At 41.4% G+C, this 115,343-nt stretch carries 94 protein-coding genes (2 of these 94 running past the window's edge); 61 read left to right on the top strand and 33 right to left on the bottom strand.

What is annotated here, in order from left to right; genetic code table 11:
• The 5 genes from Q4567_RS08740 to Q4567_RS08720 all read right to left on the bottom strand — a co-directional run.
• Positions 1–2,368 carry the 5' portion of a TonB-dependent siderophore receptor gene (locus Q4567_RS08740; protein WP_216049373.1) on the bottom strand. It extends 92 nt beyond the left edge of the window, so 2,368 of the gene's 2,460 nt are visible here — the first part of the coding sequence; its start codon is at positions 2,366–2,368; the stop codon falls past the left edge of the window.
• A gap of 151 nt (positions 2,369–2,519) precedes the next feature.
• Positions 2,520–4,889, bottom strand: a complete 2,370-nt coding sequence (locus Q4567_RS08735; RefSeq protein WP_216049372.1) for an acetamidase/formamidase family protein — start codon at positions 4,887–4,889, stop codon at positions 2,520–2,522.
• A gap of 216 nt (positions 4,890–5,105) precedes the next feature.
• Positions 5,106–6,194 carry an acetamidase/formamidase family protein gene (locus Q4567_RS08730; protein WP_216049371.1) on the bottom strand — a complete coding sequence of 363 codons (1,089 nt, stop codon included), beginning with the start codon at positions 6,192–6,194 and terminating at the stop codon, positions 5,106–5,108.
• Between the two features lie 117 nt (positions 6,195–6,311).
• Complete coding sequence (gene ygiD / locus Q4567_RS08725; protein WP_216049370.1) at positions 6,312–7,112, bottom strand: 4,5-DOPA dioxygenase extradiol; 801 nt, start codon at positions 7,110–7,112, stop codon at positions 6,312–6,314.
• 86 nt (positions 7,113–7,198) lie between these two features.
• Entirely contained in the window at positions 7,199–8,401 is a 1,203-nt protein-coding gene (locus Q4567_RS08720) for an aromatic ring-hydroxylating dioxygenase subunit alpha (RefSeq protein WP_216049369.1), read from the bottom strand.
• 355 nt (positions 8,402–8,756) lie between these two features.
• Between Q4567_RS08720 and Q4567_RS08715 the strand changes: the two genes are divergently transcribed.
• The 6 genes from Q4567_RS08715 (at position 8,757) to mutM (ending at position 12,232) form a co-directional block, all read left to right on the top strand.
• On the top strand, positions 8,757–9,365 hold the full coding sequence (locus Q4567_RS08715) for an NAD(P)H-dependent oxidoreductase (protein WP_216049368.1): 609 nt from the start codon (positions 8,757–8,759) through the stop codon (positions 9,363–9,365).
• Between the two features lie 31 nt (positions 9,366–9,396).
• Positions 9,397–10,203, top strand: a complete 807-nt coding sequence (locus Q4567_RS08710) for a TauD/TfdA family dioxygenase (RefSeq protein WP_216049367.1) — start codon at positions 9,397–9,399, stop codon at positions 10,201–10,203.
• A 217-nt stretch (positions 10,204–10,420) separates the two neighbouring features.
• Entirely contained in the window at positions 10,421–10,657 is a 237-nt protein-coding gene (gene rpmB, locus Q4567_RS08705) for a 50S ribosomal protein L28 (protein ID WP_008845260.1), read from the top strand.
• Positions 10,658–10,668: 11 nt separating this feature from the next.
• Positions 10,669–10,824 carry a 50S ribosomal protein L33 gene (rpmG, locus tag Q4567_RS08700; RefSeq protein ID WP_216049366.1) on the top strand — a complete coding sequence of 52 codons (156 nt, stop codon included), beginning with the start codon at positions 10,669–10,671 and terminating at the stop codon, positions 10,822–10,824.
• 137 nt (positions 10,825–10,961) lie between these two features.
• The gene (locus Q4567_RS08695) at positions 10,962–11,420 is read left to right on the top strand and encodes a hypothetical protein (RefSeq protein ID WP_216049365.1); all 459 of its coding nucleotides are present in this window, start codon (positions 10,962–10,964) and stop codon (positions 11,418–11,420) included.
• Complete coding sequence (mutM, locus tag Q4567_RS08690) at positions 11,420–12,232, top strand: bifunctional DNA-formamidopyrimidine glycosylase/DNA-(apurinic or apyrimidinic site) lyase (protein WP_216049364.1); 813 nt, start codon at positions 11,420–11,422, stop codon at positions 12,230–12,232. Before Q4567_RS08695 ends, mutM begins: the two co-directional genes overlap by 1 nt.
• Before the next feature lie 476 nt (positions 12,233–12,708).
• Here mutM and coaD read toward each other — a convergent pair whose 3' ends face one another.
• Positions 12,709–13,197 carry a pantetheine-phosphate adenylyltransferase gene (coaD, locus tag Q4567_RS08685; protein WP_216049363.1) on the bottom strand — a complete coding sequence of 163 codons (489 nt, stop codon included), beginning with the start codon at positions 13,195–13,197 and terminating at the stop codon, positions 12,709–12,711.
• A 205-nt stretch (positions 13,198–13,402) separates the two neighbouring features.
• Here coaD and Q4567_RS08680 point away from each other — a divergent pair, with 205 nt between their 5' ends.
• The 3 genes from Q4567_RS08680 to Q4567_RS08670 are packed head-to-tail and all read left to right on the top strand — an operon-like array spanning position 13,403 to position 16,445.
• Positions 13,403–14,851: a capsule assembly Wzi family protein gene (locus Q4567_RS08680; protein ID WP_216049362.1), complete on the top strand. Its 1,449-nt coding sequence runs from the start codon at positions 13,403–13,405 to the stop codon at positions 14,849–14,851.
• Between the two features lie 32 nt (positions 14,852–14,883).
• The gene (locus Q4567_RS08675) at positions 14,884–15,663 is read left to right on the top strand and encodes a glycosyltransferase family 2 protein (protein WP_303500098.1); all 780 of its coding nucleotides are present in this window, start codon (positions 14,884–14,886) and stop codon (positions 15,661–15,663) included.
• Positions 15,664–15,668: 5 nt separating this feature from the next.
• Complete coding sequence (locus tag Q4567_RS08670) at positions 15,669–16,445, top strand: glycosyltransferase family 2 protein (RefSeq protein WP_216049361.1); 777 nt, start codon at positions 15,669–15,671, stop codon at positions 16,443–16,445.
• Positions 16,446–16,461: 16 nt separating this feature from the next.
• Here Q4567_RS08670 and Q4567_RS08665 read toward each other — a convergent pair whose 3' ends face one another.
• Complete coding sequence (locus tag Q4567_RS08665; RefSeq protein ID WP_303500097.1) at positions 16,462–17,178, bottom strand: 3-deoxy-D-manno-octulosonic acid kinase; 717 nt, start codon at positions 17,176–17,178, stop codon at positions 16,462–16,464.
• Positions 17,179–17,261: 83 nt separating this feature from the next.
• Between Q4567_RS08665 and Q4567_RS08660 the strand changes: the two genes are divergently transcribed.
• A complete protein-coding gene (locus Q4567_RS08660) occupies positions 17,262–18,302 on the top strand; it encodes a glycosyltransferase family 9 protein (protein ID WP_303500095.1) in 1,041 nt (346 codons plus the stop codon).
• Here Q4567_RS08660 and Q4567_RS08655 read toward each other — a convergent pair.
• Positions 18,290–19,564, bottom strand: a complete 1,275-nt coding sequence (locus Q4567_RS08655) for a 3-deoxy-D-manno-octulosonic acid transferase (RefSeq protein WP_303500125.1) — start codon at positions 19,562–19,564, stop codon at positions 18,290–18,292. The two genes, Q4567_RS08660 and Q4567_RS08655, sit on opposite strands and share 13 nt — an antisense overlap.
• A 243-nt stretch (positions 19,565–19,807) precedes the next feature.
• On the opposite strand from Q4567_RS08655, the gene Q4567_RS08650 reads away from it, so the two are divergent.
• The 7 genes from Q4567_RS08650 to glpG all read left to right on the top strand — a co-directional run bounded on the left by Q4567_RS08650 (position 19,808) and on the right by glpG (position 27,503).
• Positions 19,808–20,245: a hypothetical protein gene (locus Q4567_RS08650; protein WP_216049359.1), complete on the top strand. Its 438-nt coding sequence runs from the start codon at positions 19,808–19,810 to the stop codon at positions 20,243–20,245.
• Between the two features lie 3 nt (positions 20,246–20,248).
• Positions 20,249–21,430 (top strand): TonB-dependent receptor, encoded by a 1,182-nt coding sequence (locus tag Q4567_RS08645; protein WP_303500094.1) that lies wholly within the window; start codon positions 20,249–20,251, stop codon positions 21,428–21,430.
• Positions 21,431–21,506: 76 nt separating this feature from the next.
• Complete coding sequence (locus tag Q4567_RS08640; RefSeq protein WP_303500091.1) at positions 21,507–23,876, top strand: bifunctional diguanylate cyclase/phosphodiesterase; 2,370 nt, start codon at positions 21,507–21,509, stop codon at positions 23,874–23,876.
• A gap of 180 nt (positions 23,877–24,056) precedes the next feature.
• On the top strand, positions 24,057–25,253 hold the full coding sequence (gene kbl, locus Q4567_RS08635; RefSeq protein ID WP_216049356.1) for a glycine C-acetyltransferase: 1,197 nt from the start codon (positions 24,057–24,059) through the stop codon (positions 25,251–25,253).
• On the top strand, positions 25,250–26,272 hold the full coding sequence (gene tdh / locus Q4567_RS08630) for an L-threonine 3-dehydrogenase (RefSeq protein ID WP_303500090.1): 1,023 nt from the start codon (positions 25,250–25,252) through the stop codon (positions 26,270–26,272). The genes kbl and tdh overlap by 4 nt, the downstream gene beginning before the upstream one ends.
• 33 nt (positions 26,273–26,305) lie before the next feature.
• A complete protein-coding gene (glpE, locus tag Q4567_RS08625) occupies positions 26,306–26,632 on the top strand; it encodes a thiosulfate sulfurtransferase GlpE (RefSeq protein WP_216049354.1) in 327 nt (108 codons plus the stop codon).
• Between the two features lie 4 nt (positions 26,633–26,636).
• On the top strand, positions 26,637–27,503 hold the full coding sequence (glpG, locus tag Q4567_RS08620; RefSeq protein WP_216049353.1) for a rhomboid family intramembrane serine protease GlpG: 867 nt from the start codon (positions 26,637–26,639) through the stop codon (positions 27,501–27,503).
• A 15-nt stretch (positions 27,504–27,518) separates the two neighbouring features.
• Here the strand turns inward: glpG and Q4567_RS08615 are convergent, their stop codons facing one another.
• Positions 27,519–27,923, bottom strand: a complete 405-nt coding sequence (locus Q4567_RS08615) for a flagellar basal body-associated protein FliL (protein WP_303500089.1) — start codon at positions 27,921–27,923, stop codon at positions 27,519–27,521.
• 191 nt (positions 27,924–28,114) lie between these two features.
• Between Q4567_RS08615 and Q4567_RS08610 the strand changes: the two genes are divergently transcribed.
• Together Q4567_RS08610 and ubiA are read left to right on the top strand one after the other, a co-directional pair.
• Entirely contained in the window at positions 28,115–28,717 is a 603-nt protein-coding gene (locus Q4567_RS08610; protein ID WP_303500088.1) for a chorismate lyase, read from the top strand.
• Positions 28,718–28,719: 2 nt separating this feature from the next.
• Positions 28,720–29,577 (top strand): 4-hydroxybenzoate octaprenyltransferase, encoded by an 858-nt coding sequence (gene ubiA / locus Q4567_RS08605; protein ID WP_216049350.1) that lies wholly within the window; start codon positions 28,720–28,722, stop codon positions 29,575–29,577.
• Between the two features lie 17 nt (positions 29,578–29,594).
• On the opposite strand, the gene Q4567_RS08600 is transcribed toward ubiA, so the two are convergent.
• On the bottom strand, positions 29,595–29,858 hold the full coding sequence (locus tag Q4567_RS08600; RefSeq protein ID WP_303500087.1) for an accessory factor UbiK family protein: 264 nt from the start codon (positions 29,856–29,858) through the stop codon (positions 29,595–29,597).
• Positions 29,859–30,006: 148 nt separating this feature from the next.
• Between Q4567_RS08600 and rep the strand changes: the two genes are divergently transcribed.
• Entirely contained in the window at positions 30,007–32,025 is a 2,019-nt protein-coding gene (rep, locus tag Q4567_RS08595; RefSeq protein ID WP_216049348.1) for a DNA helicase Rep, read from the top strand.
• On the opposite strand, the gene Q4567_RS08590 is transcribed toward rep, so the two are convergent.
• Together Q4567_RS08590 and Q4567_RS08585 are read right to left on the bottom strand one after the other, a co-directional pair.
• Positions 32,008–34,629 carry an EAL domain-containing protein gene (locus Q4567_RS08590; RefSeq protein ID WP_303500086.1) on the bottom strand — a complete coding sequence of 874 codons (2,622 nt, stop codon included), beginning with the start codon at positions 34,627–34,629 and terminating at the stop codon, positions 32,008–32,010. The two genes, rep and Q4567_RS08590, sit on opposite strands and share 18 nt — an antisense overlap.
• Before the next feature lie 61 nt (positions 34,630–34,690).
• Positions 34,691–35,089: a cytochrome c5 family protein gene (locus tag Q4567_RS08585; RefSeq protein ID WP_216049346.1), complete on the bottom strand. Its 399-nt coding sequence runs from the start codon at positions 35,087–35,089 to the stop codon at positions 34,691–34,693.
• Between the two features lie 413 nt (positions 35,090–35,502).
• Here Q4567_RS08585 and htpX point away from each other — a divergent pair, with 413 nt between their 5' ends.
• On the top strand, positions 35,503–36,375 hold the full coding sequence (gene htpX / locus Q4567_RS08580; protein ID WP_216049345.1) for a protease HtpX: 873 nt from the start codon (positions 35,503–35,505) through the stop codon (positions 36,373–36,375).
• A gap of 68 nt (positions 36,376–36,443) precedes the next feature.
• Here htpX and Q4567_RS08575 read toward each other — a convergent pair whose 3' ends face one another.
• A complete protein-coding gene (locus Q4567_RS08575) occupies positions 36,444–36,662 on the bottom strand; it encodes a hypothetical protein (protein ID WP_216049344.1) in 219 nt (72 codons plus the stop codon).
• Between the two features lie 99 nt (positions 36,663–36,761).
• The gene (locus Q4567_RS08570) at positions 36,762–37,013 is read right to left on the bottom strand and encodes a hypothetical protein (RefSeq protein WP_303500124.1); all 252 of its coding nucleotides are present in this window, start codon (positions 37,011–37,013) and stop codon (positions 36,762–36,764) included.
• A gap of 590 nt (positions 37,014–37,603) precedes the next feature.
• Between Q4567_RS08570 and Q4567_RS08565 the strand changes: the two genes are divergently transcribed.
• From Q4567_RS08565 to Q4567_RS08535, 7 genes are all read left to right on the top strand, one after another.
• Positions 37,604–40,636, top strand: coding sequence for a TonB-dependent receptor (locus Q4567_RS08565; RefSeq protein WP_216049343.1), 3,033 nt, complete (start codon positions 37,604–37,606; stop codon positions 40,634–40,636).
• A 214-nt stretch (positions 40,637–40,850) separates the two neighbouring features.
• Positions 40,851–41,579 (top strand): SapC family protein, encoded by a 729-nt coding sequence (locus tag Q4567_RS08560; RefSeq protein WP_303500085.1) that lies wholly within the window; start codon positions 40,851–40,853, stop codon positions 41,577–41,579.
• A gap of 21 nt (positions 41,580–41,600) precedes the next feature.
• Entirely contained in the window at positions 41,601–42,635 is a 1,035-nt protein-coding gene (locus Q4567_RS08555; RefSeq protein WP_216049341.1) for a cupin-like domain-containing protein, read from the top strand.
• Positions 42,636–44,144: a tryptophan halogenase family protein gene (locus Q4567_RS08550; RefSeq protein ID WP_303500084.1), complete on the top strand. Its 1,509-nt coding sequence runs from the start codon at positions 42,636–42,638 to the stop codon at positions 44,142–44,144.
• Between the two features lie 229 nt (positions 44,145–44,373).
• A complete protein-coding gene (locus Q4567_RS08545) occupies positions 44,374–45,705 on the top strand; it encodes a GH1 family beta-glucosidase (protein ID WP_303500083.1) in 1,332 nt (443 codons plus the stop codon).
• A 23-nt stretch (positions 45,706–45,728) separates the two neighbouring features.
• Entirely contained in the window at positions 45,729–47,255 is a 1,527-nt protein-coding gene (locus tag Q4567_RS08540) for an MFS transporter (RefSeq protein WP_303500122.1), read from the top strand.
• Between the two features lie 151 nt (positions 47,256–47,406).
• The gene (locus Q4567_RS08535) at positions 47,407–48,408 is read left to right on the top strand and encodes a LacI family DNA-binding transcriptional regulator (RefSeq protein WP_216049338.1); all 1,002 of its coding nucleotides are present in this window, start codon (positions 47,407–47,409) and stop codon (positions 48,406–48,408) included.
• A 134-nt stretch (positions 48,409–48,542) separates the two neighbouring features.
• On the opposite strand, the gene pckA is transcribed toward Q4567_RS08535, so the two are convergent.
• Positions 48,543–50,153, bottom strand: coding sequence for a phosphoenolpyruvate carboxykinase (ATP) (gene pckA / locus Q4567_RS08530; protein ID WP_216049337.1), 1,611 nt, complete (start codon positions 50,151–50,153; stop codon positions 48,543–48,545).
• A gap of 274 nt (positions 50,154–50,427) precedes the next feature.
• Here pckA and Q4567_RS08525 point away from each other — a divergent pair, with 274 nt between their 5' ends.
• From Q4567_RS08525 to leuD (Q4567_RS08490), 8 genes are all read left to right on the top strand, one after another.
• Positions 50,428–51,543 (top strand): NAD(P)/FAD-dependent oxidoreductase, encoded by a 1,116-nt coding sequence (locus Q4567_RS08525; RefSeq protein WP_303500080.1) that lies wholly within the window; start codon positions 50,428–50,430, stop codon positions 51,541–51,543.
• 359 nt (positions 51,544–51,902) lie between these two features.
• Positions 51,903–52,214 (top strand): cytochrome c, encoded by a 312-nt coding sequence (locus Q4567_RS08520; RefSeq protein ID WP_216049335.1) that lies wholly within the window; start codon positions 51,903–51,905, stop codon positions 52,212–52,214.
• Between the two features lie 196 nt (positions 52,215–52,410).
• The gene (locus Q4567_RS08515) at positions 52,411–53,604 is read left to right on the top strand and encodes a CaiB/BaiF CoA-transferase family protein (RefSeq protein WP_216049334.1); all 1,194 of its coding nucleotides are present in this window, start codon (positions 52,411–52,413) and stop codon (positions 53,602–53,604) included.
• A 280-nt stretch (positions 53,605–53,884) separates the two neighbouring features.
• Complete coding sequence (locus Q4567_RS08510) at positions 53,885–54,544, top strand: isochorismatase family protein (protein WP_216049333.1); 660 nt, start codon at positions 53,885–53,887, stop codon at positions 54,542–54,544.
• 17 nt (positions 54,545–54,561) lie between these two features.
• The gene (locus Q4567_RS08505; RefSeq protein ID WP_216049332.1) at positions 54,562–55,503 is read left to right on the top strand and encodes a polysaccharide deacetylase family protein; all 942 of its coding nucleotides are present in this window, start codon (positions 54,562–54,564) and stop codon (positions 55,501–55,503) included.
• Positions 55,504–55,505: 2 nt separating this feature from the next.
• Positions 55,506–56,429: a polysaccharide deacetylase family protein gene (locus Q4567_RS08500; protein ID WP_216049331.1), complete on the top strand. Its 924-nt coding sequence runs from the start codon at positions 55,506–55,508 to the stop codon at positions 56,427–56,429.
• A gap of 48 nt (positions 56,430–56,477) precedes the next feature.
• Positions 56,478–57,893 (top strand): 3-isopropylmalate dehydratase large subunit, encoded by a 1,416-nt coding sequence (leuC, locus tag Q4567_RS08495; RefSeq protein WP_216049330.1) that lies wholly within the window; start codon positions 56,478–56,480, stop codon positions 57,891–57,893.
• Positions 57,890–58,516, top strand: a complete 627-nt coding sequence (gene leuD, locus Q4567_RS08490) for a 3-isopropylmalate dehydratase small subunit (protein WP_216049329.1) — start codon at positions 57,890–57,892, stop codon at positions 58,514–58,516. The genes leuC (Q4567_RS08495) and leuD (Q4567_RS08490) overlap by 4 nt, the downstream gene beginning before the upstream one ends.
• Before the next feature lie 83 nt (positions 58,517–58,599).
• On the opposite strand, the gene Q4567_RS08485 is transcribed toward leuD (Q4567_RS08490), so the two are convergent.
• From Q4567_RS08485 to Q4567_RS08475, 3 genes are all read right to left on the bottom strand, one after another.
• Positions 58,600–59,235 (bottom strand): isochorismatase family protein, encoded by a 636-nt coding sequence (locus tag Q4567_RS08485; protein ID WP_216049328.1) that lies wholly within the window; start codon positions 59,233–59,235, stop codon positions 58,600–58,602.
• Positions 59,236–59,259: 24 nt separating this feature from the next.
• Positions 59,260–60,120: an oxaloacetate decarboxylase gene (locus Q4567_RS08480; RefSeq protein WP_303500079.1), complete on the bottom strand. Its 861-nt coding sequence runs from the start codon at positions 60,118–60,120 to the stop codon at positions 59,260–59,262.
• Positions 60,121–60,189: 69 nt separating this feature from the next.
• Positions 60,190–61,347 (bottom strand): iron-containing alcohol dehydrogenase, encoded by a 1,158-nt coding sequence (locus tag Q4567_RS08475; RefSeq protein WP_216049326.1) that lies wholly within the window; start codon positions 61,345–61,347, stop codon positions 60,190–60,192.
• A 729-nt stretch (positions 61,348–62,076) separates the two neighbouring features.
• On the opposite strand from Q4567_RS08475, the gene Q4567_RS08470 reads away from it, so the two are divergent.
• The 6 genes from Q4567_RS08470 (at position 62,077) to Q4567_RS08445 (ending at position 67,823) form a co-directional block, all read left to right on the top strand.
• A complete protein-coding gene (locus Q4567_RS08470; protein WP_216049325.1) occupies positions 62,077–62,784 on the top strand; it encodes a Crp/Fnr family transcriptional regulator in 708 nt (235 codons plus the stop codon).
• 203 nt (positions 62,785–62,987) lie between these two features.
• Positions 62,988–64,412, top strand: coding sequence for an NAD(P)/FAD-dependent oxidoreductase (locus Q4567_RS08465; RefSeq protein WP_216049324.1), 1,425 nt, complete (start codon positions 62,988–62,990; stop codon positions 64,410–64,412).
• A 58-nt stretch (positions 64,413–64,470) separates the two neighbouring features.
• On the top strand, positions 64,471–64,782 hold the full coding sequence (locus Q4567_RS08460) for a cytochrome c (protein WP_303500077.1): 312 nt from the start codon (positions 64,471–64,473) through the stop codon (positions 64,780–64,782).
• Between the two features lie 177 nt (positions 64,783–64,959).
• Positions 64,960–66,180, top strand: a complete 1,221-nt coding sequence (locus Q4567_RS08455) for a class I SAM-dependent methyltransferase (RefSeq protein WP_303500075.1) — start codon at positions 64,960–64,962, stop codon at positions 66,178–66,180.
• Between the two features lie 47 nt (positions 66,181–66,227).
• Positions 66,228–66,578: a hypothetical protein gene (locus Q4567_RS08450; RefSeq protein WP_216049321.1), complete on the top strand. Its 351-nt coding sequence runs from the start codon at positions 66,228–66,230 to the stop codon at positions 66,576–66,578.
• Positions 66,579–66,785: 207 nt separating this feature from the next.
• Positions 66,786–67,823: a DUF1838 family protein gene (locus Q4567_RS08445; RefSeq protein ID WP_216049320.1), complete on the top strand. Its 1,038-nt coding sequence runs from the start codon at positions 66,786–66,788 to the stop codon at positions 67,821–67,823.
• A 115-nt stretch (positions 67,824–67,938) separates the two neighbouring features.
• Here the strand turns inward: Q4567_RS08445 and Q4567_RS08440 are convergent, their stop codons facing one another.
• A complete protein-coding gene (locus Q4567_RS08440) occupies positions 67,939–68,742 on the bottom strand; it encodes a GntR family transcriptional regulator (protein WP_252729301.1) in 804 nt (267 codons plus the stop codon).
• 549 nt (positions 68,743–69,291) lie between these two features.
• Here Q4567_RS08440 and Q4567_RS08435 point away from each other — a divergent pair.
• Positions 69,292–70,320, top strand: coding sequence for an NADP-dependent oxidoreductase (locus Q4567_RS08435; RefSeq protein WP_216049319.1), 1,029 nt, complete (start codon positions 69,292–69,294; stop codon positions 70,318–70,320).
• 114 nt (positions 70,321–70,434) lie between these two features.
• A complete protein-coding gene (locus Q4567_RS08430) occupies positions 70,435–71,328 on the top strand; it encodes a DUF4437 domain-containing protein (RefSeq protein ID WP_216049318.1) in 894 nt (297 codons plus the stop codon).
• 178 nt (positions 71,329–71,506) lie between these two features.
• On the opposite strand, the gene Q4567_RS08425 is transcribed toward Q4567_RS08430, so the two are convergent.
• Positions 71,507–72,316, bottom strand: a complete 810-nt coding sequence (locus Q4567_RS08425) for an alpha/beta fold hydrolase (protein WP_216049317.1) — start codon at positions 72,314–72,316, stop codon at positions 71,507–71,509.
• Between the two features lie 12 nt (positions 72,317–72,328).
• Positions 72,329–73,324, bottom strand: coding sequence for an NADP-dependent oxidoreductase (locus Q4567_RS08420; RefSeq protein WP_216049316.1), 996 nt, complete (start codon positions 73,322–73,324; stop codon positions 72,329–72,331).
• A 255-nt stretch (positions 73,325–73,579) separates the two neighbouring features.
• Here Q4567_RS08420 and Q4567_RS08415 point away from each other — a divergent pair, with 255 nt between their 5' ends.
• Positions 73,580–74,260 carry a hypothetical protein gene (locus tag Q4567_RS08415; RefSeq protein ID WP_303500072.1) on the top strand — a complete coding sequence of 227 codons (681 nt, stop codon included), beginning with the start codon at positions 73,580–73,582 and terminating at the stop codon, positions 74,258–74,260.
• A 146-nt stretch (positions 74,261–74,406) separates the two neighbouring features.
• Here Q4567_RS08415 and Q4567_RS08410 read toward each other — a convergent pair whose 3' ends face one another.
• The 5 genes from Q4567_RS08410 to Q4567_RS08390 form a co-directional block, all read right to left on the bottom strand.
• Positions 74,407–75,174, bottom strand: a complete 768-nt coding sequence (locus tag Q4567_RS08410; RefSeq protein WP_303500071.1) for a hypothetical protein — start codon at positions 75,172–75,174, stop codon at positions 74,407–74,409.
• Between the two features lie 79 nt (positions 75,175–75,253).
• The gene (locus tag Q4567_RS08405) at positions 75,254–77,722 is read right to left on the bottom strand and encodes a TonB-dependent receptor (RefSeq protein ID WP_303500070.1); all 2,469 of its coding nucleotides are present in this window, start codon (positions 77,720–77,722) and stop codon (positions 75,254–75,256) included.
• 414 nt (positions 77,723–78,136) lie between these two features.
• Positions 78,137–79,357 (bottom strand): MFS transporter, encoded by a 1,221-nt coding sequence (locus tag Q4567_RS08400; protein WP_216049312.1) that lies wholly within the window; start codon positions 79,355–79,357, stop codon positions 78,137–78,139.
• A 45-nt stretch (positions 79,358–79,402) separates the two neighbouring features.
• Positions 79,403–80,221 (bottom strand): aldo/keto reductase, encoded by an 819-nt coding sequence (locus Q4567_RS08395; RefSeq protein ID WP_252729300.1) that lies wholly within the window; start codon positions 80,219–80,221, stop codon positions 79,403–79,405.
• A 58-nt stretch (positions 80,222–80,279) separates the two neighbouring features.
• A complete protein-coding gene (locus Q4567_RS08390) occupies positions 80,280–81,860 on the bottom strand; it encodes an FAD-binding oxidoreductase (protein ID WP_216049311.1) in 1,581 nt (526 codons plus the stop codon).
• A 403-nt stretch (positions 81,861–82,263) separates the two neighbouring features.
• On the opposite strand from Q4567_RS08390, the gene Q4567_RS08385 reads away from it, so the two are divergent.
• The 7 genes from Q4567_RS08385 (at position 82,264) to Q4567_RS08355 (ending at position 91,313) form a co-directional block, all read left to right on the top strand.
• The gene (locus tag Q4567_RS08385) at positions 82,264–83,211 is read left to right on the top strand and encodes a hydroxymethylglutaryl-CoA lyase (protein ID WP_216049310.1); all 948 of its coding nucleotides are present in this window, start codon (positions 82,264–82,266) and stop codon (positions 83,209–83,211) included.
• A gap of 37 nt (positions 83,212–83,248) precedes the next feature.
• The gene (locus Q4567_RS08380; protein ID WP_303500069.1) at positions 83,249–84,226 is read left to right on the top strand and encodes a 2Fe-2S iron-sulfur cluster-binding protein; all 978 of its coding nucleotides are present in this window, start codon (positions 83,249–83,251) and stop codon (positions 84,224–84,226) included.
• A 374-nt stretch (positions 84,227–84,600) separates the two neighbouring features.
• Positions 84,601–86,754 carry a TonB-dependent receptor gene (locus Q4567_RS08375; protein WP_303500068.1) on the top strand — a complete coding sequence of 718 codons (2,154 nt, stop codon included), beginning with the start codon at positions 84,601–84,603 and terminating at the stop codon, positions 86,752–86,754.
• Positions 86,755–86,891: 137 nt separating this feature from the next.
• A complete protein-coding gene (locus Q4567_RS08370) occupies positions 86,892–88,085 on the top strand; it encodes an NAD(P)/FAD-dependent oxidoreductase (protein WP_216049307.1) in 1,194 nt (397 codons plus the stop codon).
• Between the two features lie 8 nt (positions 88,086–88,093).
• Positions 88,094–88,840 (top strand): hypothetical protein, encoded by a 747-nt coding sequence (locus Q4567_RS08365; protein ID WP_216049306.1) that lies wholly within the window; start codon positions 88,094–88,096, stop codon positions 88,838–88,840.
• A 1-nt stretch (position 88,841) separates the two neighbouring features.
• The gene (locus tag Q4567_RS08360) at positions 88,842–89,756 is read left to right on the top strand and encodes a polysaccharide deacetylase family protein (protein WP_216049305.1); all 915 of its coding nucleotides are present in this window, start codon (positions 88,842–88,844) and stop codon (positions 89,754–89,756) included.
• Positions 89,757–89,786: 30 nt separating this feature from the next.
• Positions 89,787–91,313: an aldehyde dehydrogenase gene (locus Q4567_RS08355; RefSeq protein WP_216049304.1), complete on the top strand. Its 1,527-nt coding sequence runs from the start codon at positions 89,787–89,789 to the stop codon at positions 91,311–91,313.
• 108 nt (positions 91,314–91,421) lie between these two features.
• Here Q4567_RS08355 and leuD (Q4567_RS08350) read toward each other — a convergent pair whose 3' ends face one another.
• The 3 genes from leuD (Q4567_RS08350) to Q4567_RS08340 form a co-directional block, all read right to left on the bottom strand.
• Positions 91,422–92,063, bottom strand: a complete 642-nt coding sequence (gene leuD / locus Q4567_RS08350) for a 3-isopropylmalate dehydratase small subunit (RefSeq protein ID WP_216049303.1) — start codon at positions 92,061–92,063, stop codon at positions 91,422–91,424.
• Complete coding sequence (gene leuC / locus Q4567_RS08345; protein WP_303500067.1) at positions 92,063–93,490, bottom strand: 3-isopropylmalate dehydratase large subunit; 1,428 nt, start codon at positions 93,488–93,490, stop codon at positions 92,063–92,065. Before leuC (Q4567_RS08345) ends, leuD (Q4567_RS08350) begins: the two co-directional genes overlap by 1 nt.
• Before the next feature lie 626 nt (positions 93,491–94,116).
• Positions 94,117–95,004 carry a hypothetical protein gene (locus Q4567_RS08340; protein WP_216049301.1) on the bottom strand — a complete coding sequence of 296 codons (888 nt, stop codon included), beginning with the start codon at positions 95,002–95,004 and terminating at the stop codon, positions 94,117–94,119.
• A 353-nt stretch (positions 95,005–95,357) separates the two neighbouring features.
• Between Q4567_RS08340 and Q4567_RS08335 the strand changes: the two genes are divergently transcribed.
• Complete coding sequence (locus Q4567_RS08335) at positions 95,358–96,368, top strand: alpha/beta fold hydrolase (protein ID WP_216049300.1); 1,011 nt, start codon at positions 95,358–95,360, stop codon at positions 96,366–96,368.
• A gap of 68 nt (positions 96,369–96,436) precedes the next feature.
• Here Q4567_RS08335 and Q4567_RS08330 read toward each other — a convergent pair whose 3' ends face one another.
• From Q4567_RS08330 to Q4567_RS08320, 3 genes are all read right to left on the bottom strand, one after another.
• The gene (locus Q4567_RS08330; protein WP_303500066.1) at positions 96,437–98,359 is read right to left on the bottom strand and encodes a PHB depolymerase family esterase; all 1,923 of its coding nucleotides are present in this window, start codon (positions 98,357–98,359) and stop codon (positions 96,437–96,439) included.
• A gap of 135 nt (positions 98,360–98,494) precedes the next feature.
• The gene (locus Q4567_RS08325; RefSeq protein WP_303500065.1) at positions 98,495–99,526 is read right to left on the bottom strand and encodes an MBL fold metallo-hydrolase; all 1,032 of its coding nucleotides are present in this window, start codon (positions 99,524–99,526) and stop codon (positions 98,495–98,497) included.
• A 2-nt stretch (positions 99,527–99,528) separates the two neighbouring features.
• Positions 99,529–100,158, bottom strand: a complete 630-nt coding sequence (locus Q4567_RS08320; RefSeq protein WP_216049297.1) for a TetR/AcrR family transcriptional regulator — start codon at positions 100,156–100,158, stop codon at positions 99,529–99,531.
• Between the two features lie 168 nt (positions 100,159–100,326).
• Here Q4567_RS08320 and Q4567_RS08315 point away from each other — a divergent pair, with 168 nt between their 5' ends.
• The 5 genes from Q4567_RS08315 (at position 100,327) to Q4567_RS08295 (ending at position 108,742) form a co-directional block, all read left to right on the top strand.
• Positions 100,327–101,403: an efflux RND transporter periplasmic adaptor subunit gene (locus tag Q4567_RS08315; protein WP_216049296.1), complete on the top strand. Its 1,077-nt coding sequence runs from the start codon at positions 100,327–100,329 to the stop codon at positions 101,401–101,403.
• Position 101,404: 1 nt separating this feature from the next.
• A complete protein-coding gene (locus Q4567_RS08310; protein WP_216049295.1) occupies positions 101,405–104,443 on the top strand; it encodes an efflux RND transporter permease subunit in 3,039 nt (1,012 codons plus the stop codon).
• 538 nt (positions 104,444–104,981) lie between these two features.
• A complete protein-coding gene (gene rnk / locus Q4567_RS08305; RefSeq protein WP_216049294.1) occupies positions 104,982–105,368 on the top strand; it encodes a nucleoside diphosphate kinase regulator in 387 nt (128 codons plus the stop codon).
• Positions 105,369–105,512: 144 nt separating this feature from the next.
• Positions 105,513–106,865 carry an NADP-specific glutamate dehydrogenase gene (gdhA, locus tag Q4567_RS08300; protein ID WP_303500063.1) on the top strand — a complete coding sequence of 451 codons (1,353 nt, stop codon included), beginning with the start codon at positions 105,513–105,515 and terminating at the stop codon, positions 106,863–106,865.
• A 275-nt stretch (positions 106,866–107,140) separates the two neighbouring features.
• Entirely contained in the window at positions 107,141–108,742 is a 1,602-nt protein-coding gene (locus tag Q4567_RS08295) for an ABC-F family ATPase (protein WP_216049292.1), read from the top strand.
• 66 nt (positions 108,743–108,808) lie between these two features.
• Here Q4567_RS08295 and Q4567_RS08290 read toward each other — a convergent pair whose 3' ends face one another.
• Positions 108,809–109,618 carry an ABC transporter substrate-binding protein gene (locus tag Q4567_RS08290; RefSeq protein ID WP_216049291.1) on the bottom strand — a complete coding sequence of 270 codons (810 nt, stop codon included), beginning with the start codon at positions 109,616–109,618 and terminating at the stop codon, positions 108,809–108,811.
• Between the two features lie 333 nt (positions 109,619–109,951).
• On the opposite strand from Q4567_RS08290, the gene Q4567_RS08285 reads away from it, so the two are divergent.
• The 3 genes in view from Q4567_RS08285 to Q4567_RS08275 are tightly spaced (at most 4 nt apart) and all read left to right on the top strand, a layout consistent with a single transcriptional unit that may run on beyond the window.
• Entirely contained in the window at positions 109,952–111,304 is a 1,353-nt protein-coding gene (locus Q4567_RS08285; protein ID WP_252729298.1) for an efflux transporter outer membrane subunit, read from the top strand.
• Between the two features lie 4 nt (positions 111,305–111,308).
• Positions 111,309–112,598 (top strand): efflux RND transporter periplasmic adaptor subunit, encoded by a 1,290-nt coding sequence (locus tag Q4567_RS08280; protein WP_303500062.1) that lies wholly within the window; start codon positions 111,309–111,311, stop codon positions 112,596–112,598.
• A protein-coding gene (locus tag Q4567_RS08275; protein WP_303500060.1) for an efflux RND transporter permease subunit crosses the window boundary here: on the top strand, positions 112,599–115,343 show its 5' portion. The gene runs 345 nt beyond the window's last position; only the first 2,745 of its 3,090 coding nucleotides appear in the window; its start codon is at positions 112,599–112,601; its stop codon lies beyond the right edge, outside the window.

The following is a 115,343-nucleotide window of genomic DNA, read 5'->3' as shown; positions in this document are numbered from 1 at the left end:
AGGTTTCGTCAAATACATTGTCTATATTCAACATCAACGACCAATCACCATAGTGAGCGAAGAACGAACCCTGCACAGTCAAATAGCTTGGATACTTAACAGAATTTTCTACCAAGCCGGAGGATTCTGATACGTATCGTACCCCCCAAGTTGAACCAATACTGTCAAAAACTCCTGCTTCACTGGCATAAGTCGCATAGATACTAGTGACTGCATCCGGTATGCGCGTATCTTCTAACTCTCCTAAGTAGTAGTCGCTACCCGTTGCTGCATACATGCTGCTAGCAAAGCTCAATGCTGCCACCGAGATGCCATAGTTATCGATATCGTTCAAGCCAATATCTCGCGGATTAACAATGTAATAACCGGCAAAGCCGTCAATGTATTCGGTTTTTTGTTTGTTACTGGTAATGCTAAAACTTAAATTTTCACTGGCTAGAATACGCAGTTCCAATTCAGTACCTTCACTTCGAGTGCGGCTAACGGTGCTTCCCCCGACAGTGCTCAACTCGGTTCTTTCTTGTCGATAGCCAGAGATAGAGCCGGTGACAATGCCTTCGAATAATTCGAGTTTAACACCGCCTTCGAGCAATTCGCCGTCAGATAACCACTCGCCATTCGCAATCAAGTCCGGTGATACGTCACCTGCTTGACTAAACTCGATGGCTGAAGATTCTGCGTAGCTTATATAAGGTCGAATACCCGACTCTAGGTCTAATAACAACATCGCACTGAAGGTAAACTCACCGTCTGTATCTTCAGCGTAGGTTTCTGTCGCGTAAGAATAGGTAGGATCGCCATTCTCAGTAGACTCGACGTCGTAGTAATCGTAGCGACCACTTAATGACAAATTCCAAATATCCATTGCGGTTAAGTCGACCATCGCAAACGCAGAGTTATAGCTCCATTTTGATTGGGTATCTAAGTCCCAGAAAAAATCAGAGTTAAATGGAGAGCCAATAATGTCGTTTGGCATCGCACCTACAGAAATATCTCTGCGGTTGATGGCAATTTGACCACCATTATAGGATTCTTTTCTACGCGCATCATAATAACGGCTGCTTACACCTACGTTATAGGAACCTTGAATTGCGTCACTACTGCTGCCAAAGGCACTGATATATGAAACACGAAGCTCCGCTGTTTTGGCTAAATAATCTGCGGGGAACCCATAACTAACAAAACGTTGATTATCTAAGTAATCAGCAAATAGTTGCAGTTTTAGTTGGCTGTCATCGTCATAGGTCTTGATAAGATCGACAAATCCAGTAAAGGTTGATGTATCAGAAAAGTCGCTGTCACTTGTATACACATTGTGACGAGATAATTGTGTGGTGCCTACATTGCTATCTAAAGCTGCGACGTTCGCATCAGCATATAAATAAAAGTCTGGATAAGACGTCAATTTGGCAAAGTAGGTAGGATCTTGTGCAGATAGTTCCGCCCATTCCATTTGACCATTACCATTGGTATCCACTAAATCCGTATCACGGCCGGTAATATAAGTCCCATTATCAATTAATTCTTGGGTTACACGATTCCATCCAGGAGTTTGCACGTAGCCTTCGGCATTATATGCCATTAGGCCAGCAACTAATGTCCAGTTATTGCTTAACTCAAAGTCTGCAGTTACTTGCAGCATTTGATGCTCTGGCTCAATACCGTCGTAATAACTACCTGAATCTTCTATTTCAACATAGGTATAAATGCCGCCTTCTGCGTCACCCACATTAACAGGTACACCAAATTGGAAGCTTAAATTCTTTTTGTCGTATGAACCTAGGGTCAGTTGTACTTCACCAACCGTTTCTGGCAAGTAGCCTCCACTTTGACTTAATCTGGCTGTTTTCGGTTCAAGGTTAAGCAAGCCACCAATTTTACCTGGACCAAAATTAGCCGTAGGAGGACCTCGAAGAATATCAACTCTGGATGTTGAGCCGATTGGAGTTTGATAAGTACCGCGGTTTTCAATGCGTTTAAAGCCATGGAAATAGGTCTCTGCCAATGTTCCCCTCACATTTAAAGCACCCTCTACACCGTAGAAAGAAGCGGTAAATGTACCTGGAGCTACAGCAGTAAGATCATCTACAGTAGTTACCCCAAATGCCTTCAATGTTTCATCACTGACGAATGTTGCCGAACGAGGCGTTTCGAGTAATGACTTCTCGAAGCCGAACAATAAGCCGCTGGGTTGATTCTCAAGAAAGCCCGCAATATCTCTTTTTGCGACTACTGATACCACCTCGATAGAGTCTAAATTTTCTTCATTTTGTGTTGTTAACTCTTGTGCCATTAACTCAGTGCTAGCGCCATGCATCGCAACTACAGCTAACGAAACTGATTTAAAGAGCTTATTCAATTTGAACATAGTGTGAACCCTTCTGTTTTTATTTTCGTTTTTGCTGCTGGGTATTACACTAACAACTTACGTGTCATCACTTTTGTAGTTATCCGTCTAAGTACTTGACTATTTGTGTAACTCGACGCTTTATCCTTTTAACGTTGGTAAATTTATCAACCTAATCTGTGTTTTCAGCCAAATTCGTGAATATTCCTTTCGGGATAGCTGCATGCACTCCCCAATTACCATCAACCACCTGAGTCACGCCAAAGTCCACAGCAACAGACAATAACGAAATAGCTTCATCTTCACTTAGGTTTTGCGAATTCATTAAAAATCGACGCGCTTTTCTAAACGCGTCTCGCATAGCCAAGTCAATTGTTGATTGGTTATAAATTTCACTTTGGGCATTGCTGCCCAGTTCTTTTAAATAATTAGGGTGACTGAACCCTAAAACAACCCATTCATCGTCAGTTTCGATTAACGGGAAGTCCATATCAAAATATTGTCCGGGTAAGTCGGCTTGTTTGTGCAAAATAACTTGGAATTCTCCCGTTAATGAGCACTCTATCGCCGTTCCGCATAGCTCAGAGTCTCCTTGACTCGCATGAGGATCACCCACTGACAGTATACCTCCCTTAACGGCCACAGGTAAAAATACTCTGGAGCCTTTGCCTAAACGCCAATTGTCTAAATTGCCACCTTGATTAGATGGTGGAACAGAATCGACCAAGTCAGCATGATTAGGTGCTAACCCAATAGTACCAAAATGTGGCCTAAGAGGTATTTCTACATTTTGTAAAATGTCGAAGTTTTTTTGGGTCTTACTATGGTCAACTGGTACACCTGGATAATCTATGCGCTCATGGGTAACCCCAAATGGATCTGTTTGCGGTATCCAACGATAATTATACACAGCGTGCGCACAGCTGGGTTTGTCTGATTCGTCAATTTCGTAGATAGTAACCACTTCTCTAGGCTTAGGTTCAGTGAGCAAATCATTGTAATGAAATCCCCAGAAAGTAGCGGCGTTAGAGCCAAAACTGCGGCCTTTGAACTGGTCACTGTGATTGTGTCGAGTATGAATATCTAATATTCGTAGCTCGATTACATCCCCAGGCATGGCTTCATTTATGTATATGGGGCCAGTACAAACGTGGACTCCAAATCCTTCCCCCGCGCCTCGACCGTAAATGGAGGCATCCATGGGACCTGCACCTCTGCGATCAACATTTTTCTGTTTAGATGTCCATTTAAAAACACTCTCGGCACCGGGATCATCTTTTATCATCCGTTCATAGTCGTCGTAGGCGTGGTGGGTGAGGGTCTCTATTGTTACCTTTTCATGGGAATTCATATACAGCACTGGAGTCAGTTCACGGTCGAAAAAGCCCCAGTGAATAGTATCTTTATTGACTGGAATGTAATGATGAACCGAAGATGCTTTGTCTTGGGCTAATTTAAGCGCTTGCGACTGTTTGGCCATTGCCGCCACATCAACTTGAGGCTTATTGCCGGTGTCTTCGCGGTTTTCGGTGGTACTCACACCTATGGGGCGGCCTCTGCTCTGCTTTAATTCATGCTCTTTCGCGGCCTTCTGTTTAGAACGTTTACGATATTCTCTGGGAGACATTTTTACGTAATCACGAAAAGAACGACTAAAATAAGCTGAATCGTTAAATCCCCAGCGGAAACAAATTTCAGAAATAGATAATTGCGCATGCACTGGACTATCGAAGTCATCTTTACAGCGCTCTAAACGCCGATTTCGAATGTAGCGGCTGAAGCTCTGATCTACCGATTCAAATAATTTCTGCAAGTATCGGGGAGACACTTTATGTTCACTGGCTACTTCATTTAAGTTCAAATCTGGATTGGATAGTCGGACTTCTATACTTTGGCAAATTCGATGTAATAAAGCGGCTTTTACTCCAGCCGAACCGCCGAGAGAGCGGGTATCTGCTTCTGGAAATAGCGCTGCGATTAGAAATTCAGGAATAGCCATTTCTAGTGGACGTAGCTGATCTTCAGTCATTTTTTCCAAATTATTAGCCACTGAAACTAGCATCGCGGCTAATGTTTGAGCAGGACCTGAATGCCCCGGTAAATGCAGCATGTGTGAAGGAAGAGGAGCGATTAAACGTGCATTGAATGCGATATTTGGTACGGTCACGAATAATTGTCTGAAATCAGAATGTAAGGTTAGTGAGGTTTTGGAACCCATAGCGCCAAATACAATATCACCAGGTAAAACCTCAAAAGACCGATTCCCCTCTCTAATTGTCATTCGCCCTTCGAGGGGGAAAGCAACCCAAACACCATTATTGGTATTTTCTTTTTTAGCAATAATATTCTGCGATGCCGAACTAATTCGAGTGAATTCAATCCCGTTAGGCGTGGTTAAATTATGCATCACAGCATAAAAATCCTCTAACTTGCCCTTATATTCACAAAATAAACCGAGTTTTTCTAACGCCCCCTGCCAACTAGGAAGTCGTTCAATTTTAGAATGGGCATCGGTGGAATATTCCCAACTTCGACTAAGCATAATTTTCTCTCTTCAAATTCTCGTGACTGCACGGATAGCAATTTGTATTTTTACGTAACGGATTGGTGTTACTAGGAAAACTTTTTCTTTAAGGTTAGGTAGCAAAGCAAGTTACATACCACAGCAGGGGAGTTGTGAAGCAAAGCATGAAATGAGAATGATTATAAAAAACGCACGCTCAAAGAGTATGCGTTCAGTGTGAGGATTCAACAGCCTTTAGTCTGAATCAGGCTCACCGGTGTCTACGATACTACGTGGTATTTTAACGTGAACACCCTGTACACTATCTACCACTTGAGTTACCCCGAAATCACTGGCAACACTCATCAAAGAGTAGGCGTCGTCGCGGCTCAAACCTCGATGTTCTGAAAGCAATTCAAGCATATCGATTGAGGCATTTTTCATAGCGACATTGAGATCTTCGTCAAAGCCATGTACCACAAAATAATTTGGTGTTTCTAACAGCGGGGAAGGGAATACAAAGTCTTTGCGCACAATGATTTGCATGGTGACATCCAATGAGGCTTCAATTGCAGTGCCACTGATTTCACCATCACCTTGTGATACGTGGGGGTCGCCAATAGAAAATAATCCACCTTCTACCTGCACCGGATAATACATGGTAGAACCTGCACCAATCCGCCAGTTATCAATGTTACCACCATGTTTACCAGGTGGAATAGTGCTCACTCTGCCACTGACATCCGGTGCCACTCCAGCAGTGCCTAAGTGAGGGCGAACAGGCACTCGGACGCCATTTAAAGTCGTTTCTCGTTCACATTCAGGACACTTAGTTATCGTTCCAGGCGTTAAATATTTTCCCTTAAAGTCATAAGCATAGTGACCATGAGCTTGCATACTCGCCATGTCTAAACGGTAAATGGTGACTCGTTCTTTTTGTTCGAATTCATCATATAAGTGTCCCCAGTTAGCTGCTAAGTTTGAACCATAAGAAAAGCGCGGACGCATCGACAAATAACGAACCTCTAGGATATCACCAGGTTGAGCACCTTCGACAAATATTGGTCCTGTCATTAGGTGGACACCAGGGTTTCTGTCTGCTTCTGGAATGCCGTCCCATATGGCTTTGAGACTATCATCCATCATCAAGTCAGGCGCATCGCCAGCATGATGGGTTATGGCTTCCGCCTGAATGATATCACCACTTTTCACCTTTAATGCTGGCGCTTCGGTTGCAGAAAAGTAACCCCAATGACAGTTTTCCACTGTGGCTTTTAAGGTGTGCATAGCGCTTGCTTGACAACGATCCTGTTCTGACAAATCGTCAGTTTTCAACAGTGACATAAACTCTCCTTTCAATTATTTAGTTTGTCTTAATGGAAATAGTATTTTTCCAGATTAAGGGCTGAGGAGGTTTATTACTTGACTGTTTACGCCAGCTTAGTTGTGTGAAATAACCTTTTAGCTAAATACTACCGTCGTCATATCTAATGAGCCGTATTCAACGTAAGCAGTTTCAAAGCGCAATTTATCGTCAGGCAAGCGTGCGCCCAATACATAAAGTATCGGCAAAAAGTGATCTGGACTCGGAACTGACTCATTGGCATCTGCACCAAGGGCAGTGTACTGCACTACTTTTTCGGGGGTATTCTCGACAATCGCAGTACGCATCGCATCACCAAAACGTTTCGCCCAAGCATAGGTTCTATTGCGACCACCCCAATCCATGGCTGGTAAGTTGTGTACTATATTGCCACTTCCCATTATCAAGTATCCTTGCTGGCGAAGTTGCGCAAGCTTTTGACCTATTCTAAAATGAAACTCTGGTGTTTGTTGACGATTAATCGAGAGTTGCACTACGGGAATATTGGCTTTGGGGTAGACTTTAGCTAAGACGCACCAAGCGCCGTGGTCAAATCCCCAACTGTCATCCAGTGCCGCGCCTTCTTCAGATAAAATGGAGACCAACTTTTCAGCTAATTCCGGTGATCCTGGGGCTGGATATTGCATTTCATACATGGCTGGTGGAAAGCCCCCAAAGTCGTGAATCGTGCGAGGTTTAAGCATCGAAGTAACGCCCACACCTTGAGTGTACCAATGGGCTGAAATACATATTATGCCTTTTGGGGCTGGGAACTCTTGCCCTAGACGTTGCCACATTCTTGTTGCTTCATTGTCTTCAAGAATGTTACCTGGACTGCCATGACCGAAAAAAATCGATGGCATGGTGTTCGTTGATTGATTATCAGATTGATTTTGCATGGATTTTACCTACCAAAAAGTCATATACCATTTGCATGGCATATGACGAAATTTATTTTTGCGTACTGTAGAAATTACGATATTAATTAAGCACTCTGTTTAATCGGAATGATCTGTTTAGACTTGTCCCAACAAGATTGATAACGCTCTACTAACCATTCATTTAATAGTTGTTGTGCCTTTTCTTGCCAAGAATAGCGGCCTCTGGGAGCGAATCTAGAGGTTAAGCCAACTTGTACTAATCTATCGACATGCAAGTCCTGCTCTGTAATTTCCATGGCAGCTTTCATATTAAAATCTATTTTGTCTTCAAACAAAGGATCTTTCATTGCTCCAGGAGCAACCAAGTAGCCAATGGTCATACTATGACTGTCAGCGGATTCTGCATGCAAGATTAAGTAAATAATCATGTCGCTAGTCATCACCAAAGATAGAGTTGGCGGCAAGTTGGCAAACACCGCTTGGTGGCGGTCTTCGTCAGTTAAATTAGGAAAAATTGGTAATATCGCTTTTTGCAGTGGATTAAAAGCTGCGTCAGGGTGATTGGTTCCATTTAATCTAACATAACCTGCTTCACCTGCAGGCATTTCTGGAAAAACTGACTTTTCGCTAGGAATAAAGTCGTGCAGGGGACCTTTGTGAAGTTTGGTTGCATGATATCCGTCATTATTGTTTTCCATCATCACTTTCCAGTTCCAGTTGTATTTCTCTGGCGTCATGGGTCTGGGGCCTTCGGCTTTTTCCAAGTCGTAATTTTTTAGATATTTAGTGACTTCGGTTAATCTTGATGCCAATGGCGCTGCATTTAGGTCAAAATTAACAAAAATAAAGCCTAACCAGACTTCAACTTTTAGTTTTGGCAATGCAATATCATCACGACTAAAGTCACAGGTCTTATTCATTGCAGGAGCTCCTGACAAAGTGCCATCTAAACGATAACCCCAGTGATGATAAGGACACAAGAAGGCCTGTGCGTTACCGTGGCCCTCAGCCACTAACATTGCTCTATGTTGACACACCGCCGACAAAGCATGAATTTCTTGGGTTCTATCTCTACATATAATCAAAGGTTCGTTGACGTGAGTGACAGTGAAAAAATCACCGACTTTGGGAATCAACGATTCACGCCCAACACACAGCCACTCGTGGTTAAATAAAGCTTCTTTTTCGAATTCAAAAAATGCTTGATCAGAATAACATTCTGGAGGTAACGTTTCCGCTTGCTCAACTTCTAATGTGGAGCTGGCCAAACTGGCAAAAAACTCTTCGTCGAATACTTTTTTCATCATGCGCTATTTCCCAATGCTATTTTTATACTTGTTTAGTATTTTTGTTGAAGAGAATATCGATACAGTCTCTTTGAAACAGAAACTGATTACTTCCCAAACTGGCTCTAGTATAAAAATTTCATAGCGGCGTATCTTGGACGTATCCGTCAAACAAGTTGTAAAAAGACGTCTTTGGGTTTGCTTTATTTCGGGGGGATGATGGTCCAATGCACCAGGCTTGTGCGCAACTGCACTGATGCAATGCGAAATTAGCGCAACTCTTTTGGCAAACACAATTTATCGGGCGTAAAAAATCAAGAACTTGTGGCATGGCTTGTTTAAATTTAACTTAAACATAGCTAATGAAGACGTAAATATGAAAATAGGTATTATCTGCGGTAGCCAACGGGTTAAATCGCAAACCAGTAAAGTGGGTTTATATATTCAACAAACGTTAAACTCGCAAGATGTGAACACTTTTTTATTAGACTTAGGTAAACAGCCCCTGGCTAATTTCGATGATAGCTTTTGGTATGAAAAACAAGGTAGTTTACAAACAGCCTGGCAACCCATTGCTAAAGAATTACAAAGTTGCGATGGATTTATTGTTCTCACTCCTGATTGGCATGGAATGGTACCTAGTTGTTTAAAAAACTTTTTCTTATTCAGTAGCGCCGCAGAAATGGCCAATAAACCCGGTTTGATAGTCGCAATATCTGCTTCCGTCGGGGGATATTTACCGGTGGCAGAATTGCGCATTAGCAGTTACAAAAATAATAGAATTTGTTGGATACCTGATCATATTATCGTGCGCAACGTAAAGCTTTGTATGAATGATACAAATCCACCTGAAAACCAAGATGACATTTATATTCGTAGTCGATTACAGCATTCTATTAATTTGTTAACCGAATATGCTAAGGCGTTGAGCGCAGTTAGAAATAGCCAAGTGGCAGATTACAAAACCTATCAATACGGTATGTAAGCACAATCGTATTCAACTTAAAGGTAATTACATGAGCAGCATCACTGTCACGCCAATGACAAAAAATATTGGGGCGATTATCGGAAATGTGGATTTAACTCAACCATTATCTGAACAACAGCGTGCGGATTTAAATCAAGCATTGATGGATCATCAAGTTATCTTCTTTCGTGACCAACCATTGAGTCACGACCAACATCGAGAAGTCGGGCAAGTTTTTGGTGATCTTATTGTGCATCCAGGAGCACCAAGCATTGAAGGGTACAAAGATATTGTGGCGATACATGCAGATAAAGAGTCCAAATATGTGGCAGGCGATAATTGGCACTCTGACCTGAGTTGCAACCCAGAGCCTCCTATGGGCTCGATGTTGTATTTACATACTCTGCCATCAATTGGTGGCGATACGCTGTTCTCATCGATGTACGCAGCATACGATTCGTTATCTCCAGCCATGCAAGACTATTTAAGTGGACTCGAAGCCGAACATGACGCAAATCCTGTCTATCACAGTATCTATGGTGATTATGGTACGGCCTATCCATGTAGCCGCCATCCAATTGTAAGAACCCATCCGGTGACCGGAAGAAAAGGCATTTTTGTCAACGCTTCTTACACTACTCGAATTGTGGGTCTATCGAAAACCGAAAGCGATGGCATTCTTAAAATGTTATTTGAACTGGCAAAAGATCCCAATTTCCAAGTGCGTTTTAGCTGGCAGCCTCACTCAATTGCGTTATGGGATAATCGATGTACCCAACATTTTGCGGTTTGGGATTACTTCCCTGAAACGCGTTCTGGCTATCGAGTTACAATAGGCGGGGATAAACCATATTGAGTGGCAAAGCACCGGATATCCCATGTAACTAGGGTTGTAAGCTGGCTTGCAACTGAGTAAAGATAAGATCTTTTTCACACAAAAGCCTTGATCGTGACGGTTATATGCTGTATAAAATGCGCCCTCTTGTCACTACCGCTATGCGTTTAGTGTGATTTATTGCTTTTCTTAAATATAGCGAAGCTAATTGTTAAAAGTTGTTTTGGAGACAAATACGATGTCCAGAGTATGTCAAGTAACTGGTAAGCGCCCAGCGGTAGGAAACAACCGCTCTCACGCGAAAAATGCGACCCGTCGTCGCTTTTTGCCAAATCTTCAAACCCACCGTTTTTGGGTTGAAAGTGAAAACCGTTTCGTTAAATTACGCCTAACGCCAAAAGGCATGCGTATCATCGATAAAAAAGGTATTGATTCAGTTCTTACTGATATTCGTGCCCGTGGCGAGAAAATTTAAGGAGCCCGACCATGCGTGATAAAATTAAATTAGTTTCTTCAGCGGGTACTGGCTACTACTACACCACTGACAAAAATAAACGTAACATGCCTGGCAAAATGGAGATCAAAAAGTTTGATCCTAAAATTCGCCAACACGTTATGTTCAAGGAAGCCAAAATCAAGTAAACCTGCTTGTTTTTGTCTCCCGAAAAACCCGGTTTATGCCGGGTTTTTTGCGTTATTTAACTATTTGTTCATAACTTTTGAATAATCGCTATAATTCATTCTTTATTGATTCTACTTATCCTCAATTCAGGTTAAAAATGCGTTTATCACGAAAAGCTTGGAACAATGTCATTATCATCAGCATGTTGTTAATGATTTTTTTATTCAACTCCACCAATAATATTCTCACCGGTGGGGATGATGGCGAGCTGCAAGCCAGCATGCTTCCAAGCGGTTCTAAATTGATGACTTTGCAAATGCCCATAGTGACCATGGAGCGAATTGGCCAAGGTTGGCGAGCTAGGCCATCTGAAAAAATCACCGAAGCGCAGATGTTAGCGATAGCGAAAAATTGGGAAACTGCAAAAATGACACCCTTCGAGGGTGATCTTCCGCAACAAATGCCAAAAATAGCCATTGCTTGGTTGGCAGGAGAAAATAGTGGTCGTGTATTTCAGCTTTACGAAGATGGTGATAATACCTTGGTGTTACATCAACAACAGTTATTTGAGATTCGCGATATACCCATTACAACATTGCTACTAGAGACTTATTAATGCCTGAGTTACCCGAAGTTGAAGTGAGCCGCCTAGGTATTTCTCCCCATATGATTGGCAAGACCATTAGCCAAGTCGTTGTTCGTCATAAACAACTTCGTTGGCCGATACCCGATGAAGTGCATTTAACTCATGGCTTGGTAATCGAAAATATTCGCCGTCGTGCTAAGTACCTGTTAATTGATACTCATGCAGGCAGCATAATTCTGCATTTAGGAATGTCAGGGCGGTTGCGGGTTATTCCTACTAATACACCCTTGCAAAAGCATGATCATGTGGATATTCAATTAACTGATGGATTGTGTTTACGTCTCAATGATGCCCGTCGATTTGGCGCGTGTTTATGGTTAGATAAGCAGCAAGAGTCTCATGCATTATTTAGTAATCTTGGACCTGAGCCACTCACCGATGACTTTGACGCTCAGCGGCTTGTTGATATGTCACGGGGAAAGCTGGTGCCTGTGAAGAGCTTTATCATGGATAACAAAGTTGTTGTTGGGGTGGGAAATATTTATGCAAATGAATCATTATTTTTGGCTGGAATAGATCCGCGGCGTCATGCGGGGAAAGTCAGTAAAAAGCGTTATTTTGCGTTAACCCCCATTATTAAAGACGTTTTGTCCAAGGCCATTGAACAAGGTGGAACTACCTTGAAAGATTTCGCCCAAGCCGACGGTAGTCCTGGGTACTTTGCCCAAGAATTACGGGTTTATGGTCGCGCTAAACAACCATGTGTGAGTTGTGAAACGCCACTCAAATCAGTGGTTATCGGGCAACGTAATACCTTCTATTGCCCCACCTGCCAGCGTTAAGTTGTAGCATGGCCTTTAGGCCATAGAAGGTCGCACAATTGCACGGGGTTAAAACACCCGCCTACAACAGACATTGCTCATGTAGCATGGCCTTTAGGCCATGGAATATCGAATGATTGCACGGGGTTAAAACACCCGCCTACAAGAGACATTTCTCATGTAGCATGGCCTTTAGGCCATGGAAGGTCGCACAATTGCACGGGGTTAAAACACCCGCCTACAAGAGACATTTCTCATGTAGCATGGCCTTTAGGCCATAGAAGGTCGCACAATTGCACGGGGTTAAAACACCCGCCTACAACAGACATTTCTCATGTAGCATGGCCTTTAGGCCATGGAATATCGAACGATTGCACGGGGTTAAAACACCCGCCTACAACAGACATTGCTCCCGTAGCATGGCCTTTAGGCCATGGATTGTTGACAAAAATGGACAAGGTTAGAGCGGCGGGGCTAACGCATCCGCCTACAATCTATTAAGCGTCTTTGTGGAACTTTTCAGTCAAGGCTTTTTGCACAACGGGGTGACAAAAGCCATCCACTTTACCGCGATGTTTAGCCACTTCTTTGACTAATGTTGAAGAGATAAATGAATTTTCTTCGGCGGGTGTTAAAAATACACTTTCTAACTTTGGATTTAACCGTCTATTCATGTTTGCTAACTGGAATTCATATTCAAAATCTGAAACTGCTCGCAAACCACGGATTAAAATCGATGTATCTAAACTATCCGCAAAATCTGCCAAAAGCCCAGTGAAGCCGACAACATTCACGTTTTCCAAGTGAGATGTAACTTGCTTTATTAAATCAACTCGCTCTTCTAAGGTAAAAAGAGGTTCTTTACTTGGATTCGCAGCAATAGCCACTGTCACCGTTGAGAACATTCTCGCGGCTCTTTCAATTAGGTCAGCGTGGCCATTAGTGATAGGATCGAATGTGCCTGGATAAATGGCTTTTGTGTGCATATTAACAACTCAATGAAGTTCAATAATTAAAGCACACAGCTTATAATAGACCTAAGCATAAATCCAAGGGTGAATAGCCCTAACTCATCATCAGAGTTTATGATGAGTATTCATCAACTAACAGAATATACCGGTGATTTTTCACTTATTAGCTTTGTTGGTACTTAACTGGCGTTAAGGTTACTTATATTATGGAGCGTTTTTAGTGCCTAAGTGCATTCAGTTTTGCTTATTGTTTTTAATTTTTTCTGGACAGAGTTCCGCATCTCCTTGGGTTGGTACCACAGATCCGCAATTGCATTATGATGTGCAAATACTCAGTGAATTTGGTTATTTAGATAGCGTTACCACGACTTTTCCTATTCCTTGGAAAGGCATCTCGGAGCAGCTATCGCAGCTTGATACTGCCTCTATGCATCCGTCTGCAGCCATCGCAGCGAATCGCTTAAAACACTATTTAGTGCTGCAAAAGCATAAAGATACATTTTCGTCGGTGACCGCATACGGTGCGACTGAACGCACCCGTTATGCCAGTTTTGATGGTCAGCAGGGGGAAAAGGGACGTCTCAATATTAATTCTGAAACGCGAGTAGGAAGATTGGCTGGGAAACTATCAGTCAATTTTGAGCCTAATGGCGAGCAGAATTTAGATCAAAGTTATTTGGCATACCAACTTGGTGATTGGAATCTTCGTTTAGGCTCTATCGATCAGTGGTGGGGACCATCTCACGGCAATAGCTTAATATTATCCAACAATGCACGTCCAATACCCACATTGGCATTATCTCGCTCTCGAACCTCAAAGTCTGATTCTAACTGGTTGTCATTCTTGGGTCCTTGGTACGCCACTGCGCAGGTTGGACAGTTAGAAGATAGCCGTGATGTACCCGATGCAAAAATATGGGCTAGCCGCTTTACCTCCCGTCCCATTCCAGGACTAGAAGTCGGCCTTTCTTGGTTAGCTGTATGGGGTGGTGATGGCCAACCAGACCGAATGAATGACTTTTTCAGAGTGCTTACTTTTCAAAAACGTTGTTCTGATGGTGCTGATGAATGTGAGCCATCTATGGAAACTCATATCGGCAGTCATTTAGCAGGCCTTGATGCTAAATACACATTTCGCGTTCTACAACATCCAGTCAGTATCTACGGTCAATATGTAGATGAAGGAGACTCCAGTGAATTTAACGTCAGTAACCAAGCTCGCAGTGTTGGTATATCTAGTTACCTGTGGGATGCAAAAGTCTACCTAGAAAATAGCGATACCAACGTATCTTGCGACGACGCCATTGTAGACGTAACCCATTGCTATTATGAAAGTGGCACCTATTCCTCTGGGTATCGTTATTACACCCGAGAACTGGGCGAAGATCGCCAAACCGATGCACGTATGACATCCTTAGGTATTCTAAAACACTTTGCCGATGGTGATGTGTTCGAAGCCGCCATTCGTTATATTAAAATTGACGATGCTGGTGCTGATGTAGAGCAAGTCGGACTTACTGAAAAAATTACTCAGCTAAGCGGATATTATCAAACTGTGTGGGGACACTGGCAAGTCAAGCTAGGCGCTGTTCTTGATGCAAGTAAGGTGAATCAGCAGGACTCTGAAAACGACTTTACAGTTTTTTCTGAAATTAAATACAGCCTGTAACTATTAGAAATTCGAATGAATAAGAGCCGCCAATGACTAGACGCAAAATATCCTGTTTCATGATCGTATGTAATGAAACTGACAGAATTGAAGCAAGTTTAAAGCCCCTAGCGGGTTGGGTTGACCAACTGGTAGTGCTCGATTCTGGCAGTACAGATAACACAGTAGAACTGGTCAAAAAATACACGGACAAGGTCTATCAGACCGATTGGCCAGGATTTGGCGCACAGCGTAATCGTGCTCTTACCTATTGTGAACATGATTGGGTGCTGAATATTGATGCTGATGAGGTTATTACCGAAGAGCTCAAACAAGAAATTGATGATGTGCTAAGCGAACCTAACCTAGATGCTACTTTTATCAAATTTCCTTGGCACACCTTTTTATTCGGCAAAACCCTCAAACACGGTCGTTATGCATCGCCGCAAGGTAAGCTATTTCTCAAAGAGGGCGCTAATTTCAAACATCGAAGTGTACATGAATCTTTAGAAATGCCGGTAGAAAAAGTCCGCATATTGAAATCGCCGTTACTTCATTATAGTTGGCGAGATTATTATCATGTTCAAGAAAAACACCTGAAATATGCGGTTTTAGGTGCCGGTGATAAAGCTAAGAAAAATAAAAAATCGTCTTTGAGCTTTGCTGTACTGCGATTCTTTGTCGACTTCATTCAGCAATATATTTTTCGATTGGGTTTTTTGGACGGAAAACGTGGATTTTTAATGGCGATAATTTTAGGGCAGTATGCTTTTCATAAATACGCCGCTTTGTGGGCAGTCAATCAACAACCTGACTCAACCGAAGAAGATTAATCGTCATGTCTCATACACCCATTAGCGTTTTTATTATTACCCTCAACGAAGAAAAGTACCTTAACCAAGTGTTAGAGAACCTTCGAAATTTTGATGAGATTATACTTGTCGATTCAGGCAGTACTGACAATACGGTTGAAATCGCTAAACAATATGGTGCCAAAGTGTATCACCAAGATTGGTTGGGGTTTGCTAAACAAAAGTCCTACGCAATGTCTTTATGCCGTAACGACTGGGTACTAAATGTTGATGGTGATGAGATTCTTAGCTCTGAATATGTTAGTCGGATTCAATCGGTAGTGGATGAAAAAAGTGCGGATGCCTATCGATTGTATTTTGAAGATATATTTTGGCAATTACCAATGTCCGCCAATTCGAAAAAACGCTCTATCGTTAGGCTCTACAACAAACATAAAGTCCAATTTCCAACCGATCGCTTAGTGCATGAAAACGTAAAGGTAAGTAAAAGCGCGAAACAACAAGATATGTCAGGCTTGGTCATACATTATGGATATCAAAGCACTGAAGTGCTCATGGAAAAGCAGAATAAATACTCTTCTTTGAAAGCCCAAGAAAAGTTTAATAAAGGCAAAAAGCCTTCTTGGCTAAAATTGTTTTTGGTGTTCCCTCTGATGTTTGTAAAAGCTTATTTTATTGAACGAATGTTTCTTTCCGGTCGTCGAGGGCTCGTTCATGCCTATATTTCAGCAATGTATGGCTTTTTAAAAGAAGCGAAATTACACGAATTGCATTTTGTGAATAAAAATAACAGGAAGAAGTAAGCGAGTGATTGTGAAATTAGTGGTTTTTATAGCCGGCTTGCAAAAATAGCCAATCGCTTTGTTGAAAGTTGTAATTATCGATTTTATTTGTCTCTTTATTAAGCGATCTCAGAAGTCGTTCTAAATTAATCTGTTTCCACGACTCCCCGGCTTTTTCTGCGCACTTATCGAAATCAATCAACCAGATTTTACCAGCATCATCGAGCATGATGTTGTGGATATTTAAGTCGTGATGATAAATCTGTTGCTGGTGGAATTGAGCAATGGTTTTCCCGATGTTTTTCCATTCTTGTTCAGATAACGCCCGATTTTGCAAAACATGATGAATATCTTGGGCATTTGCAATTTTAACAGTGAGCAAATCGGCTTGATAATAGATGCCCTTTTTAATAATGCGATAGGCAACCGGAGTGGGGGCAGGCAAACCCATAGCGTTCATCTTTGCCAATAAATTATATTCTTGAAATGCGCGAGTAGACTCAAGGCCTAAATATAAATATTGATCGCTGAGCAATTTACCAATCAAACCACCACGACGATAATGTCTGAGCACCAATTCATGTTGTTCGGTTTGAATAAAGTGTGTTGTACCGCGACCAACTGCTGAGCCGATAATCGCATTTTTTTGCTGCCAAAATATTGGTGAAAAGTAATCAGACTGACAATTAGGCAAAAAACACGGATCAAAGTAGATTATTTCTCCTTTTTTATTGGTTTGCTCTGCATCTGTCATATAAATTCTGATTCGCCCTTGTGTAATGGTATGAATTGTAATGAAATTGGACACATATTACAGCAGCAATCGAACCTACTATTGTGAATGTCCAAAAACTCTGTCTTCTGCGTCTATCAGCGATTGGTGATGTTTGCCATGCCGCAGCTATGGTAGACCGAATTGTTAAACATGCTCCTAACATCCAAATTACTTGGATCATTGGCAAGATTGAGTATCAATTATTGAAAGGTATGCCAAATGTACGTTTCATCATTTTTGATAAAAAAATGGGAAAAGATGCCTATGTCAAACTCAAAGATGATTTGAATGGAGAAAAGTTTGATGCCTTGTTTTTAATGCAGGTGGCATTTCGTGCCAACTGGGCGGCGAGATTAATCAATGCTACAACGAAAATAGGCTTTGATTGGGCTCGAAGCAAAGAATTACATTGGTTGTTTGCTAATCGGCGCATAGCCGCACAGCAGCACGCCCATGTTTTAGAGGGCTTTATGGGGTTTGCTGATAGCATAAATGTGCCTTCACCTAACAACGTGAGTTGGTCCATTCCACTTGCTGATGACGAGCAAAAGTTGGCTAAAGATCTGCAAGCAGAGCTTAAATCCTATGTGGTAATCAGCCCCGCTGCTAGTAAAGCGGAAAGAAACTGGTTACCGGAGCGATATGCGAGCATAGCGGATTATTTAACTGAAAAAGGGATTAACGTTGTTTTGTGCGGAGGTCCAGCTGATTTAGATAAAAGTTTAGGTCAGCAAATTGAAACTCATAGTAAGCATAAAGTTACAAATTTGATTGGTAAAACCTCGCTAAAACAAATGCTAGCAGTGCTTAAGTTCGCGAAATTTGTGATTGCTCCTGATACTGGGCCAGCCCATATGGCGACTACTGTTGGCACTGACGTAATTGGCCTGTATGCACACAGTAATCCTCGCCGGACGGGGCCATATTTAAGTTTGCAATATGTGGTTTCAGTTTACGACCAGGTTATTTTGCAACAAACCGGTAAAACTTGGCAGCAGCTTCCTTGGGGAACCCGGGCAAAAGGTCAAGATTTGATGAAGTTAATTGAAGTGGAAAAGGTTGTTGAGCAAATTGACAGGCTGTTATCTGCTCAAGGCCGATGAGTATTTATTAGTTCAATGGTTTTTTGCAGCGCTCCTCTATTGGATTTTATAACATCGTAACCCTTCTGGCCGGCGGAAATACGCGCTTTATCGTCAACAAGCCAATGACTAACTAAATCAACAATATCTTGGCTAGCAGTGACTAAGAATAGATTACCGCTTTGTTTTAAAGATTCACATATAGCAGGGTTATTGTGAATGTGGTTTCCCATCATTGTGGGGATTGCAGCCACTGCCGCTTCCAGTGGATTGTGTCCGCCTTTCGCTGCAATGCTACCACCGATGAACGCAAAATCAGCATAATGATATAGGTCGGTTAAAACACCCATTTGGTCAACTAAAACAATGTCGGTATGGCGCACACTCTTGTTTGTTTGAGACGTTCTGGAGACGCTTAATCCAGAGCCGCTGAGCAACTCATAAACTTTATCAAAACGCTGAGGATGGCGCGGAACTATCATTAACAGTAATTCAGGAAACTGTTTGATAAGAGACTTAGTGGCTTCAACTAAAATTTGCTCTTCTGGATCGTGGGTACTTCCAGCAATAAGTATTTTTCGCTTTTCATGCTTAAATTTCGTGACTAAGGGTTCAGCTGCACCACTAATAGTATTTTCCAATTCAAATTTAATATTGCCGGTAATCGTCAGTTTATCTGCGGGGATGCCCAGGCTAAGGTAATTTCGGTAATCTCTTTCTGATTGGGCACAAACGTGTTTGATGGATTGCATCATTGGACTGATCAACGCAGCCATTTTTTGATATCCGCGAACAGAGCGATCGGTCATTCTGCCGTTGACCAAAATTACCGGAATTTGACCTTTCACACATTGCCTTATCATATTCGGCCACAATTCAACTTCTACCACCAAAACTTGTTTTGGACGAATTTTGTTTAACATTCGTTTCATCATCCATCCCAAATCAAAAGGTAAATATAAATGCTGCACTTTCTCACCTAAAAGATTTTTCACATTAGCTGCCCCTGTAGGGGTAGTGGTCGTGACTGTTACGTTTAGGTTTGGATCTTCGCGAAATAATTTTTCAATTAAACTAGCAGCTACAGCGACTTCGCCCACTGAAACACAGTGAATTAATATCTCCGATCCCTTTACAGCTTTGGTGTAAATCGAGAAACGGCTTAAACGATGTAAATTAAATTGTTTTTTGCGCAAACTAAAATTGACTAACCAATGTATAAATAAAATAGGAATAACCAACGATAAAGTTAATGAGTACAGCCAGCGGCTACAAACTAGCATCGTAGAATTTAAAAATGAAGACTGTTGAGAGGGTGATTGAGTCATGCTGGTAATTATTATACTCTGTCGGCATATGATTAGTAAAAGTCGAATAATCGCATTTAAAGGTCGTTTTTTAGCCAAAGTGACTGAAAACAGTAAACGAAAACTAATATTAACTCAAAAAAGCATGCGCAAGTTCTAAAAAGATAAACTAATCTTAATTTCTCAGGAGAAATCCTGTTTAGAGGAAAGGTGAAAGGATTGTTAAGTAGACTGGCTCAGGTCACTTTTATTTTATTGACCATATTATCAACTGCAACTCTGGCAGAGGATAGGTCAATCAGTGTTTTAGTTAACAGTGATGTAAAAACGGAAGAACTGACCCCCGCTCAATTGCGCAAAATATTTTCGATGCGACAAACTGTCTGGCCGGATGGACAGCCTATATCTGTGTTTGTATTAAAAACCGATAATCCAGCCCATCAAGCACTTTGTAAAGATGTCCTTAAAATGTTCCCTTACCAAATAGAAAGACTGTGGAATAAGTTAGCTTATTCTGGATTAGGAGATAAACCCAAAGAGCTGAAAAGTACCAAAGAAATGCTTAAAAAACTCCGCTCTACCCCCGGTGCCATAGGTTATGTACTCGATGTTAGCAGCACCGAGAAAGTCAAAAAAATAAAAGTAATAGGAGAATAGCAGATGAAATTATCGGTAAATTTGCTAGCTCTATTTGGTTTTACCTTATCCGCTTTTTCGTTTAGCGCGAGTAGTTCAGACAACTTTAATTGGCGTGGCTTTATTGCTCAAGGAGTGATTCAGGCACAAAACTCTAATTACATTGATGACGAAGGCGACGTCACCTTGAAACTGACAGAGATAGGTCTCAATGGATCTTATACTTTAGATTCCAACTTTAGAGTTGCGGGACAGGTCGTTTATTTAAACGGTGGTAATCGTTATCCTGAGGGATTCCGAGTTGACTATTTATTTCTAGATTGGCGCGCTATTAGTACACTAGATTGGCAGGTCAACGTGCATTTAGGCAGAGTGAAAAACTATCATTGGTTGTACTCATCCACTCGGGATGTACCCCATACTAGACCAACCATCATTCTACCTCAGTCCATCTATTTTGACGCCTTCAGAGATGTGGCACTTGGAGTTGATGGTGTGGCGTTAGTTGCCAACACATCAAATACTTTGGGAGACTGGGAATTCAATTGGAGTTATGGAAGCTCGCCCATCAGTCAGGAGCAAACTAAGAATTTGATTGCAGAGATTGCCACAGGAGACATTGAACAAAAGTTTGTGCATCAAGGGAATTTCGTTTGGCACAACCAAGCTGTGAAGTTTAGCGTCGGATTGTTGGATTCCAAATTTAAGTATAATAGTGGCGAAAATGATGCATTTTTTGATGGTGACGCACAAATCCAACGTTTTATGCTTCAGGGCACTTATGAGACTCAAAATTGGCAGTTAGCTATGGAATTATACAGGGAACGGAGTATCTATAGCAACCTAGTTTATTTGGGGTTCAATAACGACTCCCACGGTGAGGGGGGGTATATTCAAGGTCGTTACAATGTAAGTAAAGACATTAGCTTAACTGCAAGATTGGACATTTTTGATTTAGATCGCAAGGATCGAAGTGGTGAAGCTAGGTCGGCGCTATCTGGTGGCATTGTGCCAGCGTACTTTGGCTATCAAGATCAATTCACCTTAGGGACTAGCTGGACTTTTTCAGAAAATTGGCAAGTCCAAGCCGAATTTCATCGTGTCAAAGGCACTGGGCGTTTAGCTCCTGTTTTTATGCCCAATACGATCCAGAACGACCACAAATATTGGAATATTTGGGGCGTTCAATTAGCCCATTGGTTCTAACATGAAGTCTTTTCTTAGCCTTACCAACAAAATGCTCCTACTGTTGCTGGTTTTTTTATTGGTTTTGGGAATATCTATGTCCTTTCTTTGGTTACAAAAAACCAATCAGGACTTCATACTCAAACAACAAGAAATCAAGCATCAAAATCAAAGTCAATATCTGCTATTAAATAAGATATTTGGCGCCCGCATTGAGTCTTGGGTTGAGATGTTGGTTCAGTTACATCAGAACGAGCCTGAACCGATTCAAGCACTAGCTAAAACCTTATCTTCTCGTTTTGAGTTTTTGCAATTGAACATGCAAGTGGAAGAAGGTTGGCTTTTCGATAGCCAAAAAAACCTAATGTATTCCTCTGAATCGGATATACCACCGCATATTCTGAAAAATACGGAGTATGTTTTTGAAAATCAGTCACCTAAAGAAAGCACATTTTGTGTACCTCAGTGTTCACAGATTTTGTCTATTCCTCTGTTTCAGGCAGATGGAAGTGTAGCAGTCATTACATTGAGTCTAAGTCTAATTGATACACTAGCATTTCTTAATCAGTCTACAGATGCCACCCTTGCATTAGTTTATGTGTCTAATAAAACTGAGGCTAAATATGCTCGGGATTTCCGAATAAGAGAACCATTGGCGGTTAAACATTTTGACTTATTTGAACCCTTAATTGATTCGTTTCCGGCAAAGCTAACCATTGATAAACTTACCGTTGAAGGAGCCCAGTTAAATATCAACAATAAACATTATTTTGCTGTGGTTATTCCAATGTCGACTATAAATGCCGATGATGATTATATTTTGGCAGCATACGATATTACGCCAATGATGTTAGCCCACCGGGCTTACCAACAAACTATACTGATCACTGCATCTGTGGTGTTTGTGCTGGCCATGTTGTTATTCTATTTGATTACCAACAGCGTACGTCAGCGCTTAATTGATTTCAGCGAACGCTTGCCGCTGTTAGCGTTGCGGGAGTATCAACAATTTAGACTCCGAAACAGAGTGACTACACATTATTTTAAAGATGAGCTGGACACCCTAAATGCCTCCGCTAATAAACTGGCTGATCGCCTTGAGCAACTTGATAATGAAGTTTTAACCAAAGCCAATGAATTAGAAAAAATGGCTATGTATGACCAGCTAACTAATCTACCCAACCGGAATATGTTGGTGAGTAAAACTAAAGAGGCGGTGGCAAAGTTAGTCGAGAGTGAAAAGTTTGTCGTGTTAATGATGTTCGACTTAGATGACTTTAAAAAAGTAAATGATAGTTATGGGCATACAATTGGTGATGAATTATTAAGAGAGGCTGCAGCTCGTTTCCAAAGTGCATTAGATGAAAATGGCATCGTTTGTCGACTAGGTGGTGATGAATTTGCAATTTTATTGAACAATGTAGAGGATATCAAAAGTGCCATCAAAGTTGCCGAGAAACTTCTGGATCGCTTTAGAGCGCCGATAAACGTGGCGCAATTGCGTTTTTATGTATCAACCAGTGTCGGCTTTGCTCACACATCATCGGCAGAAACTAACGTCAATGAACTGATTCGTTGTGCAGACATTGCTATGTACCACGCGAAGAACGATGGCGGTAACTGTATCAAGCTATATATCGAATCTATGTCGAAAAATGCCATAGATAAAGTAGCCCTAGAAGATGAGGCCCGAATTGCTCTTATAAACGATAATTTTAGTTTTTCCTTACAACCCCAGATAGAGCTAAAAACTGGACGTCTTGTGGGGTTTGAAGCCTTGTTGCGCTGGAATCACCCTGACAGGGGACCTATTTCACCGGGCGATTTCATCCCTATCCTAGAAAACACTGAGTTTATGTTGACCCTTGGATATTGGTGTATTGAAAATGCGTTTAGTTTGCTGCAAACGTTTAAACAACAAGGATATCCCGATTTAAAAATAGCAATCAATTTGGCCGGTATTCAATTTCTTGATCCCGATTTAGTCCCCTATTTAGAGGAAAAAATAAAAAGTTCTGGGTTGAAACCCAGCTTAATCGAATTGGAATTGACCGAGAGAACCTTAGTGTCTGATATCCAGCGTACCAACGAGATTATGCAAAGGTTAATTGATAAAGGCTTCTTAATTTCTATTGATGATTTTGGCACCGGCTATTCTTCCTTAAGTTACTTGAAAACAATGCCCGCGAATTTTATTAAAATAGACCGCGCGTTTATTGACGGTATGTTATCCAATGATGCCGATAGGCAGATAGTGGCGGCGACTGTGTCCATGGTGCAAAACTTAAAAATGAAAGTAATTGCCGAAGGGATAGAAGAACAATTGCAGATTGATTTACTCAAACAGTTTGATTGCAACATGGCGCAAGGTTTCTATATTGCAAAACCTATCCCCGAAGATTTGTTGTTCGAAGAGTTACAAAAGTACTGTAAAAATGGAATTTGGCAATACGGTCAGTCGCATTAATTGCGTGCAAAGATTGCGATTGTGACTGCCATGTCCACTTCGCCTTCTGTGCTAAATTCCGTGTGTAATTAAATCCTTACACCTCAACATGTCCTATAATTAGTGCCAAAGCAGTGGCACAACGTATTACCTAGCGAAAATTTCTTTTAATATAGCGCCATCTAATTCATTGGGGGCAATATGAGTCAATCATTCTACCAACATCTCAATCAGCAAATTGAGCAAGTCAAACAAGATGGCTTGTATAAATCCGAGCGTGTAATTACTTCAGCCCAGAGCGCTGATATAGTTGTTCAAAGCGGTGAACATGTACTTAATTTTTGTGCTAATAATTATTTAGGATTAGCCAATCATGAGGCGTTAATTGCCGCCGCTAAAGACGGTTTAGATGAGCATGGATTTGGTATGGCCTCGGTGCGCTTTATCTGTGGAACCCAAGATATCCATAAGCAGTTAGAGCAAAAAATCAGTGCTTTTTTGGGAATGCAGGACACCATTTTATATCCATCATGTTTTGATGCTAATGGCGGTTTGTTTGAGACTATTATGGGTCCTGAAGATGCCATTATCTCTGATGCTTTGAATCATGCCAGTATTATTGACGGTGTTCGTCTATGTAAAGCCAAGCGATATCGTTATGCGAATAACGACATGCAAGCGTTGGAAGAGCAATTGATTCAAGCCGAAAAAGATGGCGCACGTTTTAAATTAATTGCCACCGATGGCGTTTTCTCGATGGATGGTGTGATAGCCGATTTGCATAGTATTTGCGACTTAGCTGACAAATACGATGCCATGGTAATGGTCGATGATTGTCATGCTACTGGGTTTGTCGGTGAAAACGGACGCGGTAGCCATGAATACAATGATGTTATGGGGCGGGTAGATATCATTACCGGTACTCTTGGTAAAGCGCTTGGCGGTGCATCAGGTGGTTACACATCAGGTAAAAAAGAAGTCGTCGAATGGTTGCGTCAACGCTCTCGACCATATTTGTTTTCTAATTCTGTTGCACCTCCAATTGTTGCTGCGTCATTGAAAGTATTTTCGATGCTGGAGCAAGGGCATGAATTACGCCAGCAACTTAACCGAAATGCTAAACATTTTAGAAGCCGTATGGAAAGTGCCGGTTTTACCTTATCAGGCAAAGACCATGCAATTATTCCGGTGATGTTAGGTGACGCGAAGCTAGCCAGTGAAATGGCTGACAAGATGTTAGAACGAGGCATTTATGTGGTTGGCTTCTCTTTTCCTGTTGTACCAAAAGGGCAAGCGCGAATTCGCACGCAAATGTCTGCCGCTCACTCAATCGAACAGGTTGATCGTGCAATCGATGCTTTTATCGATGTCGGTCGTGAATTGAAGGTGATCTCATGAAATCACTTGCGAAATTATACCCCGAAAAAGGGATATGGATGAACGATGCTCCTGTCCCTGAAGTTGGTCACAATGATCTACTAATTAAAATCAATAAAACCGCAATATGTGGCACAGACATGCATATTTATCAATGGGACGAATGGTCACAAAATACCATTCCTGTGCCGATGATTGTAGGTCATGAATATGTTGGCATAGTGGTTGAAATTGGTCAGGAAGTCAGAGGTTTTAACATAGGGGATCGGGTCTCTGGTGAAGGACACATAACTTGCGGGCACTGTCGAAACTGTCGTGCTGGTAGACGCCACCTGTGTCGCAATACCGAAGGTGTTGGTGTAAATCGCCCAGGGGCTTTTGCTGAGTACCTGGTGATTCCTGCGTTTAATGCATTTAAAATTCCCGACAATATCAGCGATGAGCTAGCGTCGATTTTTGACCCTTTTGGCAATGCAGTTCACACTGCTTTGTCATTTGACTTGGTTGGCGAAGATGTATTGATCACCGGGGCTGGTCCTATTGGTATTATGGCTGCAGCTGTGGCAAAGCATGCTGGTGCTAGGTATGTGGTTATCACCGACATCAACGATTATCGCTTAGATTTGGCTAACAAAATGGGCGCAACTCGCACGGTAAATGTCGCCACTCAAAATTTGCAAGATGTGATGCTTGAATTAGGGATGACCGAAGGCTTTGATGTTGGTTTAGAAATGTCAGGCGTTCCCTCTGCATTACGAGATATGCTGGCTAAAATGAATAATGGTGGTAAAGTTGCCATGTTGGGCATTCCACCTAAAGATGTGGCAATAGACTGGAACCAAGTGATTTTCAAAGGTTTAACCATTAAAGGTGTTTATGGCCGTGAAATGTTTGAAACTTGGTATAAAATGGCTAGTCTCTTGCAGTCAGGATTGAACTTAGATCCTATTATTACCCATCAGTTTTCTATCGACGACTTCCAACAAGGCTTTGATGCTATGGAGTCGGGACAATCTGGTAAAGTGATATTAAATTGGTAGTCGTTAACTAAACAATAGTAAATAGGGGTAGATTTGGAGCAGTTCGAACATATTTCCGTAGAACAAACACAAGCTCTTTTGTTAGACAAAAAAGCGCAACTAGTAGACATTCGAGATGAACAGTCATTTGCGGCTGGTCATATTGAAGGTGCGGTGCATTTAACCAATGGTAGTTTGCAGCAGTTTATGTCAGAAACTGAATTCGAAACCCCGGTTATTGTTTGTTGTTATCATGGTATTAGTAGCCAACAAGCGGCTCAATTTTTGATTCATCAGGGCTTCGAGCAAGTTTATAGCATGGATGGTGGTTTTGAAGCTTGGAAGGCTGCCATGCCTTTCGTCTCTCAGGAAGCAGACTAAAATTGTGAGTAAATCTCTCGAGTTAGTTAGCTTTGGCCATGAAAGTCCTGCAATGTTGTTGGTTACTTACTTAATTAGCCAGAATATCCCAGCTAGTTATGCTTATGCAGAAGGGGACTTAAACCATCAAGTTTTACTTGACGATCCTGCCTGCCTTCAAGAAGCCGCGTTTATTGTTAAGGAATTTGTCGATAACCCGACAGATCCTAAGTATCAGAAACACGCTTGGGAATTAGAGCAACAACTCTTACGTTCTAGACAAAAATCAGTATTCCCCAAACTGCGTTGGAGTATGTTCCAACAAACCCCGTTCATGTGGCTGATAATGGGCATATGTATTCTGGTTTATTTGGGTTCTATCGCGGGTGGCTTCATTTGGGTCAGAGAGAACCTGATGTTATTGCCCTGGTCTTTACTGATTGAAACAGGGGAATGGTGGAGAGCTATTACGCCTGCATTTATTCATTTTGACGAAATGCACATTATTTTTAATCTGCTTTGGTGGTGGTTAGCCGGCAAGGAAATTGAGAAGAAGTTTGGTTCTAGCACCTTACTGTTAGTCTTTTTGATAACTGCAATTATTCCTAATATTGGTCAATTACTGATGTCAGGTCCTGATTTTGGTGGTTTGTCTGGTGTGGTATATGGAATTATTGGTTTTGTGTGGTGGTGCGGCTGGCTGCGTCCACAATGGGGACTCGCATTACCTAACTACATTATTGGTTTTTCGTTAGTCTGGTTGGTCTTAGGGTACATCGATGTATTATGGGTTTCGGTTGCCAATACCGCTCATACTTTAGGCTTGGTATGCGGATGCGCAATTGCTTGGTGCTACGTTTACTTCACTCAAAAAAACCACAGTAAAAACTAACTTACAACAGGCTAGCTATCCGCCTTGCACAATAAATTTAGTGATGATGATGTCTTTTATCATCGGTTTCCCCGTTTCTTTTTCCATTAACTCTCTAAGTCGTTCAAGGCTGCTTCTGCGGAAGTCTTCTCTGCCGGTAAGAGATTTTACTTTGTCTTTTGGTTGTCTGCCGAGTATGTCTATGACTGTCGCTCTTAATAGTGGCGAATGGTGCTCAACAGCTTCAATATAATCCGCATCTTCCAACATTAGCTCTATAGTCGTGCGGACAAAACCTAAATTGTTCGCGTTGGAGCCTAAAAAGTTAGTAACGATATCTGGCTCTAATCCATAATAAGCGAAATTTGATTGGCCGTGGGCGGTTCCAATAAATTGACTTGAAGTAATCGCTAGAAGGAACGCAAAAAGCACAGATTTCATATTGTTATCTCGAATTATTTAAATGCGAATTTTAATGGCTTTATTAAGTGCCAATTCAAATGTCTTTAGTTTAGCAATTGTAGAGAATTAATTTAACCAATTTGCCTATTACAAACTGAAGATTATAATCTTTACACTTTGGCGATAAATCTTATCAACCTATTATCTTCAGTATGTTAGCAGCTATTGGTATGATAGCGTCATATTTTCATGGACTTAGCGCAATTTTGATTCAGCAAACTCAATTTCCCGTTTCAATCCCAGCAAATTGGTTGTCAGCAGACGATCTTACTGTTAGCGATCCCTATCTAAAAAATTGGCTTTTAGATACCGGCTCACTTACTGAACGATTGCAATCACACTGTGCGGATTTTAAGCTTGAATTAATAGGTCAACGGCAGATGCAGCCAGAGCTTGAGGAATTGACCCAACTTCGTTCAGGTTCTCTGTTAGTAAATGACACTCAATGGCAAGTTAGAGAAGTGATTTTATGTGGTAATGGCCAGCCTTGGGTGTTTGCTCGTTCGATTTTGCCGCAACAACTTTGTGAAATGGATTTAGTCGAGTTGGGAAATCAACCATTGGGAAAAATTATCTTCAATGATAGTCGGTTTGTACGCAGTCCATTTCAGCTGTTAAAGTTACCCGATACGCGTCACTTTTCTGATTTGCTAGCAATTTCAGCGCAGCGTCCAGTGTGGGGACGTCGCTCGGTGTTTGATTTTAAGCAACTACAGTTGATGGTCGCAGAGATATTTCTTCCTGATTGTCCAGCTTACTCTAAACAAGGCTAAATATGGGGAATAGTAAAGTTCACGCATTGATCAGATTGGCCCGTATGGATAAGCCAATAGGTAGCTATTTATTGTTGTGGCCGACGGTCTGGGCATTGCTCATCGCTGCCCAAGGCAATCCACCAATACAGATAGTTATTGTTTTTGTTATTGGTGTCTTTGCGATGCGCAGTGCTGGATGTGTTATCAATGATTATGCGGACCGGCATGTGGATGGCAAAGTTGAACGTACTAAATCACGGCCATTAGTCAGTGGAGAAGTATCTGAAAAAGAAGCCTTGTTACTGTTTGCCGGGTTAGTACTTATTTCTCTTTTATTGGTTTTAACCCTCAACTATCAAACAATTCTTTTGTCGTTTGGGGCGTTAGCGTTAGCGATTATCTATCCGTTTATGAAGCGTTTTACCAACCTTCCTCAAGTGGTGTTAGGTGCTGCTTTTAGTTGGTCAATTCCAATGGCTTTCATGGCGATCAACGAACATCTCAATTGGATTGCTTGGTTACTTTTTTTGATAAACGTGATCTGGACTGTGGGTTATGACACTGAATATGCGATGGTCGACCGAGATGATGATCTAAAAATTGGGGTTAAGTCCACAGCCGTGCTATTTGGTCAGGCCGACAAACTTGCTGTGGGTATCACCCAAATAGTCACTTTGCTGTTGCTGGGATTTGTGGCTTACTATTTAAACATGACATGGCCAATGTATATTTCGCTTTTGGCCATGGCAGGATTTTTTGTTTACCAACAGTATCTAATTAAGGATAGAAACAGAGCGAATTGTTTTAAAGCATTTTTAAACAACCATTACGCAGGTATGGGCGTAGCAATTGGAATGCTTTGTCACTATTGGTTATAGTCGTTCGAAAACCGAATTTAGTTAGTCTTTCCAGTTGAAGGACTTGGATTTTCCAACTTATCTAGTCTAACTTCTAAGGCTTCGAGTTTTTCTCGTGTGCGAATCAGCACCTGACTTTGTACATCAAACTCTTCCCTGCTTACGAAGTCTAGGCGGCTCAACTGAGATTGAAGAACCTGTTTTACTTTTGCCTCCGCTCCTTCAGCCATGGTTTTCACACCAGGGGGAATCGAATCAGTTATTTGTTTTGCGATATCTTCCAGTTTTTTCGGATCCAACATGGATAGAGCCTCCAAATAAAAATATGATTGTAACAGACGAATGTTGAACTTACTGCATTTGTAGTAAAAGTCCTGAATTGATATAACGATGCTAGCTATTCGGTCGTTAATTTTTTACAATTCCCGGCCATTTTTTAAAGATACACCCATGAAACTCAACGACGGTCAAAATCAAGCAGTCAAATTTATCTCAGGCCCATGCTTAGTGCTCGCTGGGGCGGGCAGTGGTAAAACTCGGGTAATTACAAATAAAATCGCATACTTGGTTCAACAGTGTGGTATTCCTGCTCGTCAAATTGCCGCGGTAACTTTCACCAATAAAGCCGCCAGAGAAATGAAAGAGCGTGTGGCCCAAACTATGGGCAAAAAAGACGCTCGCGGTCTCAAAGTTTCTACCTTCCATACCATGGGTCTGAATATCATCAAGTCGGAGTTTCGTAGTTTAGGGATCAAACCTGGATTCTCATTATTTGACGACAAAGACACCATGGCCTTGCTAAAAGATCTAACCGAAGACTCTCTTGATGGTGATAAAGAGCAATTGAGCTTGTTGCAGTCGTGTATTTCAAATTGGAAAAATGATCTAATCTTGCCTGAACAGTTGCAAAAGCGTGCATTGTCGCCCGGAGAAGTGGAATTTGCGAAAGTTTATCATGAATATCAAACACATCTTAGAGCCTACAACGCACTAGATTTTGATGATTTAATCTTGATGCCTACCTTGCTTTTACAAAATAATGAAACCGTTCGGCAAAAATGGCAAAACAAAATTAAATACTTGCTGGTTGATGAATACCAAGATACCAATACGAGTCAGTACGAGCTGGTTAGATTGTTAGTTGGGGAACGGGCAAGGTTTACTGTGGTAGGGGACGATGACCAATCCATTTACTCGTGGCGCGGAGCCAGACCGCAAAACTTAGTGCTTTTGCAGCAAGATTTTCCCAGCTTGAAACTAGTAAAACTGGAACAAAACTATCGCTCTTCAGGGCGAATACTTCATAGCGCGAATATTCTCATTCAAAACAACCCTCATGTGTTCGAAAAAAAGTTGTTTTCAGAATTAGGGTACGGTGAGCCGCTTAAAGTGCTGATTGCAAAGAATGAAGAGCATGAAGCAGAGCGGGTTGTTGCTGAACTGCTTGCTCATAAGTTTATGAAGAATACCCAATTTAAAGATTATGCGATTTTGTATCGTGGCAATCATCAATCTCGGTTGTTTGAAAAGATATTGATGAGTAATCGAATCCCTTACAAAATCAATGGCGGAATGTCGTTCTTTGGTCGCACTGAGGTCAAAGACCTGATGGCTTACTTACGACTATTAGTTAATCAAGATGACGACAATGCGCTGCTTAGAGTGATTAACACTCCTACCCGTGGTATTGGCCGTGTTTCCTTGGAAAAGTTAGGTAGCTTTGCCAATCAGTTAGGATGCTCTATTTTTGAGGCCGCGTGTCATCCGCAATTACACAGCGTTTTAAGCGGCAAAGCCCAGCAGAATATCGAGGCCTTTAGTCGCTGGATTGTTGAAGCTTCTGACAACGCCGTTCGTGGTGATGGTATTGCTGCCATTCGGGGCATGATCAAAGCTATGCAGTATGAAGAATGGCTTTACGAGTCTAGCACTAGTCCCAAAGCAGCTGAAATGGCAATGGCAAATATCAGTACGCTTTTCGGTTGGATAAGCGATATGCTCGAAGGCAATGAACTGGACCCACCGATGACCCTGCAAGAGGTTGTTAATCGGTTAATTTTACGAGATATGATGGAACGTAACGAAGACGCAGAGGAGTCAGATCAGGTACAACTTATGACTTTACATGCGTCTAAAGGATTGGAATTTCCTTATGTTTTCATGGTTGGTATGGAAGAAGGACTATTACCGCATCAAAGTAGCATCGATGAAAACAATATCGAAGAAGAGCGACGATTGACTTACGTTGGTATTACTCGAGCACAGAAGGAGTTGTTTTTTACCTTAAGCAAAGAACGTCGTCAATTTGGTGAGGTGATTCAACCTGAACCAAGTCGTTTTCTTTACGAGTTGCCTCAAGATGATATTGTTTGGGAACATAAAAAAGTAAAAGACAGTGCAGAAGTGCGCCAGCAAAAAGGTCAAACTGGAATAGCAAATTTGAGAAACATTCTATCTAGTGGGAAGTGAATCTTGTGCCAAAATCGCCGTCATACTGATGGGTGATTGTATATAATGACCTTGGCCTAAGGTGCAGCCCGCCTCGACTAGTGCATTGTACTGATCTTCATTTTCAATGCCTTCCGCTATCAGTTTAAATGACAACTGACTTGATATGGCTAATACAGAACGAATCAAATTGTAATTGCGTTTTGAGCGAGTTATCGATTTAACGAATTTATGATCAATTTTTACGTAATCAAATGGGTAGCTGTATAAATAACTTAAAGAAGCAAGACCACTTCCAAAGTTATCTAAAACCAAAATTACCCCGGAACGTTTAAGCTTTTTAATGGCTGGTAACATAAACTGGCTGCGATGATTTAGTTCGTTTTCATCAAACTCAAACACTAAATTCGATGGATCAATTTGCGCAGATTTAACCCGTTCAATTATTTGGTTTACTAGGCGACTTTGTGAAAGATGACTAATTGACAAGTTAATTGCTATCTTTTGAGTCGCTTCAGACTCACCTAATGTGCGCCAATGTTGCAAAACCTTAATGGCCTGATCCAGCATAAAGTTATCAATTTCTACGGTCAATCCACTCGATTGGGCTACCTTCCAGAACTGTTCCCGCTTTATTTTACCTATTGTAGGATGAATCCAACGCACAAAAAACTCGTGATAGAGGATCCTATTAGTTTGGAAATTTACAATCGCTTGAACTTGAGAATCAAAATGTTGGTTATTGAGGGTTTTACGAAACTCATTTTCTAATTCGAGTTCTTCCAATAGTTTTTGACGCATACTGGTATCGAATAGGACAAAGCGTCCACGTCCCAGTGCTTTTGCTTGGTACATAGCTGCATCTGCGTCGCGAATCAATTCGTCTGCTGTTTCATATCCTTGTTCAATATTTGCTATTCCAATACTCGCCCCTGAATACATTTCTTTGTTGTCGAATTGAAAGGGAATTGCAAGTGTTTGAATAATCCGATTGGCAACCTCTTCCACATCATTAAAATCGTCGAAGCTATCAAGCAGAATAACAAACTCATCGCCTCCTAGCCGAGCTAATAGGTCGTGGGCACGTATGCATTTACTGATGCGTTTGGCAACTTCAACTAAGAACATATCACCAGCATGGTGACCCAAGCTGTCATTAATTTGCTTGAACCTATCTAAGTCGATAAAAAGCACAGCAAACTGATGTTCAGGGTAACGATTTTTGTTTGCAACAGCTAATTCTAATCGACTGTTAAACATGACTCTATTGGGCAGGTTGGTGAGCGCGTCATGGTGGGCATCGTGGATTAACTTTAATTCTATGTCTTTGCGTTCTTCAATTTGTTTCTTTAAATACAAATTGGTTTGATGTAACTCGTCAGTGCGTTCTCGCACTTTTCGGCTTAACTGCATATTATATTTTTGAATCGACTCTGCAGCTCTTTTACGTTCTATAGCTACCGCAATATGGTGTGAAACGAACTTTAATAGTTCCAAATCTTTAAGGGTGTATTTGCTGTCTTTCCCATAGGTTTGAACTGCAATGACGCCGGAAATAACACCATCCACATACAAAGGAGAGCCTATCCAAGAATTGGTATGCTTTAGCATGTTATCTGCAGTTTTTTGATCTAACTCGTTTTGAGCGGCTAAATCATTAACCCGATCTGGATCGATTAATTCTGCTTTGCCTGAACGCAATACAAATTCGGTGAGTCCATTACTTAACGGCCTTGAATTGACAACATCATTTATTTCATCACTGTAATATGGAAATTCCAGCGAGCTTTGTTTTTCATCAATAATTGCAACATAACAGTTAGGAGCACTCAATAAGCGGGCTAGAATGTCATGCAAACTAGCATAGAAATCAGACATCTCCCCTTCAACAGAAGCTGCTATTTCAGAAATTTCAAAAAGTGCTTGTTGTAAAGATTCAACTTTTTGACGCTCTAATATCTCTTCTTGAAGCTCATCGTTGATTTCGCGTAATTGTTTTGTTCTCTCGCGAATCGTTTGTTCTGTCAGCTCTCGACTTTTAACTCTATCGAGTGCATTAACAATGTGCTGAGATACGAACAGCAATAAATCTAATTCATCTTTAACGTATCGAACCGCTTTGTCGTAGCTTTGAACTACCATAGCGCCGATAACCCGATTGCCGCGCTTGAGAGGCACACCAATTAAATCTACAGGCGTTTTACCAATTGCTTTGAAATTACGTTCTTTGGATTCTTTTTCGAAGTTTTCTTCGGTTAAAACCAAATGTTGGCCGCTTTTGAGAATATAGCCAGCGATACCACCGAGTAAATCTTTCGCGGGAATTTGCTTGATTACGCTTTCATCAAACTGGTCGACGAAATACGGGAACTCCACAAACTCATCATCTTTTTCGTAAAGGGCTACAAAAAAGTTTTGAGCATTCATGAATTGCCCAATGATTTCGTGAATTGCTACATACAGGCGTGAAAGTTCGCTGATAGAACCAGCTAACTCTGAGATGTCAAAAAGCGCTCTTTGGATATGCTCAGAGCGCTTATATTTTTCTGTTAACTGCTGAAGCTGAGGAATTAGTTCTCGCAATTCCTCAACTGTTAACTGTCCTGCATTTAAGTCTTCAGTCAATTAATTTAATCCAATAAATGATTGATCTTAAGAAACCTTATACCAGCGAAACTAACTAAAATCAGACACCTTCTATCATGAATTCTATTGCTGCTTTTATATCGTCATCTGAACAATCGCCACAGGTTCCTCGTGGAGGCATAGAACCAAGTCCATTGAGTGCGTTATGCAATACTTCGTCGATTCCTTTTTCCAATCGCGGTGACCAATCAGCGGCATCATGCAGTTTAGGAGCATTTAACACACCTGATGCATGGCAAGCGAAACAAGCGGTATTATATATGTCTTCACCAGAACGAGGACCTGAAGCTGCAGCCGAGTCTGCTTTAGCACCCGCAACATGCACAGAACCAACTGGCGCAATACGGGATTTGATATCTTCCTCAGACATGTTTTGCGCTTGTACGGCAAACATCAACAAACTTCCAACTAACACGCTCAACAACGCTTTTAATTTCACAATAATCTCCAACGATCTAAATTTAAATTTTGTCACTCACCAAAGAATAACAAATTATAGCGAGTTATTGATACTGAACAACAATTTACTTTGCAATTGCCATCTATCTTCACTCAAAAACTACTTATTTTACGGATTTAACCCTATTTTGCCGATTTCAACTCAGCAAAATCATCATTTCAACCGTAAATACATTGATAAACTTTCTAAGATTACACGGCTGATAAGTTGTTTCAAAGAAAACTTATCGATATTTTACGTAAATTAGCGCTAAAAAGTGCAATTATTCTATTGCACAATTTTTTTCAAGACCCATATTGAACTATGCAAATGAACTTGTTTGATTGCTTTTTATAATTATTAATATTTCTATCTAAGCAGTGTTCGTTTTAAACCGAAAAAAGGAGCCGTAAATGTTAAGAATATTTCTGTTTTTAGGTACAAATATAGCCATCATAGCGTTATTGAGCGTGACATTTAGTCTTTTGGGGTTTCAAGGGTTACTGGCAGAAAATGGGGTTGATTTAGACCTAACTGCGCTAATGATTTATGCTGGAGTTATTGGCTTTAGCGGGGCCTTTATTTCTTTGTTTCTTTCCAAGTTTATGGCCAAACGCTCAATGGGGGTTCATGTTATTGAACAACCAGTAGATACGACTCAGCGATGGCTTGTAGATACGGTAAGGCGGCAAGCTGAAATGGCGGGTATTGGAATGCCTGAAGTTGGACTTTTTAATAGTCAATCTCCTAATGCATTTGCGACAGGCTGGAATCGCAACAATGCGTTAGTCGCAGTTAGTACTGGGCTTCTTTCACATATGAACAAAAATGAAGTTGAGGCAGTACTGGCTCACGAAGTGAGTCACGTCGCTAATGGTGACATGGTCACTATGACCCTAATTCAAGGTGTGGTGAACACTTTTGTCGTTTTTCTATCTAGAGTCATTGGGCATGTCGTTGATCGAGTGGTTTTTAAGGTTGAAAGAGGTCATGGTCCGGCTTTTTGGATCGTCTCTATTATTGCTGAAATTATTCTCGGCTTTTTAGCGATGATGTTAGTGATGTGGTTTTCTCGATATAGAGAGTTTAGAGCAGATGAAGGTGGTGCGAAACTCGCGGGTAGGGCAAATATGATTGCGGCCCTAGCTAAATTGAAAAGTTTTCAGGGAACCCCTGATATGCCTGACGAAATGGCTGCTTTTGCGATTAATGCAGGAAAAATACAAAAGCTATTTTCAAGTCATCCGCCATTGGAAAAACGTATTGAAAACCTGAGAGCTGGTTAATCCAGCTCTGCAAAATCTAATCAAAATAACTTTTCAGGTAAGCCTTTAATACTCGCTAAAGGAAACACTTAAAAAGCAAAACTAGTTTGAATTCTGCGTTCGGTGCTATGGTTTTTATTTTTCGATTTCGCTAGCATTCTTAGATTATCCAAACGCCTGATAAGGCTATCAAATTGTTGGTCTCGGACGGCCCTATCTTTATTCTTTTGTTCAATTCTTTGTTGCTGTATTTCACTGCGAGTGGATTCACATATTGAATCGTGTAAATTAATTAATTCTCGTGTCATAACATCCTCTCAATATTGTACTGTGTTTTTGTACAGTATAATATTGATTGATATTTAGTCAATAATTTCGATTAATAAATTATTTTTAAAATAACGGGGCTATATTCTGTTATCCAAGACGCGCTCTGTTTGTTCGGACTCACGCTTGACTAAAATAAAGGTAATAATCATTTTAGTTGGAAGTGACATAATCATTCCCACTGCCACACAGGCTGCACTGATGATGATTCCGTCTATTCCCATCTCATCAATTGTTTGACTAAAAAGATGTAAATAAATCCCTAACATAATTAAACATAATCCCGAGATCATCACCACTTTGAGTAACGTCATTACTTTTGAATTCGTCATCATGGTTTCCCCTTATATGTGAATCTTTGAATTGTATTTAATCAGTAATTCATAAGGTCACATTGATCTAGGTCAGTTTAATAACAAGTTTTGCTCAACGGAAATTCGAACCGCGCGGGTATTGATATCGTTATTATTGAATCCGCTCTCTACGTATTAAAATTATCTAGAACAAATAATTAACAAGCACTTAGAGCATCTTTGGTAGCGCGCAAACAGTCTTTGATTTCTTAATTGTTAATATTTAGTTAAGCGTATAGCGGTTTTCATAATGCTAATTCAATTGCCCCTATCTTTTTTAGGACCTACCTTTCATTGTCAGGTTAGCCGCTAAGCCTTTTGTTTAAAGGTTTTCAGTAAAGCATCGTAAAGCGGTGAATTTGGAGGGTGTAAATAAATAGTTAATAAAAGTTTCATTTTCGATGATTATTAGTTGACGACCACATTTTCGTGCTCTATTCTAATGAAAGCGCTTACATTTTGCTTGTTATTACAATAATTTTACAACCTTAGGGTGGCATAAGCAGGACGTGCGCGGGTGAAAAATGTAGTAATGAGTACAATCAAGGTAGTTTTTGGGAGAAAACAACATGACTAAAACAAGGTTTGCAAAAACCCATCTAGCAACGAGCCTTTCGCTCGTTTTAGGGGCTTCACTGTGCGCACCACTAGCTGCACAAGAAGCTGAAGACTTAGAGGTTATCCAAGTAACAGGTTTACGGGGAAGTTTACAAGAGGCTGCGGCCATAAAACGCTCGTCAGCTGGTGTAGTTGACGCTATTTCTGCTGAAGATATCGGTAAATTCCCTGACACCAACTTAGCAGAATCGCTGCAACGTATAACCGGTGTTTCGATCAGTCGTACTAATGGTGAAGGCTCTGAAGTTACTGTCCGCGGTTTTGCGGGTGGAAACAACATGATTACCTTAAACGGTAGAACAATGCCTGCAGCAATAACCTATGGTGCAGGCTCAGGTGCGGATGGTACAACTAAAAGTGGAAACACGCGCTCATTCGATTTTGCAAACCTAGCATCGGAAAGTATCAGAGCTGTAGAAGTATACAAAACAGGTAAAGCGAACATTGCAACTGGTGGAATTGGTGCAACCATTAATATAATCACCGCTAAACCACTTGATCAAGAAGGTTTTGTGGCTACTGTCGGCGCAAAAGCGGTACACGATACTACCAACCGTACTGGTGATGATCTTACCCCTGAATTATCTACTATTGTAAGCTACGCTAATGATGAGAAAACATTTGGTGTGAGTTTGTCTGCTGTGCATCAAGAACGTGATTCAGGTTATACCGGCGCCACTGTGAATAACTGGAATATTGACTATTGGGATGATATCGCCGATCCGGATAGAATGTGGAATAACAACACCACAGCAAACTATGTTAATGCTCCAGAGCAGGGACAGCTTTATGCGCGTCCCAATGACATCCGTTATGCATTTTCAAATACCCAAAGAACTCGCGACAATATGCAGCTAACATTGCAGTTTGCACCAACGGATGACTTTAAAGCGTCATTAGACTACACCTTTGCTGAAAACGAAATTGTTGAGCAACGTGGTGAAATTGGTAACTGGCTGCAAATCGGTACAAATACCGGGACGGTAGAGTTCGATAATTCTGCTGTGAAAACACCCATCTATATATCTGAAACCTATGCTGGAGGTGTAGATGAAGGGTACGAGCAACAGTGGCGTGAACAGACGAATACACTAGATTCGATTGGTGTGAACTTTGAATACAATGTTAATGATGATTTTAAAATCATGTTTGATGCGCACGACTCAACGATGCATAGTCGGGGGACAGGTCCAAGAGGTTCCGGCGAACTGGCGGTAGGTTTAGGGGCGCCAACAGTGACCTCAAGAGAATGGTTTTGGGATGGTGACTTGCCTACCTACACTAATGTATATGACGACAGCATTCGAGGTGCAAACAATAACGGGCAAGTGGATGCCGGTGATGTAGGTTCGTCGATTGCTCGCATTAGAAACGCCAGCCAAGAGTCTAAAATCACCCAGTATAAACTTGACGCTACTTACTTCCTAGACAGCGGTCATTTTGATTTTGGTGTGGAAGCTCGTGAAATGGAATCTCGCTCATTTCAAACTGCCGGCAACAACATTGCTTTGGGTAATTGGGGGGTCGCTAACCCTGGTGAATTCGGTGACTTGATTCAACCGTTTGATTTGCCGGGTGAGTTTGACGACTTTACCACAAACTCTGGTGGTTATGGTTTCATTGCTAACGCGCCTGATTTGTATACTGCAGCAGAAGCTCTTTATCCTGGTATTCCAGCTGGAACCGAGGACGCATTGTCATTCGACGATACGATACAAGAAGATTCCTTAGCCGCTTACGTTCAAGTCGCCTTAGAAGGTGAAATCGGAGAAATGCCATTTAGCATCTTAACCGGTGTGCGTTATGAAACTACAGACGTGACTTCGACTTCATTAATTAGTCGTAACTACTTTCAATGGGAAGACAATAATGACGTAGTGTCATATGTGGATGGTTCAGAAACCAGTTATGTTACGGCAGAAAGTGACTATGACTTTTTATTACCGAGCCTGGATTTAAAACTTGAGATTAAAGATGATTTAATCGGTCGCTTCTCATATAGCAAAACAATTGCTCGAGCAGGGTTTGGAAGTTTAGGTGTATCTGCTTCAAACTTTGCTGGCGGTGGTGGTTCAACATTGTTGGGTGCGCAACCAACAGCGGATGCGTCAAATCCTGCCTTATTACCTTTGGAGTCGTCTAACGTCGATTTATCATTGGAATGGTACTACGATGAAACAAGTTATGTTTCAGCCGGTTTGTTCCAAAAAGATGTGGTTAATTTCTTAGGTAGCCGTCAAGTTGACCAACCACTACTAGGTATTCGTGATGTAACTGGCGGTCCCCGTGCCGAGGCTGCCGTTCAAGCGCTAGCCGACCGCGGTATTGCACTTGATGACACATCACTTTACGCCATGATGGTATTGCTAAGTCAACCAGAAGCCTTCCCTGGTGGAGCTGATGATTACACTGGTTCGCCAGAACAAATTCAACAGTTAGCCGAAACCGAAGGTTGGGATTTGGTCGCAAATGAGGATGATCCTGAAGTCATTTTCCGTACTAATACACCAGACAATAACCGAGCAGCCAAAATTTATGGCGCTGAATTTGCGGTACAACACTTCTTTGGTGATACAGGCTTTGGTGTGCAGGCTAACTATACGTTTGTACGCGGAGATGTGGGCTTTGATAACGAAGCGGATCCTAACCAGTCGCAATTTGCTTTAGTGGGTTTGAGTGATACGGCTAACTTAGTGGCTATGTACGAAAAAGATGGTTTCCAAGCACGTGTTGCCCTTAACTGGCGTGATAAATACTTGGCAGAAGTGAATAAAGGTAGTTCTAATAACCCGCGTTATGTGGAGTCTTATACTCAACTTGATGTAAACGTTAGCTACGATATTAACGACCAATTCACAGTGTTCTTTGAAGGTTTGAATATAACTGAAGAAGACATCCGTGAACACGCTCGAAACGAAACGCAATTATGGTATGCAACCGATTTAGGTGCACGCTATCAAATGGGGGCTCGTTACAAGTTCTAAGGCGGTATGAAACGGCAAACAACACCAGTGGTGGTGTTTGCCATCGTCCATATGCCGCTGTTTATTGCGGCTTTTGTTTTTGTAAATATTTGAATAGGATTTGAAGATGTAGCACACTGACACTTCTTATTTTGTTCAATTAAATATGAATATTTTCATTTTTAATTTACTGGTTTGAAATAACCAACGAGCAAAAAATTATTGAGGAAATACAATGGCCAAACATGTGCTTTTGAATAATGTGCAGCATAAAGATACTAAGGTGCTTGCGCATTATGCTAAAGAGTTTGCCGACGATGTAGCCAGCGTATTGGTTTTCCCACTAGAATTTGTTGAATTACAAAAAGAATATCCAATCTTTTTCCAATTAGACCAACAGACGGGTAAATATCAATGTGTTGTTATGCTTGGTTTGCAAAAAGATGAAAACCTTTTCCTAAGCGATACAACTCCTTCAGGTTGGGACGCTAACTACATACCAGCTATGATTGAACGAGGGCCTTTTTTAATCGGTTTTCAGCAACAAGATCCCCATTCAGATCCGTCTCCGGTTATACACATTGATATGCAACATCCCAAGGTGTCCACCGACAAAGGGCAGCCATTATTTCTCGAGCATGGCGGTAACAGTCCTTATTTGAATCATATCGCTACCCGATTGCAGTCTATTCACGAGGGCATGGCAATCCAAGATGCAATGTTTAATAGTTTCCTAAGTTGCGAGTTGATTGAGCCGGTTAATATCGAATTTGATTTAAACAACGGCGAAAAGTGCAAAGTATCTGGAAATTTTACGATTAATGAGGAGAAACTAAGAGCGCTGTCAGCAGAGCAACTTTTTGAGCTTAATCAATCGGGATATTTACAGTTTGCGTACGCGGCAGTGGCATCTGTTACTAATATTAGAAAATTGATTCATCGTAAAAACGCCACATTTGCTTAATAAGCAGAGCTTAGAGTACCTATGTTAAACATCACCAAACAAACTGAAGTTATTGAAAATTGTCAGTCAGGGGAGGTGCCTAATGATATTCATCAGTATAGCCACCCTGTAGTACTCAAAGGTGTGGTTAAGCATTGGAAGCTGGTGGAAGTAGGTTTGGAATCTGCGCAAAAAAGCGTTGACTATTTAAAGTCGTTTTATAATGGTAAGTCAGTATTTGCTTACTTTGGCAATCCTGATATAGAAGGGAAGTACGCCTACAATGAAAATGCAACTGAGTTAAATTATGAGTCTAAACGGGCACAAGTAGATGAGGTGCTCGACCTTATAATGGAACATCTTTACGATCAGCGCCCACCAGGATATTACATTGCATCAAATGTTATTGATTTGAATTTCCCTGGACTTCGCGCTGACAATGATTTGCATATTCCTGTTATCCAAAAACAGCATGCGACCGAACCCCCGATACCCAGTATTTGGATTGGCAACAAGTCAATTGCTCGCTGTCACTACGATGCTTCTGACAATATTGCTTGCGTTGTCACCGGAAAACGGCGTTTTATTACTTTCCCACCGGATCAAATTGCGAACTTATATCCCGGCCCCTTAGCTCCTACACCAGGTGGCCCGGCGATTACTATGGTGGATTTGCACAATCCTGATTATGAAAAATACCCGAAAATTAAACAAGCATTAGCCCACGGACAAGTCGCGGAATTAGAACCGGGCGATGGTATCTATATTCCGAGTATGTGGTGGCATCAAGTCGAGGCGCTAAGCCCATATAATGTGTTAGTCAATTATTGGTGGAGTAATGCGGAAAAGTATATGGGGGCTGCGATGAATGTGTTGTACCACGCGATGCTAAGTCTTCGCGATAAACCGGCACATGAAAAGGCAGGTTGGAAGCATATATTTGATTACTATATTTTTGGTGAGGGTGAGCAACCTACAGCGCATTTACCGCCTGAAGCCCATGGTTTTTTAGCGCCCATGAATGAAATGATGTCACGCCAACTTCGTGCCATGTTAATCAATAAACTAAATCGATAAATGGATCGCAAAGGTGAGCAGAAGGTGAACAGAAAAATCAAAAATGTGGTTATTGCTGGCGGTGGAACCGCTGGTTGGATAGCTGCCGCAGCATTGGCTAAACAGATGCCTTCCGTCATCAATGTGACCTTGGTGGAGTCTGAAGAAATCGGTACCGTTGGCGTCGGTGAGGCAACTATTCCGCCCATGCGAGTATTCAATAAACTGTTGGGCATTGATGAGTCTCAGTTTATGGCAGAAACGTCAGCTACCTTTAAGCTAGGCATTCAATTTGATAATTGGGGTAAGCAAGGAGATAGCTATATTCATTCATTCGGTATGACAGGTAAAGAAAGCTTTATTGCTCCATTTCATCACTTCTGGCTATACGGAAAAGAACAGGGCGTTGCAAAGGACTTTGGTAAATACTGTTTTGAATTGGAAGCTGCTAAGGCCAATAAATTTGCGCTTTCAGATAAGTCATCTATCAATTATGCATACCACTTAGATTCCAGTAAATATGCCGCTTATTTGCGTAAGTTTAGCGAATTTCGAGGAGTGAAAAGGATAGAAGGAAAAATTGCCGCAGTAAATAAAGACCCCAAAAACGGTTTTATCACTAGCTTAAAATTGGATTCAGGACAGTTAGTCGAGGGCGATTTATTTATTGATTGTACCGGCTTTCGAGGTTTGCTAATCGAGCAAGCGTTACATACGGGTTATGAAGATTGGTCGCATTGGTTACCTTGTGATAGTGCGATTGCGGTACAAACTAAGTCGGTAGGGGAAGTATCTCCAATCACTCGTTCTATTGCTCATCACAGTGGCTGGCAATGGCGGATTCCATTACAACATAGGGTTGGAAATGGCATTGTTTATTGCAGCAAGTACATGACTGATGAACAAGCTAAAGAGTATCTCTTATCGAATATTGAGGGCGAGGTTATTACCGAGCCCAGAGTGATAAAATATCGCACAGGTAGGCGTCGTAAACATTGGAATAAAAACTGTCTAGCCCTTGGTTTGGCTAGCGGTTTTGTGGAGCCTTTGGAATCAACCAGTATTCATCTCATTATGATGGGCATTATCCGCTTACTCAGGCTTTTCCCTTGTGGGGAAATATCCGATTCGGTAATTGATGAATACAATCAACAAGCCACCGACGAGATCGAAAAAATCCGTGATTTCATCGTCTTGCACTATCATGTTACTCAACGGCAAGACAGCGAATTTTGGCGACATTGTAAAAGCATGGAGGTGCCAGAGAGTCTGGCTCATCGAATACGGCTGTTTACCGATCACGCCCATGCATTTCAAGCCGATGGTGAATTGTTTAGAGTCGATTCTTGGACACAAGTTATGCTTGGTCAAGGGATTGAGCCGAAACAATACCATCCCAGTGTTCAGGGAATGCCGGTGATGGAGTTAGAAAAGTTCTTATCTTCACTGGAACAATCAATATCTAAGGCGGTTTCCCAATTACCTAGTCATCAACGTTTTATTCAACAATATTGTAGCCCACCCAATTAACGATGATGAGTTTGTAGTAAAAATCAACAAAACAGGTATTGGGGATAGAATAATTCCAGCATTTACATTTTTTTAACGTTAAGCATTGCTTTTTATTGCGAATCCAACTAACCTCTAAATGTAAGCGCTTTCATTTAGGTGGTTTTCGTTATAGTTTTCGCGCTTAACACTTTGTTGACCATCAAAAAGATACCGATTAACCATTAACAGAATTAGTAATTATCAAATCATGAGCAACCTTTCCTTACCATCTTCATCAAAATTACTGGACCATGACTTCGTGTTCGGTGTAGCAACGTCTTCTTTCCAAATTGAAGGAGCAGCGGACAGCAGATTAGAATCAATTTGGGACACTTTTTGTGCTACACCCGGTAAAATCTCCGATGCTTCTAACGGGCTGGTGGCATGTGAGCATGTTAAGTTTTGGCGCGAAGATGTGGAGTTGATTGACTCTTTAGGCGTGGATGCCTATCGATTTTCCATCTCTTGGCCTAGGGTGGTCAAAAAAGACGGTTCTCTAAACGATAAAGGGATGCAGTTTTACATTGATTTGGTGGAAGAGTTAGTTAAGCGCAACATCAAACCCTTTGTCACTTTATATCATTGGGATTTGCCTCAGCACTTAGAAGAAAAGGGTGGTTGGCTGAATCGTGAAACCGCATTTCATTTCGAGCATTACGTGAATTTAGTTGCTAAAGCTTTGGGAGACCGAGTATACGCGTACGCTACCTTAAACGAACCATTTTGTTCAGCTTACCTAGGTTATGAAAATGGTGTGCACGCACCGGGTAAAACGGGACAAGCAAACGGTAGGAAGTCAGCCCATCATTTACTGTTAGCTCACGGTCTTGGCATACGCGCATTGCGTCGAAATTGTCCCGATACTAAGGCTGGAATTGTACTTAATTTCACCCCCTGCTATCCAGAGACTCAGGTGGCTGAAGATATAAAGGCAGCGAAAATAGCCGATGATTATATTAATCAGTGGTACATGCGACCCGTTATGGAAGGGCTCTATCCAGATGTGGTTGAGCTAATTGAACCACAAAACCGACCTGATATTTTACCGGGCGATATGGACTTGATTAGCCAGCGCTTAGATTTCTTAGGAGTAAATTTTTATACCAGACTAAAATATCGCAGCGATGGCAAAGGCTGGTATGAAGAGCTTCAACCTAAAGGTGTAGTCACTACTGACATGGGGTGGGAAGTTTACCCTAAAGCACTTTCTGAGCTCTTAATATCTCTTCATCAACGTTATACACTGCCACCAGTTTACATCACTGAAAATGGTGCGGCGATGCAGGATGAAATTAAACACGGCAGAGTGAATGATCAAGACAGAATTGACTACTTTCAATCACATCTCAATGCTGTTGATGACGCCTCCCAGCAGGGTGTTGATATCGCCGGTTATTTCGCCTGGAGTTTGATGGATAACTTTGAGTGGGCAGAAGGTTACGAGAAGCGGTTTGGTATTGTGTATGTTGACTATCTTACCCAGAGTCGCACTATTAAAGACAGTGGACTTGCCTATAAACAACTGATTACTAGTAGGTAGCAAAGTAAATGATGCAAAGCGAAATAACCAAACTGCCAATAATTGAAAAAGTCGGTTACGCCATGGGGGATGCCGCCGCTAATTTAGTCTGGCGCGGGGCGCTTGCTTATTTAGCTGTTTTTTATACTGATACGTTCGGTTTGACTGCCGCAGCGGCCGCATTGTTGTTCCTCGTGGTCAGACTATCTGATGGTATAACCGATATCATTATGGGGATGATTGCCGATCGCACAGATACTCGGTGGGGCAAGTTCAGACCGTGGATTTTATTTTCTACGCCATTACTTGGCCTATTCATGGTGCTATGTTTTACCACACCAGAATGGTCAGCGAGTAACAAGCTAATCTACGCCTATGTCACTTATATCGGCTTAACACTCTGTTATACCCTCAATAATGTGCCTTATTCGGCTTTAATGGGAGTGATGACCGAATGTGATGTTGAACGGACCAGTTTATCTGCGTATCGCTTCGCCGGCGCATTCTTTGGTGGTTTGGTGGTTATGGGGTTTTTACCGTATTTCGTCGACTTATTTGGCCAAGGTAATGATGTACAGGGTTATCAATCAACGATGTATCTGTTTGCTGGAATATTGGTTGCGTTAATGGTCTTTACGTTTTTATCCACTAAAGAGCGAGTGAAACCTGTAGTCAATAACACCTCAGGGTTGAAAACTGAGCTGTGGGATCTGACTAAAAATCTGCCGTTTATTTTATTACCTTTGATGAGTATTAGTCTGTTTTTCTATTACCGTAACGTATTAACCGGTGTGATATTTGCGGTTGTTATTGTTGGGACTTGGATACTAATAAACCGCTTTCTGGCCAAACCCAGAGAGCAAATTAGCTCGACTCAACAGGATATGATTGACCTGATAACTAATAAACCTTGGTTAATCTTGTTAGGTATGGGCTTTTTAACCATGATGTTTAATGGCATCAAATACGGTGTGATTGCCTATTACTTTAAGTACGTTATTGGTGATGAATTGATGACAGGTCAATTCTTCGTAGCCCTGTTAGTGGTATCTATTTTTGGTGCATTAAGCACATCGTTTCTCGCTCGTGTTTTTGGTCGTAGAGTACTGTTTATTGGTTCATTAGTTATTGGCAGTATACTAACTATTTGCTTTTACTGGGTGCCTGAAGGAAATGTCACCTTAGTGTTTGTGCTAGGTTGTTCCGCAGAATTCTTTGCAGCTATTTTTCCTACTTTGTTCTTTTCGATGTTAGGGGATTCCGCTGATTATTCTGAATGGAAAAACGGACGAAGAGCAACGGGTTTAGTCTATTCTGCAGGTACATTTGTGCAGAAAACTGGCGGAGGGTTCGCAGGAGCATTAGTGCTGGTAGTATTGTCTAGTTATGGCTACGACGGTATGGACCAAACGACAGTTGCAGATAGCTTACCTGGTATTAAATTGTTGATGAGCTGGATACCTGGATTTTTTGGTATAGCTGCTGCAATTTTGATGTTGTTTTATCCCCTTACCGATAAACAACAGAAAAAAATTACTCTAGAACTCAAGGGGCAAAGAGCATTGGCGTAGTTTTTTCTAATCAGTAGTATCCTTGCCTGATTGCCCTAAACTTTACACACATCGGATGTTTTGTAATGCCGCATAATTATTCATTACAAGGTGGCGATTGTATAGTAGGCTAGCTATCCTCTAGTCTCAGGGCGAATATTAGCAAAAATTTATGGCAACGATTTACGAAGTAGCAAAACATGCTGGGGTGTCTTTGGCAACGGTTTCCAGAGTCATGAACGGCAATGTGAAAGTCAGACAAAGCACTAGTGACAAAGTAATGCATGCCATGAAAGAGCTTGGCTATGTGCCAAATAATTTCGCTCGTTCACTCGCATCAAATAAAGCAAATAGCATTGGTCTTTTGGTTTCTAACCTTAATAGCTCATTTTTTGGACAGATGATGAGCGGCGTGGAAACAGAGCTAAGAGCCGCTGGTAAACACGTGATTATTTCTGCCGGTCATGATGAAGAGGCGGAAGAGAAAGACGGTATTGATTTTCTGATCAGTCGTCAATGTGATGCCTTGATTGTGCACTCTGAAGCCATCTCTGATGAATATTTAATTGAGCTAAACAAAAGCAAACTCCCCATTTTAATTATGAACCGCGTCGTCGAAAGCATGCAAGATCAGTGTTTTATTGTTAATAACCAAGCTGGTGGTTATATGGCCGCACAGACTTTGTTGAAAAAAGGACATAGAGACATCGCCTACATTAGCGGTCCTACTTATAAAGAAGATACTAAGCAGCGTTTAATTGGTCACAAAAGAGCGTTGCAAGAGTATGGCGTGGTGTTTAATGAAAAACTCCATTATGTAGGTGATTATCTTGAGACCGGTGGTATCGCAGGGATGAATTATTTACTCAATTCAGGTGAACATTTTAGTGCATTAGCCTGTTCAAATGATGAAATGGCATCCGGTGCAATGAGTTGTGCTAGAGAGCATGGTTTGGTGCTGCCAGAAGATTTATCCGTGATTGGTTTTGATGATGTGTTATTTGCAAAACATATGTTTCCCAAATTAACCACTATTGATAACCCAGTATTAGAAATGGGGAAAATGGCGGCTCAATGGGTTTTGAAATATGTTTATAAAGAGTCAAATAGAGAAATTCAGCGCGTTTTCGAACCCAAACTTATTGAACGTTTATCTGTTATCGAGTTGAATTAGAGAAAGGCCCTTTCTTACTGTTAATGCGGTCAACCCCAGTTATGAGTAGAAAATTAAATGCAGCAATTTGACTTATGCAAATTGCTGCTCATTTTTACTGATCTCAAAATGTTGTTGAGCAGTTTTCGTTCACTTTATAATTTTGGTCCAGAATTAGAAATTTCCTTTCCTTCATCGTTATCAGTAAACTTCACAAAGTTCTTAGTGAACAAAGTTGCTAAATTAGTGGCCTTTTCAGTCCATTGTTCGGCTTGTTCATAAGTGTCACGAGGATCCAAAATATTGTCTTCAACATCATGTAAGTGTTTAGGTACCGACAAATTAAAGATTGGAAGTGTGTTCATTTCCGCTTGATTAATTGAACCGTCTAAAATGGCATCTATAATCGCGCGAGTAGCTTTAATGGAAATACGTTTTCCCGTGCCGTTCCAGCCAGTATTTACCAAGTATGCTTCGGCACCCACTGCGTGCATTCGTTTACGCAAAACTGCTGCGTATTTTGTTGGATGAAGACTTAAGAAAGCCGCACCAAAACAGCTCGAAAACGTTGGTGTCGGCTCTGTAATTCCTCGTTCTGTACCTGCTAATTTGGCTGTAAATCCAGACAAAAAGTAGTACTCAGCTTGTTGAGGGGTTAACTTAGCAACAGGAGGAAGCACACCAAAAGCATCAGCGGTTAAGAAGATAACTTTAGTTGCATGACCGGCTTTAGAAATAGGTTGGACAATGTTTTCTATGTGATCAATGGGATAAGAGACTCGGGTATTTTCAGTTTTTGAGTTATCGTCAAAATCGATTTTGCCATTACTGTCTACAGACACATTTTCCAACAACGCATTACGACGTATTGCAGCATAGATTTCCGGCTCTTGTTCTTTGCTCAAATTAATCGTTTTCGCATAACAACCACCTTCAAAATTGAAGATACCGTTGTCATCCCAACCATGTTCGTCATCGCCAATGAGTTTTCTGTGTGGATCTGTCGATAGTGTGGTTTTTCCTGTACCTGATAAACCGAAGAAAATTGCCACATCGTCATCTTTACCCACATTCGCGCTGCAATGCATGGAAGCAATACCTTTGAGCGGCAAAAAGTAATTCATCATTGAGAACATACCTTTTTTCATTTCGCCGCCGTACCATGTACCGCCGATAATTTGGACTTTTTCAGTGAGGTTAAAGGCGACAAAATTCTCTGAATTTAAGCCGTGTTCCTGCCACTTTTTATTCACCGTTTTAGAACCGTTCAGAACTAGAAAGTCAGGTTCAAAACCTTCAAGTTCTTGTTCTGTTGGACGTATAAACATATTCTTCACAAAGTGTGCTTGCCATGCCACTTCGGTCACAAACCGCACTTTCAAACGGGTATCTGCATTTGCACCACAAAAGGTATCCACAACAAACAGTCTTTTACTGCTTAACTGTTGAGTAACCGTTTGTTTTAGCTCTTGCCATACTTCAGTGCTAATCGGTTTGTTATCATTTGTGCCTTGATCAGACCACCATACCGTATCTTTAGTGGTGTCATCGCGAACGATGTATTTATCTTTTGGTGAGCGACCGGTAAATATACCAGTGTCGACAGACACTGCACCGAGTTCTGTTTCAATACCTTTTTCATAACCAACTAAATCACTTTTTGTCTCTTCTTCAAACAGAAACTCATAGGATGGATTATGAATAATTTCCGTGGCATCAAGAATGCCGTTGTTGTCTAAATATTTGGTTAGTTTTTCAGTATTCATGAACTATTTTTCCGTAGGGTTTTATATTTTTATTATTATTTTTGTATTTAAGCTAACTTTGTTATTAAAGTTAGACTCCCTAACACTAATGGGTCTGAAAAGGAAAAACTAGATCAACTTACTACTCATTCAAAAAAAAAAGCGATAAGTTATAACAATTCATCGAATTCTAAGCATGTAAGCGTTTTCAAAAGCTGTTCGCTGGCTGAGACTAAGAAATCTCTGTAATGTTTAACTTCCCCATCCCCTTATTTATGCGCCTAGGAGTGATTAAATGGCCGAGTCTGTAGAGTGTATTGTTGTCGGCGCTGGCGTCGTTGGCTTAGCTGTTGCACGAGAAATGGCTCAAAAAGGTGTGGAAACTATTGTCATTGAAAGTCAATCTCAAATCGGCACAGGAATTAGCTCTCGCAATAGCGAAGTAATACATGCTGGTATTTATTATCAGCCTAATTCTCTTAAAGCTCGGCTTTGTGTTCAGGGGAATAAAATGCTTTATGCGTATTGCGAGGAACGCAATATTGCCTATAAAAGATGTGGCAAACTGATTGTCGCTACATCTGAACTTCAGTTGCAAAAGCTAACTGAAATTCAACAAAACGCACGTGCCAATAATGTGTCAGATCTTGAATTTTACAGCAGACAAAAAGCCTTAGCTTTAGAGCCTGAACTTGCCTGTTACGGTGCATTGTTTTCGCCTTCAACGGGCATTATAGACAGTCATGGATTTATGTTAAATTTACAAGGTGACTTGGAAAGTGCTGGTGGCGCGGTAGCACTAGGGGCGGAATTGGGTTCAGCTAAATGTACTGACAATTCAATTCTACTGGATATTGGTGGCGACCAAAACATACAAATTAACGCAAAGTACTTAATTAATTGCGCAGGTTTACACGCCCAGAAAATTGCTAGATGTTTTGAGGGTTTACCGCAAAGTAGCGTGCCTGCTATTCATTATGCAAAAGGAAACTATTACGCCTTGTCTGGCAAAGCGCCGTTTAGCCACCTTATTTATCCTGTTCCTGAAAGTGCTGGTTTAGGAGTGCATTCCACATTAGATTTAGGTAATTCAGTCCGTTTTGGTCCTGATGTCGAGTGGGTCAATGAATTGGATTACAAGGTCGATCCTGCTAGAGCCGATGGGTTTTATCAGCAAATTAGAAAATACTGGCCTAACCTTAAAGACGGTTCTCTAGCGCCTTCATATGCTGGAATTCGTCCTAAACTCCATGGGAAAGGTGAAGAGGCAAGAGATTTTATGATTCAGACTGAATCACAACATGGTATTGCAGGTTTAGTTAATCTGTACGGTATAGAATCACCGGGGCTGACCGCGTCGATGGCCATTGCTGCGCTGGTAGTAGATGGCGTATTAGCGAAAAACCTGTAGCCCCTCTAAGCAGTCACTTAATAAAGTATGGCTTGCCATTTTCATTTCACTTTGCATATTTATATTTCAAAGTTTTTTCCTAATTAACGGGACAATCATACTAAATTTAACCACGCCTTAATCTTCTGTTTTTCTCTAATATTTTGTTTTTATTGGTTATTTTTAATTAATTTGAATGCCGTGTGCAGTTTTGATTTTAGTCAATGTAGCACCTGGTTATACAACGTATATTGAAATAACTGATTGAGGTTATTTGGTTGTTACATCCTTCATCTTACCTCATGAAAAAAAGGGTTATCCATTGTTAAATTAGAATTGATAACGAAATCCTTATTTATTGATACAGGTGAAATTTGAATATGCTCAAAATACGTTACTTTTTGATAGCGATATCAAGCATGGTTTTTGTCACGCAAACCTTTGCCGCTGATGCGTTAATATCGGTGGGTAAAACGAAATCGATGATTTGCGCTAGTTGCCATGGTAGTGCTGGTATCAGCCTCAGTCCTATTTGGCCAAATTTGGCTGGGCAAAAATCCGCTTATCTAGAAAAGCAACTTAAAGCATTCCGTAATGGTGAGCGTAAAGAACCGACGATGGCGGCAATGGCTAAAGGATTAAGCGACAAAGATATTAAAGCATTAGCAGCTTATTACGCGTCTTTAAAATAAAACCATAACAACTTGGCTTCAGATTTTTCGCTTTGCAGTGAAATTGTCCTTTTATATCAATGTTTTTAGAACTTAAGTAATTAAAACTCATCATTATTTTAGCTCATGAGTAGAATTTCTTGATATAAAAGGTATAAAGCTATAACATATGTTCATTAGGGCATTTGGCCTACCCTTTATTACAGGATTATTATTTATGTCATCAGGAAATTCATACCCACTTGAAGACCTCAAAGTCGTAGAGTTTACACATATGGTTATGGGGCCTGCTACTGGTGTGGTACTAGCAGATTTAGGTGCAGTGGTGACAAAAATAGAGCCTATTGAAGGTGATAAAACGCGCCGCCTAAAAGGTTCGGGTGCTGGTTACTTTCCCATGTATAACCGCAATAAGCGCAGTGTGTGTATAGATCTCAAATCAGCAGAAGGTAAAGAGGTTGCGTTAAACTTAATTCGCGAAGCGGATGTGTTGATTGAAAACTTCAGACCTGGTGCGATGGAAAAGCTTGGGTTTGGTTATGCAGCAATGAGTCAACTGAATCCAAGACTTATTTATTGTTCATTAAAAGGCTTTTTAACCGGCCCATATGAAAATCGTACTGCGTTGGATGAAGTGACGCAAATGATGGGTGGACTGGCTTATATGACAGGTCTTCCTGACAAGCCTATGCGGGCTGGCTCTTCTGTTATTGATATCACTGGCGGTATGTTTGGTGTTATCGGCATTCTTTCTGCTTTGCATGAACGCCATACGAGCGGTAAAGGTCGTCACGTTACTAGTTCATTATTTGAGACTACCGCATATTTTGTTGGTCAGCATATGGCCCAAGAAGTGGTGCTAGGTGAAGCTCCCCCTCCTATGTCTGTGCGCAGAAGTGCTTGGTCAATCTACGAAATTTTCAATTGTAAAAATGACGAACGTGTTTTTGTTGGGGTTGTCAGTGACACTTTGTGGAAACACTTTTGTAAAGAATTTGAACTACACGAATTTGCAGCAGACAGCAGCCTAGATAAAAACAATGATAGGGTGAAGCAGAAAGATAGAATTATTCCGGTAATCAAGGAATTGTTTAGTGGCTTAGATAAGCAAACCCTGATGGACCGTCTAGAGCGTGCGGGTATTCCCTTTGCGCCAATCAATACTCCCTCTGATTTGTTTAATGATCCGCACCTTAATAGTGGTGGATTACTACCGGTTACAACACCCCAAGGTATCGCTAACCTGCCTTCTTTACCGATTGAATTAGATGGTAAACGTACTGTTCTACATCATGATTTACCAAAAGAAGGCGAAGATACCATTCGGGTGCTTAAAGACGCCGGATACAGTGATAAACAAATAGCAGAATTAATTGATTTAAAAGTAGTAAAAGCCCTTACCACTGATTAATAAAAGTTTTCAACCTACTCCGAAATGTGGTTGTTTTAAAGGGCGTTTTAGCCCTTTTTTTTACTCTTTTTGGTTTTATGCAAACACTCTTAAGTTAGTGCTTAGTGGAGATGTTCAAGATTCATTTTTTGTGAATCATAAGAGTGTTTAAGGGTACATAAAAGTATCAATACTTACGCATAAAAGATATGCTGATATATCATTTGGTTGTGACCGAAAACGAGTCACACCCTGAGTTAGAATCAAACATATAGTTAAGTTTAGGCAAATAGGAGCGACTATGGAATTATCTGAAAAAACGGCCCGTCAGATTTTTGCGGAGGTTCAGGCTAATCCAGCCCGAAAGCGTTTTGGTTTTGGAAATAAGGCTATTTTGGTCAATATAGATTTGCAAAAGGCCTACACTCGAACCGATCTTTTTAAAACTGCCTACGAGACAGACCCGCGACAGCTTGAATATGTCAATAAACTTGCGGAAAAATTCCGTGCATTGGGTTGGCCTGTTGTTTGGACTAATGTGGCATATATGGATTCTGGTGAAGATGCTGGTATCTGGGGAACCCGCACAGATACTCCCGATAGTTTACAGAATATTAAATTTGATAGTGAGCGCTCAGAGCTTGATGACCGTTTGCAAGTCGACCGTAAAAAAGATGTTTTTTACTGTAAAAAAATGCCTTCTCCGTTTTTTGAAACTCAACTGCAAAGCCTATGCGTATGGCACCAAGTGGATACCGTTATATTAACCGGTGGTTCAACTTCTGGTTGCATCAGAGCCGCTGCGGTAGATAGTTTGTCACGCGGATATCGCACTATAGTGCCGATCGAGTGTGTTGCTGACAAACATGAAAGCTATCACTTCGCTAACCTTACCGATTTATCATTGAAATATGCTGATGTATTAGCCGTACAAGAAGTATATGACTGGTTAGAAAAATAGTAGAAGGAGTTTTTTTAATGCATACAGATCCCGGTTACTATGATTATTGGCCTTATCACAAACGTCCTAAAATCACTTGGCCAAATGGCGCTAAAGTCGCATTTTGGGTAGCACCCAATATTGAGTTTTATGAGCTAGATCCACCTGCAAATCCATCTCGTAAGGCTTGGCCGCAACCTTATCCTGCCATTGCCGGATATGGTATTCGTGATTACGGTAATCGTGTGGGTCATATGCGTCAAATGCAGCTTCTGGATAAATATGGTGTGCGCGGATCCATATCATTATCTACCGCATTATGTGATCACCATCCTGAGATTATTAGCCTGTGTAAAGAACGGGACTGGGAGTTTTTCAGTCATGGTATCTATAACACTCGTTATACTTATGGAATGAGCGTGGAGCAGGAACGAGAAATGATCCGCGACTCAATTGAAACCATCTATAAACATACCGGACAGAAATGTGCTGGTTACTTAGCCCCAGCACTATCGCACAGTGACCATACTATTGACTTGTTTGCCGAAGTGGGAACGGAATTATTTGGCGATGATGCCGGCTTTTACACTTGTGATTTATTTCATGATGATCAACCAACTCCTATCCATACTCGTTCTGGTAAAAAGTTTGTGTCAATTCCCTATTCATTAGAGATGAATGACACCATTGCTTACGTATCTAATAAAGTTACACCTCGTCAATATGGAAAAATGCTCAAAGCAAATTTTGACCGTTTGTACCAAGAAGGCGAAGAGAGTGGAACCATCATGTGTATTCCAACTCACAACTATCAAGTGAGTTGCCCACATCGTCTAAAAGCCTACGAAGAAGCCTTGGAATACATCACCGGACACAGTGATGTTTGGGTAGCTACTGGGCGCGAAATAGCAAGTTATTACATGCAGCATTGTTATGACGATAGTGTCGCTGATATAGCTGCCAAGCAAGGAGGGAAATAATCATGAGTCTAGATGATTCTTATCTTCAATATCCCAAACGACATTACGGAATGGACCACGATTTATATGATTGGTCGATGCTGACAGAGCGTAAACCTATTGTCTGGCCAAATAACAAAAAACTAGCGCTTTGGGTAAATATCAACGTCCAGTTTTTTCCTTTGAACCAGGGTGCAAACCCAGTTGCCGTGCCTGGTGGTATGAAAATGCCTTATCCAGATTTACGCCACTTTAGTTTGCGTGATTACGGTAATCGCGTCGGTATATTTCGAATCTTCAAAGCATTAGATAAATTTAATATCAAACCAACTATCGCGATTAATGGCGCCATGGTTGAACGCGCACCTTATTTGATGGATGTCATTAAAGAGCGAGGTAATGAAGTCATTGCCCATGGTTGGCAGATGGACATGTTGCATCATGGCGAAGTTTCGCCAAACGATGAAGCAAGTTGGGTTGCTAAAAGTGTGCAAACTTTACGTGAGCGCTTTGAGCAGCCGGTGAAAGGCTGGTTAAGTCCTGGTCGCTTGCAATCAGAAAATACCCCTGAGTTATTGCAGCAAAATGGTATCGACTACATGTGCGATTGGGTTAACGATGAGTTGCCCTATGCCTTTAGAACTGAAACTGGTCAACTCAGCAACATGCCTTTATCTAATGAACTGGATGATTTTTTTATTTTGCAAAACAATCTGCACAGTGAAGATAGCTATGTTGAGCAAATTCAAGATGCATGTGACCTGTTGTTAAGTGAAGCCGAAACACAAGGTGGGCGTCTATTAGCATTGAATATACATCCATGGATGTTGGGTCAACCCCACCGTATTGCTTGCTTCGAGAAAGTACTTGAATACATCAGTAGTAAAGATGGAGTTTGGAGTGCTAGCGCGAGTGATATTTACCAGAGCTGGCAAGCACAGCAATAATTTGTAGGGGCGTTAGAACCCTCCTTATCCTTGAGACAAGAGATAATAATGTCCAAAACACTTTTTCAGAAGATATGGGATGCTCATCAGGTTAAACAATTACCTGATGGGACTTACTTAGTTTACATTGACCGAGTCTTTTTACACGAAAGAACAGGTTCTATTGCGTTGCAAAGTTTGGCCGAAACTGGACGAAAAGTTCGTCATCCAGACCAAGTTTTTTGCACCATGGATCATATTGTCGATACATTTCCAGGTCGTGGTGATGAAACTGTCATGCCTTCAGGGAAAGACTTTATTCAAGCTACACGTAAAGAAGCCAAAGCCGCGGGCATTACCTTATTTGACATAGGTGATGAACGACAAGGTATCGCCCATGTCATTAGTCCAGAATTGGGTATCGTACAACCAGGTTTAACCCTAGTTTGCCCGGATAGTCACACCTGTACTCAAGGTGCTTTAGGTGCGGCTGCTTGGGGGATTGGTTCTTCTGAAGCTGAACATGCAATGGCGACTCAAACTCTACGTATTAATAAACCCAAATTGATGCGGGTTTGGTTTGAAGGCGAACTGAATTCAAGTGTCACAGCCAAAGATATGATTCTCCACCTTATCAGTAAATTTGGTGCCCACGGTGGCGCTGGTCATGCAATAGAATTTGCTGGTCCTGCAGTAGAAGCCCTGTCGATAGAAGCGAGAATGACTCTATGTAATATGGCTGTAGAGTTTGCGGCATTTACAGGTTTAGTAGCACCGGATCAAAAAACCATCGACTATTTACAAGGTCGCCCTTATGCGCCTAAAGGCGAGCAATGGGACACTGCTGTAGAATATTGGCATAATCTGCGCACCGATGAGGATGCCTTGTTCGATACTGAAATTAAAATAGACGTTGCAGATATTGAACCTACCATCACTTGGGGTACAAGCCCACAACATGCTTGTGGTATCAGCCAAACCGTTCCTGAATTAAATACCTTAGCTTCTGAAGATGCACGCACAGCGGCAACACGTGCTCTAGCTTATCAAGACTTAAAGTCAGGCGATAAGTTGCTCGGCCTCAAGATAGATTGCGCATTTATCGGTTCATGTACCAATTCGCGAATTGAAGATCTTCGTAAAGCTGCAGCTATTTTAGCAGGTAAAAAAGTGGCTACTCATGTGAAAGCCATTTGTGTTCCCGGTTCGCAGCAAGTAAAAGCGGCTGCCGAGCGTGAAGGTTTACATCAGGTTTTCTTAGATGCAGGTTTTGAGTGGAGAGAAAGTGGATGTTCCATGTGCTTCTATGCTGGGGGGGAGCACTTTGGTAAACAACAACGGGTTTTATCTACGAGTAATCGTAATTTTGAATCTCGCCAAGGTCCAGAGACTCGTACCCATTTAGCCAGTCCAGAAACCGTGGCCGCCAGTGCCATATACGGTTGTATTACCGATCCGCGTGCGGTTCCAAGGAGTGATCGATGAAAGCATTTACAACTCACTGTGGTATTGCCGCGCCATTATTAAGAATCAATATTGATACTGATGCCATTATTCCGAGTAGGGAAATGCGTCGAGTATCTAAAAAGGGCTTGGGTGAGGGGCTATTTGCTTCTTGGCGTTATGTGATGCCCGATTCTCGCGAACTCAACCCCGACTTCATCTTAAATAAACCAGAATACGCTAATACCACAGTGTTGCTAGCGGGTAACAATTTTGGCTGTGGTTCATCACGTGAACATGCGGTTTGGGCTTTGGCTGAATATGGTATACGGGCCATTATTGCTCCTAGCTTTGGCGCTATTTTTTACCAGAATTGTATGCGCAACGGCATACTACCTGTTGTGCTTAGTAACGAAGCTGTCATGCAGTTATCTGCTGAAACTCAACAAGATCCGCAACATTTAAAGCTTAAAATAGATTTGCAGGAGCAAAAAGTTGAAAGCCCCCAAGGTCTAAAATTTGAATTTGATATAGAGACGGGTAGCAAAGAAATGCTGCTAAATGGTTTAGACAGTATTGGTGTCACTCTGCAACATGAAAAAGAAATTAGTGCATTTGAGCAGCAAGTACGCAAACAACATAGTTGGTTGTATTTGCAAAATTAGATGGGGTTAAGAGCAGGTAAGTCGCTTTAACTAAAAAAGTCAATCAACCTTAGTTGATTGACTTTTTTATTGCACTAGCGCTTTTATGCGGTCAAAGATTGCAGGTAAGTTATGATATCTGCCTCACTAACAACATCGCCATATTTTGCGTTCATGTCAAACAAGTTAGCCTTGTGTGGATCTTCATGACGATCACCACAAGCTTCTTCTACTATTATCGGTATAAAGCCATGTGAACAAGCATCAACACAACTAGCACGTACGCAACCACTGGTTGTTAAGCCTGTTAATATCACGCTGTCTGCACCATAAGCCGCTAAGGTAGAACTTAAGGATGTACCAAAAAAAGCACTTGGGTATTGTTTGGATATAACCAACTCGTCTTCGGTAGGTTTCAATGTTCCTGCCCAAGCACCCATAGGCGAACCTTCTGTTAAATATCGTAAAGGTTTAGCTTTCTTAAAAAAGGCTCCGCCGTTTACCCCAGATTTATGATAAACAACGTTTGTATAGATAACTAAAATGCCGGCTTTTCGAGCGGCTTCTAGAACCCGTTGCGCGGATGCTAACGCATCTTCAACATCGGCATACAGTTCGCAAGATTTATCATAATAGGCTTCTACAAAGTCAATCAGCAGTAACGCTGGTTTTTTACCATAGCCTACTTTGTTGCCGTATACATTTGCGTAATTTTGATCAATATCTTCACTAATAGTCATGTAATTACTCTTTCTCTACCTTGTTTATTTTGTCCATTTCTTTTCAAAAGCCCATACATCTTCGAATCCTATTAAAGAACAGAATTCGCTGAAGTCGTTGATTGGCACGCCTTCTGGTTCAGCGCTACCTTGTTCTTTCATTGCAATCAGCGATTTTTCTACTGCATTGGCTGCCGCTAAACTGGTTAATGAAGGGGCGATAGCAATGGCATATCCCACCTCTTTCATTTCTTCAACGGTCAAAATAGGCGTGAAGCCACCATTTGACATATTTGCAAACATTGGACCGCCAACTTCTTTACAAGCTCTACGCATTTCTTCTTTGGTTTCCAATGCTTCAACAAAAAGGACGTCTGCACCAGCCTCGTAATAGGCTTGAGCTCTGGCGATAGCAGCGTCTAGACCTTCGGCTTGACGGGCGTCTGTTCGAGCTATGATTAACATGTTTCTGTCAGTACGAGCGTCAACAGCAACCTTTATTTTTTCGACCATGTCAGCGCAAGGAACCACTTTGCGATTAGGCGTGTGACCGCATTTTTTTGGAAACTCTTGGTCTTCGATTTGGATGGCAGAAACGCCCGCTTCTTCGTAACCACGGACAGTGTGATGTACGTTTAATAATCCGCCAAAACCTGTGTCTGCATCGGCCATTACCGCTGCATTACTGGTTTTAACAAGAGTACGCATACGGTCAACCATCTGAGTGTAACTTACTATTCCAGCGTCGGCTATGCCATAAGCTGAAGCTGTTAACCAGTAGCCAGTGCCATAAACTACTTCAAATCCAACCTTGTTCGCAACTACCGCTGTGATCATGTCTTGAATTCCAGGGGCAAATATAAATTCACCTTTGTCTAATTTTTCTCTCAGTATTGGACTAGCCATTTTTTAACTTTTCTCCATTAATATTTAATAAAATCTCGAACTAAAACAACGTTGCTGTTTATTGCATTTTCAATAGGCCGATTCGTATATGTCGAGGGCATTTTCGCGAGTCACCTCGCGGGGATTATTAACTAGTAGTCTTTGCTGTTGCATCGCTTCGTCGGCCAACATTCCTAGGTCTTCACGGGGAACATTTAATGCCTGTAAACTTTTGGGCAAGCTAACGTCAGTAATTAAATTGTCGATGACATTAATGAATGCATCACAGCCTTTTTGACCGGTTTGATGATTTTGCCCCGAGGTGACACTAGGCAGCAGTTCAGCATACAAATCGGCCGCTACAGGTGCGTTAAAACGTAACACGTGGGGTAAAACCAATGAGTTACTCAGGCCATGGGGAATATGGTAATTACCGCCTAATGGGTAGGCTAGGGCATGGACCGCTGCCACTGGTGAGTTGGCAAAAGCTTGTCCTGCCATTAGTGCGCCTAGCAGCATGTTTGAACGAGCTTCTAGGTTACTGCCATTATTCACTGCTTCTAACAAGTTTTGCGACATTAGGCGCAACGCTTCTTTTGCTAACATGTCTGAATAAGGGTTTTTCTTAATTTTTCCGGTAAAAGCTTCTATTGCATGCACCATGGCATCGATACCAGTAGCAGCTGTAATTGCCGGTGGAAGCCCTACTGTTAAGGTGGCATCCAAAATCGCTATGTCAGGTAATAAAGAGGGCGAAACGACACCGGATTTTGTGGTTTCTCCGGTAGTTATAATTGAGATGGGAGTAACTTCCGATCCTGTCCCAGCAGTAGTAGGAAGTAAAATTAGCGGTAAACGTTTATCTCTAATTTTGTCCAACCCGTACATATCCTTCAAAGGCTGCTTCGAGTTTACCAACACAGCAAGTAGTTTAGCGACGTCTAAACTGCTACCTCCACCAAAGCCTATTACCCCGTCTACATGAAGTTGTTTTGCAAATTCTGCAGCAGACAATACCAATGATTCTGGTGGATCTGCCTGAATATCACTATAAATTACGGCGGTGATTCCGGCTTTGTTTAAAGGCGCGGTTATATGGGTAACTAGGCCCGCTTTTACCAATCCAGGATCGGTGACGATAAGAGGCTGTTTAATGCCAAGGGCGCGACAATGCTCAGCGATTTGCTCAATAGCTCCAATGTTACAAATAATCTTATTTGCGGTAATAAACTCGACGGTACTCGTCATGGGTGACTCCTTTATTACTGTAATGTTAATGCACCGCCTGTTAACTCCATGGTTTTAAGCTGCGCTGTTTAACTTACTGTCTATATCTTGCGCCCTATCGATTTGTGGGCTGTTGATGATTGGTAGTGATTAAAAAAATTATCTAACTAACACTGATCTGAGTGAGAAGACCAATTTGTCGGTAGTCGAGAATCAAACACATCTAAAGACGGAAACTAACCTGATTTTGCCAAACTACAACTTTGTTTACGCAACTGATGGAATGCTTCACTTACTACTTATATTTTCACAACGCTGGTGAACAGAACTCCCCCTTAACTATTTTGCATGCTTTAGTTAAATCAGCCATGACAAATGTCAAAGACAAGAAATCGGACAAACACAATGTGTTGGTTCGCTGATGAATTGACCAATTTTGCTGTGTAATTGCCCATATCCCTCCTGAGCTTAATCCGCTTGTTAATAATACGTACTCAGAATAAGTTACCAAAATAGGTAAACGCTATGCATCATTATGTACCAAATAAACTAAATTTAATACTAATGATATATCATTTGTTCATTATCTGAACTAAAACTGCCAAATAAGTCTTTGAAAAATATTGATAAATATCAAAAATCAGGATTTTGGTATGCTGTTTGCTTTAAAAGTTGCTGATCAAAAATGCAGCTAAGTACTTGCTAGTAATCAAAATTCATGTAATTATCTTGTTAAAAAGGAATAATGATATGTCAACAATATTTATACCTAAACATATACGTCCTACTTATACCAATACAGTGCTTAACGATTGCCTGTTATTTCATGGCATGACACCTAATGAATTGGACCGTTTGGATTCCTATGCTGAACAATCCAAGTGCGATGAAGGTGAGTATTTATTTCGCCAAGATACGCCTGCTGATTTTGTTTATAACGTGATCTCCGGAACTGTAGCGATTGAGCGAATCTTCAGTAATGGCAGACGACAAATCATTGGTTTTTTATTTCCCGGTGATTTCATTGGATTAACCCATTCAATAAATTATGATTGTGCGGTTCGCTGCTTAACCAAAGTTGAACTATACAAATTCAGTCGCAAAAAACTAAATAGCCTTAGTGAAGAAGGCGGTCACCTTAAGCAAAATATGGAACAGATTAAATCGGCCATATTTTCTAGAGTGATGGAACAACTTTATGTTTTAGGTCAGAAAAAAGCGCTAGAACGATTATGTTTCTTGTTCATGCAATTATTAGAACGATTACCCGGTGCCCGTGTTGATCGCATTGAATTGTATATGTCCCGTCAAGATATGGCTGACTATTTGGGGTTAACCATAGAAACGGTGAGTCGTTGTTTGGCTAAGTTAAAATCCGACGGTTTGGTCGCTTTCCCCAAACTAAATCACCTACAAATTTTGAATTTACCTGCGTTAAGCGAATTGGCTGAATGCTAGTTCATTAAATGTGACTGTCATTTTGGGCAAGGACACGCCCAGCGCTCTTTTAAAATCATCAAAAACTCCTGTCTAATTCGATTTAATCTTTTTCTTTTTGTATTGACAAATATCAATGCTAGTCGCAAAACCCTGGGATAGGCTCAATCTAACTATGTTGAAAAACCAATTAGCACGCTCCAATCATATATAGGATATTTGATATGAAGTTGAACCGAAGACGATTTCTCCAATCCACTGCCACATTGGCTGGAGCCGCGATGTTTCCGCCGCTTTCATGGGGAAATGGAAAAACCGATGTTATAATCATTGGAGCAGGTTTATCAGGTTTGAATTCTGCCCATTTGTTAGAGCAAGCGGGACTATCCGTTACTGTTTTAGAAGGCCGGGATAGAATTGGTGGTCGCTTATTCACCTTAGATGATGTGCCGGGCAAACCAGAGGCTGGTGGTCAAACAATTGGTTCTAATTATGGACGTACTTTATACACGGCTTTGCGTCTAGGCGTTCCATTAAATCAAGTCGACTTTATGTTAGGCAACGAGCCTATAAGACAAACTTTCTTTGTCAAAGGTCAAAGAGTCTTGCCAACTGATTGGCCAACCTCAAAATATAATCCTTTTCCCGAAAAGTACCGTTCATTACCGCCAGATAGAGCGTTGTTAACTGTATTGGGAAGACCGCCTTTAAGTTCTCCTGATGATTGGCTCAAAAAAGCTAATTTTGGATTGGATGTTCCGGTGGCTAACCTATTAGCTGAAAAAGGTTTTTCTCCCGAAGCCATTGATATTATCGGACGCACTAATAACTACGGCCGTACCTTAGAAGATACTTCATTACTATTTCAACATCGGACTAACAGATTACTGTATCAATCAATGCAAACTCCCGGTGGTGTGAGAATGGTTGCAAATGGCAATCAGCGTTTACCTGAAGCTATGGCGAAAGCAATTAAAGCTCCAGTTTTAAAGAATAAAGTGGTTACATCGATTGTTCAAAAAGGCAATAAAATGCATGTGACTTGTGCCGATGGCTCCCAACATCAAGCAAGTTATGTGATTAGCTCTTTACCGTTTTCTACATTGCGAGACGTATCTATTCCTGGTCTACCAGCCCTGCAAAATGAAGCAATTAATAAGCTTGTTTACAGTCAGGTGTATCAAGCCTATTTCGAAGTTGAAAAACCGTTCTGGGAAGGCTCAGGCATATTACCAAATGTATGGGCTGACACTGTCATTGAGCGTGTTATGGCAACCGACCCTAGTCAGGTGGGGCGTATCACCAACCTTACGGTTTGGATAAATGGTCAATCCGTTGAGGCCTTAGACAAAATGTCGATTTCCGAAGCCAGCGCATTAATCCAAAAAGAATTTTACAGAGCATTACCTGAGGCAAAAGGATCAGTGCGGTTCGTTAAAGTGAATTCTTGGCAGCAACAGCCTATGTCAAAAGGTTCTTTTGCCGTTTGGCATCCTGGTCAGGTTAGTCGTTATAGCGAATCTATGGCTAAACCGGCTGGCAACCTCCACTTTGCAGGCGAGCATACTGCTCAGTGGTCATCAGGTATGGAAGGTGCGCTTGAATCAAGTGAGCGCGTCACGCAGGAGATTTTATCTCGTTTGGTATAAACCAATTTCGATTTTTAGAAAATAATGAATACCGAATGAGTAAATGTTGGAGTTTGATATGCAGATAAAATTTAAAGTCATCCTAGTGTTATTGATTGCGTTAGTCCCCTCTTTAGACGCCTTAGCTGGTGATGTCGAAGCTGGAAAAAAGCTCGCAATTAAAGATGGGTGTGTTGGTTGTCATGGCAGTGCTGGTATTAGTTATGGCCCTATTTGGCCGAATTTAGCAGGTCAGCACGGTCCATATATAGAAAATCAACTAAAACTTTTTCGTAGTGGTGAACGTAAAGATCCGATGATGAACTTGTTAGCAAAGCCGTTAAATGACAAAGAAATAACGGATCTAGCAGCGTACTTTGCATCACTTTAGTTTATTACTTGATTTTATCAGTTTGGTCATTTGATGCTTAACAGACTTTTATTTGTCTAACTCGATTGGAACAAGTGTGCGTCATCTTAAAGTTGGGTCAATTTACAATAAATTTTCAATCACGGCATTTGCTTTGATACCAATATATTTAAACATTAGACATGTGGAAGAAAAATTATGTCATCGAATTTACTGAATACATTTCAACAGAATGAACATCCAATGCTGGTTGTTGGTGATGCCGACGATCGTGCTCGTCAAGAGTTTGTGAAAAGTTTAAAGGGGTATATCCAGCAAGACATATTACCTTTGGTACAAAATACCTATCAAACTCGCGCTATCGCAAAGTTTAACAAAACCCATAAGCGTGATCCTCAAGATTTCAAAGAAGCAAGACAAGCTTTCTCCGATGACCCCATTTTTAAAACCTATTTAAGCGTGAATCGCTCCAGTCAAGAATTACAGTGGTTTTCAGTAATTGATGGCATTGAACAGAGAATGGATGACTTAGAAGAGAAAGCGAAAAATTTACCCAAAGCGGGCGGTTCGTTAAAAATTGATGAAGGTTTCGTTGTTCCTAAATATATTTCTGAATTGGATATTCATTGTATGCCTGGGGGATATTGTGGACCTAAAGATGTAAGCAAGTTATATAGTGGCGCACTGTATGACAGAGGCGTTTATATTTACGCCCTAGGTTATATGGGCCCAAACAATGACGACATGGGAAGGTCGGTTTGTAACTATATAAAGCGTAATTATCCAGACTTTAACCCCACAAGTATTTTGGATATGGGCTGCACAATTGGTCACTCAACATTACCTTTTGCTGAATTATTTCCAGAGGCTGAAGTACACGCTATTGATGTATCTGAAGCCTGTGTCACCTACGGCCATTACCGTGCTGAAGGGTTAGGATTGCCGGTTCATTTTAAGCTTGCTAATGCTGAAAAAACCGATTATCCAGATGAGAGTTTTGACTTGATTGTCTCTCACATTTTACTGCATGAAACTTCCAAAAATGCCATGCCTAAGATATTCAAAGAATGTATGCGTTTGCTTAAGCCTGGTGGAATTATGATCCACGCTGATTTACCGCCATTTGATGATATGGACGTTTACACTCAACTTATCTTAGATAACGAAACTTGGTACAACAACGAGCCGTTTTGGACGGCTATGCGAAATACCGATCAAATTGCTACAGCAGTTGAAGCTGGATTTAAGCGAGAAGACATTAAGTTTGATACAGCACCAATGGCTATTATGGAATTAATGGCGCAAAGTGAGTCCTATTCTGAAGAAAAAGCGCAGGAGCTGGCGGATCGAGAGTTTACGGCTGGAGAGTATGCACCTGGTGGTGGTTGGGAAGTGTTGATAGCGCAAAAAGCTGTCTAACGTTAACTCTACACACGACCCAATAATAAAGTCTAAAAGGTGAAAACATGAATCAAAATAAAATTATTAAAGGCAAACGCCCAAATTTTTACGCAGCTCCAGAATCTGACTATTTAATGCATATGGTGATGGTTCTTGCACAAGAACTTTCAGCTACAAGAGATCGTCTTGATACCTTGGAAAAGCTAGCCATAGAAAAGAACCAGATTAGTGCTGATGATGTTGAGAAATACACGCCAGATCAAGCCACACTTGAACAGCGTGAAGCTAGGCGTCAGGTGTTCCTAGGTAATCTTTTCAGTGTTATGAATCAAGAATCTGCTGAACTAAAAGCCAGAGATAGTAAAAGTCGATTTGATCAAGTTATTGATGATATCGCTAGTGGCAAGATTGATTAACTCAAAATCATTTAGGTGAGTAAATATCCAATCTGTTCTGCCGCTGAGGCGATTAAACCTTACGGCGAGGGCAGGTCAGTATTGTGTGAAGCAAGGCACTTAAGTAACAAATAACCAGATCAATGCTTGAAAGCGTGATCAGAACTTCACTCTAGATTATGAAGTTTGTTGGCAGAAGCGACTTAATTATTAAATGCGGAGATAAATATGCAAAGTGATAAGAAAGACAATGAAATCGAAGAGAGTAATTCTCGTCGAGAATTTTTAAGCAAAACAGCAAAGAATCTTATTGGCGCTGGTGTAGCAACTGCTGGTCTTGGTTTGGCCGTTGGCAGAGCTCAAGCCATTACTATAGATCCGAGTGTAAAAGCTAAATTGCCCAAAGATAGTGATACCCTTAAATATAGCGACAACTATTGGAACCGTGACGCCTTGGCGCGAATCATGGGTGATATGGACTTCGGTAAAGAGAAGTTTGGTTGGTATCGCGGTACGGTTATTGGTGTTAGAAAAGGTGAAAAAAATCGCGAACTATGTGGTTTTGAAGGTTTCTCTTTTGCAAGACTGAAAGACACTGGAACTGGCGTATATGAAAAATTACTCCGTGAAGTTGGTTTTTATACCGATTTAAAAACTGGTGAAGTCTTAGAAGAGTGGGAAAATCCATATACTGATGAAACGGTTAAAGTGGTGCATATCGCCAATGACCCGTTCAACTTTAAAATTGGCCCCTTCTATCCAAAACCACCTTCATACGGCGGTTTGAATAAAAAAGTTGAGATGCCTGACATTCCAATGATTTTACCTTGGACTGAAGTAGGCGATGATAAAGTCATGCTGCAAAATAGTACGCATTTGTTTTATAAAAATGCACTACAACCAGACAAATGGCCACGTGAATCATCAGGTGAAATGAATCGCGTTTCTGAGATGTTCACATATGTATTTGATAAAGAAGACTTAGCAGATCCTAAAGTAACCAGTTTACTGTTTTCTGGTAGTTGGAACCGAATTACCCCATGGTTACCGTGGATGTTGATGGGTCAGGCAGAAGGTCATGCTTATTATAATTGTATCATGGGCTGTTATGACAACATGGATATGGTTTCTCCAAAGGTCTTGGCCTATGCGAAAAAACACTATCCTAAGTACTTTTCAGCTCCAACCAAATGGGTAGAGCCTAGCTGGTCTAGTTTAGAGCATTACGCTAACGAACAAACCCCAGCACCTGTTAAAAAATCTTAAAGTAAAAAAGCGCCAAGTTAATTTCGATTAGCTTGGCGCTACTCTTCACAACTATATCGTGGTTAACGATACCTTGTTCAAATGGCTGTCAGCAACAACCATTCCTAATGTAGAACTATTGTGCATTTTCTTTATAGCCATCTAAATCCATCGTCATTTGATATTGGAAAATAGACGGGTTATATCGGCAATACAGAATGTCGACGAGTTTGTCATTGCTATCATAAGAACGACGCTCAAGTACTAACAATGGACTTCCTTCACGAATATTGAGCTCCCTAGCAACTTCGGGACTAGCCACCTCAGCACTAATTATCTGATCAATACGTGAAATATCGATACCGATTTGTCTGAGTAATTCGATCCGTGTGTGATTGTTTAATGCCTCTGCATTAAAGGTACTCGCTGGCGTCAAAGTCCAGCTTATGTAGTATGCATAAGGTACTTTTTCGTCTTCTGTTAACCTAACACGAAGCAAGCGACAGGCTGTTTCACCATCTTTTAAATCAAGCGCTTCACGAATATCAGCTGGTGGTACAGTTTGTGAAATTTCGATGGTTCGAGATAGCGTATGTCGACCCATGGTTTCGATATTTTCGAGTAACCCCACTAACGGAGATTTGGCTGGTTTAGGTTTATATTTATAGGTAACCGAAGTGCCACGTCCACGACGACGTTCCACTAATTTTTCTGCAGCTAACTCATCCATGGCGCGCTTTACAGTTATTCTAGACAATTTAAAAGCTTCACCCAGCTCTTGCTCTGTGGGTAATTGAGCCCCGTAACTGATGGTGCCATCGACGATTTGGTCTTTCAATAAACTGTACAACTTGTGATACAGGGGAGTAGGTCCATTCCATTCTAAGCCAATGTGTTGGCTATACTGTTTAAGTGTTTTAATAATAGTTAACTTAGACAAATTTCTTTCCTTAAGCTGTCGTGTATTTTAAACGGTGTTTAACTCACAAAAGAATTATACGTAAGTCATTATACCTTTTCATTTGGTCGTTGCATATTAAACAATCATCTGATCGTTAATCTCTTTAAAATTAATGCTTTAGCAAAAAATGCTTATATTCGTTTAGTATTTCTTTATTGTTTTTTATTACAATTTGTCGAAAAATTAGATTTAATTCTTCGTTTATTGACAATTATCATTTTAATACCCATCGACTGAACGCTATTATCCAATTACTGTATGAATACGGGCTTTCACAGAAAACATTTTTACGATAGACCTGCGTTAAAGATTTACCCTAAATTATCGGTCAATACTCAAGAGTGACGATAATTCGACGTTTCGACACATTGAATTTGCGAGAGCATATTCAGTTAGCCTGCATTTTTGCAAACAGACCATATCAACAGTCAACAGATTAATCGAACGGTTATTTCATTGAAGCGAATTCGCTTTATTAAACTTTGAATACAAATAACGGTTCTTTGTAAAGCAATTGAGGACGAACCAATGACATTAAATAGGCAACTTTGTTTGAGTCGAAATATTCGTCAGGGTGAAGCAGTCACTTCTGAACTATTTGAGATCAAAGAAACACCGATTCCAGAGCCGGGTGAAGGTGAATTTTTGGTGAAAACCTCTGCATTGGGTTTTTCTCCGGCGCAACGAGCTTATCTAATGGGTGAAGAGAGCCGCTTTCATGAGCCAATCGAGATAGGCGATGTCATGCGAGGACGTGGTGTCGGCGAAATATTAGTGTCTAAAAACAAAGACTATAAAGTCGGTGATGTTGTAGCTTGCTCTACAGGGTGGCAAGACTATTCGGTTCAAAGCGGCGATATCGGTGAATTGTTAGTTAAAACCTTACAAAAAGTCGATAACCCACAACAACCCCAGTATCTTCATTTAGGTATCTTAGGCTCATCCGCATTTTCTGCCTATTTTGGTTTGCTAGATATTGGTAAACCTCAAAAAGGGGAGACGGTTGTAGTTTCTTCTGCAGCTGGTGGTGTTGGTTCAATCGTTTGCCAAATTGCTAAAATTAAAGGCTGCAAAGTTGTTGGTATCGCTGGCGGCAAAGATAAGTGCCAATGGCTAAAAGAGTTTGTTGGTGTTGACGAAACGATAGATTATAAAAATGACGATATTGACGCTAAATTTAAACAATATTGTCCAACAGGCATAGATGTTTATTTTGATAATGTCGGTGGCGATATTCTCGACCTTGCACTAAAAAATATTGCGCTAAAAGGTCGAGCCGTAATTTGTGGAATGATTTCTACCGAATATCAAGAGCCGCCATTGCCAGGTCCTCGTTATTATTACAACGTGATTTACAAAAGAGCGCGGATGGAAGGCTTTTTTGTATGGGACTACTTTAATCAATTCCCTGCGGCCGAAAAGGAACTCATTGACTGGTACAAATCTGGTCAACTCAAACCAACAGAAGATGTTTTTAAAGGGTTGGAATCTGCCCCTGATGCTCTGCAATCGATGTTTGATGGTAGAAGCTGTGGCATCAAAATCGTTGACTTCTAAATTTACGTTGTTTCGCTAATATTGTAATGAATTAGTGGAACAAAATTACTAAAGGACTGAAGTAATTGTAGCCCTTTAAAACTATAATTTTAACTATAACTAATTGGAGAAATCATGAGACCTCATGTAGAAATGATCGACGAAAAGGACTTGATTTGGCATCCTTCAGAATTAAAAGGTGCTACCGAAGGCGAAGCTAGACAACGCAACCTTTCTTATGACGAAGAAGATGGTTCAGTATCAGCCAAGATTTTGTTCGACACCTACTGGGCTCGTCCCGCTGGTGTTCATGTGGCACAAACCGAATGGTATGTCCTCGGTGGTGAAGTGAAAATTGGTGATGAAGTTCTTATCGAAGGTGGCTACTGGTGTACTCCTCCTGGTGTATTGTGTCCGGCAATTGAAGTTAAACCAGGTACAGAAATTTTGTACTTCCGCGAATTTGGTACTTGGGAATTTGAAGAAGCCAGTGCAGATAAAGAAGGCGTTCGCGAAGACCAAAAACTAGTTGTTAAGCACAGTAATTTGATGGATTGGGTTCCTGTTGAAATTGGTAGCCCTATGGATTTCTCTGCTGGTGGTACACCGGTACCAGGTTTGTTCATTAAATTATTGTTCCGTGATGAAAAAACCGACTTTTATACCCGTTTAATTAAAGCTAAGCCAGATTGGGTTGAGCATCCATTGGCTCATCACCCAGTATATGAAGAAGCCTATACTCTTCAGGGAACATTTGAATTCAACTTCGGTGAACAGTGGCCAGGTGTTTACTTCTTCCGTCCTCCGTTGATTCGTCATGGTGACTTTAAAGCGGGTCCTGAAGGCGCTACTTGGTTACTACGTTGTGATGGTCGTTTGGTTGATTGGTATACTGATAATGCGAAAATGGAAATGCACGGTGACCCTGTAAACTGGGGGCCAGATTATCCTGGAACGCAAGATCCTGCGCCATTGCAGCCAGTACGTTCTAAGTCTCTAGGTCCAATGAAAGACCCGTATTACTCTTAATTGGTAATCGCCTAACAAGCTGATATTAATTATTATCAGCGTTGGATAAAACCTCAGTTGTATTTTCATCAATACCTCTGAGGTTTTTTGTTTGTGACGCTGAATTAGTTATGCCCACAAAGGTGGGCCGGAATAGTCAGTAGGGCTATTTATAGCCCTGTCGATAGTTGAGGGATAATTAGTGGTTCAGAAAAGCCCGAAACTTTTTACCCATTTGTTGCGGATTTTCAAAAGTGCTAAGGGCTCCCGCATTACTAATGGTGGTTATTTCACACTGTTTAATGCGCTCTAAGGCTTTTTCAAGCTCTTGTTCAGAGTAAAATAAATCGTTTTCTGCCCCGAATACCAACGTAGGGCATTCAATGCGGCTCATCCAATCTTCTTTTTCCATCCACTCTAAGACACAATGATGTATATCGTAGGGGCGCAATCGTCCAGCCTGGCCAATTATAAAGGGCTTATAACGGGTTTCTAATGAACTTGTAGGTGCGAGCATTTGATAGCGTTTCCAAGCGTCGGCAATGAACTGTCCTTCTGAATCCATAGGAATTTCTCGGCTCAAAGGCTTCTTTTTCAATGCTTCGATAAACGCGTGAATTTGTTCCTTAGATGCCAGCATTTCGCAGGAAATGATTAACTTAGACACCTTATTTGGATATCGAGTGGCAATTGAGGTGGCAAGGGCAGCACCTGAATGATTGCCAACTAACATTACCGACTCAAATCCGAGTTTTTCGATAAACTGTACGGTTACATCGGTAAAATCCTCTATTTGCATCGGATAATCTGGATCATAAGATTGACCGTGTCCAGGCATATCTGGTGCAATTATCATAAAGTCCTTGGCAAGTAGTGGGATGATGTCATCCCACTCAGCGCTGCTCATTGGCGATTGATGCAATAAGAAAACAGGCTGTCCTTGACCAGCCACAACAAAGTGAATTTGGCCGTTGGGTAAATCAATATAGTGTCTTTTCACTGCTGTCATGACCTACCCCTTCTATTCTGAAACTTTGACTATAACTTTACCGATATTTTTACCGTTCATTAGTCGACAGAAAGCGTCGGGCGCATTTTCAATGCCTGTAGTAATCTCTTCAAACAACACTAATCGTTTATCGTCGATGTATGATTGACATTCTTTGATGAACTCGGCTCGTTGTCCTTCAAAATCATAAACCACAAAGCCATATACAGTAGCCCGGCTTTTTATCCACATTGCTGGCATAGGGCCACCAGAACGCTCGGTTTTATTCACTTCAGACATGATGCCACACAGAATAACCCGAGCGCCTATGGCCAATTGGGTTGAAACGATATTTAATGTTTCACCACCCACTAAATCTAAATAAATATCTACACCGTCAGGGCAGTACTCTTTCAATTTCTCTGCGACATTTTCATTTTTGCGGTCAATACAAGCATCGTAGCCCAGTTTTTCAACGGCCAAGCGGCATTTTTCTTCGCCGCCGGCGATGCCGATAACTTTGCATCCGTATATTTTGGCAAGCTGAGCGGCTGTAGAACCTACTCCACCAGTTGCTGCCGGAATAACTACTGTGTCACCTTGTTTGGGGGCACCTTTAAGAATTAAAGCAGCGTAAGCTGTTAAACCTGTAGAACCTAAAGCAGATAAATAAGCAGAATAAGACGAGGCATCTGCAGGCAATTTAGTGAGCGCTTTAGCCGGTAAAACTGCGTATTGCTGCCAGCCTCCAAAACCTCGTACGATATCACCCTTTTTAAACTCATTAGATTTGCTATCGATGACACGTGCTACTGTTTCACCGTTCATCATTGTTCCTGGCAATACCGAACCGGAAATATGTAATCCTGATATTTGACTGCGCATATAAGGGTCTAACGACAAATACATAATCTGGCACAGCACCTCATCGTTTTGCAAATTAGCTACTTCAGCTGTCGCTAATTTAAAATCAGATGGTTTTGGCACGCCTACAGGCGTTTCACTTAATTGAACGATTGTATTGATCATGTTTTCTCTTCTTATCAGCAAATATGCAGTCAACTTCGACTGACAATGTAATTTGATATTAGTTTAGTTTGTTTAGCTGCAAGGTACTTTGATAATTGTCATATAAGACATCTGTCATCGATAATCATTGATGGCCCTCGAATTTGAAATGTATTTATAGCTGTTTTTGGGTTTTCTTTAGCAATTTTGATTTTTGTTAAGGACGGTACAAATTCTCACTGTATTGTAAACTCAGCTTAAAAGAGGAGTTAACAAATGGGTATCGTAGAACTTTCCGTTCTAAAATGGGCACATATTATTGCAATGGTTTACTGGTTAGGTGGTGAGTGGGGGGTATTCCAAATCTCGTTTAACGTCGTTAATAGAAAGTTATCTATGGACGAAAGGAAACGACATTTAGAAACCGCATATCGCATAGATATACTCGCTAGAACAGGCATTTTATTATTATTTCCCCTTGGTTTCCACATGGGAAATATCTGGGGAATACAGCCCTATGGTGGTTGGGCACTGGTAGCAGTTTGGTCTGTTTTTTCGCTTTGGTTGGCACTTTGTTGGACGGCTTTTTTCTTCCGCGAAACGGATCGTGGTGTGATGCTGACAAAAATAGACGAAAAGCTACGTTATATATTTATTCCTGTAATCGCTATCTGTGCTATTTCTTCTCTATCAGGAAACGGTCCTTTTATTGCGGTAGAAGGAATGCGATGGTTCTCAGTAAAGATTTTATTGTTTTCTGTTTTGCTATGTATTGGTTTGTACCTAAGATTTGTTATGCGCCAATGGACAACTATTTTCAGACAACTAGCTGAAAAACAAGATGACGCTTTAGAAGCTGAACTTGAGGACTCGATTCGAATCTCTCGCTATTTAGCATATCTATATTGGATCATTATTGCTGGTGTAGGCTTCTTGGGAGCGACTAAACCTTTCTAAGGTATGTCACTTCAGATAGTCAGAAGGCTTTAACATTTTATGTTAAAGCCTTTTTTAATGCCTGCTATTCATCCACTAAGGTGCGCCAATAGTAAGTGCTGGTTGATGCTTTATTGCCATTTACAAGCTAGGAGGTATACAGCTACTTACTGGGTTTCTAACCATGTTGCTTTATATTTTCCTTGCTCATCGGTTGTCACCACAACACCGGTGTTGTAGCGCTGGCGTAATAACTTTTGTTGTTTTTCTATCTCAGCGTGTTGAATTCGAACTGCCGAAAATACAGAAACGCCCCGCAATGGCCCGAGTTCATATATTTTATCTTCTGGATTAAGTCCTAAATTAACCACAATACGCGTATTGGGATTGGGTAAAGAGATTAGCATTTGGTAAGCGAGTTGCTTAGTTGATTTATTGGTTGAGGTAAAAAGAGCACTATTTTGCGTAACCGGTTGTATTTTGTCTTCTGTTCCAGCTCTATAGGCATTGAGAGGGGAGAAGACCACACTGCCAGGTGCTTGCAGATTATTGACAGAATGGGCTTTGCTAATTTGCACCAGTTGTACACCCATTGATTCGGGTATTTCGAGCCCAACGGCGCTACCTGGAAAATAACCAGGTGGGTAGAATTTCCTTTCCGTTATACTGGCCTCTGTTGCATTCACATCAATAGAGAAGATAGTGCCGTAGTGTTTTATCTTAGTATTAAATTTACCATCCATGTAGGTATTTTCACTAAGCCAATGGCCCTGTTGGACAGTCCAAAATGGCACAGATTTTAAATCTTCTGCATAGCTAGTGATTGCCGTACCAAGCAACATAGTGCCAGCCAATATTTTACAAACTAGTATGGGGGCTAAAGATTTAGTCGTTTTATGCAATAAGCGCATAGTTGGGGGCAGAGTTAGTAACATAATTAAGCCAATGAGTGTGTTAAGTGATGCAATAAAAAAAGGCGCCTAGATTAGGCGCCCTCGAATAACCAATTACAAATTAAAATGCGTAAGCGACTTTAACGCCAACTTCTCTTGGCATGATAGGGTCAACTACCGCACCTTGTGAAGTGAAGAAGTTAGGGATAGCACTGAAGTCAGTGTTTCGACGTCCAGTTGCCCAACCATCCTCGTCTGTGCAGTTTTTACAGTACAGTTCTACATCGATACCACTTTCATGTTGGAATCCCAAAGAGAGACTCAATAGTGAGTATGAATCAATTGTGGTCAAATTGAGCTCGTCAGTATAGGTTTTACCTCTGTAGGTTAAATCTGCACGTGCAGAATAATCCCACTCGCTATTTAACGTATCTTTCCAGCTAACACCTATTGCACCACTGTGTTTTGGTGAACGAGGGAGCGTGTTGCCAGCAGTTTCGAGGAAAGTACCGTATGGCAAGCCTAATACACTACGGAACGAGTTACTGTAGTAACTATCGTATTCAGATTCTGTATAACCATAAGCAAATTGAACATTTAGGTTTTGGCTAACCTGCCAACGACCTTCAGCTTCGATACCTTGCTGTGTACTTGAACCTTCCATTGTTGGGTTTAAGAAATAAGGGGTTCCCGTACTTGCACCAAAAAATGTATATAAACCAGAAGACTTCATTCCTTCCCATTCTTGATAAAATGCGACTAATGAGTACCACACGCTGCCATCTAATACAGCCTGTTTTAAGCCTAGCTCATAACTGGCTAAACTTTCTTCACCTGTGGTCTTTTGTACATTCGGGTTTTCTGCTAGGAATGCTGCCGCGTCGTCTTGGTCTATAGAGTCAAGTTGCGCATTATACGAACCAGGCAATAGCGCTTCTGAATAAGTAAGGAATACATTGGTATCAGCATTTGGTTTGTATTGAAGGCTCACTCGAGGTAAAAAAGCGTCGTAGTCTTGTTCAACTGCATCAGTTAACGTTGCTTCGCTTACACCACCACGGGTAATTGAGGTGTCTTCTTGATAGCGACCTTCAAATACTGCTGTAAATTCGTCAGTAAAATCATATTCAATGGCACCAAAAACGCCCGTAGAAGCAATGTTGGTAGCATCAAGTGAGCTTGAACCATAACCAAATTCTAGACCACCAAACAAACCGTTAAATACATTCCAACCGCCGTCAACGTCGCCCATTTGGTCAATTTCTGATTTACTTACACCTACCATCCAACGCAACTTGCCTGCATTATCGAATGTGAAACGCGCTTCGGTTGACCAAGACTCTAATTCTAACCAAGTTGCCGTTATCCAAGCTTCACTGTCTGTTTGGTCGCTATCACGAATTTGCGTGGTATCTCTTTTATTGTAGCCAGCTAATATTGACAAGGTATAGTCATCTGAGATTAGATATTCAGCATCTAATGAAAAGACCACTAACTCAGCAGCTAGGCCAATTTTATTAAGGCTTGGAGTATCGCCTGAGTCGGGGCGTTGGTTTAGTAAATCTAAGGTATTGTAAGTGCCGTCGGCAAGTATTTGGTCAAACATTGGTTGCCCTGCAACTACAAGGTCGTAAAACGTTGCGTTGTTGCTCACATCTATTGTTGGTAGGGAACCAGTAAGCCAAGGCTGGGTAAAGGTAACATCCTGAATGCCGTTGTTGGTTGGAATAGTAATTCCATCACCAGCTGAAATATTGTTATAAATAGAGAAAGGCACAAATGTACCACTTGTCGCGCCATCATCATCTTCGGAATAGGCAAAGCGTGTTTTTATACTTAAGTCATCAGTTGGTGTAAATGACACTATTAACGAAACACCTGTGGTTTTTTCTTCTCCAAGTTCACCGCCATCATTGGCTGTAAAAGGGGCCCCTTGTTTACGAGAAAATGCAGTTAGGCGAGCATTTAAATTTTCAATAACTTCACCTTCCACATAACCTTCTAGCTCTTGGCTACCAAATGTAGGACTGTAGTTAACCGAAACGCCACCATTAAAATCACTAGTTGGGGTGACTGTAGTGTAATTAATTGCACCACCAAAAGTACCACGGCCAAAATAGACTGGTTGTGGCCCACGGATTACCTCTACCTGTGCGATATCACTAAATGAAACTGAACTTGCACCGCCGAGCATGGCAACACCGTCTACCAAGAAACCACCTGTTTGTGTGGTCGGTGTGGTAATAGCGATATCCATTCCTCTAAAGCGAATACCTGGATTATATCTACCTGGTTGGGAGTTACCCACGTTTTGGAAATCCAAATTAGGGGCAAAATTAGCTAAGGTCTCTAAGTCTGCAATTCCTTTCTCTTTTAAATCTGCACTAGTAAATGCTTGGATTGAAAGAGGTACTTCTATAATGGATTCATCTGTTTTACGCGCACTAACCGTAATTCTTTCCAGTGAATTACTGTTAACCTCAGTTTCTGCGCCAGCATCTTGAGCGTGTACCAGCGTTGTAGCAATTGGAGATAACGCGAATGCGGTTCCCGCAATATACACGTATTTGCGTAATTTAGAGTTGATCATAACCATTCCTTTTTTAGTGTTTATCTAGGCAGCGATTAACTTTTACGAAAAATGAAACGTTCTTTTGTGATTTTTGTGTTTTTTAAATAACCTGTAACATTTAAAAGTTAACCGACACTCGCAACCTTTGTGCTTATGTGCTACCAGCATAAGCAGCTTAAATTTTCGCCGCCTTAACAAATGTCAAAAACCAAGTGATTTTTGTGTTTTAATTTATCTAAACCTGTTGGACTGCGGTAAATACTTAATATTATTAGCATTTTCCAAGATGTTTGCAGGAAGGTGCTAGTTTAAAAGTAGCAAAATTGTATTAAGAGAAACCAAGTGGGATGAAAAAGATGTAATCAATCAGAGAAGGGGGAGGGCGCCAAGACCCTAACAAAATACGTTAAGGCCTTAGCTCAATATCGTTGGCTAAGCAGCCGTTTTACTTAATTTAGTGTAGGCAGTTTCTTTTACTTGGGTAATACACGGAATGGCTATCAAAATAAGTCCAAAGAATACCCAAAAAGCTAAATCGTAGCTTGAGTTCATTCCATAAAATACCCCGGTAAGCCAAATACCTAATCCGCCGCCTAAGCAATCTAATACGGTAATTGTCCCTAGTATTTTACCTGCTGATTTTAATCCAAAACAATTAACTGCAGACAATTGAATGGTCGTGTACACGCCGCCCCAGCCTAGGCCGAACAATACGATTGCTTCCCACAAAACAGCTTTATTCATCAATGCTAATAATAACGACCCGGTCAACATTATCGCAATATTACCAATGAAAACCTTTTTGAAATGTATGTGGTCAGCGACAAAGCCAAAAACAAATTTACCAATCAACGCGCACATAAAAAATAAACTAATTGCGTTTGCGGCAGTGCTAGTTTCAAACCCCAAATCACGCATATATAGGAATAGATGAGCTTGAACACCTAAGACCGTATAAAAGGTGGTCATGGCAACTAAAGTAAGTGCCCAAAAAGTGCGGGTGCGAAGAGCGTCTATATAGCTCATACCTGTTAATGGTTGAGGTTTGCTTTGCTCCGCTGTTTGGTTGGCTTTCTGCTTCATCTGTGAAGGGCGATCTTTTACTAAAACTGCGACTACAATCAACATAGTTAAAGGAAATGCGACGGCCCATTGCATGGTTTCTCGCCATCCGAACAATTCGTTCATATATAAACCGTATTGAGGGAATAAAACACCTCCTAAACTAGTGCCAACTAAGGTAATACCAATGGCCGCGCCACGTTTTGAGGTAAACCAATTGGAAACTAAAATAACCGCAGGATTAAGACCACATAGAATCAATACTAAGCCTAGTAATGCGTGGACGACATACAATCCTTGCAATGAATCTATTTGGCTATATGAAAAATAAGCTGTGGCTAATAATACCCAACCCATAAGTAACGCACGTTTAGCACCTATCTTGTCGATTATCATGCCACCGAAGGGAGCTAATAAAGCACTAGTGGCAAAGGTCACCATATCTCTGAACTTTAGTTCTCCTCGGCTCCATCCGAATTCTTTTATTAGGGATTCATCAAAAACAGATAAACCGGAAATGCCCATACCGTTACTAACAAGTAACGCGATACATGCAATAGAGGCGATTAGCCATGGATAATGTTTATTCATATTATTTCCAATGTTAGTCATTGTGTTTTAGGTATTAGGTTCTGCTTAAACGAAGTCGAGTGGATCTGGTCCGAGTCGCTGGTTTTTATCTAACGCATCTATTGTTTTGAGTTCATCCGGAGTCAAAACGAAATCGAAAACATCAATATTTTCAGCAATACGAGATGGAGTAACAGACTTAGGTATGACTAAGGTGTTTTTCTGTATGTGCCAACGCAATACTACCTGTGCTGGAGACTTTTGATGCGCTGCTGCGATGGCCATCACTTCTGGACGCTCAAAAATACCTTCACCACCTTGTGCTAAAGGACTCCATGCTTGGACCAATATATCCCGTTCAGTGCACCATTTAGATAAGGATTGTTGGCTAAATAGGGGATGTTTTTCGATTTGGTTTATTACTGGTGTGATGCCGGTTTGCTGGATGAGAGTGTCGATATGTTCAGGTAAAAAGTTGCTCACCCCAATGGATTTTATCAAACCGCTGTGTTGCGCTTTAATTAACTCTTTCCATGCATTGGTATATTGACCTAAAGAAGGTGCGGGCCAATGGATCAGATAACAATCTAAATAATCTAGTTCTAGAAGCGTTAAACTTTTCTCAAGGGCTTTTTGGACATTACCCTGATCTTTGTTCCATAACTTGCTGGTAACAAAAATGTCTTCTCTGGCTAAATTACTCGACTTGATGGCAGTGCCAACACCACTTTCATTTTCATAAACAGAAGCTGTGTCAATTAAGCGATAACCCGCATCGAAAGCAGCGTGAATGGCGCTTACAACCTGTTCGTTACTGGCCTGCCATACACCCAAACCCAATTTGGGGATTGCATTTCCATCTAACATTTTAACGCTATTTGTCATTGTATTCTGTTCCTTTCGCGGATGCTTGCGCACTGCATTTAGCCTAATAAAAGGGAAGTTATAATCCTAAAGAGCCTGGATTAACAAGTCGCTCGGGATCAACTAGCCTTTTGATACGTTCAATGAGTTGTAAAGCTGTTGGTTTCAGACCTTCTTTATAGGCATAACTCTTTCCTATTTGGAAATGCACACCACCCATCTCACTGAATTTTGCCGCTATTTCTTTTTTTATCTTGGTAACGGCGTCACGGGCTTCGATGTTTTCGTCAAACTTTTTCAATTTATTATAATGGGCCGACTCTACGCTTTTTTCGTGCAATTCGTTGAGACAGTCTTGCCAAAAAAATACCGGCTCAATGACGAATGCATTGGTAGAAATAACCGCAAATAAATAACCAACACCAATATTCAATCGTTCCATTTCAGCTTTGTGACTAGTAAAAATGGCTTCAGCAGCATTAAACGCAGGGATGACTTTTGAGTGAGGGAATTGACCATGAACGGGTACCCAACGCTCACCATTTGGGCCGACCATATTATTTACTGGACCAAAAGGGTTCGCTCGGAGGATTTTGGGAATCGTATTTTCAATCTCTTTACCGTTATTTTTTTTCACAATGGCGCGGATATCATCAAGACATTGTTTTGCCGCTTGTGGTGAACGCTCTTCTACAAATGCATGTATTGAAAAATCAACATCATCCATAAAACCTCTGCCAGCAAACGCTATCTTAGATCCTTGTTTGATGGCTTGGCCAATAGACCCTGCTGATTTCATAAAACCAACCAGTGCTTTAGCATCAGAGGCTAAACTCTCCCGTTGTTTGCGCTGCGCTTGCAAAAACGGATCGAATCCGAAACATTCCATGGCTAAACCACGACGAGAAATTTCACTCATCGTAGTTAATGCATCATCCGAACTCTTAAAGTCCATCGAAATGTATTCTCTGGCAGTTAATTCGGGCATTAAGCGAAATGTTGCCCGTGTTTTAAATCCTAACGAGCCAGTATCGCCAACAAATAAACCAGTTAAATCTGGTCCAAAATGGCGGAAAAAAGGAGTGCCATTGACTTGAGCTGCTGATCCGGTTTCTACTATTGAACCGTCAGCAAGTACGACTTCGATACTGATAACAGAGTCACCTATAGCTCCAAAGTGACCGGATCCCCAAAACATACCATTTTGTGATAACCCGCCACCTACTGTAGCATAAATTCCTGACAATGTTCCCCAGCATGGAGTACGCAAACCGGTACCTTTCAATGCTTCATAAAGCGCTTTCCATGTACATCCACACTCAACTGTGACGTACATATCCTGTTCATTTATTTCTAGCACTTTAGACATTCTACTCATATCAATAATGATAGAATTGTCTTGTTGCGGCACATATCCACTGGTGTACGACATACCTCCACCGCGGGGGATAGTGATATATTTGTGTGCTGTAGCTGTTTTAACAACGTCAGCTAATTCGCTAGTAGAGCCTGGCTGAACAACGGCAATAGCAGGTTTTTCTTTAGTAAAAACATCTTGCGCATAGAGACTACAAGAATAGGAATCGGTTAAAACGTGTTCTTGACCAACAAATTTTACTAAGCTTTCTAAAACCTGTGATATATCACTTCTGCTATTCACTCTTCGTCTCCAAAAAAGTCTATTCAACTGAGCTAGTATGCGTGTTTGTTAGTGATATTCAGTTTCAACCTGACACTATAAATCTATTGGTCGCATGCTAAATCTAATTAGTAAAGTACTATTAATATAACAATAAAGCAATGTGTTCAAGAGATTAAACCAGCGATAAAGCTAGAATCGAAAAGTTAGGTGTCCATCTGCAGGCATAGTTCAACAAGCTAACTGATTCTTCCAACATAATCATATTAAACTTAAATAAATTTATCTAAATCATATCCTTAGGATTTCGTTGAGGTGCACAAATTATGCTTTGTTAATGGCTTAAAATGAACCAAGACTAATTTATTTGAAGAAAAAGACCGAATGATATATATTTATATCTTTATTTTGTCGGTGTTATGTTATGAATCCAGATATAGATGTGGAAATTAGTGAAGTAGGCCCACGAGATGGTTTGCAAAGTATCAAACCAATTATGTCTACTAATGATAAAAAACGCTGGGTTAGTGCGTTAGCCGCGGCTGGCATTCCTGAAATTGAAGTCGGTTCATTCGTACCAGCGAGTATTCTTCCTCAGTTAGCTGATACCGCTGAAATAGTCGCTCATGCGCGCACAATTCCGGGCTTAAATGTGGCTGTGTTGGTCCCGAACTATCGGGGAGCTCAAGATGCAATAAAAGCCGGTGCACATAAAATAACTATTCCTTTGTCGGTGTCTGAAACCCATAGTTTAAAAAATGTACGCCGGACACACGCTCAAGTAATTCAAGAAGTTGCAAAAATTCGAGAATTGATTAATCAATCAGATAATCCGCAAAAACCGATATTGGAAGGTGGATTATCTACTGCCTTTGGTTGCACTTTAGAAGGAAATGTACCTGAGTCTAAAGTTTTCGAGATGGCTGAGAAATTAATTGAAGCTGGTTGTGACGAAGTGGGCTTATCGGATACCACAGGCTTCGGTACCCCAAATCAAGTGAAGCGATTAACTCTCGGGATTTGGGAGCTAGTGGGCAAAGACAGACTTACAGGTATTCATTTGCACAATACTCGTGGTCAGGGACTCGCTAATGTGATGACCGCCCTCGAGGTCGGCTTAAAAACCATAGATTCTTCAATGGCAGGAATCGGCGGATGCCCATTTGCTCCCGGTGCTTCAGGTAACATAATCACTGAAGACTTGGTTTTTCTACTTGAGGGTATGGGGTTAAAAACAGGAATCAACTATCAGCGTTTATTGTTAGCTCGAAAAATTCTGCGTGACAGTTTACCTGTTGAAGTTGATTTGTATGGCTTTACACCTGAAGCTGGATTGCCGAAGGGGTTTCAGATGGCCACAGCACAATATTAATTGATTTCACAATGTGTTTCTGCATGAAGTTGCAACTATGAAAATTAGTACAATAAATGGAACTAGTTTCCAGCAAAATAGTGGCGAAACAATTCTTGATGCCAGTATCAATGCTGGCTATCCGATTAATCACAGTTGCCGTTCTGGTCGCTGTGGTTTTTGTAAGGTGCAATTACTTTCCGGCGAAACTTCTGCGTATCGTGCAGAGCAACTTTTACAGCAAGACAGAGATGACAATTGGATACTCTCATGTTGCCATACCGCGTTGACTGATATTGAAATTGATGCCGGTAATCTTACTCAAGTAATCATTCCTAAAGTTTGTTCGATTCCCTGTGCGATTGATGCAATTGAGTTGTTGAGCCCGACAATGTTAATGGTAACTTTACAGCTACCATTGATAGTTAAATTTATGTATCTAGCTGGGCAATACGTGGATGTATTTACATCAGAGGGACTATCAAGCAGCTATTGGTTGAGTAAAGCGAGTGTAGAGCAGCAAAAAATAGAACTACATATTGCGCACAATGAACTAGATCCTATGCATCAATATTGGTTTCATCAAGCCAAAGTCAAAGACCTTCTTAAACTTGAAGGACCTAAAGGTACCCACTTCTTGCGTGACACTGCCCATCGAGATCTGTTCTTTCTAGCGTTTGGGGCTGGTATTGCTGCTATTAAAGCCATGCTAGAAGCCCATGCAAATTTAGCAAAAGACAAGCAAGCTGCAAGTATTACCGTGATTTGGCAAGGTCAACAGCCAGAAGATTTCTATTTTGATGTAGCGCAAATGGATAGTGATATTCGATTTATTCGCACGTTGTCTTCAGCTTGTCCCGCTTGGTCTGGTCAATTGGGTGAAGCGCAAGATGTTATGTTGGGTATGCAACCCCAAATGCACAATGCTGATGTGTATGCCACTGGTCCTGCTTTTAAGTTAGAGCATGCACAAAAAGTATTAAGCCAGCATGCTCTTAATCCTAGACGTTTTTTTTCACAGGCAACCTGTGAATAAGTTTGCGATCAATGTCGGTTTACTTCGGCCGTACTTTTGTCCTAACCGAAAATGTTCACAGACTTCCAGACTTGCCCGATTCAGTAAAAAGCGCTTATTTCAGCAGTTGCAGAAATCCGAATATTAGTGCGCAAATATTGACAATTGTCATAGTGAAGTGAGTGAGTTAACGGTAGATTAAATCCATCTTGGCGCGATTATATCTGAATTGGTTTAGCTGTAATCCTATATACATCAAGCACTTGTGTTTGCAGTGCAGAGTCATACGAGTTTACCCCTTCTTGTCTGAGTAAGGGTGAAGTTTAGTTTAGAAAATAGCAGAAGATATACACATAAAATCTTACTAATAATAATGTAACTTCGGAGAAAGCACTATGAAAAAAGCGAACATAAGCCTCATGATTAAAATGGCCTTGGGGGGCGTTTTAGCTTCCTCAGGTGTCGCTTTTGGGCAAGACAGTCAAACCTCTGATTTAAGCCTAGAAAAGATTACGGTGACGGCACAGCGGAAAGAGGAAAGTATCCAAAGCTCTCCTGTTTCCATTTCCGCACTGGGTCCCGAAGATATTGAACGACTACAAATTGATAATACAAAAGATCTAAGTCAGGTTATGCCCAATGTCATGATTAAGGGGGTTACTGGTGGTAGCGCCGGGATTACGCCTTTTATTCGTGGTGGAGGGGTGACCGATGGTGCACTTATTACTTCTGAGCCAGAAGTGGGTATCTACATTGATGATGTTTATCAACCTCGATCTGCGGCGTCTTTCATTGAATCCCTAGAACTAGAACGCATTGAAGTACTTCGTGGGCCGCAAGGAACACTTTACGGACGTAACAGCTCGTCAGGTGCCCTGAAAATTATTTCCCGGGTACCAGATGATTTATTCCGCTTTAAAAACGAAGTAGGGATTGGTAGCTGGAACGAAATATATGACAAATTTAGTATCAGTGGCCCGCTAAGTGATGACGAAAAGCTGCGCGGTGGTATTACAGGCATGCTGCGCAAGCGCGATGGTGGCCGCCAGTATAATGCAACATTAGATAAAGAGGTTGGTGAAGAAGACTACGCAGGTTTCCAGGGCGACTTATTTTATGAAGGTGAAACGTACACCGCAAGGTGGAAGTACTTTTATACCAATTATGAAAGTGACGGCCTATATGCATCCTCCCTTGACCCTTTTCAAGTTGATAATGAATACGACCAAATACCCTTTACCTCTGGCGAATTCGATACGGTTTTATCGCCTTTTGAATCCTCAACTGAAGATAAACAATATGGTACCAGTGTCCATCTAACCAAACAAATCAGTGATTCCATGAAGCTGTTATCGGTTACCTCATGGTCAAAGTTGCAGAATGATTGGTCTACTGGGTTCAGTGGCGGTGTGGCAAATGCGTTGTTAGGCATAGAAGGTGATGGTTACGTGGAATTATTTTCACGGGATTCCGTCAGTGATCAAAACAGTTTTAGCCAAGAGTTACAATTGCAGGGCGAGGCTTGGGAAAACCGAGTAAGTTATATTGCCGGTTTGTATTATTTTAACGAATCAGGCGAACAAATTGTCAATTCAACGGTTTTCTTCGCCCCTTCCTATGGCGATTTTGACATAGATACAAAAAGTTATGCGGTATTCGGTCAGGCTAGTGTCAACTTAACAGACAAACTTGGTTTGATTGTTGGTGCCCGTTATACCCGAGATGAAAAATCCCTTGACGCTACCCTAGAAACAAGTCCGGTAAACCGTGAGGATACCTTCAAAAAATTCACGCCTAAAGTGGCCTTAAACTATCAAGCCAACGACGACTTGTTGCTTTACACAAGTTACACCGAAGGCTTCAAAGCTGGCGGATACAATAGTTTGGCGTCTACACCAGAAGGTCTTAATACGCCCTTTGAGATGCAAGTGATGGATGCTTATGAAGCGGGTTTGAAAAGTGAATGGTGGAACAACCGTTTACGTATCAATGTCGCCGGATTTTTCAATGAATATTCTAGTTTACAACAACAATCTGTAGACGAATTTGGTTCATTTATTACTGAAAATTACGATGCCGAACATAAGGGTATCGAGGTCGAACTTAATGTTCGTTTAACCTCTAATTTGAATTTATGGGCTAACGGTGTTTCCCAAGATAGCGAATATACCGCTGTCAGTGTTAATGGCGTTTCGTCAAACGGTGGCTTGGTCGGCAACAAAATGACCAATGTGTTTGAGTTTCAATATGCAGCAGGATTGGACTATACACAAGACATTGGTGACGGAACCTTAATGTTAGGCACGAATGTTAATCATCGTGATGATTATTATTCAACAGCAGATAACTCAGAGATTGGTCATATAGAGCCAGTAACATTAATCGATGCTTACGCGGCTTACGCCTATGAACGCTGGAAATTCACTTTATCGGGTAAAAACCTTGGTAATGAAAAATACGCGTTTACCGGCTTTGGCTTTAGTTTGATTCAACCTCGTTTTATGGCCGACCCGATGACGTGGCGATTGAGTGTATCGTACGAATTATAGAAAAATCATCTGGAAAGGTTAGGACAATGTGAGAACCACATTGTCCCTTTATAACGCTTAAACACTCGACATCTAAATGTCTTTGATGTGGTGTTTGATGTAAGCACTTACTCTTTTTGAATAAAGGTGAAATTAATATGAAATCTACACAGATTATTGTGGCAGGTGCAGGCCCTGTAGGGACGGTTACCGCATATCGTCTAGCAAGTATGGGGTTTGATGTCATGTTGTGTGAAGCCGGCCCTAATTGTGCTGTTGATTTGCGCGCATCGACCTTCCATCCGCCTACTTTAGAAATGCTTGATGAGCTAGGCATGGCCGACGAACTAATCGAACGAGGACTGAAAGCGCCGATTTATCATTTCCGTGAACGGGCAACCGGAGAGGTTGTTGAATTTGATTTATCTGAATTAGAAGGTAAGGAAAAATTCCCTTACCGCTTGCAGTGCGAACAACATGTACTAGCCAGTATGGTTGCCGAAAAATTAAATAATCATCCTAAAGCTGAAGTTCGATTTAGTCACCGAGTGGTCCACTTTGAACAGACCGACGATGGGGTTGAAGTGGCACTAGAAGGGCCTTTTTCGATTGAAAAAGTAAAAGCCAAATATTTGGTCGCCGCGGACGGTGGTAATTCAATTATTCGCAAATGGTTAGGCGTTGAATTTGAAGGCTTTACCTACCCTGAAAAGTTCTTAACCCTATCTACAAAAGTTGAGTTAAAAGACTACATCGATAACCTTGCTTACGTTAGTTACGTGTCCGATCCAAAAGAATGGATGGTACTGCTACGTGTGCCAAGTGTTTGGCGAATTTTGGTACCTGCTAGTGAAGATCAACCAGACGAGTACTTATTGTCTGATGAGAAGAAAAACCAGGTATTCCGAGATTTAATCGGTCGTGATGATGTTGAGACTGAACATAGAACCATTTACCGGGTACATCAACGGGTAGCTAAAAAATTCAATCACGGACGAGTATGTTTGGTCGGTGATGCTTGTCATATGAACAATCCACTAGGTGGTTTTGGCATGAATAGCGGTATTCATGACGGTTGGAATTTAGCCGACAAAATCAAGTTAAACCTTACCGAAGGTCATGATGACGCTAATTTTGAATTATATGACGCTCAACGTCGTCCAGTAACCCATAGTTTTATTCAAGCGCAGACGATGCAAAACAAAAAGCTGTTAGAGCATAGTCCTGAAGAGAACCATGCGATGCGTTTACAAGAAATGCACGATATCTGCAATGACGACGAAAAACGCTTAGCTTTTCTGAGACGACAAGCCATGTTTACCAGTCTTGAAGAAGCTAACAAAATCAAATAGGAAAAATAATGAAAGACGCACTTGGATACAGAGCTAAATTTGGCGTATTAGGTCCTTCGACTAATACAATTGTGCAACCTGAATTTGATGAAATGCGCCCTGCTGGTGTCACAAATCACTACAGCCGTATCGTAATTGAAAATGCAAAAGCTGTTTCAAATGATAGTTTTATGGCCGGCACCAAGATGATTGATGAAGGTACCGAGGAAGCGGTAAGAGGCGTATTAACTTGTGCACCTGACTACTTAGTTATGGGTATGTCTGCGGTGACTTTTTATGGTGGTGCTAAAGGCGCAGAAGCCTGGAAAAAACGCATTGAAACGTTTTCAGGCTTAAGAATTTCAATGGGGTCAGAGTCACTTATTGCTGCGATGGAAGCTATTGGTGGAATTAAAAAGGTAGCCTTTTTATCGCCTTATTTCCCAGTTGCAAACAAAGAAGTTGAAAACTATTTGAGCGATTACGGATACGAAACTGTGCGTGATATTCCGTTACAACGTCCTAGCTGGTTGAGTATTGCTGAAACACCGTTTTCAATGTCTCGCGATACTGTGAAGAAACTTGATAGCGATGATGTTGATGCAATTATACAAGTTGGTACTAACCTTTGTATGGCAAGACTTGCGCCTAAATTAGAACTTGAATTAGGTAAACCAGTTATTGCGATTAATACGTCCACTTATTGGCATGCATTACGTGCATACGGCATAACCGACAAGGTTAGCGGTTTTGGACGTTTGTTAGAGGAGTTTTAAGATGGAGTATGATTACGTACCAATTAGCGAACGTGGTCAATTAAAATGGCCCGATGGTAAAAAAGTCGCTTTGATTTTAACCTTCAATCTTGAAACATGGGATCTGACTAAGGACACCGACGAGCCTTACTATGCTGGTGGTCCAGCAGTATTGCCGGATACTTTGCCTGGTAATATTCCTGATTTTCCAAATTTCAGCTGGCGTGAATACGGTCAGCGTGTTGGCATATGGCGTTTATACGAGCTATTTGATGAACTTAAAGTAAAAGCCAGTTGTACGACTAATGCAGTCACTTTTGAGCGTCGTGCTGCTATGGTGCAAGCTTGTTTAGATCGTGGGTGGGAATTGATTACCCATAACTACGAGCAAGGTGAATTACTTACTAATTTCGCACATCAGCCAGAAAAAGAGCAAGAAGTTATCTCTCGTTCAATCGATATGTTTGAACAATATGTTGGTAGACGTCCGGTTGGTTGGTTGTCGTCGTCATTGCGCGGTACGCTAAATACGCCAGCTATTCTTGCTAAAGAAGGCTACAAGTTTTATTGCGACATTATGAACGATGATCAACCCTTTATGATCCGCACTGATAACGGCCCAATAGTGTCAGTTCCTTACTCTAATGAAATCAATGATTTCACTATCATAACTCGCCGTGGACACACTACCGACGAGTATAGAGATATTTTGATTGAAGAATTGAATGTACTGTATAAAGAAGGTGCAACTCAGGCTCGTATCATGAACGTTGGATTACACCCTCATGTTACCGGTCGAGCTTATCGGATTAGAGCGATTCGAGAGTTTATTGAATACGCAAAAACCTTACCTGATGTTTGGTGGACGACACGAGAAGAGATTGCTGATTGGTATTTAGAACATCAGCAAGAACATCATATTCCTGGTCAAATATAAGTCGAACTGAAATCCAATAAGGAGCCTTTTATGACGAATGCAATACTAAACGACGGCGTTATTCCAGAACCGCAAACTCAAGCAGTACGCGATTTACTTGCGACAACACCTGATAAGCAGCTGTTCATTAACGGAGAGTATTGCTCGCCTAAAAGTGGCCAGTATTTAGAAACCTGCGATCCTGCTACGGGTAAAATCATAGCGCGCATCGCCAATGCGAATCAGGCTGATGTGGATAATGCGGTCGCCGCTGCACAACAAGCATTAAAGGGTCCTTGGGCAACGATGACACCTATGGAACGCAGCATGATTCTAAATCGTATCGCTGATTTAGTTGATCTGCATATGGATGAATTATGCGAATTAGAGGTGCTTGACCAAGGTAAGCCATGGTTTGTGGCACGTTGGGCGGAAGTGCCAGCTGTCGCCGGACAGTTTCGCTTTTTTGCCGGACAAGCACTGACCCTTGATGGCAATACGTTGAACCCATCAGTGAATTACCAACCTGAAGGTAAACAAGTTCATGCCTGGACTGTGCGCGAACCTGTGGGAGTGGTCGCTGCCATTACCCCTTGGAATTCACCGTTAATTCTTACTGCCATGAAGTTAGCTCCAGCGCTCGCCGCAGGCTGCACCATAGTGCATAAACCCGCAGAACTAACTTCGCTCACAGCATTACGTTTGGCCGAGTTAATTACTGAAGCGGGCGTACCACCTGGGGTAATGAATGTTGTGACCGGTGACGGTGCGCAGTGTGGAAGTGTGTTAGCCAGTCATGCGGGTGTGGATAAAGTGGCTTTTACAGGTTCAACAGCTACTGGTCGCGCAATAGTCGAAGCCAGTAAGCAAAATTTAACCCGTGTTACGCTAGAGCTAGGTGGTAAATCGCCAGCCATTGTACTCCCAGATGCTGACTTAGATTTAGCTATTCCAGGCATTGCCAATGGTATCTTTTTCAATGGCGGTCAAGTGTGTGTGGCGAATTCGCGAACCTATATCCATCGTTCTATTTTCGACAAAGTTGTTGAAGGTATTGCAGCTTATGGAGCAGGTTTGAAAGTAGGGCATGGGTTAAACCAAGATACGCAAATGGGACCTGTTGTTTCTGCTCAACAAGCGCAAAAAATTGAGCAGTATATTAAAGGGGCGAAAGCTGAAGGTGCGACTATTTTAACCGGTGGTGAACGTTTCGGCAGTGCTGGGACTTTTATACAGCCCACTGTGGTTACAGGTACAAGCACCACCAGTCCTATTCATTGCCAAGAAGTCTTTGGTCCGGTAATTGTTGCAGAACCTTATGATGACATTAACGAAGCGTTGCAGTGGAGTAATGACAATGAATATGGTTTAGCGGCGAGTGTTTGGACTGAAAATTTATCGACTGCCCATCGTTTGTCTCGTCAGATACAAGCCGGAACCGTTTGGATTAATACCCATTCTATGTTTGACCCAGCGATGCCTATCGGTGGAATGAAAAACTCTGGTTATGGTCGTGACAGCGGCAAGCAAGCCATGGATAACTATTTGGAGTGGAAAACGGTGTGCGCCGTTTTGTAGTGTTAATTTACTCTCTGTAGTAAATCAGAAAGCGGATATTGATGTTTCAATATCCGCTTTTTTAATTGCCCTAGCATCTGTGTTAGACGCTAGGTTAATTGATTGTTGTTAGTTGCTAAACAACCATTTTTCAGTGGTTTTCAATTGGTCTTCAAAACCTTGGATGGCACCTTTTTGCAGCAGGGTTATTGATATTTCATCGTGCCCTTGTAACAAATTTTGGCGTCTAGATTCATCAACAGTAAATGACCAACTGTGCTCAGTTCCATAACTCACTTTACAATTTTCTAAGTCAACAGTAAGTTGAATTGCGTCATGTTGTGCCGTTAGCTTGAATAACTTATCAACTACATCTGAAGGTAAAACAACGGGTAATACGCCGTTTTTGAAACAGTTGTTATAGAAGATGTCAGCGAAGCTAGGCGCAATTACCGCCTTGATTCCATAACCTTTTAACGCCCAAACTGCGTGCTCTCTGCTTGAACCACAACCAAAGTTTTCCCGCGCAATAAGAATGCTGGCATCAGTATATAGAGGGTTGTTCAAAACAAAGTCTGGGTTAGGTCTGCGGGTTTTAGTGTCTGTCCTGACATCACCAGGATCTAAATAACGTAAATCATCAAATAACCAATCACCAAAGCCAAATTTACTAATCGACTTTAAATATTGTTTTGGCAGGATTGCATCAGTATCGACGTTGCTGCGATCAAAAGGTAAAACAGTACCTGTGTGAGATAAGAATTTTTCCATTATTGGACTCCACCTTCAGTGATATCGACAAAATGACCAGCAATAGCTGCAGCCGCAGCCATCGACGGGCTTACAAGGTGGGTTCGTCCACCACTGCCTTGACGTCCCTCAAAATTACGATTTGAGGTAGAAGCGCAATGTTCTCCCGTCATTAAACGATCGGCATTCATCGCTAAGCACATAGAACAGCCAGGCTCACGCCATTCGAAACCGGCAGCCAGAATGATTTTGTCTAAACCTTCAGCTTCAGCTTGTTGTTTGACTAAACCAGATCCAGGTACCACCAAAGCTTGTTTGATTGTTTTGGCAACCTGCTTACCTTCAACTACTTGCGCAACAGCGCGAATATCTTCGATGCGAGAGTTGGTACAAGAACCAATAAAAACACGATCTAAGTTAATATCAGTTATTGGTTGTCCGGCGCTTAATCCCATGTAATCAAGGGCTTTTTGATAGTCTTCAGATTTCCCTTTGAACAGGTTTGGATTGGGGATTAACTGATCAACAGATATCACCATCTCTGGTGACGTTCCCCAACTTACTTGCGGTTTTATATCTTGCGCATTAAATTGAAATTCCACATCAAATTTGGCATCTGCATCACTATGCAATTCTCGCCACATAGTCGTCGCTTCTTGCCATTGTTCGTTTTTAGGCGCAAAAGGACGACCTTCAATGTAATCCTCGGTAACCTGATCATAAGCAACTAGTCCCGCTCGAGCGCCAGCTTCGATGGCCATGTTGCATACTGTCATGCGGCCTTCCATGCTTAAGCCGCGGATGGTTGAACCAGCAAACTCTATGGTAAATCCAGTGCCAGCGGCAGTGCCTATTTTACCAATAACATAAAGCACAACGTCTTTGGCAGTAACACCTGGATGCAGTTCACCGTTTACTTCTACCAGCATATTTTTGGCTTTGCGTTGCAGTAAACATTGGGTGGCTAATACGTGCTCGACTTCGGACGTACCTATACCCACTCCCAATGCGGCAAATGCACCATGAGTTGCGGTGTGAGAATCGCCACAGACTATTGTCATGCCAGGCAGTGTTAGCCCTTGTTCTGGCGAGATGACATGCACTATTCCTTGACGTATATCCTTAAGATCAAATTGCTGAATATTGAAGTCATGGCAGTTATCATCAAGGGTTTTTACTTGGATTCGCGATATGTCATCGGCAATACCTTTGATGCCTTCTTCGCGACCAGTGGTAGGTACATTATGATCTGGTGTAGCAATAACTGAGTCACGACGCCATGGTTGCCGGTTTGCTGCGCGCAATCCTTCAAAAGCCTGGGCTGAGGAAACCTCATGTACTATGTGCCTGTCTATGTATATCAACGACATGCCATCTTCAGAAGTCGTTATACAGCGACGTTCCCAAAGTTTGTCGTAAAGGGTTTTAGGGTTATCTTGTTTAACCATTTAATCTATTCTCCGGATTTCGTTTACTGGCAATTTGCATTTAAATGACTGAAACCAACCGCCGGTTTTGCAGCCATGCTTGATTTGATTTTATCTTTTCGTTACCTAACTTTAAGCGTGTTGGAATGCAGGCGTAATAGATGCTCGAAGATGGATTTCTTCTATGCAACGGGCTTCAATTTCGTCAATACTGTCACCGTGATTGGATAGTGAAATTTGGCCACCTTATACACAAAGCGTTTCTCGTACTGTTGCTATGGCGTTTAAATCATCCTTGTTGTCAGAAATGTCAACAGCTAAAAGATGAGTCATCTTTTCATTCCCTCAGGTTTACTAAACTCAGGTTTTTAATTTATCTGGTTTATTGCTATCTGGTGTTAACTCGCTAAACACGCCATGCATATTTGTAACGATGGATATTTGCGAACTAGAGTAGCGGGCGTTGTTTTTCACGCAATGACAAATATCAATGTTGAAACACTTTCATCTGGTAAATCTGTGTTGGGGTATTGCTTGCTAACTAGGTTTTTGGATTCGAGAAGTGGTTTTAAGTGAACAATAAACGATATTGAGTGTATGGAAGCCTGATTTAGATGATAAAAATCAGGCTTTTATTTTGATTTGTTCTATTTTCTGCTTAGGGCAGTGGGTCCTTCAGTAGAAAGTAATGAGGTTAGTTGCTCTATCCCGTCAGATTGTGCAAAAAAGTAGCCATTAATCATTAATTCAGAAATTTTACTGACTTGCGTAAGTTCGGCTAGTTGTTTTGGACCAGGTAACTCTGGACGACAAATGGCACCTCCAAAATAGTGATCCACATCATCTAGCACCAGTGCGTAATGGTCGTTTGTCGATGCCGCCATCTCATAAGCATCAAGATGCGCTGACCAGTCTAACGAGGCACCCATTGGAATGTCATTAGTGCCGGTTTGAATTAAAGCTGGGACGGCTAAGCCAGAAAAACCTTGTTTATCAATTAATCCAGGCATCGCTGGTGGAGGAGAATAGGCTAATACCAATGCCACACGAGGGTCTGCTTGTGATGCATTCATGCCGTCTGGAATAGTAGCGTTTACGCCACCTTTTACTAACGCAGTTAATGCGCCATAGCTATGACCTGCGGCAATATAACGATCACCGCCATAGGTATCAGCCAATAATTGCATGTCTTCAAGTCGAGCTCGCCAAGACATACTGCGTTCAAATTTGTCACGCAAAGGGTGATCTGTTGAATCCATATGTAATGCACTATACACAGTGAAACCTTGTTCTATCCATGGTTCGATTAACGGATCATATTTCCAAGGGGCAGACAATGCGCCATGAGAAAATAGTATTACTCCTTTTTGTTCGCCTTTAGCCTGCCACTTCCAAACGGAAACGTCTCTATCATTTACTTTTAATGTTGTTGTCTGCGCTTCAAGCGCTAGAACCTGTGTACACAATGAGAACAGTATCGTTAGTGCAAATAACAGCCGATTAAATATCCGTTGTTTGTGGGGGGGAAAAAACATTTTATATACTCCTGTCAGCAGTTCTAGTTTAACGATACGAGTGATTACCTAGGTATATCACTCTTATATCTTGAATAATTTGATAACTGTCAAATCATTCAACAACAAGCTTAAATAAACGTATTTTTTGGTGCTTATATACTGATTTAACATCAAAAAAATCTGATTATTGACATTTGTTAATGCATGGGTGGTTTTCTGCAGTTAAGTTAAGCTCTTAGGCTATCAAATAGAGCACTATTTCATAGGCGATAAAAGCATATTACCCAGCCCCCAAGTCTTCAAACCACAGGGTTTTCGATAACAAGGACAGGTAAATTTGAGCTATCAAAAGAATAAAAGAGGAATAATAAATGGAAATTAGCAACAAGATAATAGTCGCAGTACTAAGTGCCACCTTGTACTTAGTCAATATACCCTCTGCATTTAGTCACAGTGATGAAAACGCAACTGAAACTCATACAACTCGCACGTTATCCATGGATGATGTTAGAGCAAAGTATGCTGATAGTAACTCGAAATTTGTTGATTTGGACGGTATCAATGTTCATTACAAAGACGAAGGGAAAGGCCCCGTTATACTGCTTGTCCACGGAACATTAGGCGATTTATTTGATTGGGATGTTTGGACGCAGGAGCTATTGAAATCTGGTTTCCGTGTAGTTCGTTTTGATATTCCTGGATTTGGTTTGTCGGGCAATATTGCTAATGGTAACTATTCCGTTGATCGCACCCACACCCTGATTGATAGCTTAATGGACCATGTTGGCGCAGAGAAATTTGGCATAGCTGGTATCTCTTATGGTGGCATGGTTGTTTTTCGATATGCCGCAACCCGCACCGATAGAGTAACGTCCATGGTACTTATCAATTCTGCAGGTATTCAGACCGCTAATGCAGTTAAGAGAAAACCAAAAACTCCGGGTGAAAAACCCAAACGTACTAGTATCTTTATGTACTCACCGGTGGTTGAAAAAGATGACATAGTCTCTTTTTACGACAACTATATTAATGACAAAAGTAAAGTTACGCCTGAATTTGTACAACGGAAATTGGACTTTTTGAATATTCAAGAGCGCGATAAAACATCCATCGCAACCTTTAAACTTTATGAAAAAGGCGATCCGCAAAGAGTCTTATCCCATGTAAAAGCCCCAAGCTTGATAATGTGGGGAACGGCAAATAAAGCGTTAGATACAAAAACCGCTAGTGCATTTATTGATGCTTTACCTAATGCGTGTTTAACCAAGTTAGTTACTTTTGAAAGTGGCGGTCACTATATTAATATTGAACGTCCAATCGAAACAGTAAAAGTTGCTCAGTCTTTTTTCCTAGATCTGAAAAGCGCCAAACTTTGTAAGTAGCCATCGCTTTGCATCAAACTGAACTGTCGGTGAGCGAAAGGCTCAGCGACAGTTTTTTATGTAAATGACTACTGAGGACAAGAACCCAGATGCCAGTTCTGTGCATCTATACTGTATAAACTGGTATTTCCCCATGTAGAGCCAGTCAGTGCTTCATCGCTACCTTGTGCAAAATAGCTAGGTGCGTACGGATTACCTGAGCTATAAGCCCTGCCTGCAGTCTTATGGTAATAATTGTAAGTAGTGAATTGCTCACAAGTTGATTCGTCGTCACCATTTCCACCGCCATCATTATTGCCACCGCCATCATCTTTTGAAGTACTGCATGCCTGAACTGGTCCAGTACAACTGGCGTCATCATCTTGCCACTGACACTGCTGTGCTGAAGCGGTTATTTCATTAAGTTTAAATGCATTGGTACTGTATTCTAAATAGCAATTTGCATAATTTGTGTAGTTTAATCGGCCAGCGTTTATATGTTGATCTAATGTGGCTGTTTGGCCAGCATCAATGCTGAAACTGACAGTATCCGTTGCTTGTAAGTTTGTAGAATCGGTGGCCACAATAGTGGCACTTTGCTGACCGCCGGCTAAACTGCATGCCTGAGCACTAAAGGTGTTACCTTGCAATTGAGCCGTTTCATTTCCTGTTAAGAAGCTGACAATTACACTACTTAAATTCTGATTAACGTCTACCACTTTGCCAGAAACCGTGGCGCATTGATTATTCACAGTGGCAATAATTTCAGTTAAAACAGGAGCTGTAGCGGGGGGCGCAGGTCCAATTCTAACGGTACTCGAAGTCGCCTCAGATTGCGCTCCCAGGTCATCTGTCGCAACGGCCGTCACCAGATATAGCTCATCTGCAAGGCTGGCGCTTGAAATAGAAAAGCTGTTATTAGAGAAGGTTTGAGTACTGCTAGAATAATTATTCCCAACCGAATCTTCTATTTCAAAATCAACCTGTATCACCTGTCCATCAGGGTCACTGACAGTGCCCGTAATCAGAATTGTTCCGCTATTTTCCTGAGTATTTAAGGAATCTACCACAGGCGCTATATTGCGGCTTACTCGCTGATTGTTGTCAGCAAAAAATTGTCCTAAATACATCGCATAGTTAATGCCTGCGCCACTGATATAAGAGCCACTCGCTCCTTGGCCTCCAGACCAAGAGTGGTCAACCCCATTTAACCACAACATTGAAACCCGGTTGTCTTGCCATAAAGTTTCATCGGCGGTTCTGCCGGCTAGGGTAATCTGTTGGCTGCTAGGGATTTGTTGTACGCCATAAACAGCGGCCATTCCTTGTGCATTTTGTTGGTTGTAACAGGTGTCAACCGTGGTGTCAGCATCTCCATGTGCTATTGACGCAATCTGTGTATCGAAATGAGAAGCAAAAGCGCCAGCATAAGTTTGGCAGCGACTGGCTACATTGGCCGACTCGCAACTTCCTAGTGCGCCACTGGAACTCGTGCCAATACTGGGGCCCGCGCTAATCCCCATTCCTGCAAAAATATCTGGGGCTAAACACGCTGTCGTATTCGCAAATGATGCCCCTGAAGAAAGTCCTGAAATATATACCTGATCATCATCAATGTTATAAGTAGGGTCACTGCGCAATGCTGTGGCTAGATTAATTAGGTTTTGATAATCAGCGGCTGTTCTTGACTTGGTCCCTTGCCAATATGACCAGCAACCAAAACCTGCTTTATTCATGGCGTTGGGCACAGCAACTACCATTCCATAAGCCTCAGCTGCTTGTTCCAAGTTTGCATTTAAATAAGTATCTATTGACTGAGTGCAGCCATGCAAAACTAACAACAATGCTCGTCCTTGACCCACGGAAGAGATGCTATCGGGGGTATAGATATGTACCTGACTAAACCCACCTACAGATTGATTATTTTGCCAACTACCGGCATTTGCACCTGAGGACAAGATTAATGTAAGCCAAAATAATCCATTCAGGATTCGAATATTTTTTAATAACATGTGTTTACCTTTTTTGTTAAAAAAATGTAAACGTAGCTTAGGGGCTTGTTTGAAATTTCGCCTTAGTACTTTAGTACAGCGCAAATCTCAGCAGTCAAATCACTCAGTAAATAACTACTCAGCGGCTCTGAAAAATTAAAACAGCAGTTTTTGCCCCTGATGAGGAATGATAATTTCCAAGCCTAAGTCATTTGCTTCATCGAGTTGTTGTTTGATGTTATGACGAGGATTGACACCTTTAGCCAGAGTATACTTAATATGACTAATCACCACTTTAAGGTTGTTTAGCGGCGTTTCGCCATCAATTTTGGAGGCAAAATTATGTAACTCTTGGATTAACAATTTCGGGGTTAGGTGGCCAAATAATAAGTTGTGTGGACGTTTATTTTCAAAAGATACTTCAATTACCATACCGCGCAATTGTTTATGCTTTATTTGCTTTGCAAGGTATGTCCAAATTGCTTCGAGTTTACCCTGTTTCTCTACAACATCGGGTCCGGTATCACCAAAATACACAAACATATCACTGCCATTTTCAATTACAAATGCACTGGATTCAACAGGGTGGCTAAGACTAAAGGCGGTTACCACAAGATCTGTGTCTTCAATGTTTATGGGTTTGCCAACAGGCAGATCAACAACATGGTATTTGTTCAACATTGGTGGAATACCACGATCGGTGAAATTCGCCCAAGCTTTACCGTTAAAGTAGGTTTCGCCAATCATATTGTTCACCGATGCCAACCCATAGATATTTTTACTCGTGTCTTCGGGGGATGCGACCAACATGCCATTTATATGATCAAGGTGGGCATGGCTGATTAAGTAACCCTTAACATGTTCTCTTAAAATGGTTCCCGCTGTTGTCCAGTTGTCATTTTGCTTAATAGGTAAGTCAGCGAAAGCGTTTTGTTGAACACTTTGATTAATACCGTTCACTATTGTCCCTGCATCTAACGCGACATAGTGAGAACTATTGAGTGAACGTAATAAAAATGCACTTAAATTACCATCCTCAATGCCACCACTATCGCCTAAAACGATAAGTTCAAATGCGGAAGATTGGGATGTTTCGGCCATGCCTGCATGTTGATGTGCAAAAGTCTGAAACGAGATGATTAGTGTTAAGGCTAGTAGCTGTTTAGTAAGGCTTGCAAAATTTTTCATTGTTATTGAGCTTGCTGTCGTGAGCTTGAATAATGATCTAAAAAAATGTCGACGGTTTGCTCTATTACAAAACGTTTTTCATCTTCGCTAAGTTGCGATTGTAACTTAAACACCAAGGGCCAGAAACACCGTCCTTTGACTAAGTCGTTTAATTGATCAACTGCAAAATTTATGTCTTTGATAATCAGTGTATTGTCTTTTACGGCAGCTTTAATAAAACGGTGAACAGCAGTCTCCAAGCTAACAAGCCTGTCGATTCCTTTTTTTAGGGTGTCTTGTTCATAAAAAAAGCTTCCTATGGCAACACGAACTAATTCTATGTGTTGTTCGTCGCTCATCGAGTTCACTTGTTCTTCAACTAATTTCACAAATTGCTCATACATCGGCTTATCTGGCTGATAAACCACAGCGCTTTTGAGAAATGATGTTTCCCACTTATCAGTTAACAGATGCATGACTAATTCGGCTTTAGTGGCAAAATGATTATATACAGTCCGTTTCGACACACCGGCAATCTCAGCAAGCCGGTCCATGCTTGTAGCTTGTACGCCAAACTCTTGAAAGGCGCTTTTGGCAGCTTCCACAATTGCTTCACGTTTTATTTCACTACGGCTTTTTTTTGCTGTCTTCATAAATCTCTGCAACTTACTTTAACAATATTACTATTTTCAAATATGCATCATACATTTGTAGTTTACTTTCAACTAATTGATAATGTAAACTACACCGAGTAGTTTACTTTTAAGCTATGCATTTATCAATAGTTCCGATCAGTTATATTAAATAGAGAAGTTCCTGCAATGAGATTATTTTTACGTGCACTGCCTGCCCGTTTTTTATTAGCGCTTTCAGTGGTGTTGCTGAGTGCTTGTGGTGAAGAAAGCCAACAACAATTTCAGCCCGAAAAACCCCGCGTGGTGAAACTGACTCCAGTTATATCGGCATCCATTCAAAACCAATCTACGTTTCCTGCCGTCGTCTCGCCAGTGAAAACCATCGACTTGAGTTTTGAAGTTACCGGGCGCTTAATTCAAACAGATATTGTTACCGGGGAAAATGTTGAAAAAGGACATTTGCTTGCTAGTTTAGATCCAAAACCCTTTGAAAGAAGAGTAAAAGAGCAACAAACTCGACTACAACAGGCCGATCGAGAGTTGAGTCGAATTGAGTCAATGTTTGATAAAAAGCTGGTATCCCAAAGTAATCTAGATGATGCAAAAACAGAATACGAGTTGGCTGAAATCGATTTGTCCAACGCACTACAAGATCTTGAATACACTAAGTTACGTGCGCCATTTGACGCGCTGGTTGCGAACCGTTTAATTGATAACAATAGTTTTGTCACAGCCGGTCAATCCTTAGCTCAACTGCAAGATGTATCCCGTATCTATTTTAATATTAATGTTCCAGAACGTGTGTTATCGGCCAATGAAGGACGCAAAATAATTAAAGCGCAGGCGTCGATACTTGGTAATCCGGATAAGTGGTACGACTTAGTCTACGTAGAGCATTCCACTCAGCCTGATGCGGTTACGCAAACCTACCAAGCCGTGTTCGCATTGGAAGGTCAAAATCAAATTCAGGTAACTCCCGGCGCAAGAGCGATGGTAAATGTGACAGTGGAAACGCCGAATAACAGTGGTAGTTTGCTTATCCCATTCAGAGCGCTTGTCGGCAATGACGCTGATGGCTTTTTTGTATGGCGTTATGTCGCTGAATCCCAAACTGTTGAAAAAGTGCAGGTCAATGTGCACAGCATCGAGGACGCTACAGTGGTCGTTGATGGTGAACTAAATGAGCATGATTTTGTTATTTCGGCTGGGGCTACATTGGTGAAGGCGGGTATGAAGGTCGAACCATACCACGGAGAAAAATAATATGGATATTGCTCGCTATGCTATGCGCACGCCAGTCAATATCTGGCTGTTTATTGTAGTCTTCATTTTAGGTGGTTTAATTGCGCTGTCTGAAATTGGACGTCTTGAAAATCCTGCGTTTACTATTAAACAAGTCAAAGTCATTACTGCATTTCCCGGAGCAAGTGCTCAACGAGTTGAAGAAGAGGTCACAGAGCCCCTTGAAATAGCAATACAGCAGATGTCTCAGTTGTATCGATTGACCTCTATTTCTTCGCCTGGACAGTCTGAAATTACGGTTGAAGTGCAACGTCACTATGACAGCAAAATGTTACCGCAAATTTGGGATGAGTTAAGAAAACGACTAGGTGACATGAGCGGTTCACTACCTGTTGGTGCGCAAGAACCTCAGGTGTTCGATGATTTTGGTGATGTATACGGTTTATATTATGCCTTGGTTGCGCCAGATTTTACGCCTTTTGAAATGCGCGAATTTGCCCGCATTATTCGCAGACAATTGTTGACCACTGAAGGTGTGGCAAAAGTGGAAGTGAATGGTGTAATGCAAGAACAAGTCGTTGCTTATATCGACCCTTATCTTATTGCCGGATTAGGGATGAGCTTTCCAGACATCATCAGTCTGTTTGAAGATAACTTAAAACCCTTCAATAGTGGCCGTATTCAAGTGGACGGCAAGAAAATTCGACTTCTTGTGGAGAATCCAGCGGATCGACTTGAAGAGCTCAGTAACTTGTCTTTAGTCATACCTGGTACTAATCGTTCCGTGCGTATTAAAGATATTGCAAGGTTAGAATTAGAACCAGCTGAAATCCAACCTTCAATGATCCGTTATCAAGGCAGCGAAGCCATCACACTTGCGGTATCTGCGATTGATGGTGTGAATATCGTAGAGGTTGGGCAACATGTACGCAAAACCGTAGATGGTTTGCTCGATGAACTGCCGCTGGGAATGACACTGACACCCATCTATGACCAAGCCAAAATCGTGGATGATTCTGTTGGTGGGTTTATTACCAATCTTATTATGTCAGTGGTAGTTGTAAGCTTGACTCTTTGGTTGTTTATGGGCTGGCGTTCAGCAACGGTAGTGAGTTCAGTACTTGTTATCACCGTGTTAGGTACTGTGATGATAATGTGGCTGATGGGAATTCAGCTACAGCGCATTTCACTAGGCGCTATGGTCATTGCAATGGGGATGTTGGTCGACAACGCTATTGTAGTGGCTGAAGGTATGATGCTGAAAATTAGAGGCGCGACTAAACCTGAAGATGCCGCAAGTTACGTTGTAAAGCGCACCCAATGGCCTTTGCTTGGGGCTACGGTTATTGGTATTGCCGCGTTTTCTGGGATCGGTTTATCTGATGATGCCACTGGTGAATTCTTATATTCACTATTTGTGGTGGTATTAGTGTCACTCTTGTTGAGCTGGGTATTAGCCGTAACTGTTGTGCCTGTGCTGGGCGGCTATGTTTACAAATCCGAAAAGGTTGTGGGTACGCAGCAGAGCCTCAGTGGAATTCAAAAAGGGTTCTTGCACATATTACATAAAGCGTTGAGGTTTAGATGGGTTACCTTAATATCATTGGTACTTATCACCGTTATTGCTTTTGCAAGTTTTGGCTTTGTTAAACAGGGATTCTTTCCGTCCTCCAATACCCCCATATTTTTTATTCATTATTGGGGTCCTCAAAATCAAGATATACGATACACCGAACAGAAAATTGAACTTGCTGAAAAACGCATTTTGGATTTTGAAGGGATCGAATCTGTTACTAGTTTTGTTGGCCGTGGAGCAGACCGTTTCACTTTAACTTATGCGCCGCAAGCTAATAATGAAAGCTATGGCATGTTATTTATTCGGGCTAAAAGTCTAGACGTTATAGAGCAGTTGGCTCCCGCTATATTGGAAAAGATAAAACCTGTTGATCTGAATGCTGAATTTTACTTGGAACGCATGCAATTCGGACCAGGCTCTGGCGCAAAACTGCAAGTGCGCTTTTCCGGCCCTGATCCATTGGTTCTGCGTGATCTGGCGGCCCAAGCTATCGATATATATCAGCAAGACGGTGAGACTCGAGACATTCGTCATGACTGGCGTGACAAAGGATTAGCGTTAAATGCCCATTATGATGAGTTTAACGCTGGTATGTCTGGGATTTCACGGGCTGATTTTAACGACGCGATTCAATATGCTAGCGACGGTTTAAGTTTAGGGCAGATTCGTGATGGGGATTATTCGTATCCAATAAAAGCCAAAATGGCGACAGCTGGGCAGACACCCATTGAAGCAATTCAGAACAATCAGGTGTGGAGTTCACAACAACGGGTCTACATCCCATTCCAGCAAGTGTCTAAAGAACTAGAATTGGTCAACGAAGAAGTTCTCATTCAACGTCGCAACCGGATTCGTACTATAACGGTGAATGCCGAGCCTGATTTTGGTCAAACAGCAGGTGAAGTATTTGATCGTATTCGTCCCGTAATGGAAGCAATTGATTTACCCGATGGTTATCATTTGGAGTGGGGCGGAGAATATGAAAGCTCGCAAGAAGCCCAAGAAGCCTTAGGTAAAGGTTTGCCCGCAGGGTTCTTGGTGATGTTCTTAATTTCGGTGTTACTGTTCGGCCGAGTAAAACAACCACTAATTATTTGGATGGTGGTGCCTATGGCAGTTGTTGGTGTAGTTGCAGGCCTGTTGGCAGCCGATATGCCGTTTGGTTTTATGTCGTTGCTCGGCTTTTTGAGTTTATTCGGTATGCTAATAAAAAATGCCATTGTTTTGATTGAAGAAATTGACTTATTAATTGACGAGGGACAGGTTCCCAAACTCGCTATTACTAATGCCAGTTTAAGTCGTTTGAGACCCGTTTCATTGGCCGCAATCACCACGATTTTAGGTATGGCACCTCTTTTGTTTGATGCGTTTTTTGCTGACATGGCAGTGACAATTATGGGTGGATTGGCTTTCGCCACTGTACTCACGTTAATTGCTGTGCCCGTGTTGTATAGTGTATTTTTCAATATTAGCTACAGAAAATAATCCGTAGATTTAGAAATTCCTCAGCTTGATCAAAAATGCCAGTTAGTTACCTAACTGGCATTTTTTATTGAGAAAGTTACCAAGACTCTCGAATTTATCTATCTTTTAGAGTGTAAATAATTGACCTTTTTTGATCTTGTTTTTATTTTTAAGCAAGCTATTATTAGCATTCCATTGTGAGGATAAAATGTACAACTACCGCAACACAATAAAGAGTAATTTACTCACCTTACCAAATTAAGCCGAGCGTATTCCTTACGCTCGGCGATACTTTCCTGTTCGTTAATTTAAGTTAGTTAGTAACGTTAGCAAGCGTAATACGCCTGCTCATTAAAATATTCATATTTGCAAATCCTGGTTTACCTTTTAACGTCAATATTCACCGACGCTAGTCACCGTGTTCAACTGAATAGGTTAGCGCAGTAGTGGTTTTTATATTGTCTGAAGTTGAAAGGTTAAACATAAAACAGAAACGATAATTTCAAACCAAGGTGCACGGCAAAGTGCCGTTAACCGATCTCAATGAAAGAGGTGATTTATGCAAAATAAACCTGAAATATTTATTTCAACTTCTGATTTAGCCATGCTTGAGGAACAACTTGAAGCGTCAAAATTGCCTGAAGAATTAGTCGCTGCCTTAGAAGATGAACTTGCACGAGCAACCGTTATTGACGGTAAAAATATGCCAGAAGATGTAGTGACTATTGGCAAACAAGTGACCTTCAAAATACTAGATAGCGATAAGTTGTTTACAAAAACCTTATGCCTTCCCGCCGATACGGCCAAGCATGCAGATAGCATTTCAGTTTTCGCTCCCATAGGTTCAGCTTTATTAGGCTTAAGAGCTGGTCAGAGTATTGACTGGCAAACTCAACGTGGGCAGCAGTCAGTGCAAATAGTACAAGTGAATACTGGATCTAGCTAAACATCTTATTGTCTTCGGAAAGCTCGTGGAAATGGGTTCTATGGGCTTTCTTTGCAGTTGATTTGTGCTTAATTCATCACATTCAAAGTTTCACTGATTCTGCAGCTACAAAAAAACTTAATGGAAAATATAGGGTTACGATTGATGACATACACAAATCAAACTATTTCAGACTTAAAACAAACCAGCCCAGCTCAGGCGGAGTTCTATCAAGCCGTTGAAGAAGTGCTGAACTCCTTGGATCCCATATTGGAATCCAACAGTAAATATCGTCAACAAGCAATTATTCAACGTATAGTCGAGCCGGAACGGCAGATTATGTTTCGCGTTCCTTGGATTGATGATAATGGCGACATTCAGGTCAATAAGGGGTATCGGGTTGAGTTTAATTCTGCCCTTGGACCCTATAAAGGCGGCTTAAGATTTCATCCTTCGGTGAATGCTAGCATCATAAAGTTTTTAGGCTTTGAGCAAATTTTTAAAAACTCCCTTACTGGTCTATCTATTGGCGGAGGTAAAGGTGGAGCAAACTTTAATCCTAGAGGACGTTCCAATAATGAAATTATGCGTTTTTGCCAATCTTTTATGAGTGAACTTTACCGTCATATTGGCCCAACTACAGATGTTCCTGCGGGCGATATTGGCGTGGGCGCAGCTGAAATAGGTTATATGTTTGGTCAATATAAGCGCCTAACTGGGCGTTACGAAGGGATCCTAACTGGAAAAGGTCTGCTTTGGGGAGGTTCATTAGCACGTAAAGAAGCCACTGGATACGGAACAGTGTATTTTGCAGATAATATGCTAAAAGCCAGAGAAGACAGTTTAGAGGGGAAAACGTGTTTAGTTTCAGGGGCGGGTAATGTGGCAATTTATGCAATGGAAAAACTTTATCAGTTGGGGGCTACGCCCATCAGTTGCAGCGATTCTTCAGGCACTATTTATCATCCCAATGGTATCGACCTAGAATTGGTAAAGCAGCTCAAAGAACAGCAACAAGCCAGTTTAATTGCTTATATTGAAAAGTATCCTAATGCTAAATATACGCCGACTTCAGATTATCCATCAGACGGTCATGCAGTTTGGCGTTATTGCGCTGATGCTGCATTTCCATGCGCGACGCAAAATGAGTTAACCAAGTCAGATGCTGAAGAATTACTCGCTAATGGTTGTCACTTGGTTTGCGAAGGGGCCAATATGCCATCCACTCAAGAGGCTGCCGATTTGTTTGTTGCATCTGATATCGCTTATGGCCCGGGCAAAGCCGCTAATGCTGGTGGTGTGGCAACAAGCCAACTGGAAATGGCGCAAAATGCGAGTATGCAGAAGTGGACGTTTGAACAAGTTGATCAGCAACTACAGCACATTATGGAAAACATTTTTGTGATTGCAAATGAGACAGCCAAAGAATTTGGCCAGGCTGGAAATCTCGTTCTTGGTGCCAATATAGCCGGCTTTCGCCGTGTTGCGGATGCGATGATCGAACAAGGTGTTGTTTAGTCAATCAGCATAGATTACTGATACTTCTACTCTGCTTTTTATGCCATTTAGCAGAAAAAGTGTGAGAAATGACTCAGCAACATGAAACAGCCAAAGAGAGTCGCTGCGAGAATCCATTTTTTAGTACAATTTATAGTCAGTTTTCCTCGACTTTTCGTGCATATTTATATATAGTGCGCGCCGTTTTGAACTAAGTAGTATTGCGCAGCGACATTGGGCTTTTATTGTGAACCTTGGTTTGTTTTTGTTGCTTTTTTACTATTTGGAATTTCGTTTTGATATCTACCGCAAACATCACTATGCAGTTTGGCGCTGAGCCACTGTTTGAAAACATCTCTGCTAAATTTGGCAATGGCAATCGTTATGGCTTAATTGGCGCTAATGGCTGTGGTAAATCCACACTTATGAAAATTCTCAGTGGCGATTTAGCACCTACCTCTGGCAACGTTTCTGTTTCACCTGGTCAAAAATTGGGTAAGTTAAGCCAAGATCAGTTCGCGTTTGAAAAATATTCTGTGGTTGATACCGTTATTATGGGTGACATGGAGTTATGGAAGGTTAAACAAGAGCGTGATGAAATTTACGCCAAACCTGAAATGAGCGAAGCTGATGGTATGCATGTGGCTGAATTAGAAACCCTTTATGCTGAAATGGACGGTTATACTGCTGAATCACGGGCAGGCGAGATTTTGTTAGAAGCGGGTATCGATGAACATTATCACTACGGTTTGATGTCACAAGTATCACCAGGTTGGAAAGTCAGGGTGTTACTTGCACAGGCTTTATTCGCCAATCCAGACATATTATTACTCGACGAACCTACCAACAACTTGGATATTTATACTATCAATTGGTTAGCTGAAGTGTTGAATCAGCGTAAGTCTACCATGATAATTATTTCCCATGATAGGCACTTCTTGAATTCCGTGTGTACCCACATGGCAGACATCGACTATGGTGAATTACGTATTTATCCAGGTAATTATGAAAAGTATCAAGAAGCTGCTTCACTTATTCAAGAGCAGTTGTTGCGAGAAAATGCCAAGAAGAGCGAAGAAATAGAAGAATTACAGGCTTTTGTTGCACGCTTTTCTGCCAACGCCTCGAAAGCTAAACTGGCAACTTCTCGTGCGAAAAAAATGGATAAGATCCAATTGGATGAGGTGAAGAGCTCGAGTCGTCGTACACCGCGTATTCAATTCAAACAACATCAAAAACTGCACAGACAAGCTCTGATTTTAGAAGATATGAGTTTTGGTTTTGAAGAAGAGCTCTTGTTCAAAGACGCTAATCTGTTATTAGAAGCGGGTGCAAAGTTAGCCATTATTGGTGAAAACGGTGTGGGTAAAACCAGTTTCTTACGTTGTTTGATGGATCAATTGAAAGCGGAAGGTGTGGTTAAGTGGTCTGAGAATGCCACTGTCGGCTATTGTCCTCAAGACAGTTCAGACGATTTCGATTGTGATTTAAGCCTTTTTGATTGGATGTCTCAATGGCGCACGCCAAAACACAACGATTTGATGGTCCGAGGTTTATTGGGCAGTTTGTTATTTAGCGCAGACGACTTCAATAAAAAAGCGAAAGTGTGTTCAGGTGGTGAGAAAAATCGTTTGTTATTCGGCAAGCTGATGATGGCTGACTTAAATGTGTTGGTGATGGATGAGCCTACTAACCACATGGATATGGAAGCGATTGAAGCACTTAACAATGCTTTGAAAGATTTCGATGGGACTTTAATCTTTGTAAGCCACGACCGCGAATTTGTTTCCTCTTTGGCGACTCGTGTTATTGAGATTAAAGATCAACAAGTAATTGATTTTCAGGGCACTTATGAGGAATACCTTTCTCATCAAGGGTTACAAAAAGCAGTAGCTTAAGACCGAACTCAGACAATATTGATGAATCAAAAGCGCGCGAATTAGGGCGCGCTTAAATCAATAACTTCATTCGTTGTTGAGTTTTAGGTTTTTCGGTATTACATCATGCTTGCGTAAAATGTTATCAATTTCGCCTTCCTGTTTAAGTGCTCTTATTGCTGCATTTAGATTCGGTAACAGATGACTCAGTTCTCGACGAAGGCGTAAAACGATATCGCCATGGGAATGAACACTGGCGAGTGATATTTTGACATTATGTTTTTTGGCCCAGTGACGAGCGGTTAAATTTTCTAGAATGGCGACTTCAAAACGGCCTCTTTTTAAGCCTCTAATTAATCCATCTTCTGTGCTAAAGTCGATTCTTGTAAACATATCATCATCGAAGTAACTATAGCCTGCAATAGTACCTACATGTTTGTCATAAATGGCGTGAGGATCTGCATATTTCTCGGCGTTTTCTTGTAAGGTGACATTGTATTCGGTTAATTCAAAAATCATAATGGATTGCACATATTCATCTCCCATATCACCATTTTTAAACCAACTCGGGCTCATAAAATCGATATCTAATTGATTTTCTTCGAATACTTTTGCTGCTCGTTTGGGCGGATAATAATAAAACTCATAAGAGTAGCCAGCCTTTTCCAATATTAAGTCAATCACTTCTGCGAAGATGCCGGGGTTTGCATCATCGCCGGAGTATCCATAGGGAGTCCAAGATTCGGTGCCAATTAAGTTGTATTTTAATGTGATTGATTTTTTATCGATTGCCTGAGAAGTTGAAACCATTCCAAAATAAGCCAAAACAAAGAATAGCATCCAAGCCAAAAGCTGGGTTCTAACAGAGGATATCTTGAAAAAACTGCAACAAGTCATAAAACTTACTCGTGTCCAAGAGTGAATTGTGAAATTAAGTGAAGTTGAAACTTCATTTATTCTACATAATACGTCATAAATTTATTTTTTCCTGTTTGATTAGCCGTTATTGTCTAATAAACTTCCACTGCGACTTAAAAATCAGTGTTGCATCAGTTTATGTAATATTTAAAAGCAAATTTGTTAGCTTCGTAAAGTTTACGTAAATTCAATTTTTTATTGCTGCAGAACTTGTACACTACCTTTATTATTTTAATCAAAATGCACAAATTACATGGACTTATGTTGTCACCTTTTTCTCCTATGAACAAAAAAATAAAGGGAATTTCGCTATTGTTTATTTTGGCGTTGTTGCATGGGTGTGCTTCTGTCAAGTTAGACCAAGACAAAGAAATCCCAGCATTACCCAATGAGTGGCAGTTTCAGCACAGTGCCAATAAAATCGACGATAACTGGTTAGCAAATTTCACTTCTGATGCAAATAACCAACATTTAACCTCGTTGCTTAATGAAGCTATTCAAGCAAATCAGGCTATTCGCGCTCAAGCCTATTCTGTAGACATCGCTGAGCAGAGTCTGACTATTGCTAAAAGTAATTTTTGGCCATCACTGGATGCATCTTTTGATGCGTCTCGAAGTCGTAGTAGCGGTAATAGTTTTAGCCTAGAAGCTCAACTTTCTTATGAACTTGATATTTGGGGGGCGTTGTCGGACGCAGAGCGTCAAGCAAAGCTCAATTATTTGCAGGCTAAAGCTGAATTAGAAGAGGCAAGATTGCAGCTCGCTGGCAACGTTATTGTCGCTTATGCGAATGCGTCTAGGGCTTTTCAGCGGGTTGAGCTGGCCGCTCAACAAGTTCAAAATTCAACTGACAGTCTAGACATTATTGAACGTGGTTATCGGGCCGGCCTAAACGAATCTTTAGATGTATACCTTGCTCGTAATGAACTTAACAGTGATAAATCCACACTTGCAACAAACCAGCAAACATTACTGGAGAGTGTACGAGCTTTGGAACGGTTGTTAGGGCGCTACCCTGATGCAAAACTGGATGTAACTCAAGTATTGGCATTGCCTGATGTGGATGTTGCAGTCGGTTTACCTTCTGAGTTGGTGACCCGCAAACCAGCCTTACAAGCCAGTTGGCTGGCGTTAATGGCACAAGATGCAACCCTTGCCATTGCACATAAAGCTCGTTTCCCTGCAATCAATTTGGCCGCTAGTGTTGGTCCCTCAAGTGATTCTCTATCCGATTTACTATCAGCTTCCGCAGGCTGGTCGTTGATTGGCAGTATCTCAGCTCCGATTTTTAATGCGGGTAAACTGCGCGCCAACGAAGAGATTGAGTTGTTAACCTTAAAAAGTCTGGAAGAAGATTATTTAGATTCGGTGTTGAATGCATTACTCGATGTTGAAAATGCATTGTCTGCCGAGGCGAGTTTAGTTGAACGTTATCAAGCGACCCAAAAAGCGGCTGAAAATGCGCAATTTGCAAATCAACTGTCTTTCGAGCAATACCAAGCCGGTCTAATTACTTACACCACAGTGTTAGAAGCCCAAGCGAGATTAATTGCGGCCGAAAACAATCTTATTGATATTAAAACTGACTTAATTGCGAATCGAGTGCAACTGCATGTTGCCCTTGGAGGAGGAATGAACCTCTACGCCCCTATTCAAGAGCTTTGATTAAATGGTAATTTCTAAAAAAATCGTACTGCCCATTGTTGTTTTACTTATCACTGTAGTTACCGTGTTGATCATCTACAACAACCCTCCCCAAGCTGGCCGTCAAAAGCCATCTAGTGCGGCAGTGTTAAGTGTCGAAACGCAACTATTGCGACCTCAACGTTTTCACATCACTTTGGATAGCTACGGGGTAGTTACTCCGCGCACACAAAGCACCTTAATGTCGCAGGTGGCTGGGCAAGTCGTGTTTGTCAACGATGGTTTTCGCACCGGCGGATTCTTCCAAAAAGGTGATTTGTTAGTCGCCATAGATGATAGCGACTATCTTGCTGAAGTAAATATCGCCAAGGCGAATCTTATTACTGCGCAACAAAATTTAGCTGAGGAGATGGCTCGGTCTGAACAAGCTAAAATAGATTGGCAGCGCTTAGGCGGTAAACAAAAACCAACAGATCTGGTTTTACGAATACCGCAACAGGAAAGTGCGCAAGCTAATTTGACCTCTGCAAAAGCACAATTGTTAAAAGCTGAATTATCGCTAAAACGGACTAAGATAGTCGCGCCTTACAGTGGGCGTGTGGTCACCCAAAACGTCGATATTGGCTCGGTTGTTTCCAACAATACAGAGTTGGCGAGCATTTATGCGACTGACTATTTGGAGGTTCGATTAGCGATTAACAATAGTGATTTAGGCTTTGTGAATTTACCGGAAGCGAATATCGACAATACAATCTCTACGCCACCTATCAATGTGACTTTCACATCTGATCTGATTGGTCAGCAGAGTTGGACAGGTAAAATTGTGCGCACCGAAAGCGCTATAGATTCTGTTTCGCGACAATTGTACGTGGTCGCGCAAATAGATGATCCCTTTAATCAGGCTATCGAAAGGGGCGTCTCGATTAAAATAGGTGAGTATTTAAGCGCAGAAATAGATGGCCGAACAATCGAAGAGGCTATTGTTATACCGGTAACGGCTATCTATCAAGGGAGTTATGTTTATATTGAAGAAGATGGTGTACTGCTGAGAAAAGAAGTACAAATTGCATGGCAAAATGATCGCCAAGCCTTAATTAAATCTGGCTTGGAAGGCGGTCAAGCGTTAGTTATAACGCCACTGGGACAAGTTAGTTCTGGAACCGCTGTTTCAGTAATAAATCAAGATGGAAAAAGCACTAAAAGGCTTAAAAATACTGAGCGTAAAGGCAAAGAACGATCTAAAAATCCTAACCTAAGACCAGACAAAACAAATAGTCGTCCTGGATCTAACTCTGCAGCGCAGAAGGAAGGGTAAATGATTGCTTGGTTTGCAAGAAATTCGGTTGCCGCGAATCTGCTAATGATCACCATCATTGGTGCGGGTCTATTGAGTCTGTCGAATCGAATTCCTCTGGAAGTTTTTCCTTCCTTTGAAGTCGATGTGGTGTCAGTCAGTGTCACCTTGGATGGGGCAACGCCAGAGGATATCGAGCAGGGCGTTACTATTCGCATTGAAGAAGCGGTGCAAGACCTCGAAGGTATCACTAAAATCATTAGTCAGTCTTCTGAAGGGGGCGGAAGTGTTACCTTTGAACTTGATAGTGATTACGACAGGCGCGATTTACTTGCCGATATAAAAAGTAGAGTCGATGCCATCAATACATTTCCAGCCGAAGCTGAAAACCCGGTTGTTGCCTTAGCCGATCGCAAACGAGATGTGATTACGGTAGCTGTCACAGCTCCTTACAGCGAGAAGGAAGTGCGTGAATATGCTGAGAAGGTGCGAGATGAGTTACTTGCTATTGATGGTGTTACCCAAGTAGAGTTAGATGGTATCCGCAATTATGAAATTGCCATCGAACTTAGTCTAGATAAAATCCGAGAGCTTGATTTAACCATTAGCCAAGTATCTGATATTATTGATAATAATAGTGTCGATGTGTCTGCAGGTAATTTACGTACTGAAAGTGGCGATGTACTGATTCGTTCAAAAGGCCAAGCATACCGAAAGGACGAGTTTGCATCTATTCCAATCAAAACTAATTCAGATGGCTCAATTATCCGCTTACAAGATATCGCTAATATTCAAGATGGCTTTGAAGAAACGCCGGTGCGAACGCGATTTAATGGTCAGCAGGCAGCATTTATTGAGGTTTATCGAATTGGCCAACAAAGTGCCATAGAAGTCGCCGATAAAGTAAAAAATTACATAGACGAACATCAACAGAGTCTGCCCAAAGGTTTTACTTTGAGCTACTGGGATGACGACTCTATGATTGTTAAAGGGCGTATTTCTAGCTTGGTTTCAAATGCGATTCAAGGCGGAATTCTAGTCCTTATTCTACTCACGTTATTTTTGCGTCCATCTATCGCATTTTGGGTATTTATTGGTATCCCTGTGGCATTCATGGGGGCGTTTATACTGATGCCAGTTTTTGGTGTGACGTTAAATATGATGAGCGTATTTGGTTTTATTTTAGTGTTGGGGATCGTTGTCGACGATGCCATTGTTACCGGTGAAAATATTTACACCCACTTAGGTACTGCCAAATCAGGCGAGCAGGCTGCCATTGAAGGGACACTTGAAGTCGCTAAGCCGGTTACGTTCGGCATTTTAACTACTGTAGCGGCATTTCTGCCATTAGCTTTTATTGAGGGGCGAAGGGGGGATGTTTTTGCTCAGATTCCCTATGTAGTAATTCCCGTTTTACTGTTATCCCTTATCGAGTCCAAGTTTATTTTGCCTTCACACTTGAAGCACTTGAAACTGAGAACTGAAAAAACCAAACAAAGTAAATTGGATTACTACCAGCAAAAATTTGCCGACGGATTCGAGCAGGCCATACTGCGCTATTATCGACCTGCGTTGGTAAAAACACTGCGTTATAAGTGGACTACCATAATGACTTTCAGTGGTATTTTTGCAATTATTTTAGTGCTTATTCTCAGTGGCTGGACGCGTTTTGTATTCTTCCCTCGAATCCCTAGTGAAACAATAACGGTATCCTTAACCATGCCAACAGGCACTGCATTTGAAATCACTAACAAATATATTGTGAAAATAGCCGATGATGCCCGAGAGTTGCAGGAAAAATACACCGAGGAAGATACCGGTGAAAGTATTATCTTAAATATTTTAGCCACCACCGGTGGGCGCGGCGGGACAACTAATGCCGGTAGTGTAAGATTTGAAATTACACCACCAGAATCGAGAGCTTCGACTATTACATCCGCTCAATTGTTAAATGAATGGCGCAAGATGATTGGGGATATTCCTGGGGCTGAAGCGCTAAGTTATCGGGCCGAGTTAGGTCGTTCATCAGACCCTATCGATGTGCGATTGAGTGCTAACAATGTCGCCACTTTGGAACAAGTCGCCGACAAAGTGATAGGACGACTAAACACTTACCCTACAGTATATGATATCGCCGATAGTCTTTCTGATGGCAAACAAGAGTTGCAAATCGAACTGAACAAACAAGGTGAATCACTGGGTTTAACTAGAGCTAATGTAACCGGACAAATCCGCAATGCGTTTTTTGGTGCGCAAGTACAGCGTATTCAGCGTGGCCGAGACGATATAAAAGTGATGTTGAGGTTACCGTTAAGTGAGCGACAATCGTTATCGAGCTTAACCAATTTGTTGATTGATGTGGGTAATGGCGAGACGGTTCCTCTGTCGAGTATTGCGACTCTTACGCCGGGACAAAGCCCGTCGTCAATTCGTCGAATTGACCGTTTAAGGACAATTAGTGTTACTGCTGATGTAGATAAAAACAACACTAACATGACGGTTTTACAAGAAGATTTAAACCAATATATAGCTGACTTATTGATCCAATATCCTGGCGTGAGCTACGAGTTGGAAGGGGAAGCGGAGGAACAAAGAGACTCCTTCGGTTCTTTGACGACAGGTCTGGTCATTGTACTGTTTATTATTTATGCGCTCTTAGCAATTCCATTTAAATCATATACACAACCACTTGTGGTGATGAGTGTGATTCCTTTTGGTGCGATAGGCGCGATAGCTGGACATTGGATAATGGGAATGGACCTCACT

Origin of the sequence: Aliiglaciecola sp. 2_MG-2023 (genome assembly GCF_030548145.1) — a bacterium.
GTDB classification, from domain to species: Bacteria; Pseudomonadota; Gammaproteobacteria; order Enterobacterales; family Alteromonadaceae; genus Aliiglaciecola; species Aliiglaciecola lipolytica_A.
The sequence above is the reverse complement of the archived record's forward strand: the minus strand, read 5'-3'. Positions and strand labels throughout refer to the sequence as shown.

Excerpts from the sequence above, each read along its gene's own strand:
- Q4567_RS08735 (WP_216049372.1), bottom strand. The coding sequence starts at position 4,889 with ATGCTTAGTCGAAGTTGGGAATATTCCACCGATGCCCATTCTAAAATT.
- Q4567_RS08730 (WP_216049371.1), bottom strand. The coding sequence starts at position 6,194 with ATGTCACTGTTGAAAACTGACGATTTGTCAGAACAGGATCGTTGTCAA.
- ygiD (WP_216049370.1), bottom strand. The coding sequence starts at position 7,112 with ATGCAAAATCAATCTGATAATCAATCAACGAACACCATGCCATCGATT.
- Q4567_RS08720 (WP_216049369.1), bottom strand. The coding sequence starts at position 8,401 with ATGATGAAAAAAGTATTCGACGAAGAGTTTTTTGCCAGTTTGGCCAGC.
- Q4567_RS08715 (WP_216049368.1), top strand. The coding sequence starts at position 8,757 with ATGAAAATAGGTATTATCTGCGGTAGCCAACGGGTTAAATCGCAAACC.
- Q4567_RS08710 (WP_216049367.1), top strand. The coding sequence starts at position 9,397 with ATGAGCAGCATCACTGTCACGCCAATGACAAAAAATATTGGGGCGATT.
- rpmB (WP_008845260.1), top strand. The coding sequence starts at position 10,421 with ATGTCCAGAGTATGTCAAGTAACTGGTAAGCGCCCAGCGGTAGGAAAC.
- rpmG (WP_216049366.1), top strand. The coding sequence starts at position 10,669 with ATGCGTGATAAAATTAAATTAGTTTCTTCAGCGGGTACTGGCTACTAC.
- Q4567_RS08695 (WP_216049365.1), top strand. The coding sequence starts at position 10,962 with ATGCGTTTATCACGAAAAGCTTGGAACAATGTCATTATCATCAGCATG.
- mutM (WP_216049364.1), top strand. The coding sequence starts at position 11,420 with ATGCCTGAGTTACCCGAAGTTGAAGTGAGCCGCCTAGGTATTTCTCCC.
- coaD (WP_216049363.1), bottom strand. The coding sequence starts at position 13,197 with ATGCACACAAAAGCCATTTATCCAGGCACATTCGATCCTATCACTAAT.
- Q4567_RS08675 (WP_303500098.1), top strand. The coding sequence starts at position 14,884 with ATGACTAGACGCAAAATATCCTGTTTCATGATCGTATGTAATGAAACT.
- Q4567_RS08670 (WP_216049361.1), top strand. The coding sequence starts at position 15,669 with ATGTCTCATACACCCATTAGCGTTTTTATTATTACCCTCAACGAAGAA.
- Q4567_RS08665 (WP_303500097.1), bottom strand. The coding sequence starts at position 17,178 with ATGACAGATGCAGAGCAAACCAATAAAAAAGGAGAAATAATCTACTTT.
- Q4567_RS08655 (WP_303500125.1), bottom strand. The coding sequence starts at position 19,564 with ATGCTAGTTTGTAGCCGCTGGCTGTACTCATTAACTTTATCGTTGGTT.
- Q4567_RS08645 (WP_303500094.1), top strand. The coding sequence starts at position 20,249 with ATGAAATTATCGGTAAATTTGCTAGCTCTATTTGGTTTTACCTTATCC.
- Q4567_RS08640 (WP_303500091.1), top strand. The coding sequence starts at position 21,507 with ATGTCCTTTCTTTGGTTACAAAAAACCAATCAGGACTTCATACTCAAA.
- kbl (WP_216049356.1), top strand. The coding sequence starts at position 24,057 with ATGAGTCAATCATTCTACCAACATCTCAATCAGCAAATTGAGCAAGTC.
- tdh (WP_303500090.1), top strand. The coding sequence starts at position 25,250 with ATGAAATCACTTGCGAAATTATACCCCGAAAAAGGGATATGGATGAAC.
- Q4567_RS08615 (WP_303500089.1), bottom strand. The coding sequence starts at position 27,923 with ATGAAATCTGTGCTTTTTGCGTTCCTTCTAGCGATTACTTCAAGTCAA.
- Q4567_RS08610 (WP_303500088.1), top strand. The coding sequence starts at position 28,115 with ATGATAGCGTCATATTTTCATGGACTTAGCGCAATTTTGATTCAGCAA.
- ubiA (WP_216049350.1), top strand. The coding sequence starts at position 28,720 with ATGGGGAATAGTAAAGTTCACGCATTGATCAGATTGGCCCGTATGGAT.
- Q4567_RS08600 (WP_303500087.1), bottom strand. The coding sequence starts at position 29,858 with ATGTTGGATCCGAAAAAACTGGAAGATATCGCAAAACAAATAACTGAT.
- rep (WP_216049348.1), top strand. The coding sequence starts at position 30,007 with ATGAAACTCAACGACGGTCAAAATCAAGCAGTCAAATTTATCTCAGGC.
- htpX (WP_216049345.1), top strand. The coding sequence starts at position 35,503 with ATGTTAAGAATATTTCTGTTTTTAGGTACAAATATAGCCATCATAGCG.
- Q4567_RS08575 (WP_216049344.1), bottom strand. The coding sequence starts at position 36,662 with ATGACACGAGAATTAATTAATTTACACGATTCAATATGTGAATCCACT.
- Q4567_RS08570 (WP_303500124.1), bottom strand. The coding sequence starts at position 37,013 with ATGACGAATTCAAAAGTAATGACGTTACTCAAAGTGGTGATGATCTCG.
- Q4567_RS08565 (WP_216049343.1), top strand. The coding sequence starts at position 37,604 with ATGACTAAAACAAGGTTTGCAAAAACCCATCTAGCAACGAGCCTTTCG.
- Q4567_RS08560 (WP_303500085.1), top strand. The coding sequence starts at position 40,851 with ATGGCCAAACATGTGCTTTTGAATAATGTGCAGCATAAAGATACTAAG.
- Q4567_RS08555 (WP_216049341.1), top strand. The coding sequence starts at position 41,601 with ATGTTAAACATCACCAAACAAACTGAAGTTATTGAAAATTGTCAGTCA.
- Q4567_RS08550 (WP_303500084.1), top strand. The coding sequence starts at position 42,636 with ATGGATCGCAAAGGTGAGCAGAAGGTGAACAGAAAAATCAAAAATGTG.
- Q4567_RS08545 (WP_303500083.1), top strand. The coding sequence starts at position 44,374 with ATGAGCAACCTTTCCTTACCATCTTCATCAAAATTACTGGACCATGAC.
- Q4567_RS08535 (WP_216049338.1), top strand. The coding sequence starts at position 47,407 with ATGGCAACGATTTACGAAGTAGCAAAACATGCTGGGGTGTCTTTGGCA.
- pckA (WP_216049337.1), bottom strand. The coding sequence starts at position 50,153 with ATGAATACTGAAAAACTAACCAAATATTTAGACAACAACGGCATTCTT.
- Q4567_RS08525 (WP_303500080.1), top strand. The coding sequence starts at position 50,428 with ATGGCCGAGTCTGTAGAGTGTATTGTTGTCGGCGCTGGCGTCGTTGGC.
- Q4567_RS08520 (WP_216049335.1), top strand. The coding sequence starts at position 51,903 with ATGCTCAAAATACGTTACTTTTTGATAGCGATATCAAGCATGGTTTTT.
- Q4567_RS08515 (WP_216049334.1), top strand. The coding sequence starts at position 52,411 with ATGTCATCAGGAAATTCATACCCACTTGAAGACCTCAAAGTCGTAGAG.
- Q4567_RS08510 (WP_216049333.1), top strand. The coding sequence starts at position 53,885 with ATGGAATTATCTGAAAAAACGGCCCGTCAGATTTTTGCGGAGGTTCAG.
- Q4567_RS08505 (WP_216049332.1), top strand. The coding sequence starts at position 54,562 with ATGCATACAGATCCCGGTTACTATGATTATTGGCCTTATCACAAACGT.
- Q4567_RS08500 (WP_216049331.1), top strand. The coding sequence starts at position 55,506 with ATGAGTCTAGATGATTCTTATCTTCAATATCCCAAACGACATTACGGA.
- leuC (WP_216049330.1), top strand. The coding sequence starts at position 56,478 with ATGTCCAAAACACTTTTTCAGAAGATATGGGATGCTCATCAGGTTAAA.
- leuD (WP_216049329.1), top strand. The coding sequence starts at position 57,890 with ATGAAAGCATTTACAACTCACTGTGGTATTGCCGCGCCATTATTAAGA.
- Q4567_RS08485 (WP_216049328.1), bottom strand. The coding sequence starts at position 59,235 with ATGACTATTAGTGAAGATATTGATCAAAATTACGCAAATGTATACGGC.
- Q4567_RS08480 (WP_303500079.1), bottom strand. The coding sequence starts at position 60,120 with ATGGCTAGTCCAATACTGAGAGAAAAATTAGACAAAGGTGAATTTATA.
- Q4567_RS08475 (WP_216049326.1), bottom strand. The coding sequence starts at position 61,347 with ATGACGAGTACCGTCGAGTTTATTACCGCAAATAAGATTATTTGTAAC.
- Q4567_RS08470 (WP_216049325.1), top strand. The coding sequence starts at position 62,077 with ATGTCAACAATATTTATACCTAAACATATACGTCCTACTTATACCAAT.
- Q4567_RS08465 (WP_216049324.1), top strand. The coding sequence starts at position 62,988 with ATGAAGTTGAACCGAAGACGATTTCTCCAATCCACTGCCACATTGGCT.
- Q4567_RS08460 (WP_303500077.1), top strand. The coding sequence starts at position 64,471 with ATGCAGATAAAATTTAAAGTCATCCTAGTGTTATTGATTGCGTTAGTC.
- Q4567_RS08455 (WP_303500075.1), top strand. The coding sequence starts at position 64,960 with ATGTCATCGAATTTACTGAATACATTTCAACAGAATGAACATCCAATG.
- Q4567_RS08450 (WP_216049321.1), top strand. The coding sequence starts at position 66,228 with ATGAATCAAAATAAAATTATTAAAGGCAAACGCCCAAATTTTTACGCA.
- Q4567_RS08445 (WP_216049320.1), top strand. The coding sequence starts at position 66,786 with ATGCAAAGTGATAAGAAAGACAATGAAATCGAAGAGAGTAATTCTCGT.
- Q4567_RS08435 (WP_216049319.1), top strand. The coding sequence starts at position 69,292 with ATGACATTAAATAGGCAACTTTGTTTGAGTCGAAATATTCGTCAGGGT.
- Q4567_RS08430 (WP_216049318.1), top strand. The coding sequence starts at position 70,435 with ATGAGACCTCATGTAGAAATGATCGACGAAAAGGACTTGATTTGGCAT.
- Q4567_RS08425 (WP_216049317.1), bottom strand. The coding sequence starts at position 72,316 with ATGACAGCAGTGAAAAGACACTATATTGATTTACCCAACGGCCAAATT.
- Q4567_RS08420 (WP_216049316.1), bottom strand. The coding sequence starts at position 73,324 with ATGATCAATACAATCGTTCAATTAAGTGAAACGCCTGTAGGCGTGCCA.
- Q4567_RS08415 (WP_303500072.1), top strand. The coding sequence starts at position 73,580 with ATGGGTATCGTAGAACTTTCCGTTCTAAAATGGGCACATATTATTGCA.
- Q4567_RS08410 (WP_303500071.1), bottom strand. The coding sequence starts at position 75,174 with ATGTTACTAACTCTGCCCCCAACTATGCGCTTATTGCATAAAACGACT.
- Q4567_RS08405 (WP_303500070.1), bottom strand. The coding sequence starts at position 77,722 with ATGATCAACTCTAAATTACGCAAATACGTGTATATTGCGGGAACCGCA.
- Q4567_RS08400 (WP_216049312.1), bottom strand. The coding sequence starts at position 79,357 with ATGAATAAACATTATCCATGGCTAATCGCCTCTATTGCATGTATCGCG.
- Q4567_RS08395 (WP_252729300.1), bottom strand. The coding sequence starts at position 80,221 with ATGACAAATAGCGTTAAAATGTTAGATGGAAATGCAATCCCCAAATTG.
- Q4567_RS08385 (WP_216049310.1), top strand. The coding sequence starts at position 82,264 with ATGAATCCAGATATAGATGTGGAAATTAGTGAAGTAGGCCCACGAGAT.
- Q4567_RS08380 (WP_303500069.1), top strand. The coding sequence starts at position 83,249 with ATGAAAATTAGTACAATAAATGGAACTAGTTTCCAGCAAAATAGTGGC.
- Q4567_RS08375 (WP_303500068.1), top strand. The coding sequence starts at position 84,601 with ATGAAAAAAGCGAACATAAGCCTCATGATTAAAATGGCCTTGGGGGGC.
- Q4567_RS08370 (WP_216049307.1), top strand. The coding sequence starts at position 86,892 with ATGAAATCTACACAGATTATTGTGGCAGGTGCAGGCCCTGTAGGGACG.
- Q4567_RS08365 (WP_216049306.1), top strand. The coding sequence starts at position 88,094 with ATGAAAGACGCACTTGGATACAGAGCTAAATTTGGCGTATTAGGTCCT.
- Q4567_RS08360 (WP_216049305.1), top strand. The coding sequence starts at position 88,842 with ATGGAGTATGATTACGTACCAATTAGCGAACGTGGTCAATTAAAATGG.
- Q4567_RS08355 (WP_216049304.1), top strand. The coding sequence starts at position 89,787 with ATGACGAATGCAATACTAAACGACGGCGTTATTCCAGAACCGCAAACT.
- leuD (WP_216049303.1), bottom strand. The coding sequence starts at position 92,063 with ATGGAAAAATTCTTATCTCACACAGGTACTGTTTTACCTTTTGATCGC.
- leuC (WP_303500067.1), bottom strand. The coding sequence starts at position 93,490 with ATGGTTAAACAAGATAACCCTAAAACCCTTTACGACAAACTTTGGGAA.
- Q4567_RS08340 (WP_216049301.1), bottom strand. The coding sequence starts at position 95,004 with ATGTTTTTTCCCCCCCACAAACAACGGATATTTAATCGGCTGTTATTT.
- Q4567_RS08335 (WP_216049300.1), top strand. The coding sequence starts at position 95,358 with ATGGAAATTAGCAACAAGATAATAGTCGCAGTACTAAGTGCCACCTTG.
- Q4567_RS08330 (WP_303500066.1), bottom strand. The coding sequence starts at position 98,359 with ATGTTATTAAAAAATATTCGAATCCTGAATGGATTATTTTGGCTTACA.
- Q4567_RS08325 (WP_303500065.1), bottom strand. The coding sequence starts at position 99,526 with ATGAAAAATTTTGCAAGCCTTACTAAACAGCTACTAGCCTTAACACTA.
- Q4567_RS08320 (WP_216049297.1), bottom strand. The coding sequence starts at position 100,158 with ATGAAGACAGCAAAAAAAAGCCGTAGTGAAATAAAACGTGAAGCAATT.
- Q4567_RS08315 (WP_216049296.1), top strand. The coding sequence starts at position 100,327 with ATGAGATTATTTTTACGTGCACTGCCTGCCCGTTTTTTATTAGCGCTT.
- Q4567_RS08310 (WP_216049295.1), top strand. The coding sequence starts at position 101,405 with ATGGATATTGCTCGCTATGCTATGCGCACGCCAGTCAATATCTGGCTG.
- rnk (WP_216049294.1), top strand. The coding sequence starts at position 104,982 with ATGCAAAATAAACCTGAAATATTTATTTCAACTTCTGATTTAGCCATG.
- gdhA (WP_303500063.1), top strand. The coding sequence starts at position 105,513 with ATGACATACACAAATCAAACTATTTCAGACTTAAAACAAACCAGCCCA.
- Q4567_RS08290 (WP_216049291.1), bottom strand. The coding sequence starts at position 109,618 with ATGACTTGTTGCAGTTTTTTCAAGATATCCTCTGTTAGAACCCAGCTT.
- Q4567_RS08280 (WP_303500062.1), top strand. The coding sequence starts at position 111,309 with ATGGTAATTTCTAAAAAAATCGTACTGCCCATTGTTGTTTTACTTATC.